Raw genomic sequence first — 113,482 nt, forward strand, 5'->3', positions numbered from 1 at the left:
GGTGGCGCCCCGCCCCAACCCCCCCGCCCGCCCCCCCGGGGGGCGGCGGGGGGCCCCCCCCCCGGCCGGCGTGTTCAGTTGTGCGTCAGTGGCACTTCTGGCCCGGTGCGCACGGCGAGCAGTTCAGCGCATCGCGTTCCCACAGCGGCCAGTCGATGGCGAACCCGTGCTGCTCGATCACAGCCGCCGTGCGCAGCACGGTGCCGTCGAACCTGCGGTCGATCTCCGGGATGTGGTCGAGGAACCGGCCCTCGCCCATGTACCTCTCGCAGAACGCGCGATAGTTCCCGGTGTCGAGAATGAGCGCGTGCACACCCTCGTCGACCAGTTCGCCGCACCCGATCTCCATGCCGGGCTCGATGTCCCAGACCTCGAACGCGGTGATCAGGTAGCCCACGGCCTGGCCGAGCACACGCTCGGCCATGACGCGGTCCCACATCCGCTTGTCACGGAGCATCAGGGTGATGGTGCGCACCCACAGGTCGTACCCGAGGAGTTCTCTCGGGTCGCGCACCTGCACGTCGGTCACGATCATGACGTATCGCCTCCCATATGTGGGCGGGTACGAACTGCCGAACCAAGCGCCCGCGACGCGGTGCGCCGTCATGCGGTGGTTCTGTCCAGCCGCGGCCATTGAGGGCGGCTCGTGTGGCTGGACGATCTGGCGACGAGGTGGGGCGTGTGCTCGCGGGGTTTGGGCCGTCCACGACGACCCGGACGGCGACGGGGTTTCGGGGTCGCCACTCGGACCGACGCAAGCCGAGACCACGACCGTGGTGTCGCCTTCCGTCTTGGCCACCTGGCCAGGATGTTCCCGTATCCGCGATCGGCTCGACCCCGCGCCGGTAATCTCACAGTGAGATGGATTCTTTGACGCCGGGGGCGGCCATGGCCATCGAACTTCCCGAATGGGCTTGGCAGAAGCCGCAGGCCCGCTTGGCACTCCGGGCCCGCGACATCGGCGCCGTGTTCCGCCTCGCCCAGCAATACGGCGGATGCAGCCAGGGCCGGATCGCCGCCGCGGTCGACATGACGCAAAGCCGCGTGAACGAGATCATCAACGGCCGCCGGTCGGTCAGGGAACTCGAGGTGTTCGAGCGCGTCGCGGACGGTTTGACGATGCCGGACGACGCCCGCCACCTGCTCGGCCTCGCGTCGAACTCCCGTGTCCGGTCCGGAGGCCAGGCCTTGGACCTCGCGGCGTTACCGGAAGTCGTACGCGTCTATTCGGCGCAGGCGGCCGCAGCTGCCGATATCCAACGGCAGACCCGACAGGCCGCCGAGGTGGACGTACTCGCGGTCCGCGGACTCGGCTTGATCGGCCTCAACGACTCATTGCTGCGCGGGTGCCTGGTGCGCGACGACGGGCCGCCGCCACGGGTGCGGGTAGTGCTACTCGACCCGGACTGCAATGCGGTCGCCGTCCGGGCCCAGGAGATCGGCGAGTCGCCGACCAGCCTGTCTGCCGGCATCCGCCTCGCGGAGGCCCGCCTTCGAGAACTGTCGGACGTGTGCGACATCGAGGTGTACTGGTACCGGACGATCCCTACGTGGCGGCTCGTGCGCGTCGACGAGACGGTATACGTGTCAGCGTTCGATGCCGGGTGGGAGGGCCACGAGTCGGCAACGTACAAGGTGATGGAGACTCCATACGGGCCGCTGTACCGGGGGTTCCGGCGTATGTTCGACGCGCTTGTCGGCGACGCCGTCGCACGGTCCGACGCGGGAGGAACCCAGTGATCGAAGCCGAACTCAAGGCGCGGGTGCGAGACCCGGAGGACGTCATGTCCCGGCTTGAGGGTCACGGCCCCGGGCGTGCCGAGGTCTACCAGGACACGTACTTCGACGACGCGTCGGGCACCCTCATGCGGGAGGACCGCGAGCTGCGCGTGCGCACTGTCCACGGGGCCGACGGCACCCGCAGCGTCCTCACCTACAAGGGCGCTCGACTGGATGCCTCGGGCTCGAAGCCCGAGCACGAGACCGCCGTCGACGACCCGGACTCCATGCGGGCCGTCCTCCTCGGTCTCGGCTACGTCGTCGCGATCTCCTTCGAGAAGCGCTGCCGGAACTACGTCTTCGACGCCTCCGGCCGGCGGATGCTGGCGACGCTTGTACGGGTGAAGGAGCTGGACGAGACTTTCGTCGAGGTCGAGACGCTCGTCGGCCACGAAGCGGAGCTGAGCGGCGCGCTCGACGATGTCCGCACCGTCTTGGCTGACCTCGGGATCGCTGAGCACGACTTGACGAGTGAGCTCTACACCGACGCTGTCCAGGCTCGCCGCGTCGGCAGGGCGACGCGGTAAGCGATCAGCCACTGGATCCTGAACCGGTCAGCCCGAGGCGTCCGGTTCGTCTGCGTCGGATCCCGGACGCGGCTCGTCGGCATCGTCGTGGACGTTTGCGCCGCACCACTCGCACGTCGCGGTCGCGGGTCGCTCGCGGAACTTGCCGCACTCGGGGCACACCCGGTCGAGCCAGCAGACCGGGTCGCCGCCGTGGTCGTCGTCCATGGCACCCATACGACCATGGTGCGGCACGGCCTCCGGCCTGGGGCTTCCGTCCGAGGCTGCCTGCCCGCATGATGCGCGGATGTCGCACTTTGCCGTTGTCGACGCGGGCCGGGTGAGTGTCCCCGAGCCGGATCCGCTGATCGCCCCGCTCCTGTACGACGGGATCCTCCCGGTCGCCGCGGTACGCGACGTGGACCCCGGTACGGCGCCGCCCGAGATCCGCACGGTTTCGGGGCTCATGGTGTTCGTCTCCGCGGTTCAGCGCGCCGAATTGGAACGCTGGTGTGCCGACGAGGGCATTGCCGTACGCCGACGACCCGACGTCTGGGGCGACCTCCTTGAGCCTTACCTCGACACCGAGTTCACCGACCGCATGCGCGAAATCACCGACGAGCGCCTGAGCGCGCGCGGACTCGGTCCGGAGGAAGTCGCCGACATCCGCGAGCGCGTGGCACCGCTCATGATCATCTTCAATGACTTCCTCTGGGACGAGTACCACCTCGGCCTCTGCGACCTGCTGGATGCGCTCGGCGGCGACGTCATCCCCGAAGCCTGGGCAGACGGGCGCTCCCTCGACGTAGCGGCGGCGCGGGTCAGGCTCATGGCGGGCTTCCCCGACCACGCCGCCTTTGTGGCCTGGGCGATGCGCATCGCCGACCTTGGCTATGCCGCCAACGCGACGGGCGCTGCATTGCCGCCGCCCCGCTGAAGCCCTACTGGTCAGAAGGGTGGATCGTCCGTGTAACCGCTCTTCCCCGGCCGCCACGGGTCGTCGAGGGTGCACCCATTCCCGGCGCGCTTCCGGGCGCGATGCAGCGCGACGGCTTCCCGCGGGCGTCCGGTCAGGATGAGCAACCGGGCCAAATAGACGTCGTCATAGTCGGTTTCGGCAGCCTCTTCGAGCAAGGCGACGGCCTCATCGACCCGGCCGGCAGCCTCAAGCACGCGGGCGATGCCGCCGGTTCGGCCGTACTCCTCTTCGGACCGCGCCTGCGCGGCCGCGAGGGCTTCCTCGTGGCGGCCGGCTTCGGAAAGCAACCACGGGCGGGTGCCGCCCGTGGCCGTGGCCAGAGCGGGATTGGCATCGGCGGCGTCGAGTACGTCGAGGGCCAGGTCGACGCGCTCGGCGTCGACCAACAGCTCCAGCAGGCCCAAGAGCATGCAGGGACAGGACGCCTTCTCCACCACGGGTTTGGCTTCCTCGACGGCTTCGGCCAAGCGGCCGAGTTCGGCCAGTTGCATCACGAGCCGGGTCCCGGTCCAGGTGGCGTTCCGTGCAGCGGACGCGCGGAGGAAGGCGACTGCTTCGTCGGCACGATCCAGGACCACGAGCCTGTCCACCAGAGCCGGGGTCGCGGCGTCCGCGTAGCGGTCGGCCAGTGCGTACAACTCCTCGAAGCGGTCGTGGCGGGCCAGCAGCCATGCCAACTCCCGTACGTTGTCCGCGCTGTCGGTCGCGGCGACGTGCGCGCGGAGCAACGCGGTCGCCTCGTCGGTACGCCCCGCACGGTCGAGTACCCGGGCCAGCATGATCGCTGCGTTTCGCGGCTCGCCGGTGCGCAGTCTCTGATCGGCCAAAGGTTCAAGGAGCGCGATCACTTCGGCATCACGACGTCCCGCATCAGTCGCCTCGACCAAGGCCTCCAGCAGGAGCGAGTCGTGCACATGCGGGCGCAACTCCGCTATTGCCTCGTCCACGCGCCCCACAGAGGCGAGTAGGCGTGCCGTCTCGCCTCGGGCAAAGCGCTGGTGCCCACCGACATAGCCGCGCAGCAGTTCCAGCGCGTCGTCGGTTCGCCGCCACTCCTGGAGCAGGGTCGCGGCTTCCCTGACCGCGTCCCACCAACCCGTCTCGACGTACGGAGCGAGGAGTTCCCATGCCTGCTCCCGCTGTCCCCGGTCGGCCAGTTCACGGACCGACCGCTGCGCGCAGAACCAGTCACCGGCCCGCGCGGCCTCGACAAGCGTGTCCAGATGACCGTGCTCGACCAGCAGGTCCACGGTGATCGGCGGGACACCGGTGTACAGCTGCGACTGTCTCTCGAGATCTTCAGCATTCACCGCCCGGACGGTAGGCACCCGCACCGACATTGGAGGAAGGCCGGCGCGATCGAGGCCCGGCAGGCAGACCCGCCAGGACCGGCCTAAGGACAGCCAGGTCCGCTGCCCGCACCTGCGGTGATCAGGTCGGCGAGAGCTCCGACGGCCTGCTCCGGGGTCGTCCTGCCGCGGTTCAGTTCCGTGGCGATCGCCTCCGCGGCGCCCAGGATGCCGAGGCAGCGCAGGCGGAGTGCCTCGGGGGCGAGACCGGAGTACGGGGCCAGGGCGGTGCCCATCACCTCGGCATAGGCGTCCAACATCTCCTGTTGCAGCGACGCGACTTCGGGGTCGCCCTTCAGCGCCGCCGACACCGCGGTGAACTCCGGTACGTCGGTGGCGCACGCGAAGTACGCGGTGCTCAGCACGCGGGCGATGGCCTCGGCGTTCGCGGGGGCGGCCTTCAGCGCCTCGTCCAAGGCCTGCCGGTGGCGTTCGTCGAGGCGCCGGTAGAGCGCGAGCAGCAGCCCCGGGCGAGTGCCGAAGTGGTCGTACGCGATCGGCCTGCTCACCCCGGCCGCCTCGGCGAGCGTGACCAGTGTCAGCGCGTCCGCACCCTGGGCGCGGACGATTCCCAGGGCGGCGTCGAGCAGTTGCTCGCGCCGGGCGGCCTTGGTCAGCCGGGTCGGCGATGTGGTCATGCCCCTCCTTGCGTTCCCCCGAGTCTACCTACACGATGTAACCTACGAAATGTAGGTTACAAAATGTAGGTACGCCGCGAGCAGAGGAGCCACGATGGGGAACATCAAGCCGGTACTGATCCTCGGCGGTTCGGGACAAGCAGGTTCGGCGACGGCAGCCCTCCTGCGCCGGTGGCACCCGGATCTGCCATTGGCCATCGCAGGCCGCGACCTCGGCCGTGCCCAGCGGGCGGCCCGCGAACTCGGTGCATCGACCGCCCTCACCGTCGACATACAGCGCAGCGACCTCGGACTCCCCGCGGACAGCGGCGGCTACTCCGCCGTGGTCGCCGCGCTCTGGGACGGTCGGCTCAGCGGCCTGCGCTACGCGCAGGACCACGGGCTGCCCTATCTCAGCGTTTCCAGCGGTCTCGTCGACATCGCCACGGAGGTCGTCGCCGGTGCGCAACGCCCGGGCGCCGCACCGGTCCTGCTGGCCAGTCACTTCTGTGCGGGCACCGTGGTGCTCGCGGCGCTGCACTGCGCCCGGGACTTCGGCCGCGTCGACCGCATACGCATCGGTGCCATCCTGGACGAAACCGACACCGGCGGCCCTGCGGGCGTGGCGGATCTGGAGCGTTGGTCCACGGCCACCACGGCCGGTCTCGTACGCCGTGACGGAGTCTTCACCTGGGTCGCCGGTGCCGATGCGGAGACGGAGATCGCCTCCCTCGACGGCACCGTCCTGCCCGCGGCGCAGATCGCGGTCCTCGACGTCCCCAGCGTGGCGCTCGCGACGGGTGCGCCGGACGTCCGCTGCGACTTCGCGGTCGGCGAGTCCGCAGGCCGGCGCCGCGGCGGTGCGGCGTCGGTCGAGATCAGGATCGAGATCGACGGTGCCGACCACTCGGGAGAACCGCTGTCGGTACGCCGCTGCCTCGTCCACGACGCGGGCCAGCGGCCCCTGACCGCGCTCGGCATGGCGCTCGGCGTCGAGCGCTTGCTGGGTCTGCGCGGGGACGCCGCCGCACCGGGCGTCCACACCCCCGAGTCGCTGATCGATCCGGCTTATGCGGCCGAGCGGTTGGCGGAGATCGGCGCGGTCTTCGCCGACGCCTCGGCTGTGCACTGATCCTCGGCTGTGCACTGATCCACGAGTGCACTGATCCACGCCTGGCCATCGGGACCACCGGGCCTCGCCTCCGGCTGCGCCTCTTGCGCGGCCGGAGGCAAGTGCGCCTGTCTCGGCCGTCGAACCCCGTCGGCCGCGCTGCCCTACGCGGGACGGATCGGCGTGCTGCTCTGCCCCTGCGCGCGGCCGGACAACTCCGCGTCCAGGGTCTCCTGGGCGACGCGCATGGATTCGGCGTAGGCCGGCTCCTGCAGCCGCTGCCACATCTGGTCCTCGGGGACGTCCTCGACGTGGCAGGTCACCCACCAGATGTTGCCGAAGGGGTCCTTCACGCGGCCGCCGCGCTGGCCGAAGGCGCTGTCCGAGAGCGCCGTGACGACCTGGGCGCCCGCGGCGACCGCCCGAGCGAACGTGTCGTCCGCGTCGGCCACGAACACCCGCAGCAGGCTCGGCAGCGCGGGCCAGTCCGCGCGGCGGTCGAACGCCAGGACGACGGTGTCGCCGACGCGGATCTCGCCGTGCCCGATCCCGCCGTCCTCGGTCTGCACTCGCGCGATCTCCTCGCCGTCGAACACCGCGGCGACGAAGTCGAGGAAAGCCCCGGTGTCGTCGGTGACCACCCACGGCGCCACGCTGGTGTAGCCCGCCGGTACGGCACTGCTCTGGTCGGCCATGGCATTCCTTCCGTCGGTCCTTGCTGCCGACGACGACGTTAGGCGGGATATAGGCAAGGTCTGTTCCTACTCATGAACGACTCGCCGTCAATGTCATGCCGCGGCGGCGTTGCCGAGGAGGACCTTCAGGAGTTCGTCCGGGGCATCCCGCATGACGTTGTGGCCGGAGTCGACCGCGCGAGCACGCCACGCGGGGTCCGCGGCGAGGCGTTCGTACGTCACCTTGAAGGGGGACTCCGTCGGCCAACCCGTCGCGTACACGTAGTCCTTCTGCCCGAACCGGTCGAGTGTGCCGGTCAGCCGGATCGCCTGCATGAGGGACGGCAGCGGGTGCGGGGTCGCCCGCGGGTCGAAGAAGTCGAGCGGGGCGCTGGTGTAGCCGTCCTCGCCGACGCCGTTCAGGTACCACTCGCGCTCGTTGTCGGTGACCAACGACCAGACGGAGTCGCCGTTTTCGGGCACAGTGGCGTCCACGTAGACGAGGCCGGCGACGCGGTCGGGCAGGCGGTCCGCAGCTCCGGTGATGACCATGCCGCCGTAGCTGTGCCCGACCAGGATCGCGTCGCTGATGTCCTCGTCTTCCAGCAGGTTCACGACGTCCGCGATGTGGGTGTCGAGGTTGATGCCCGCGTGCAAGAGGTGCTTGCGGGCGCCGATGCCGGTCAAGGTCACCGGGTACGCCTCGTGCCCTTCCGCGCGCAGACTGCGGGCGAGCGGCTCGAAGGTCCACGCGCCGTGCCAGGCGCCGGGGATCAGGACGAAGGTGGCCATGGGACTCACTCCTTGCGTGAACTACCGGTGATCGCGGACGACTTGCGGGCCGCGGCCTATTCCGGGCGGGACTCCGGGCGGTCCAGAATGCGCAGCCAGGAGCCGTCCGGCTGCTGCCGGGCGACCTGGACCCGGGTGCCCGTGTCGTCGGCGGACTTCGTCGAGGTCAGCGCCAGGTCGCCGTACCGGACCGTGGGAAGCGGCTCCTCGACGGTGAAGGTCACGTCGCTGTGGTCGAGCATCCGGGCCATGACGGCGCGGATCGCCGCGCGCCCGACCGTCGAACTGCCGGGCGGGAACGCGAGGACGGCGTCCGGGGCGTAGAGCGCGGCGATGCCGTCCAGGTCACGGGCGTTGGCACGGGCCACGAACAGCCGGGCGATGTCCTCGGGGGTCCGGGCGGTCTCGTGCGGCACGGGCAGGGTCTCGTGGATCTCGGTCATGGCGTGCTCCTCTCTCTTCTCTCGCTGTCCAGCCTGCGCCCGCCGTGATCAGAAGTCCAAGAGATGGTCGATCTGAGAACTAGAATCAGCAGTTATGGAACTCCGGCAGCTCATGTACTTCGTGGCGGTGGCCGAGGAGCGGAACTTCACCCGGGCCGCCGACCGCGTGCACGTCTCCCAGCCGGGCGTCAGCGCCCAGATCCGGCAGCTCGAACGGGAGCTGGGGGAGGAGCTGTTCGACCGGTCCGGGCGTACGGTCCGGCTGACCGAGGCCGGCGAGGCGGTCCTCCCGTACGCCCGCGCCGCCCTCGCCGCGGTCGATGGCGCGCGCCGGGCGGTGGACGAGCTGACCGGGCTGCTCCGCGGGCACGTGGCCGTCGGCATGGTGACCTCGCACAATGTCGATCTCCCGGCGCTGCTGGCCGAGTTCCATGCCGCGCACCCTGCCGTGGAGATCACCCTGGGCGAGGCGGACAGCGACGCCCTGCTGGACGGGCTGCGGAGCGGCCGCTACGACGCGGCGATCGTGAGCGTCGGCGCCGGGAGCCCGGCAGGGCTCGGCATGCAGGTCGTGGAGGACCAAGCCCTGGTGGCCGCGGTCGCGTCCGGCCACGAACTCGCCGTCCACGACGCGATTTCGCTCGACTCCCTGCGCGACCGGCCGCTGATCAGCCTGCCGCGCGGCACCGGGATGCGGGCCCGGTTGGACGAAGCGTGCACGGCGAACGGCTTCAGCCCGAAGATCGCCTTCGAGGCCGGAACTCCCGAAGTCCTGGCCGAACTTGCCGCGCGCGGACTCGGGGTCGCGATCCTCCCGGAAGGCTTCGCCGCGGCCCGCGCCGACCGGCTGAAGTCCGTGCGAATCGGCCGGCCTGCGCTGCGCGGCCGACTGGTGTTCGCGTGGCGTGCCGAGGGACCGCAGGGGCCGGCCGGGCGGGCGTTCGTCGGCCATGTGCGTGCCGCCCTGCGGGCCGGCAAGCGGCCGCGGTCGTAGCGCCGCGGAATCCTGCGGCCGACGTCACCGCCGCATCGTGGGCGTCAGCCGAACGCGGACTGCACGTACACCGTGCGCGGCGCCTGGTACTCGACGATGGTGATCAGCTGCCCCACCTCGAAGCTCTCGCCGGGCGTGACCGGGTACGCGAGGAACGCCTCCGAGCCGCCGCGCACCATGACCATGACCTCGCCGACCAGTCCGGGCCCGACCCGCCCGGTGACCTTGCCCCGCAACCCGACCATGCGCCCATTGTGCGGCCCGCTCCGCATCCGGGGCAGCGGGATCCCCCTCTGGTCGCGGGGGCCGACCGTATGCCAGGGTGTATGTCGACAGATACACGCGGGAGCTCGGGGCACCGGGCTGAGAGGGCGCTGAGGCCGCGCCGACCGCAGAACCTGACCGGGTAATGCCGGCGTAGGGAGCTCTCGATGTCGACGCAGCACGCGTCCCAGCCTGCCCAGGGCAAGGTCACCACCGGTGCCATCTCTGCGGCCCACCACAAGCAGTACCTGCCCGGATCGCGCGATGACCTGCGCGTTCCGGTCCGTACCGTGCATCTCTCCGACGACTCGACGGTGCGCTTGTACGACACGTCCGGTCCGTACACCGACCCCGCCTACGAGGTCGACGTGCGGCGCGGACTCCCCTCGATCCGGGACGCCTGGATCGACGAGCGCGGCGACACCGAGCGTTACGACGGGCGCATCGCGGCGCTCGGCGCGCTGCCCGGCACCGGCATCGTCCGCCCGCGCCGCGCCAAGCCGGGGAAGGCCGTCACGCAGCTCGCCTACGCCCGCCGCGGCGAGGTCACCGCGGAGATGGAGTACGTGGCGATCCGCGAAGGCCTGCCGGTCGAGGCGGTCCGCGAGGCCATCGCGTCCGGCAAGGCGGTCCTGCCCGCCAACGTGAACCACCCGGAGATCGAGCCGATGATCATCGGCAAGGACTTCCTGGTAAAGGTCAACGCCAACATCGGCAACTCCGCGGTCACGTCCTCGATCGAGGAGGAGACCGACAAGCTGGTGTGGGCGATCCGCTGGGGCGCCGACACGGTCATGGACCTGTCCACCGGCGACGACATCCACACCACGCGCGAGTGGATCGTGCGCAACTCGCCGGTCCCGATCGGGACCGTGCCGCTGTACCAGGCCCTGGAGAAGGTCAACGGCAAGGCCGAGGACCTGACCTGGGAGCTGTACCGCGACACCGTCATCGAGCAGGCCGAGCAGGGCGTCGACTACATGACCGTGCACGCGGGCGTGCTGCTGCGCTACGTGCCGCTCACCGCACGCCGCAAGACCGGCATCGTCTCGCGCGGCGGTTCGATCATGGCGGCCTGGTGCCTGGCCCATCACGAGGAGAACTTCCTCTACACGCACTTCCGCGAACTCACCGAGATCCTGCGGGAGTACGACATCACCTACTCGCTCGGCGACGGCCTGCGCCCGGGCAGCACGTACGACGCCAACGACGAGGCGCAGTTCGCCGAGCTCACCACGCTCGGCGAACTCGGCCGGATCGCCCGCGAGATGGACGTCCAGGTCATGATCGAGGGCCCCGGCCACGTGCCGATGCACAAGATCAAGGAGAACATCGACCTCCAGCAGGAGATCTGCGACGAGGCGCCGTTCTACACGCTCGGCCCGCTGACCACCGACATCGCGCCCGGCTACGACCACATCACCTCGGCCATCGGCGCCGCGATGATCGGCATGTGGGGCACCGCGATGCTCTGCTACGTCACGCCCAAGGAGCACCTGGGGCTGCCGAACCGGGACGACGTCAAGGCCGGCGTCATCGCGTACAAGATCGCCGCACACGCCGCGGACCTGGCCAAGGGCCACCCGACCGCGCACGAGTGGGACGACGCGCTCTCCGATGCGCGCTTCGAGTTCCGCTGGGAGGACCAGTTCGACCTGGCCCTCGACCCGGACACCGCACGGGCGTTCCACGACGAGACGCTGCCCGCGGCGCCCGCCAAGACCGCGCACTTCTGCTCGATGTGCGGTCCGAAATTCTGCTCGATGAAGATCAGCCGGAACATCGCCGAGCGCTTCGGCGGCGACGAACCGGAGGCGTCCGAGGCGGAGATCGCCGAAGGCATGATGAAGAAGTCGGCCGAGTTCGCCGCCGCGGGCGGGCGCGTCTACCTGCCCCTCGCGGACTGACGCGCGCCGCCTGGCCGCACCTGACCCGCAGCACGTGAGCCGCCGCCCCGGACGCACCCGGGGCGGCACTCCGCTGCCCGGCCTCCGGCGGCCGCGCCGCTCTTTCCCCGCACCCGGCACGCCCTCCACGGGGGTGAGGACATGCCGGACGCCGGCGCACAGCCCGACCGGAATCACGAAGCGGCGGCCCGGCCCCATTCGGGACCGGACCGCCGCTTCGTGCCTGTTCGCCGGACGAATTGCCGCCCTACTGGATCGCTGCTCCGGAGTTATCCGGTGACGACGATCTGGGTCTTGCCGGTGGCTGCCGTCCAGGTGATGTAGCCGTGCTCGAAGTCGGCACGCCGGCCGCCCGGGATGCCGTACTCCCCGCGCGTCGGGTAGCCGAGCGGACCGGAGTTCCAACCTTGCGAGGCCCAGGCCTGGCCGATGCCGCCGTAGATCTCGACGGCGCCGGTGGTGGCGGTCCAGAAGATGGAGCCGCGCTCGAAGACGACGTAGCGCCCCCGCTTATCGCCAGTGACCATCTCGTCGGTCAGCGGGAACCCGAGACCTGCGGGCCCGCCGAGCTCAAGCCAACGCGCCTTGATACCGCCGTGCAGCTCGTGCGGACCGGACGCGGCCGACCAGTAGATCGAGCCGCGCTCGAAGTGACTGACCCGCCCGTTGCCGATCGCCTGCTCCCCGGTGGTCGGGTAGCCGAGGAACCCGCGTTCCCCGCCGAGCTCCCACCACTTGTTGAGAATGCCGCCGTGGATCTCCTGGGCGCCCGTCTTCGGCGTCCAGTAAAAGCGGACCTTCTCGAACACCTGGTAGCGGCCGATGCCGTCAGGTGCCGCGAGTTCGTCGGTCGTGGCAGCGCCGTACCACCGCGCTCCGGCACTCCAGGCCGAGGCAATGGCATCGCGAACGGCGTGCGGCCGCCAGTTGCTCGGGCCCCACGTGAGGATGCCCTTCTCGAACGTCTGCTTGCGGCCCCTGCCATCGCCGATGTCGGATTCATCGTCCTTGGGGTAGCCGAGGCCGGCGATTCCGCCCGAATCCCGCCACGACTGTCCGATGGCACCGAACAACAGGTGTGCCCCGCTTGTCGGGCTCCAGGCAAGGACTCCGCCACTGAAGTCCTGTACGTAGCCGTGTTGTGCCGAGCCGACCGGATTTTCCCGGGGGTAGCCGAGCCATCCTGATACGCCACCCAACTGCGCCACGCGCACCCAAATCGGCGCAGGGACGAAGGAGGCACCGCTTGCCGACGACCATACGAGTGCCGAACCGTCAGTCAGTGGTACGGACTTGCCAACGCCGTCAGGCAGGTTCGCGGTGACGCCCGCGGGACTCGGGAAGTTGCTGTTTGCCCGCTTCAGCTGCTCGAAGAGATCCAGGAGCGGACCGCACAGCTGATGTCCGTTGATGGTGCTGCAGGCCGCCCACGGGTCGATGGGGCTCGCTGGGACGGTGAAGGTGTACGAACCCTTGGTCTTGTTGCCGGCACGGTCCTGGGCCTGGACATTCAAGACATGCGTACCGGCTTGGTGGGGGTGCCACTGTATGTCGAGACGCCCCGAGGCATCTGCGAACAGACGGCAGTCGGAGCCCGGCGTAGGAGGAGAGTCGAATTGGTACTCGTAGCAGTAGATGTCCTCGCTGCCCGGATCGGGGGTCACATGGAAGATGCCCGTCTGGGAGACGCCCTTGCGCGGGATGCCGCCGTCCGAAGGCCAGTCCTCGGACGAGACGGTGAAGGTCGGCGTCGTGCTGTCCACGCTGAAAGGGCAACCGGTGGCGACAGCCGAGGGCTCACCTCCGACGCGGGTCTGGACGGTCCAGCTGTACGTATGGCCGTCCTGCAGCGTCAGTACCTGGAAGCTGACGGCCGACGTGCTGAAGTACGTGGAGTCAGTGGTGTACTCGGTCCAGGGTGACCCCGGAGCAGTGAGGTCCTGAAGACGCAGGGTGGACTCGAAGCTGCGATTCAGATCGCGGGGCGCGATCTTCGCGGTGAGTCGTACGGCGGTCTTGTTGATCCAGCCGCAATTCGGCCCTGTCCCATTGCGAGGCGTCGGGCTGATCGTCAAATCGTAGGGCGCATCCAACTGCTGCGGCTCTGTATCGGCGGCCGCGGGTGTAGCGGACAACAGCCCGCCGACCAGTGCCAATCCGGCAAGGCCGGTCGCCACGATGGACTTGCCGAATCTTTGGTGCGTGCGTCGGATACGCACCCCCACGCTTGCCTCCAGAAGTGTTTGAGTTTCCGCGTCTTCGCGCGGCGGTGCACACTATCGGGTGGTGCGGACAGGCGGTTGGGCACCCGGCCTTACCCCACTCGAATCATCCGAAGTTGGTCGGAGTTGTGCAGACTGAACGGGCATTTGAGGCGGCGGCCCGGCCCCTCTCAGGATCGGACCGCCGCTTCACCTTTCGTGCCGTTTTACGAGCTTGTTCTTACCTGGTCAGCCGGTGACGACGATCTGGGTCTTGCCGGTGGCTGCCGTCCAGGTGATGTAGCCGCGCTCGAAGTCGGCACGCCGTCCGCCCGGGATGCCGTACTCCCCGCGCGTCGGGTAGCCGAGCGGACCGGAGTTCCAACCTTGCGAGGCCCAGGCCTGGCCGATGCCGCCGTAGATCTCGACGGCGCCGGTGGTGGCAGTCCAGAAGATCGAGCCGCGCTCGAAGACGACGTAGCGCCCCCGCTTATCGCCAGTGACCATCTCGTCGGTCAGCGGGAACCCGAGACCTGCGGGCCCGCCGAGCTCAAGCCAACGCGCCTTGATACCGCCGTGCAGCTCGTGCGGACCGGACGCGGCGGACCAGTAGATCGAGCCGCGCTCGAAGTGGCTGACCCGCCCGTTGCCGATCGCCTGCTCCCCGGTGGTCGGGTAGCCGAGGAACCCGCGCTCGCCGCCCAGCTCCCACCACTTGTTGAGAATGCCGCCGTGGATCTCCTGGGCGCCGGTCTTCGGCGTCCAGTAGAAGCGGACCTTCTCGAACACCTGGTAGCGGCCGATGCCGTCAGGTGCCGCGAGTTCGGGAGTCGTGGCGGCTCCGTACCACTGCGGACCGGCAGACCAGGCGGTGCTGATGGGGCCGGTGATGATCTGCACGCCTGCCGACGGGCTCCAGGTGATGATGCCCTTCTCGAACGTCTGCTTCCGGCCCTTGCCGTCGCCGAGGTCGGATTCCTCGTCGACCGGGAATCCGAGTGCCGTCACGCCGCCGGCCTTCTCGTAGGCGATGCCGATTCCGCCGAAGACGACGCGCGCTCCGGTTTGCGGGCTCCAGTAGATGGACCCGGCCGGGATTCTGTCCGCGGAGAAGGTGGCGTACTGACCGCGGCCGTCGGCGGTCGGACGCTGATCGGACTTCGAGTCTCCGAAGCCCGAGTTCAGCCATCGCGTGTGAAGCGGTCCCCAGATGGCGAACTGGGGCCAGTACTCGTAGATTTGCCCGTTCTGGAACTCCTGTCGGGGAGGGATATTCCCGGCGTGTCCCCATGTATGGCTGGTCGGAAGGCCGACCACCGCCTCGCCGCCGAGCGCCTGCCACTTTTTCAAGATCCCAAAGCTGACCCAGAGTGGCTGTCCGTATTGCACGACGGATGTGACCAGGACATTCTCGAACATCTGGATCTGCCCGTAGCCGGGCCGCAGTTCCGCATTGCCGAGCGGACGGCCCAGGGTGCCCTGGTATGTCATGTACTGCTCGAGGAAGGGCGCCATCACCGCGGCGTACTTGCCGGCCACCGGGGTCTCGGTGACGAGGCCGTTCTGGAACGCGATGCTGGCGTAGGGCTGGCCGGGCCGGGTCGTGGGGTATCCCAGCGGCCCCCCGAGACCGCCCAGTTCCTGCCAAACCGCCAGGACCCCGGGGGAGAGCGCGACGGCGCCGCCCTCCGGCGTCGAGTAGATCGTGAACTTCGGGAAGGTGATGTACTGCGCCTTCCCGTCCGGCGTCGTGGTCAGCTCGGACGTCGGCGCGTCGGCCAGCGTCGGAGCAGGCACCTGCGCCCGGAAGGTCTCGGCGATCTTGCCGGTCAGGCTCCGGGTCTTGAAGCTCGGGTCGTTCGGGTTCCAGAAGACGATGCCCTTCTGGAACTGGATGGCCCCGGGCCAGTAGTAGGAGTACCCGTTCGGGTAGCCGAGCGGCCCGGCGATCCCGCCATTCGCCTCCCAGTACCTCCGAAGGTCGGCCTTCACGTCGCGCGCACCCGTGGTGGGCGACCAGTAAATGGCCGAACCGTCAGCGAGTTCGATATAGCGGCCGATCCCGTCCGGCGCGGTCAGCATGCCGCTGGTGACCTTCGGGAAGCTCGAGTACATGCCGCGGAAGAAGCGGTAGCGCTGGTAGAGCGATCCGCACAGCTCGACTTCGTACTCCGAACCGCAGACACTCCACGACCAGTCGTGAGTCGGCTTGCCGGCCGGCGGCTGGGGCGCGTCGAATTGGTACGTGGTCTCCCGCGACGCATGGCCGACCCCGTCGATGGCCCAGACCTTGAGCGTGTTGCGCCCGGCCTTGACACGGATGTGGGCCATGCCTTTGGCATCGACGCTCAGGTCCTGGTAGGACTCGTCGTTCAGCGCGTACCTATAGCGCAGGTCGGCGGGATCGGGTTCGTCCGGGTTCGAGAAGAAGAACGCGCCGAAATCGCCGCCGTAGGAAGCAGGCGGTGTCGAGCTGCCGACCGGCGGGAAGTCCGGCGAACGGACGACGGGGGCCGTCGGCGCCACGCTGTCGACCCGGAACCGGCACCCGACGGCGACTTCCGAGAAGTTGACGCCGTCGGAAACCTGCGCCAGCGCCTCGAAAAGGTGGTTGTGCGGCAGCACGCCGGCGGAGGCGCTGCTGCGCGACCCGTTGGCGACGTCCTTCCAGCCGAGGTCGATGACGGGCGAGCTCGGGTCGGTCAGATCCCGCAGGCGGAAATTGGCATGCAGGGTGGCGTCCTCGGGATCCGGATCCCGGAACGTCGCGGTCAGCTCGATCCCGCCGTTATTGCCGTACGGGTTGTACACCTTGCCGCAGACGCCCGCTTCGGCCACGGTGCTTGTCGGCGTCGGCCACACCGTGAAGTCCTTGGGTACGGACGGGGCGTTTGCGCTTGCCGAGGCCGGAATTTCGTCCGCAGCGGCAGGGGTCGCACTCAGGACACCGGCAGCCAGAGCCAGACCGGTGATACCGGTGACCGCCAGGGATGTGCGGGATCTCGGGTGTGTGCGTCGGCTGCGCACCCCCACGCTTGCCTCCAGAAGTGTTTGTGATCGCGCGTATTCGCGTGGCGGTGCACAGTATCGAGTGGCGCGAAAGAGCGGTTGGACACCCCGCCTTCTTCAGGAGAAGTCGTCTGCGGTTTGGCGGGGTTGTGGAGACTGGCCCTGCATGCGAAGCGGGGGGGGGGGGCGGGGGGGGGGGCGCCCCCGACCACTTTGTTGGGGGGTTTGTGGCGCGGCCCCGGGGGGGCGGGGGGGGGCCCCCCCCGGGGGGCCGCCCCCCCGCTTCACTTTTCGTGCCGGTTTACGAGCTTGTTCTTACCTGGTCAGCCGGTGACGACGATCCGGGTCTGGCCGGTGGCTGCCATCCACGTGATGTAGCCGTGCTCGAAGTCGGCGCGCCGGCCGCCGGGGATGGTGTACTCCCCGCGCGTCGGGTAGCCGAGCTTGCCGGAGTTCCAGCCCTGGGAGGCCCAGGCCTGGCCGATGCCTCCGTAGATCTCGACGGCGCCGGTGGTGGCGGTCCAGAAGATGGAGCCGCGTTCGAAGACGACGTAGCGGCCGCGGCCATCCGAGGTCGCCATTTCGTCGGTGAGCGGGAACCCGAGGCCGTTGGGGCCGCCGAGTTCGAGCCAGCGCTGCTTGATGCCGCCGTGCAGCTCGTGCGGGCCGGTCGCGGCGGACCAGTAGATCGAGCCGCGCTCGAAGTGGCTGACCCGCCCGTTGCCGATCGCCTGCTCATCGGTCGTGGGGTAGCCGAGGAATCCGCGTTCCCCGCCGAGCTCCCACCACTTGTTGAGGATGCCGCCGTGGATCTCGTGGGCGCCGGTCTTCGGCGTCCAGTAGAAGCGGACCTTGTCGAACACCTGGTAGCGGCCGACACCATCAGGCGCGGTGAGTTCCGCGGTCTTGGCGGCGCCGTACCACTGCGGCCCGACGCTCCAGGCCTTGGCGATGTCGTTGCGAATTGCGAGGGCCAGGTAGTCCGCCGGACTCCACGTGATGAAACCCTTTTCGAACGTCTGCTTGCGGCCCTTGCCGTCGCCGATGTCGGACTCTTCGTCGAGCGGGAACCCGAGCGCTTCGACACCGAGCTGCTGGTATGTGTAGCTGATCCCGCCGAACACGACGCGTGCCCCGGTCGCCGGGCTCCAATAGATGTACCCGTACGGCAGTGTCCCGCTGTAGAAGTAGGCGTACTGACCGACCCCGTCGGACGTCGAGGTTTGGTCGTAACCCAGGTCTCCGAGGCCCGAGGTCAACCATCGCTGATAGATGGGCCCCCATGTGGCGGACATCTTGGTGTTGGACCATTCGTAGATGCGCCCGTTTTGGAAGTGCTGCCGCGCGCCGGCCCCCCACACATCTCCGGCCGGAAGGCCGATGACGGCTTCACCGCCGACCGAGAGCCACTTCTCCCAGAACCGTCCCTGCACCGCGAAAGCGCTCTTCGCGGCGTCCGAGTAGGCCAACATGCCCTTCTCGAAGAGCTGGACCTGTCCGTAGCCGTCGCGCGGTTCAGCGGCGCCGACCGGGCGGCCCAGGGTCGAGCTCCAACGCGTGTAGGACTCGAGGAACGGCGTCATGATGGCGACGTACTGGCCTGCGGTTGCGCTCTCGGTGAGGACACCGTTCTTGAACGCGGTGCTCCCGGCCGGCTTGCCGGCCCGGTTGACCGGGTAGCCCAGCGGACCGTCGATGCCGCCCGACGCCTGCCAGGCGTGCAGGACCTCGGGGGACAGCGCGACCGCGCCGCCCTCAGGGGTCGAGATGATCGTGAACTTCGGGAAGGTGATCATCTGCCCCTTGCCGTCCGGCGTCGGGAGCAGGTCGCTCGTCGGCGCGTCGGCAAGTGTCGGAGCAGGGACGACCGACCGGAAGGTGTCGGCGATCGCACCGGTGAGGCTACGGGTCTTGTACGACGCATCGTTCGGGTTCCAGAAGACGATGCCCTTCTGGAACTGGATGACGCCGGGCCAGTAGTACGAGTAGCCGTTCGGGTAACCGAGCGGCCCGGTGATCCCGCCGTTCGCCTCCCAGTACTGCCGGAGGCTTGCCTTCACATCGCGCGCGCCGGTTTTGGGCGACCAGAAAATGGCCGAACCGTCCGCGAGTTCGATGTAGCGGCCGATACCGTCCGACGCGGTCAGGACACCGCTGGTGACCTTCGGGAAGGTCGCGTGCATCCCGCGGAAGAATTCGTAGCGCTGGAGCAGCGGGCCGCACAGCTCGAACTCGTACTTGGAGCTGCAGAAACCCCAGGACCACTCGCCGGTCGGCCGGCCGACCGGCGGTGTGGGCGCGTTGAACACGTACGTGGTGGTCGGCGACACGTTGCGCGCGCCGTCGATGGCCCAGACCTTGAGCGTGTTGCGCCCGGCCTTCGTCAGGATCTGGGCGATGCCTTTGGCATCGACCTGCAGTTCCTGGGAATTGCCCTCATTGAGCGAGTAGTAGTAGCGCAGGTCGCCCGGTTCGGGGTCATTCGGCGTCGAGACGGAGAACGACCCGTAATCGCCGCCGTAGGAGGCGGCCGGTGTCGGGCTGCCCAGCGGCGGGAATTCCGTCGAGCTGACGACCGGCGCCGCGGACGCCACAGCGTCGACGCGGAAGCGGCAGCCCACCGTGATCTCGGACAGGTTCGTGCCGTCCGAGACCTGCGCCGTCGCCTCGAACAGGTGACCGTTGGGCAGCTGGCCGGAGTCGACGGAGAGCGGCGACCCATTGGCGACGGTCTTCCAGCCGAAATCGACGGACTGGGCCGGGTCGGTCAGGTTCTTCAGGCGGAAATTCGCCAGCAGGGTCTTGTCCTCGGGATCGGCATCCCGGAAGACCGCCCAGACGCCGACCATGCCGCGCACCTTGCCGCAGACGCCCTCTTCGGGCAGGTTGCTCGTCGGCGCCGGCGACAGGTTGAAGTCGTGCAGTGTCGGCGCTTTGGTGCTGGTGGACGGCGGAATCTCATCCGCCGCCGCCGGGGTCGCGCTCAAAAGACCAGCAGCGATGGCCAGGCCCGTGAGGCCGGTGACTGCTATCGATGTGCGGGAACCAGGGTGTGTGCGTCGGCTGCGCACCCCCACGCTTGCCTCCAGAAGTGTTTGCGAACACGCGAATTCGCGTGATCGTGAACACTAGCGGTCGGCACAGACGGATTGTTGGTCACCCCTGGGGTTTTTTCGTGAAGAACGTGAAAGAACTCCGGCGGAGTTGTGCAGCGACGGTCGTTCCCGGTCGGGACCCGGCCGTCGCTGCATCTCCGCGCCGAACTGGAGTGTCGCTTTCATGCCCGTTTTGCCGTGTGCATTGTTGCCGTGCGTGTCGTCGTCGTGCGTTTTCCGGGATGGAAATGCCTTACCCGGGAATGCCGGTGCCCTCCGGGGCCGGACCGGTGTCGTCGGCTACGCGCACCGGTCGGGCGGCCCGCCGTGGATCAGCGGGCGGCTCCGGTGGGTTGGTCGCCTTCCGGTTCGTGGTCGCGCTCGGGAGCGCGCCGGTCGCGGGAGCGGCGGCCGTTGCCGTTGCGCGGCGGCTGCAGCGGGACGACCCGCGGGTCGCCGCCGGCCGCGGCGGCGGCCAACTGGGTGGACATGAAAGGCAGTACGCCTTGCGTGAGCAGCGCCTCGCGCCATTCCTCGCGGGCCTGCCGGACGTCGGTGTCCGGGGCCGGGTCGCGCTGGTTGCGGCCCGCGTGGAAGAGCATCGCGAGGCCGGCCAGCATGGCCGCCCCCAGTGCGATGGCCAGCGAGGCGAAGCCGGCCATCCGCATCGGAGCGACGCTCTTGTCGTGGTCGGTGGCCGCCTTGATCACGTAGTAGGCGGCCAGGAATACCGCCGCGGAGATGGCCGCGACGATGATGGTGATCGAGGTCGTCAGGGCGAACACCCCGACGCCTTCGGCCGTTTCGGCGAACGGTGAGGCGGATTGCTCACTGCGGCCGGCGGCCGCATGATCCTCGCTGTCCACCAGGCGCCGGTACTCGTCCGAGGCCTTCGCGGCAATGCCGTCCGCTTGGGCCAAGGTCGCCGTGCGCAGTTGCTCGGCGTTCATTCCGGAGGACGCCGTCAGCGCGTTCGCGGTGTCGTCGAGGTGCAGTGCCTCGTCGACCACCTGCTCGAATTGCCGCCGGTGTTCCTCGCGTAGGAACGGGTGAGGGTGCTGGTCGTTGTGCATCGGAAACCCCCGATTTCGACCGCGCGATTGGGCCCGCGTCTGCCCCCGTTCCGCCGAACCCCCGGGTTCCAGGTGGCGACGCGTCGGAGACCGGTACGACCGGCTCGGGTCGATCGTGCGCCCGCCTCGCTGCCCGGCAGCGGCGGTGCGGATAACCCGATGGTAGAGGGCAGTTGGGGGGATTTGCGCCGGGGAATTCCCTCTTGTCGGGCGGATTTCGGCGGTCAGCCGTAAGCGGGGTCGTCGTCGATGTCGTAGACCATGGCGAGCGTCTCGTCGTCCGCCCCGCTGACCACCGTGCGCCGCTCCTGCAACGGCAGTCGCGCGACCAGGCACGGGCCGCCGAGGTAGATGCCGCCGTCCAGGTTGATGACCTGGCCCTCGGCGTAGACGCGCGGTCCGGAGATCGTCGCCGGGTCCTCGCCGGTCTGGTACGGGATCGGGGTGTGGCCGTGCACGATGTGCCGGCCGCCCAGCTCGCCGAGCAGGTCGGCGGCGGCGTCCGCGCCGGAGTCGCCCATGAACGCGCCGCGCCGGGTCAGGTTGCGGAACAGGTCCCAGCAGGGCAGCGGTTCGGGGTCGCGCAGGAGGTCGGCGACCTCGGCGTCGATGTCCTCGATGGTGCTGCCGTACTCCAGGTACGCGTTGCTGTCCGAGTGGATCAGCAGGTAGCCGTCGACCACCGCGGCGACCGGCTGGGAGGCCAGCCACTGCGCCTGCGCGTGGGTGAACCGGTCGAGGTCCCACTGCAGGCCGCCGTTGCGCAGCCAGATCTCCCGGAAGGTGGTGGCGCCGCCCGCCACCGGGACCGGATGGTCGCCGAAGAAGTACACCCCGAGCAGCAGGATCTCGTGGTTGCCGAGCAGCATGCGGGCACTGCCGCCGACCTCGGCGGCCTCCTCGGCCAGCCGCATCGCCAGCTCCACGACGCCGATGCCGTCCGGGCCGCGGTCGGTGAAGTCGCCCAGGAACCACAGCCGCGCGGCGCCGCCGGTCCAGGCGCCCTCGTCGTCGATGAGGCCCTGGTCGCGCAGGGCCGCCTCGAGGCGGTCGAGGTGGCCGTGCACGTCGCCCACCACGTACAGCGGCGCGTCCTCGACGTCGACCGCGCCGACGGTGCCCGGCGCTCCCGAGGCGATGCTCACGAGACGATTCCTTTCTTCTGCCGCCCCCGTACCGGCCGACGGCCGCCAGTGGGGGGTGACGCCTGTCATGAAGCATGACGCACTGCGGGGCCGAACGGCTGCGGTGGTCGGGGTACGAATCCGGTCCGGTGCGGACGCCGTGCGGCGACCGTATCTTGCGCGGGCGAATCGGGGAACGGTACGGCACAGTGACGTGATCCGTGCCGCGCATCCGGAACAGTGCGCGCGGACCGCGGCGGGACCGGGTAGCACCGCGCGAAAGTGCGTGGGGAACCCGTCCGGCGCGGGCCCGCGGCAGGGTTGCGGCCGGGCGCGCGGCATCCGGCGGACCGCCCGCGCGGTGCCGGGCGGATCGTCGGACAAACCGTCAGGAGCCGCTGCCGCCACGGCGTGTCGAGGCCCGCACGGACAGCCGGATGGGCACCGTGCGCTGCGCCGGGATCCGCGGGCCGGGGCGGGCCGCGTCGTCCTCGATCACCCCGACCAGCAGCTCGACCGCGCTGCTGCCCGCGACGCGCGGCTGCAGGCTCAGCGTGGTCAGGGCCGGCTCGGCGGCCGCCGTGTGCGGGGAGTCTTCGCCGCAGCAGGCGATCAGCAGGTCCTCGGGCACCCGCAGCCCGCGCGACCGGGCTGCGGCCAGCAGTTCGGCGCCGCCGCCCTCGTGCAGCCCGTAGACCGCGTCGGGGCGATCGCCGGGTGCGCGGTCGAGCAGGCGCGCGGCCGCGGCACCGGCCGCACCCGGGGCGCCGACCGGGTACGACTCGACCAGCGGAGCCCGCTCCTGCGCCGCACACCACTCCTGGTACGCCTCGACGCAGCGCCGCGAGTAGGTCCCCTCCTCGGCGGCCAGCAGCGCGATGCGCCGCGCGCCGCCCTCGGCGAGGTGGTCGAGCACGGTCTCCATGGCGAGCGCGTGGTCGATGTCCACCCACCCGTGCACGGTGCTGTCGCCGGGGTGGCCGCCGGTGACCACCGGCACGCCGCGCCGCAGCAGTTCGCGGACCATCGGGTCGTCCTCGGCCGGGTCCACGACGATGGTGCCGTCCAGCGCGACGTTGCTCCACACGTCGTGCCGCGAGGAAGTGGGCAGCACCACCAGGGCGTAGCCGCGGTCCAGCGCGGCGCCGGTGGCGGCCCGGACCAGCTCGGTGAACCAGCCGTACTCGCTGAGCGCGAACGGCTCGGCGGCGTGGTTGGTGGTGGTCAGCCCGATGAGCCCGGAGCGCCCGGTGCGCAGCGTGCGGGCCGCGGCGGACGGGCGGTAGCCCAGCCGGTCGGCGACCTCGCGCACGTGCACGCGGGTGGTGTCCGGGAGGCGCCCCTTGCCGTTGAGCGCATCGGAAACGGTCGTGATGGACACCCCGGCCGCCGCGGCCACGTCGCGAATGCCGACGCGTGCGGGCCGACGCCCGGGGACCCCCTGGTCAACAGTCATCGCCTTCGACAGTAGGGCTGCGGGGGTCGCGGAGTGCCGGGCATGGTCTTCCTTTTGCGAAGAAACCATTCTCCGCATACCTGGTCCTGAAGACGCCCTGAAGATGGGTGAACGATGCCCTATACACCGACTCCGGAGGCACCGGCTCCGGCGGCCGCCCGGGCCCGGGCGGCCCGGCGTCGCCCGGCGGACCGCCCCCTTGCGCGGAAACGTAAGGTGAGCGCGGGGGACGAACCGCAACTTCTGGAGGACGACGGTGACCACGCACGACAACGCCGGCCGCACCGGGCCCCGGCTGCGCGGTGTGCTCGACACCCTGCCCGCCTACAAGCCCGGCAAGCCCGCCGCGGCCGGGTCGGGGGCGCCGTCGTACAAGCTCTCCTCGAACGAGAACCCGTACCCGCCGCTGCCCGGCGTGCTGGAGCAGGTCACCGCCGCCGCGGGCAGCTTCAACCGCTACCCGGACATGGCCTGTTCGGCGCTCACCGCGGAGCTCGCGGAGCGCTTCGGCGTGCCCCAGGAGCACATCGCCACCGGCACCGGCTCGGTCGGCGTCGCGCAGTCGCTGCTGCAGGCCACCGCGGGCCCCGGCGACGAGGTCGTGTACGCGTGGCGGTCCTTCGAGGCGTACCCGATCATCACGCAGATCTCCGGGGCCACCTCGGTGCAGGTGCCGCTGCTGCCGGACGAGAGCCACGACCTGGACGCGATGGCCGCCGCGGTCACCGACCGGACCCGGCTGATCTTCGTGTGCAACCCGAACAACCCCACCGGCACCGCGGTGCGCCGCGACGCGCTGGTCCGGTTCCTGGACCGGGTGCCGTCCGACGTACTGGTGGTCCTGGACGAGGCGTACAAGGAGTTCGTGCGGGACGAGGAGATCCCGGACGGCGTCGAGCTGTACCGGGACCGGCCGAACGTCGCCGTGCTGCGCACCTTCTCCAAGGCGTACGGCCTGGCCGGCCTGCGGGTCGGCTTCGCCATCGCGCACGAGCCGGTGGCCGAGGCGCTGCGCAAGACCGCGGTGCCGTTCGGGGTCAGCCAGCTCGCGCAGGACGCCGCGGTCGCCTCGCTGCGCGCCGAGGACGCCCTGCTCGAGCGTGTCGAGGCGCTGGTCGGCGAGCGCACCCGGGTGGCCGGCGCGCTGACCGCGCAGGGCTGGACGGTGCCCGACACGCAGGCCAACTTCGTGTGGCTGCGGCTGGGTGCGCGGACTCTGGAGTTCGCCGAGGCGTGCGCCGCGGCGGGCGTGACGGTCCGGCCGTTCGCCGGCGAGGGCGTGCGCGTCACGATCGGCGAGAAGGAAGCGAACGACCTGTTCCTGGAGGTCGCCGCGGGCCTGGTCTGAGCCGCGCGGAGGCACCGCCGAAGCACCGCAGCACGACCTCCCGGGGGTCGGTACGCAAGGCCCAAAGGCCGCGTACCGACCCCCGGTGCATTGCCCCGGGAAGCCCTCGCTAGGGTTTGTGAACGGATGCACAAGCGCAACTTTGTGAATGCATGCACAAAGTCGTGCTGCCCTGCCGTGGGTCCGTCCGTACCCGTTCATCCGGGTATCGCACCCGCGGCGTGGCGTGCCTGAGCCCCGGCAAAACGGCGTGCATCGTGATCAAACAGCAGTAAGCACAACAGACCACCATGCATACCGCCCAGAACGACTCTTTCGGAGGAGGTCGTCCGTGGACCTCGCCCTCGATCCGCTCGACATCGCCCGCTGGCAGTTCGGCATCACGACCGTCTACCACTTCCTGTTCGTCCCGCTGACGATCGGCCTGTCCACGCTCGTCGCGTGCCTCCAGACCGCGTGGTACCGGACCGGGAAGGAGCACTACCTCAGGGCCACCAAGTTCTGGGGGAAGCTCTTCCTCATCAACTTCGCGATGGGCCTCGTCACCGGCATCGTGCAGGAGTTCCAGTTCGGCATGAACTGGTCCGACTACTCGCGCTTCGTCGGCGACGTCTTCGGCGCCCCGCTGGCCATCGAGGCGCTGGTCGCGTTCTTCCTGGAGTCGACCTTCCTGGGCCTGTGGATCTTCGGCTGGGAGAAGCTGCCGAAGAAGCTCCACCTCGGGGCCATCTGGGCCGCGGCGATCGGCACCATGCTCTCCGCGTACTTCATCCTCGCCGCCAACTCGTGGATGCAGCACCCGACCGGCTACAAGCTGAACCCCGAGACCGGCCGCGCCGAGCTCACCGACTTCATGGCGGTGCTCACCCAGAACACCGCGGTCAGCGCGTTCGCCCACGTCATCACCGCGGCCTTCCTGACCGCCGGGGCGTTCCTGATCGGCATCAGCTGCTGGCACCTGCGCAAGCGCAACGAGGTCGAGGTCTTCCGGCCCTCGCTGCGGCTCGGCCTGTGGGTCGCGGTCGTCGCCGGGCTGGGCGTCGCCATCACCGGCGACTTCCAGGGCAAGATCATGTACGAGCAGCAGCCCATGAAGATGGCCTCCGCCGAGGCCCTGTGGGAGACCTCGAAGCCGGCGCCGTTCTCGCTCTTCGCGATCGGCGACGTCAACGAGGGCCACAACAAGGTCGCCATCGAGATCCCGGGCGCACTGTCCTTCCTGGCCAAGAGCGACCCCAATGCCGAGCTGCCGGGCATCAACGACATACAGCGCGAGATGCAGGAGAAGTACGGCCCGGGCGACTACCGGCCCAACATCCCGGTGACGTACTGGACGTTCCGCTTCATGATCGGCTTCGGCATGACGTCGTTCGCGGTCGGCGCCATCGGCCTGTGGCTGACCCGCAAGAAGCGCGAGCTGCCCACCAACAAGTGGATCTGGCGGATCGGCCTGTGGACCATCGCCTTCCCGCTGCTGGGCAACTCCTTCGGCTGGATCTTCACCGAGATGGGCCGCCAGCCGTGGGTGGTGTTCGGCGTCCTCAAGACCGAGGCCGCGGTCTCGCCCAGCGTCTCGGCGGGCGAGGTGCTCACCTCGCTCATCGTCTTCACCCTCTTGTACGGCGTGCTCGCGGTCGTCGAGTTCGGGCTGCTGCGCCGCTACGTGATCGCCGGTCCGCCGGAGATCGAGAAGGAGAAGCCGCGCGGTCCCGAGGGCCCCGACGGCCCGGACGGCACCTCCGGCAGCGACGACGACGCCGACCGCCCGCTGGCGTTCGCGTACTGACCGGCCGACACGGAACCGAAGGAACCGAAGGACTTCCGCGATGGAACTCACCACCGTCTGGTTCATCCTGATCGCCGTCTTGTGGATCGGATACTTCTTCCTCGAGGGCTTCGACTTCGGGGTCGGCATCCTCACCAAGGTGCTGGCCCGGAACGAGACCGAACGCCGCGTGCTCATCAACACCATCGGCCCCGTCTGGGACGGCAACGAGGTGTGGCTGCTGACCGCGGGCGGCGCGACTTTCGCGGCGTTCCCGGAGTGGTACGCGACCCTCTTCAGCGGCTTCTACCTGCCGCTGCTGCTCATCCTGGTGGCGCTCATCCTGCGCGGCGTGGCGTTCGAATACCGCGCCAAGCGGAACGACGACGCCTGGAAGCGCAATTGGGAGCAGGCCATCTTCTGGGGCTCGCTGGTCCCGGCCTTCCTGTGGGGCGTGGCGTTCGCGAACATCGTGCGCGGCGTCAAGATCGACTCCCAGAAGGAGTACGTCGGCAACCTGTTCGACCTGCTCAACCCGTACGCGCTGCTCGGCGGCCTGGTCACGCTCGTGCTGTTCACCTTCCACGGCGCGGTGTTCGTCGGCCTCAAGACGGTCGGCGACATCCGGGTGCGGGCCAATGCGCTGGCCTTCAAGCTCGGGCTGGCCACCGCCGTGCTGGCGCTCGTCTTCCTGGTCTGGACGCAGGCCGACACCGGCAACGGCAAGAGCCTCGCCGCGATGATCGTCGCGGTGGCGGCGCTGGTCGCCGCGCTCGGGGCGAACCGGGTGGGCCGCGAGGGATGGGCGTTCGTGCTGTCCGGCGTGACGATCGTCGCGGCGGTCGCGATGCTCTTCCTGACGCTGTTCCCGAATGTCATGCCGTCGAGCATCGACTCCGCGTACAACCTGACCACCACCAACGCGGCGTCGTCGCCGTACACCCTCAAGATCATGACCTGCGTGGCGGTGATCATGACCCCGGTCGTGCTCTGCTACCAGGGCTGGACCTACTGGGTGTTCCGCAAGCGCATCGGCACCAAGAACATCCCGACCACGGTGCCGCACGGCGCCGGCTGACCGACCGGGCGGCCGCCGGGGCTCACGCCGAGCCCTGGCGGCCGCCGGCACTGCACCAGGTACCGGGGGGGGGGCCCGCGGGCGGGCCCCCCCGGGGGGGCCGCCGGCCCCCCCCCCCCCCCCCCCCGGCCCCCCCCGGCACTGCACCAGGTACCGCACCGGGGGATCGCACGGCGGGGGATCGCACTGTGGGGGATCGAGAAGAGCCATGAAGCCTGTAGACCCGCGCCTGCTCCGCCACGCCCGAGCCACCCGGGGATTCCTCGCCCTCACGGTCGTCCTGGGGGTGGCCGGCGCCGGGCTGGTCATCTTGCAGGCCGGGCTGCTCGCCACCTTGATCGTCGGGGCGTTCGAGGACGGCAAGTCGCTCGCCGACCTGCGGACGCCACTCGTCGGGCTGGCCCTCGTCGCGGCCGGCCGGGCGCTGATCGCCTGGCTCACCGAGGTCGCCGCGCACCGCACGTCCGCGGCGGTCAAGTCCCAGCTGCGGCGCAAGCTGCTCGCGCACGTCATGCGGCTCGGCCCGGCCTGGCTCACCGGGGCCCGCAGCGGCGAGCTGACCACCCTGGCCACCCGCGGAATCGATGCGCTGGACGGCTACTTCGCGCGCTACCTGCCGCAGTTGGTGCTGGCCGTGGTGGTGCCGGTCGCCGTGCTTGCCCGCATCGTCACCGGCGACTGGATCTCGGCGGCCACGATCGTGGTCACGCTGCCGCTGATCCCGCTGTTCATGGCGCTGATCGGCATGGCCACGCAGAAGTACATGGACCGGCAGTGGGACGTGCTCGCCCGCCTCGCCGGGCACTTTCTCGACGTGGTGGCCGGGCTGCCGACCCTCAAGGTCTTCGGCCGCGCCAAGGCGCAGGCCAAGTCGATCCGCACCATCACGGACGACTACCGCAAGGCGACGCTCAAGACCCTGCGGGTCGCGTTCCTGTCGTCCTTCGCCCTTGAACTGCTGGCCACCATCTCGGTGGCGCTGGTCGCGGTCGGCGTCGGACTGCGCCTCGTGGACGGCGACTTGGACCTGTACACCGCCCTGGTGGTGCTGATCCTCGCGCCGGAGGCCTACCTCCCGCTGCGCCAGGTGGGCGCGGAGTACCACGCGAGCGTCGAGGGACTCACGGCCGCGGAACGCGTGTTCGCGGTCGTGGAACAGGAGCCGGGCGTGCCGGGCGGGACGCTTCCGCCGCCGGCCGCGGGGCGGGCGGTCGTGCGGGTCGAGGACCTGGTGGTCCGGCATGCCGACCGCAGCACGCCGTCGGTGTCCGGTGCGTCGCTGGTGCTGCGGCCGGGAGAGACGACGGCTTTGGTCGGGCCCAGCGGGGCGGGCAAGTCGACGGTGCTGGCGGCGCTGCTCGGGTTCGTGCGTCCGGATGCGGGACGCATTACCGTGGACGGCGCCGAGCTCGGCGAGTTCGACGCGGAGGCGTGGCGCGCGCAGATCGCCTGGGTGCCGCAGCGGCCGTACCTGTTCGCGGGGACGGTCGCGGACAACCTGCGGCTGGCCGACCCGGCGGCGGACGACGCGCGCCTGCGCGAGGCGCTGCGGTCCGCGCACGCCGAGGAGTTCGTGGCGGCCGCGGGCGGCCTGGACACGGTCCTGGGGGAGGACGGCGCGGGTCTGTCGGCGGGGCAGCGGCAGCGGCTGGCGCTGGCGCGCGCGTTCCTGGCCGACCGGCCCGTCCTGCTGCTCGACGAGCCGACCGCGAACCTGGACGGCGAGAGCGAGGCGGCGGTCGTGGACGCGGTCCGCACGCTCGCGCAGGGCAGGACGGTGCTGCTGGTCGCGCACCGGCCGGCGCTGGTGGCGGTGGCGGACCAGGTCGTGCACTTGGCCGGACCGGTGGTCGTTGCCGAGCCTGCGCGCGCCGGTCATCCGCAAAGCCGGTCCGACAATCGGACCGCCGGTGCCGAAGTTGCTCCGGTCGACGGCCCCACGACCCAAGACTCCGCCCCCGATCCCCGCGACGCATCCGGCGGCACCCTCCGCCGCCTCCTCCGCCTCGCCCGTCCCGTCCGCTCGCGTCTCGCGCTCGCCGTGCTCCTCGGCGCGATCGCCCTCGGCAGCTCGGTCGGCCTCATGGCCACTTCCGCCTGGCTGATCTCGCGCGCCTCGCAGCACCCGCCTGTGCTCACGCTCATGGTCGCGGTCACCTCGGTCCGCGCGTTCGGCATCTCCCGTGCCGTCTTCCGCTACGCCGAGCGCCTCGTCTCGCACGACGCCGCGTTCCGGATCCTCGCCGACCTGCGGGTCCGCGTGTACGAGCGGCTCGAACGCCTCGCGCCCGCCGGCCTGCCCGCCTTCCGCCGCGGCGACCTGCTCTCCCGCCTGGTCGCCGACGTGGACGCCGTCCAGGACTTCTTCCTGCGCGCCCTCCTGCCCGCCGCCGTCGCCGCCGCGGTCGGCCTCGCCGCGGTCGGCGTCACCGGCGCGTTCCTCCCCGAGGCCGGCGCGGTGCTCGCCGCCGGACTGCTCGCGGCCGGGGTCCTCGTCCCGTGGATCGCGGCCCGGTTCGCCCGGCGCGCGGAACGCCGCGTCGCCGCGGTCCGCGGCGACCTCTCCACCGGCATCGCCGAACTCCTGCGCGGCGCCCCCGAACTCATCGCCGCCGGTGCCGCCCCCGCCCGCCTGGCCGCGGTCGACGCCGTCGACGACCGGCTGCGCCGCACCGAGGCCCGGCAGGCCCAGGGCGCCGGGCTCGGATCCGGCCTGGCCGCGCTCGCCGCCGGTGCAACAGTGTGGGGCTGCACGGCAGTCGGTGTCGCCGCGGTCGCCGCGGGGCGCCTGGACGGCGTCCTGCTCGCGCTCGTCGTCCTCACGCCGCTCGCCGCGTTCGAGGCCACCGCGGTCCTGCCATCCGCGGGCCGCCATCTGGAATCGTCGCGCCGCGCCGCGGCCCGGGTCTTCGAGGTCGTCGACGCCCCGGCCCCGGTCCGCGAACCGGCCGCCCCGCAGCCCGTACCGCCCGGCCCGCACACCCTCGGCGTCCGTGCCCTGAAAGCCCGTTGGACGCCCGCAGCGCCCCTCGCCCTCGACGGCGTCGACCTCGACCTGGCCCCCGGACGCCGCATCGCGGTCGTCGGCCCCAGCGGCTCGGGCAAGACCACACTCGCCCAGGTCCTGCTGCGCTTCCTCGACCCCGCGGACGGCAGCATCCGCCTCGCCACCGCCCCGGGCACTCCCGGTACGCCCGGCACGTCGGCCGAACTCGCCGACCTCGACGGCGACGACGTACGCCGCGTCATCGGCCTCTGCGCCCAGGACGCGCACGTCTTCGACAGTTCGGTGCGCGAGAACCTGCGCCTCGCCCGCCCCGGCTGCGACGACGCCGCCCTGCGCGACGCCCTCGCCCGGGCCCGCCTCCTCGACTGGGTCGACAGCCTCCCGCGGGGCCTGGACACGATGGTCGGGGAGCACGGCGCCCGCATGTCCGGCGGGCAGCGCCAACGCCTGGCCCTCGCCCGCGCGCTGCTCGCCGACTTCGACATCCTCGTGCTCGACGAGCCCGCCGAGCACCTCGACCTGCCGACGGCCGACGCCCTGACCGCGGACCTGCTGGCCGCGACCGAGCACCGCACCACGGTCCTGATCACCCACCGGCTGGCCGGCCTGGACGCGGTCGACGAGATCGTCGTGCTCGACCGGGGCCGCATCGTGCAGCGCGGCACCTGGCCGGAACTCATGGCATCCGAAGGCCCGTTCCGCGACCTGCGCGAACGCGAGGCGGCCGCGGACCGGGTGCTCGAAGGATCCTGAAGCGCGGCGCACCGCAGACCGCCTCCCGGACAATCGTCCGCAGGCCGACCGGATTCCGAAAGGACACCTCATGCCGAGCAGCGAGCCGCCGGCACCGTGGGGCGAGATCGCCGCGTACCGCGGTGAACTGACCGGCTACTGCTACCGCATGCTGGGCTCCCCGTTCGAGGCCGAGGACGCGGTGCAGGAGACGCTCCTGCGCGCATGGCGGGCCGCCGACCGCTTCGAGGGCAGGTCCGGCGTACGTACGTGGCTCTACCGGATCGCCACCAACGTCTGCTTCGACGCACTGGAGGCCGGCCGGCGCCGGGCACGACCGGTGGACCTGGCGTCGCCGGTCAGCGGCGCCACCGGCCCGGGCGAGCCGTGGGACGACGCGCTGCTCGTCGGCCCGTTCCCCGGCAACGGCTCCGGCACCGGTTCCGCGGCCGCGGACGGGCACCTGGGCGCGGCGGGCGATCCCGCCGCTGTCGTCGCCGCGCGGGAGTCCGTGCACCTGGCCTTCATCGCCGCACTGCAATACCTGCCGTCGACGCAGCGGTCGGTCCTGCTGCTGCGCGAGGTGCTCGGCTTCTCCGCCCGCGAGGTCGCCGACCTGCAGGGCACCAGCGTTGCAGCGGTGAACAGCGTCCTCCAGCGGGCCCGTACGACGCTTGCCGCGCACCACGGTCCGCCGCACGAGGCCTCCACCGCAGCCGGGGACGACGTGCAGCAGGCCCTCGCCACCCGGTACGCCGACGCGTTCGCCCGCTACGACATGGAGGCGCTGGCCATGCTGCTGCACGTCGACGCCACGATGTCGCTGCCGCCGTACGCCACCTGGATGCGCGGCCCTGCGGACATCCGGGCCTGGCTGACCGGGCCCGCCGTGGGCTGCCGCGACTCGCGGCTGATCCCGACGGCGGCCAACGGCGTGCCCGCGTTCGCCCAGTACCGGCCGGCGCCGGACGGCGGCCACGCCGCCTGGGGCCTCCATGTGGTCGAGACGGCCGGCGGCCGGATCACCGGCATCACCGTCTTCCGGGACACCGAGCGGCTGTTCCCGCTCTTCGGCATGCCCGGCCGACTGGCCCCCGGCACCCCGGACGGGGCCGTGTGCAGCTGACGGCGCGGCTACGCCGACACGCAGAACTCGTTGCCCTCGGGGTCGAGCAGCGTCACCCACGACGACGGGCCGACCCGCCCGCGGTGCGAGAAGGTCGCGCCGCGTTCGATCAGCTGCTCGGCGACCTTCTCGATGTCGTCCGCCCCGACGCGCACGTCGAGGTGCATGCGGTTCTTGACGGTCTTGGCCTCGGGCACCGTCTGGAACAGCACGCGCGGTGCGCGGGCCAGTCCCTCGGGGTGCCGGATCGCCTGGCCGAGCTTCCACACCAGGACGCCGTTGTGCGTCTTGGTGTCGTCCTCGCTCGCATGCCCGGCCGCGACCAGGCCGCGGATCATCGCCTCGTCACTGGGCTCCACCTCCCACCCCAGCGTCTCGGCCCACCAGTCGGCGAGGGTGTGCGGATCGGCGGCATCGACGGCGACCTGGAACTCGTAAGCCATGCCGCGACGCTACCCGCGGACCCCCTGCCGAAGCCCGGATTGCGGACCGCGCCACGCCGTCGATTTCGAACAGAATTTCGAATCGAGCCGTCCGGCCCACCCACTGACGATCAGCGGTCCCTTCGTGTTGTCCGGAGAAAAGCGATCAAATGGCCGTAATGTCATGACCATGCTGGACGCATCCGATCCCGGCCGTGCGCAAGCGGGCACCCCCGGCGACGCCAGCCGGCTGCCCGAGCTCGCCGCGCTCGGCCTCGACGACCTGGTCGCCGAGGTCGTCGAGCGCCTGCAGAGCGCGGCGGCGACCGGCGACAAGCTGCAGGGCCTGCTGGAAGCCGTGGTCTCGGTCGGCGCCGACCTCGACCTGCACGCCACGCTGCACCGGATCGTCGAGGAGGCCGTCGACCTGGTCGACGCCCGCTACGGCGCGATCGGCGTGCTCGGCCCGGAGGGCGCTGACCGGCACCTCGTCGACTTCATCACGGTCGGCCTCGACGAGGAGCAGGCCGCCCGGATCGGCGATCTGCCGCACGGCCGCGGCATCCTCGGGCTGCTGATCGACGACCCCGAGCCGCTGAAGCTGGACGACCTCACGCTGCATCCGGCGTCGTACGGCTTCCCGGCCGACCACCCGCCGATGCACTCGTTCCTGGGCGTCCCGATCCGGCTGCGCGACGAGGTGTTCGGCAACCTCTACCTCACCGAGAAGCGCGGCCGTCCCGGCTTCACCACCGAGGACAAGCAGGTCGTGCGCGCGCTCGCGGCGGCGGCCGGCGTAGCGATCGAGAACGCCCGGCTCTACGCCCAGGCCCGCGAGCGCGAAGAGTGGATCCAGGGCTCGATGGACATCACCACGACCCTGCTGAGCACCGAGGATCCGGACGAGGCGCTGCAGGTCGTCGCCAAGCGGGCGCGGGCGCTCGCCGAGGCGGACTTCGCGGCCATATACCTGCCGCAGCCGGGCGGTTCGTACCTCGTCGAGATCACCGACGGCGAGGACAAGTCGTCGCTGGGCGGCACGGTGATCCCGCAGGGGTCGCCGCTGGCCTTGGCGATCGATGCGGGGCACAGCATGTTCATCGCGGACATGAGCACCGACCCGCGCGTGATGCTCGAGCAGTCCCGGGCGTTCGGCCCCGGGCTGTTCGTCCCCCTGGCCGCGGGCGACCGTGTGCTCGGCGCCCTGGAACTGGACCGCAGCATCGGGGCGGTGCCCTTCACCGACACCGAGCAGGCGATGTTCCAGGCTTTCGCGGGGCAGGCCGCGATCGCGCTGATGCTGGCCGGCGCGCAGCGCGACCGGTCGCGGCTCGCGGTCTACGAGGACCGCGACCGGATCGCGCGCGACCTGCACGACCTGGTCGTGCAGCGGCTTTTCGCGACCGGGATGATGCTGCAGGGCGCGGCCCGGCTGGCCCAGGTGCCCGAGGTGATCCGGCGCGTGAATCAGGCCGTGGACGAGCTGGACGCGACCATCCGCGAGGTGCGCAGCACCATCTTCGCGCTGCAGCAGGGGCCGGAGGACGCCGGTCCCGGGGTGCGCGCCAGGCTGCTGCGGGAGGCCTCGTCGGCGTCCACCACGCTGGGGTACGAGCCGTCGGTGACGTTCGTCGGGCCGGTCGACTCGCGAATCCCGGAAGAGGTGGCCGACAACATGCTGGCCGCGCTGCGCGAGTCGCTCTCCAACACCGCCCGGCACGCCGAGGCCACGCGCGTCGAGGTGGCGCTCGTGGTCGAGGACGACGCCGCGCTCACCGTGACCGACAACGGCAAGGGCATCCCGGAGGGCGGCCGGCGCAGCGGCCTGGACAACATGCGCCGCCGTGCGGAAGGCCTCGGCGGCAGCATGGAGTACGGCCCGGGCCCGAGCGGCAAGGGCGCCCGCATCGTGTGGCGCGCCCCGGTCTGAGATCCCGAGCTGGAAGCTCCGGCCCCGAGGCCCGGGACCAGGGAGCACCGGTCGGCAGAAGTGCCGGGCACCGCGGTGCGGCGCCCGGCACGTGCGTACTCCCGGCCGTGACTTACTGGCGGCCGTGACTTACTGGCCGGGTCTTACTGGCCAGGACTTACTGGTGGTGGTGCTGCTCGGCCTTGGTGCGGGCCACGTATGCCGCCGCCTGCGTGCGGCGCTCCATGCCCAGCTTGGCCAGCAGGCTCGACACGTAGTTCTTCACGGTCTTCTCGGCCAGGTGCAGCTCGCCGCCGATCTGGCGGTTGGTCATGCCCTCGCCGATCAGGTCGAGGATCTTGCGCTCCTGCTCGCTGAGCGCGGCGAGCCGGTCGTCCTCCTTGGCGCCGCCGCGCAGCCGCTCCAGGACCCGGGCGGTGGCCACCGGGTCGAGCAGCGACTTGCCGGATGCCACGTCGCGCACCGCGCCGACCAGGTCCGAGCCGCGGATGTCCTTGAGGACGTAGCCGGAGGCGCCCGCCATGATCGCGTCGAACAGCGCCTCGTCGTCGGAGAACGAGGTGAGCATCAGGCAGCGCACGTCGGGCAGCGCGGAGCGGATCTCGCGGCACACCTCGACCCCGCTGCCATCCGGCAGCCGGACGTCCAGGACGGCGACCTGGGGGCGGGTGGCGGGGATCCGCACCAGCGCCTCGGCGGCCGTGCCGGCCTCGCCGACGACCTCGATGTCGTCCTCGAGGGACAAGAGCTCGAACACGCCCCGACGGACCACCTCGTGGTCGTCGAGGAGAAACACCCGGATGGTTCCATTGTCAGTCACTTATACAGATTCGCATGGGAACGTCCGACTTGCCCGCACCGGGTCCCCGACAGGCCCGTGAACAGGGGGGTTCGGGGGTCTGCACGGGTGGCGCGGGACGGTTGTTGTGGGCGTCCGACAAACGGCGCAGGACTTCTCGGGGCGGTTGACGCTATCTGCCGAGCTGACTGCCGGGTAACGTTCCCGTGTGCAGCCTTCGGGTGATCCCGAACTGCATGCCTGTGCGCAGGTGCCATCCCGGATTTACCCGGGAATTCCTAGGAAATCCTAGGAGTACAGCCACCACGTCGTGGCCCGGTATGTCGCGCACACCCCGCGCGGCGACCGGACCCGGCAAGCCGGATTCGGAACGCGGCGATCCCGCGGGCCGGACAGACCGAGGAGAGAACGTGGCAGTGGACCATGTGGGAGGGCCCGCAACGGGCGCCGGCCTCCCCGATCCGGTACGGCCGGATCTGGACACGAGTCAGACTCCGGGGCTGGTCCAACTCCTCACCCCCGAGGGTGAGCGAGTGGAGCACCCGGACTGGTCGATCGACCTCACCGACGACGAGTACCGCGGGCTCTACCGCGACCTCGTCCTGGTCCGCCGCTTCGACGCCGAGGCCACCGCGCTGCAGCGGCAGGGCGAGCTGGGCCTGTGGGCCTCGCTGCTCGGCCAGGAAGCCGCGCAGGTCGGCTCGGGCCGTGCCCTGGGGGCCGCGGACTACGCGTTCCCCACGTACCGCGAGCACGGCGTCGCCTGGTGCCGCGGTGTCGACCCGCTGAACCTGCTGGGCATGTTCCGCGGCGTCAACCACGGCGGGTGGGACCCGAACAGCAACAACTTCCACCTCTACACGATCGTCATCGGCTCGCAGGCTTTGCACGCGGTCGGTTATGCGATGGGGCAGCAGCGTTCCGGTACGGACGGTGCGGTGGTGGCCTATTTCGGTGACGGCGCCTCCAGCCAGGGCGATGTCAACGAGGCGTTCACGTTTGCCGCGGTCTTCAATGCGCCGGTCGTGTTCTTCTGCCAGAACAACCAATGGGCCATTTCCGAGCCCACCGAACGCCAGATGCGCGTTCCGCTGTACCAGCGCGCGGCCGGATTCGGATTCCCCGGCGTGCGCGTCGACGGCAACGACGTGCTGGCCTGCCTCGCGGTCACGCGCGGCGCGCTGGAGCGCGCCCGCCGCGGCGAAGGCCCGATGCTGATCGAGGCGTTCACCTACCGCATGGGTGCGCACACCACCTCGGACGACCCCACCCGCTACCGGCTCGCCGCCGAGCTGGAGGCGTGGAAGCTCAAGGACCCGATCGAGCGCCTCAAGGCCTACCTGCACAAGAACGGCCTGGCCGACGCGGAGTTCTTCGCCGACCTGGAGGCGGAGAGCGACGAGCTCGCCAAGCGCGTCCGGCACGGGGTCCGCAACATGCCCGACCCCGACCCGACCCTCATGTTCGAGCACGCCTACGCCGAGCCGCACCGGCTCGTCGACGAAGAGCGCGCCGAATTCACCGCGTACCACGCGTCCTTCAAGGACCAGGGCCAGGAGGGCGGGCACTGATGGCCGGTATTTCGGGCGGGAAGCCCACCCAGATGACGATGGCGCAGGCCATCAACGCGGGCCTGCGGCGCGCTCTCGAGGACGACGCCAAGACCCTGATCATGGGCGAGGACGTCGGCAAGCTCGGCGGCGTCTTCCGGGTCACCGACGGCCTGCAGAAGGACTTCGGCGAGGACCGCGTCGTCGACACGCCGCTCGCCGAGTCCGGCATCGTCGGCACCGCGATCGGCCTCGCGCTGGCCGGCTACCGGCCGGTCGTGGAGATCCAGTTCGACGGCTTCGTGTACCCGGCGTACGACCAGATCGTCTCGCAGCTCGCCAAGATGCACGCGCGGGCGCTCGGGCACGTGAAGATGCCCGTCGTCGTCCGCATCCCGTACGGCGGCGGCATCGGCGCGGTCGAGCACCACAGCGAGTCGCCCGAGGCGTACTTCGCGCACACCGCAGGTCTGCGCGTGGTCTCGCCGTCGAACCCGGTGGACGCCTACTGGATGATCCAGCAGGCCATCAAGTCCGACGACCCGGTCGTCTACTTCGAGCCGAAGCGCCGCTACTGGACCAAGGCCGAGATCGACCCGGCCGCGGCCCCCGACCCGCTGCACAGCGCCCGCGTGGTGCGCGAGGGCACCGACTGCACGCTGGTCGCGTACGGCCCGATGGTGCAGACCTGCCTGGACGCGGCCGGCGCGGCCGCCGCCGACGACGGCCGCAATCTGGAGGTCATCGACCTGCGGTCCCTCTCGCCGGTCGACTTCGACACCATCGAGGCGTCGGTCAAGCGCACCGGACGCCTGGTCGTGGTGCACGAGGCGCCCACCTTCCTGGGCATGGGCTCGGAGATCGCGGCGCGCATCACCGAGCGCTGCTTCTACCACCTGGAGGCCCCCGTCCTGCGGGTCGGCGGCTACCACTCGCCCTATCCGCCGTCCCGGATCGAGGAGGAGTACCTGCCGGACCTGGACCGGGTGCTCGACGCCGTCGACCGCTCGCTGGCCTGGTGAGGGAGACCGACATGGCGCAGATCAGGCAATTCGTGATGCCCGACGTCGGTGAAGGCCTCCTGGAGGCGGACATCGTGGCGTGGCAGGTCGCGGTGGGCGACAAAGTGACCGACGGGCAGGTGATCGTCGAGGTCGAGACCGCCAAGGCGGTCGTCGAACTGCCCTGCCCCTTCGACGGGGTGGTGGCCGAACTGCTGGCCGCCGAGGGCGACACCGTGCCGGTCGGCTCGCCGATCATCCGGGTCGCGGTCGAGGGCGAGGCGCCCGCCGCCGAGGCACCGGCCGCGCCGGCCGAACCCGCGGCGGCCGCCGCGGGTTCGAAGGCCGGCGACGACAACCCGGGTGCGGGCCGCGAGGCGGTCCTGGTCGGGTACGGCGTCCGCGCCACCAGCGCGCACCGCCGCCCGCGCAACAAGCCCGCGGGCCCGTCCTCGTCCCCGGCCCCCGGCCGGCCGGCGAGCCCCGCCGCGGCACCCGCGGCACTGCCGGTGCGCACCCCGGTGCCGCCCGTACCGCCGCCGTCCGGCAGCGTGCTGGTGCTGGCCAAGCCGCCGGTGCGCAAGCTCGCCAAGGACCTCGGGGTGGACCTGGCGAGCCTCGTCCCGACCGGTCCCAACGGGGTGGTGACGCGCGATGACGTGCACGCCGCCGCGGCCGGGCTGACCCTGGCGACGGCTCCGTCGGCCGGCGGCGCGGCCATGGTGGGCGACGTCTCGTTCGCGGGCGGCGAGCGGCGCGTGCCGGTCAAGGGGGTCCGCAAGGCGACCGCGCAGGCGATGGTGGCCAGCGCGTTCACCGCGCCGCACGTCACCGAGTGGGTGCAGGTCGACGTCACCCGGACCGTGAAGCTGGTCGCCAAGCTGCGGGCGCTGCCGGAGTTCGCCGAGGTCAAGGTCTCGCCGCTGCTGCTGGTCGCGAAGGCGCTGCTGGGCGCGGTGCGCCGCAACCCGGACGTCAACGCGTCCTGGGACGAGGCGAACCAGGAGATCGTCTACAAGGAGCAGGTGAACCTGGGCATCGCGGCGGCCACGCCGCGTGGCCTGATCGTGCCGAACATCAAGGACGCGGGCGGCCTCGGCCTGGTCGGTCTGGCCCGTGCGCTGGGCGATCTCACCGCGACCGCCCGGGCCGGCAAGACGCAGCCCGCGGAGCTGTCCGGCGGCACGATCACCATCACCAACGTCGGGGTCTTCGGAATCGACGGCGGTACGCCGATCCTCAACCCGGGCGAGGCGGCGATCCTCGCGGTGGGGGCCATCCGCGACATGCCGTGGGTGCACAAGGGCAAGGTGAAGCCGCGCAAGGTCACCACGCTGGCCCTGTCGTTCGACCACCGCCTGGTGGACGGCGAACTGGGCTCGAAGGTGCTCGCGGACACCGCGTCCGCACTGGAGTTCCCGGAGCGGCTGATCGCCTGGGGCTGACGCACCGCGCGGCTCCCGGCCGCATCTGCAGCACACGCCGAAGGGCGGGCCGTCGCAGCGGCCCGCCCTTTCGCGTCGTCCGGTGGCCCGGTGCGGCTACTCCTGGATCGAGTGGACCAGCACCACGCAGCTGTCGTCGATGTCCACGAGGGTCTGGCAGCCTCCCGCCGAGCCCGTGTTGGTCTGGTCGACCTCCACCACGCGGATGGTGGTGCGCAGTTGCGCGGCGTCGTCGTCGGTCAGCTTGATCTGGTAGGGGAAGCTGGCCACTTCGCCGGGGTTCAGGTCGGCGACGTAGAAGTACTCGCGGTTCCGCTCGTCGCACTCGCTGTTGTTGACCACATCGGTCGAGTAGCAGGCCCGGCTGACCGCGCGCAGCACCAGGCCGGTGGCCTTGGCTTTGCCTTCGTTCTTGACGTCGACGTCGTAGATGACGTTGCTGGAGTCGCCGATGAGCGGGCCGTGCGCATCCACGATGATCTTGACCGTCCCGCCGATCTGCGGCTGGGCCTGCGCGGTGCCGGGGCCCGCGAGGCCGAGCGCGAGCAGCGGCGGAATGGCGGCCAGGAGTGCGGTCTTGCGGCGCATGGGTGTCCCTTCGGTCGCGACCGGCCGCCCCGGCGGACTGCCCGGCGGCCGGCGCCCCCGCGCGTGCGTGGGCGGGTGCCGCACCAGCGTGGGTGTCCGATCCGGTACGGAAAACCGCTGAAAGGGTGATGTTCAAGTGATTTCATGCAATCAGTGTTAAAGGAGATAAAATTGATGCGCTGATCGAGCGAAAACTCTCCACGCGGCGACTAGGACGAAAAGTCCGCGGGGTAGTCGGCCACCGCTGAGGCCTCCCGGGCGCCTGCCCGCGGCCGATGCGTGCCCGGCCCGATGCCCCGATGGAGAGTGATACGCCCATGCGCCGCTCGCGTAAGAACCGGATGCGGGTGCTGGCCGCCGCACTGGCCGCCTCGCTGCTGCCGCTGTCCTCGGCCTTCGCCGCCCCGGACGAGCCGAACGGCCCGAAGGGCGAAGAGGGCGCCTGGTACGAGGTCTTCTCCCAGGACGGCCGCATCACGCTGGAGCGCGCCAAGGGCGGCGACACGAAGCCGGAGACCCGGGCGGTCGGCGATGCCAAGCTCACCACGTTCGCGGCGAACGGCCCCTCGGTGAACCGCATGGACTTCGTCTTCGAGGGCGACGGCTACACCAAGGACCAGCTGCCCGCGTTCGCGCAGCAGACCCAGGCCGCCTGGAACGCCCTCTTCTCGCACGAACCCCTCAAGACGTACGCCAAGTTCGTCAACGGGCACCGCATCGACATCGAGTCCTCGGTCTCCGGCATCTCCGCGGACGGCAACCGCAGCAACGTCAAGCAGACGCCGCTGGGCATGCGCTTCTGGTGCCACGGCATCGAGCGCCTGCTGTGCGTGGACACCGACAAGGCCGAGAAGTACGCGAAGATGGCGCCCGCGGCCAACAAGATCATCACGATCGCCAACACCTCGACCTACGGCGGCGCGGGCGGTGGTGTGACCACGGCGACCGGCAGCAACCAGTTCTCCAACCAGGTCTTGGTGCACGAGATGGGCCACTCGCTCGGCGCGCTCGGCGACGAGTACGACACCCCGTTCGGCTCGGGCGGCGGCGAGGAGCCCGCGTTCCCGAACGTCACCGCGTTCACCGAGCAGCAGATGCGCGAGCGCAACACCAAGTGGACCAAGTGGCTCGGCGCGGACTCGGTCGACAACGCCAAGATCGGCGTGCACCAGGGCGCGAACTACTACACCAGCGGCTTCTACCGGCCCACCCCGGACTCCGTGATGCGCACGCTGGGCAAGGAGTTCAACAACGTCAGCATCGAGGCGCTGATCAAGGGCATCTACAACATCGTCCGCCCGATCGACGGCTCGACGTACGAACCGCGCGGCTACCTGCTGCCCGACCAGCAGGTCTCCACTTCGGTGCAGTCGCTGCCCAACGGCCAGATGCAGGTCTACTGGGCGCTCAACGGCCAGGCGATCCCCGGCACGGTCGGCAAGCTGCAGATCAACTTGAAGGACTACGCGAACCTGATCAAGAAGGGGCAGTACAACAGCCTCTCGGTGACGGCCCGCGACACCACGCCCTGGGTCAAGGACGAGGAATTCCGCAACGCCAAGATGACCCAGACCGACTCCTGGTGGGTCTGGGGCGGCTGATCACCGGCTGCTGCAGCGCGCTCGTGACCGCTACAGCGTGACGGCGATGTTGGCGAGGATCCGGTCGGCGGCCTGGCGGTCGCCTTCCACCTTCAAGTCGGCCGCGGCCGGCCGGATCCGCCCGCACATCAGGCGCGCGAACGTCTCCCAGTCGGTGGCCAGCACGGCCAGCGGCGCAAGCGGGACCTGCCCGCCGATCGAGGCCCGGCCGCCCGGTCCTACGGTGACCGTGCGCATGAACTCCAGCGGCCCGTGCACGTCGAACACCACGGCGTGTCCCGCGCCTATCCGGGCGTCCTCGGCCACGACCCTGGGCAACTGCCCGAGCAGGAAGTCGCGCGAAATCTGCGCCGCGGCGGAGTCGAGGCCGCCGGGCCGCCCCATCGCCCGGCGCACGTCCTGCTCGTGCGTCCACACGTCGAACGCGCGCGACCGCAGCAGGTGCTTGTACGGGGTGCTTCGGCCCATCATGCCGCGCACCTCGGTCTCGGGGCGGCAGTCGCTGTCCCGCAGCATGCGCAGCCGGCGCCCCACCACGTAGGAGAGTTCGCCGGTCATCTCGGCTGCGGTGTGGCAGCGCCGCACATCCACGGGTATCTCGCAATAGCGGCTGAACTCGTCGCCCGGCCGCACGTGCGCGAGGTCGCTCGGCAGGTTGTGGATCGGCCGGGGATCGCCGAGCAACTCCAGTTCGACGCCGATCACATGCGACACGACGTCGCGGATCGACCAGCCGGGGCACTCGGTCGCGCGGTTCCACTGGCCTTCGGTCAGGCCGTGGCAGACGTCGGAGAGCGCACGTACGGACTGCTCCCACGCGTCGACGAGATACTGGAGATCATTGCTCACGGCGAAACCTCATGGGTGTCGGGACGCCCCCTCCCGGCCCGTCCTGAGGCCCTGACGTCCATGCAGGCACGTTACGCTGCGAAGTAGGCCCAGGGAGCGGGTTCGCGGGAAGCGGCCCGCGCTTCGCGGGCGTTCGGACGGTAACGGTCAGCGGGATGTGGTGGTCTGCATGCGGGTGTCCCTGATTCAGCTCGAAGTGGACCTTTCCGTGCCCGCGGCCGACCGGCTGGCCGAGGCCGCGGAACTGGTCCGCGGCCGCGCGGGCGACCATCTGGTGGTGCTCCCCGAGCTGTGGCTGGCCGGCGGCTGGGACTACGCGCGCTGGGACGAGGACGCCGAGGCGCTCGACGGCCCGACCGCCCGCACGATGGCGGACGCCGCGCGCGATGCGGGCGTGTGGCTGCACGCGGGCAGCATCGTCGAGCTGGGCCCGGACGGCGCGCACTACAACACGTCGCTGCTGATCGGCCCGGACGGCCTGCGGCGCGCTGCGTACCGCAAGATCCACCGGTTCGGCTTCGACAGCGGCGAGGCGGCGCTGATGGGCCCGGGCGACGAGATCGTCACCTGCCCGACGCCGTTCGGCACGATCGGCCTGGCGACCTGCTACGACCTGCGGTTCCCGGAGATGTTCCGGCTGCTGCTCGACCAGGGCACCGAGGTGCTCGTGGTGCCCGCCGCGTGGCCGGCCCGCCGGGTCGAGCACTGGCGCTTGTTCGCGCGTGCCCGCGCGGTCGAGAACCAGGTCTTCGTGCTGGCCTGCAACACCGCGGGCGAGCAGGCCGGCCTCGCGCAGGGCGGGCACAGCATGGTGGTGGACCCCTGGGGCGAGATCCTCGCCGAGGCCGGCACGGGCTTCCAGGTGCTGACCGCCGAGATCGACACCGCACTGGTCGCCAAGACCCGCGCCGACTTCCCGGTCCTGAAGGACCGCCGCCTCGGCCGCTGAGCGCAGGTACGACGAAGCCCCGCCCTCCGACCGGAGGACGGGGCTTCGCGGATTCCCGGCGTCAGCGCGCCTTGAGAGCGTCCGTCATCACGGCCCACGAGGACGGGGCGACGGTGAGCATCCCGCGCGCGGGGTCCTTGCTGTCCCGGACCGGGACGACGGGGAATCCGTCGGCGACCTCGACGCAAGCTCCGCCGTCAGCGTTGGAGTACGACGACTTGCGCCACTTGGTTGCGAAGCCGTCGGCGACCTCGACACAGGCGCCGCCGTCGTCGTTGGAGTAGGACGACTTGCGCCACGCGGAGGCGCAGACGTCGGGCGTGATTCGCTTCATGTCTCGTACTCCTTGATGACCGCCGTGATTAAGTCCGCCGTCTGCCCTGGTGTGAGGGCTTCTGCACGTACTCGATCGTATGTCCGTTGGTGGCTCCGAACAGTCGAAGGTTCGTCAATGATTTGGTCGTTCGTGACGCCTTCGAGGTACGCCATCCGGCCGTAGGGGTCCGGCAGCGTCAGCAGGATCAGAGGTCCTCCGAGCATGCACCGGCCTCCGCGCGCGAGCGGGGCGATCTGGAGAACCGAGTGGCGCGTGTCCACGAACGGGAGCAGGGCGGTGAGTTGATCGCGCATGATCTCCGGTCCGCCGATGACTCGGCGGATGACCGACTCGTCGAGGATGGCGGAGAGGAACGGAGGGTCGTCGCTGCGCAGGCGTTCCTGGCGTGCCATACGCCGCGCGACCTTGGAACCGATCTCTTCCGGAGTCGCGTCCGGCGCTGCGGCAATGTGCGCCGCCTGTGCGTAATCGCGTGTCTGCAGCAGGCCTGGAATCCAGTACGGCGTGTACTCGAAGATCTCTTCCGCGCGGGCCTCTTCGCTCATGTAGTCCTGGTAGCGGTCCGGGAAAGCCTCGTCCTTGACCGTCTCCCAGAGGATGACGAACATTCCGTGTGTACCCAGCTCTTCGTCCAGCTGGGCGGGCAGTTTCGGCGGGATCGGGCTGCCGTTCTCGTAGCGCGACCACGCTGACGTCGAGTAGCCGAAAAGGTCCGCGGTGTCCGCGAGGCTCATCCCGCGCCGTTCGCGCTGCTGCCGGATGGCCTGTCCGAAGCGGTGCAGCCGCTTGGCGTGCTCGCCAGGGTCGTTGGGCCGGAATCGTGCCATGCGCTCCCCTCCGTATCCCACCCCTGGGCGGGACGGAATCCCGTCGCAAGCGGGGACGGGCCGTCACTGCACAGCGTAGAACCGGACAGTCAGGATGGGCACACGGAACGTGAAGATGCCTGGCAGGGAAGGCGCGCAGAATGACCGACGATGACCGGCCGCCCGGCCGGCGCCGCACGAGCCGGATGACGATCCGGGTCTACCAAGCCGGCACGGAAGGCGGCGAGCCCGCCCAGGTGGTCCGTCAGCGCGACCCGACGATGGTGCCGATCTCGCCGTTCGCGTGGGAGGCCTGCGTGTGCCCGAGGTGCACCCGCCACAGCTCGTGAGCAGCCCGTCCGATGACGCACCCAAGCCGCAGAAGGAGGGCACGCGATGCCCGACACGAAGCACAAGAAGCCGTGAAGCGCGTCCACCAGCGGGACTTCATCCCGGACGTCATCTGGCCGTTCGACACGGAAACCGACACCTGCGGAACGGCCGTGGACCGCAAGGTGACTCCCGGCAAGTGGAGCGAACTCGTCTCCGCCGACATCCCGTTGGTCACCCAATGGGACGACGGTGCGCACACCGGCCCCGAACCGGGGTCACTTGCCTCGTCGTCCGCGTCGATGCCCGGGGTTGTCGCCACCATGCTCGCGGCGCTCGCCCCGCGCGAGGGCCAGGCGATCCTCGACATCGGGACCGGCACCGGCTACACCGCGGCGCTCATCGCCGAAGCGGTCGGCCCCGCAGGGTTCGTCACCACGCTCGAAGTCGACCCCGCCGTCGCCGCAGCCGCCCGCAGCAACCTGGAACGGGCCGGGATCGCCAACGCCGAAGTGGTCACCGGTGACGGCTTCGAGGGCTGGGCGGCTCGCGGACCGTACGACGCCGTGCACGTGACCTGCGGCATCCGGCGTATCTCGCCTGCTTGGGTCGGCCAGTGCCGGCCCGGCGCGCGCATCGTCCTCCCTTGGGGCACCGACTACACCCAGCACGACCGGCTGCTGACCCTCACCGTCCACGGCGACGGATCGGCATCCGGGGGCGAGCACGGCCGTCGAAGCGACAGCGACCTGACGAGATCCGAGGCCCAGGAGGTGATCGGCCACGACGGCGGCTTCGCCGTCGGACTCCGCGTCCCGGACTGCTTCGTCGACCCGGCGTCCACCGGCGAGGACGCGGTCGCGCTCTGGCTCTACTCGACCCGCGACCGGTCCGTGGCGTACGCCGGGTTCCGAGACGGCCACGCCCCCGACATCGCCGAGGCCGGACCGCGCTCGTTGTGGACCGAGGCCGCCCACGCCCGCGCATGGTGGGTGCGGCACGGCCGCCCCGGTCCCGAGCGCTTCGGCCTCACCGTCACCGCGACCGGGACGCGCGCGTGGCTGGACCGCCCGGACGGCGAATCCTGGGCGCTGTGAGCCACCCGGACCGCCCCGCCCGCACCGTCTCCCCACACGGTGCGGGCGGGGCACCCGCACGCCGCGAAGCCGCCTCTTGTCGGTGCTCCGAATCCGGGTCCCGAGGTGTTTGACTGGGGATCATGAGCGAGTCGAAGCGTCGCGTTCGGGTCCGCGCCCCTGAGCTTGTCGGCCGCGGCGGGTGGATCAACACGGGTGGCAAGGACCTCACCCTGGCGGACCTGCGGGGCAAGTGCGTCGTCGTCGATTTCTGGACGTTCTGCTGCATCAACTGCCTGCACGTGCTGGACGAACTCCGGGCGCTGGAGGAGAAGTACCGCGACGTCCTGGTCGTCATCGGGGTCCACTCGCCCAAGTTCGCGCACGAGACCGACCACGAGGCGGTGCGCGCCGCCGTCGAGCGGTACGAGGTGCGCCACGCGGTCCTCGACGACCCCGACATGGCCACCTGGAAGCAGTACGCGGTGCGCGCCTGGCCGACCCTGGTCGTCATCGACCCGGAGGGGTATGTCGTCGCGCAACTGGCCGGCGAGGGCCACGGGCACGCGGTGGACGCGCTGGTCGCCGAGCTGGTCGGCGAGCACGAGGACAAGCGCACGCTGCACCGCGGCGACGGCCCGTACGTCCCGGCCGAGGTGGCGCGCACCGACCTGCGGTTCCCCGGCAAGGTGCTGCGGCTGCCGTCCGGCACCCTGCTGGTCGCCGACTCCGGCCACCACTCGCTGGTCGAACTCGCGGACGACGGCGTGACCGTGCTGCGCCGCATCGGCTGCGGCCGCCGCGGGCTCGTGGACGGCGGTCCCCGGCATGCCGAGCTCGCCGAGCCGCAGGGCCTTGCCCTGCTGCCCGCCGAGGTCGCCGCGCACGTCGGCTACGACGTCGTGGTCGCGGACACCGCCAACCACGCGCTGCGCGGGGTCTCGCTGGCCACCGGAACCGTGCGCACGGTGGCGGGCACCGGACGCCAGTGGTGGCAGGGTGCGCCGACGTCGGGCGCGGCCCGCAGCGTCGACCTCTCCAGCCCGTGGGACGTGGCGTGGTTCGGCGGCCGCGTGGTGGCCGCGATGGCCGGTGTGCACCAGCTGTGGGAGTTCGACCCGGTGGGCGAGGCGCTCGACGTCCTGGCCGGCACCACGAACGAAGGCCTGGAGGACGGGCCGGTGGAAACCGCGTGGTTCGCCCAGCCGTCCGGCCTGGCCGTCTCGCCGGACGGGCACACGCTGTGGGTCGCGGACTCCGAGACCTCGGCGCTGCGCGAGCTGACCGACGGCCAGGTGACCACCGCGGTCGGCGAAGGTCTCTTCGACTTCGGGCTGCGCGACGGCGACGCGAACCAGGCGCTGCTGCAGCATCCGCTCGGCGTGACGGTCCTGCCGGACGGCTCGGTCGCGGTCTCCGACACGTACAACAGCGCGCTGCGCCGCTACGACCCGGTCACCCGGACCGTGAGCACCCTGGCCACCGGGCTGCACGAGCCGTCGGACGCGGTCGTGGTCGCGGACGACGACGGCGTGTACGTGATGGTCGTGGAGTCCGCGGCGCACAAGCTCACCCGCATCCGCATCCCGGACGAGGCCCTGACGGTGCCCGAGGCGGCGCACCGCACCCGCCGCCCGGCCGTCGACATCGCCCCCGGCAACGTCCTGCTGACCGTGGTGTTCGACGCGCCGCCCGGCCAGAAGCTCGACGACCGGGCCGGACCTGCCACCCGCCTGCTGGTGGAGGCCAGCCCGCCCGCGCTGCTGCTGTCCGGCGAGGGGCCGGGCACCGAGCTGACGCGCACGCTCGTGCTGGACGACTCGGTCACCGAGGGAGTCCTGCACGTCTCGGCGCACGCGGCATCCTGCGATGCGCTGGGGCCGGACGGAAAGCCGGTGGAGTACCCGGCCTGCCACATCCACCAGCAGGACTGGGGCGTCCCGATCCGCATCACCGCGAGCGGCGCGGCGGAACTGCGCCTGGTCCTGTCGGGCATCGAGCCGCCGGAGTAGTACTCCGGCGGCCCGGTCCCGGCGTCCGGCCGGGTCCTCCCGCTCAGCTCTCCAGGAACGCGTTCATCGCCGACGCCAGCAGGTACGGGTCGGATGCCCCGCACAGTTCGCGCGCCGAGTGCATCGACAGCTGCGCGATGCCGACGTCCACGGTCTCCACGCCGAGCCGCGTCGCGGTGATCGGGCCGATCGTCGACCCGCACGGGATGGAGTTGCGGCTCACGAAGGTCTGCCACGGCACGCCGGCCCGCTCGCAGGCCGCCGCCCACATCGCCCGGCCGTTCGCGTCGGTGGCGTAGCGCTGGTTCGCGTTGACCTTGAGGATCGGGCCGCCGTTGGGCACCGGGTGGTGGTCCGGGTCGTGCCGCTCGGGGTAGTTCGGGTGCACCGCGTGGCCCACGTCGCTGGACAGGCACATCGTGTCGGCGAACGCCCGGGCCTGGTCGTCCCAGTGCCCCGAGCCGACGATGCGCCGCAGCGTGTTCTCCAGCAGCGGCCCGGCCGCGCCGGTGGTCGACGCGCTGCCGATCTCCTCGTGGTCGAACGCCGCGAGCACCGGGATGTGCGTCAGGTCCGGAGACCCGGCGGCGGCGAGCAGTGCGGCCAGACCGGCGTGCACCGACACCAGGTTGTCCAGGCGCGGCGCGGCCAGCAGCTCGCGGTCGCGCCCGAGGTAGGCGGGCGGCTGCACGTCGTGGACCATCAGGTCCCAGCCGGCCACGTCGGCGGCCGAGACTCCGGCCTCCTTGGCGACGTACTCGACGAGTTCGCCCTCGACGACCGGGCCGAGGCCCCACACCGGGGTCATGTGGGTCTGCTTGTCGAGCGTCATGCCCTCGTTGACCGCGCGGTCCAGGTGGATCGCCAGCTGCGGGACGCGCAGCAGCGGCCGGTCGACGATGACCAGGCGCTCGGAGCCGTCGCGCAGCGCGAGGCGGCCGGAGAGGCCCAGGTCGCGGTCCAGCCAGGTGTTGAGCAGCGTGCCGCCGTACAGCTCGACGGCGACCTGCCGCCAGCCCGCGCGCCCGGTGTCCGGACGCGGCTTCACCCGCAGGTTGGGCGAGTCGGTGTGCGCGCCGACGATCCGGAAGCCGGTCGCCTCGGAGGCCCCCTCGGGCACGTACCAGGCGATCAGCGCACCGCCGCGCAGGACGAAGCGGCCGCCCGGGCCGCCCTCCCACCGGTCGTTCTCGGCCAGGCGGCGGAAGCCGAGCGCGGTCAGGCGCTCGGCCGCGTTCGCGGCCGCGTGGTACGGCGACGGGCTGGCCGCGATGTAGCGGATCAGGTCGTCGGTGTGCGCACGGTCGAACCGGTGTCCCAGGGGTGACGTCATGGTGCTCCTGTCCGCGGCCGGACACCGCGGCCCGCGGCTTGCCCGGGCGGCCGGCCGTCGATCTTGATGCGGGCTCGCTGCCGAGGGTACGCCCGGATCAGTGGAAGAGCAGGATCCCGCCCGCCGAGCCGGCCAGCATGCCGACGAAGGCGACCGCGCAGAACCCGCAGCCGTCGAGCGGGACCTTGGCCTTGGTCGACTCGGGTGCGGAGTCCACCGCCTCGGTCGCGGCACGTTCCGCCCAGTACGCGTCGGGGGCGGTGATGATCTTGGCGCCCCACGCCTCGGTCGGCCGGAAGCGCACCACGATGATGCCGCCGACCCGGTAGTCCGGGATGTCGACGAGGTTGATCGGCTGGGTCAGCGAGACGCGGAAGGCCGGGCCCTCGTCGGGGGCCACGGTCAGGTCGAACTCGACGGGGATGTCGCCGGTCTCGGAGGAGAGCGCCTTGCGGCTCTCGATCCGGGCCAGGGCCAGGACCGGCTCGGGGCGCGGTCCCTGGATCCGCCGCCGCCGCTTGGTGCCGACCATGAACCACACGAGGTTCACGGCGAGGAGCGCGGCACCGGTGGCCGCCGCGGTCCCGCCGCCGCTGCCCACACCGGCCATGATCAGGCAGGTGATGCCGCCGCCGAGGGTGATCCCGGTGGCGAGGCCGCGGGCCATGGCCCCGGGGCCCTTGAAGGCCGCGGGGTCCACGCGGCCGGGGTGCTGCGGTGCGCCCGCTGCATCGGAGGGTCTGCTCGTCATGGCGGCGATTCTGGCGGCCCCGACCGGCCCGGGTGGCGTCCGGTGTGAAACCGGTACCGGACCCGGACACAAACGTTCCCCCGCACCCGGGACGGAAAGGGTGCGGGGGAACGTTCGCGGCAAACCGCCGGCCTGCCGGAGCCGGCCTCAGGCGCGGATCAGAACGCCTCGACCGGCAGCTCCATGAGCGAGTTGTCGGTCTGCTCGGCCATCACGCGCTGCGGCGTGAGCAGCGGCAGCACGCTCTGCGCGAAGTGCTTCGCCGCGGCGATCTTGCCCTGGTAGAAGGCCTTGTCGCGGTCCTTCGCGCCGTCCAGCTTGGCGAGCGCGACGGAGGCCTGGCGGAGCAGCAGCCACGCGACGACCAGGTCGCCGGAGGCGAGCAGCAGGCGGGTGGTGTTCTGGCCCACCTTGTAGATCGAGGTGATCTCCTGCTCGGACGCCATCAGCTGGGTGATGAGCGTGCCGACGATGCCCTGCACGTCCTCCGCGGCGCGGGCCAGCAGCGCCTTCTCCGCGGCCAGCGTCTCGCCGCCCGCGTCCGAGGCGATGAACTCCTGGATCTCGCCGGCCACCTGGGTCAGCGCGGCGCCCTGGTCCCGGACGATCTTGCGGAAGAAGTAGTCCTGGCCCTGGATCGCGGTGGTGCCCTCGTACAGGGTGTCGATCTTGGAGTCCCGGATGTACTGCTCGATCGGGTACTCCTGCAGGAAGCCGGAGCCGCCGAAGATCTGCAGCGACTGGGCCAGCTGCTCGTACGACTTCTCCGAGCCGTAGCCCTTGACGATCGGCAGCAGCAGGTCGTTGACCCGCTCGGCCAGCTCGTCGCGGGTGCCCTCGGCCTCGGCCTGCGCGATGCGGTCCTGCCAGGTGGCGGTGTAGAGCACCAGCGCGCGCATGCCCTCGGCGTACGCCTTCTGGGTGAGCAGCGAGCGGCGCACGTCCGGGTGGTTCGTGATCGGGACGCGCGGCGCGGCCTTGTCGGTCATCTGCGCGAGGTCGGCGCCCTGCACGCGCTCCTTGGCGTACTCCAGCGCGTTGAGGTAGCCGGTGGAGAGGGTGGCGATGGCCTTCGTGCCGACCATCATGCGCGCGTACTCGATGATCTTGAACATCTGCGCGATGCCGTTGTGCACCTCGCCGACCAGCCAGCCGACGGCCGGCACGCCTTCCTTGCCGCCGAAGGTGACCTCGCAGGTCGTGGAGACCTTGAGGCCCATCTTGTGCTCGACGTTGGTGACGAAGGCGCCGTTGCGCTCGCCCAGCTCGCCGCTGTCCCAGTCGAAGTGGAACTTCGGCACGATGAACAGCGAGAGGCCCTTGGTGCCCGGCCCGGCGCCCTCGGGGCGGGCCAGCACCAGGTGCACGATGTTCTCGGTCATGTCCTGGTCGCCCGAGGTGATGAAGCGCTTCACGCCCTCGATGTGCCAGGTGCCGTCCTCCTGGCGGACCGCCTTGGTGCGGCCGGCGCCGACGTCCGAGCCGGCGTCCGGCTCGGTGAGGACCATGGTGGAGCCCCACTGGCCGTCGACCATGCGGGCCGCGACCTTCTTCTGCTCGTCGGTGCCGAGCGCGTGCACGACGTGCGCGAAGTCGGGGCCGGCGGCGTACATCCACAGCGCCGGGTTGGCGCCCAGCACCAGCTCGGCGACGGACCAGCGCAGCGACAGCGGGCACGCGGTGCCGCCCATGTCCTCGGGCAGCGCCAGGCGCCACCACTCGGAGTCCATGTACGCCTTGTAGCTCTTCTTGAACGACTCGGGCAGCGTGGCGCTGTGCGTCGTGGGGTCGAAGACCGGGGGGTTGCGGTCGGCGTCCGCGAAGGAGTCGGCGAGCTCGTTGACGGCCAGCCGCTCGACCTCGGCGAGGATCGAGCGGGCGGTGTCCACGTCCATTTCTGCGAACGGGCCACTGCCGTAGACCTGCTCGCGGCCGAACACCTCGAAGAGGTTGAACTCGAGGTCGCGGAGATTCGACTTGTAGTGACCCATGGTGTGGCTCCGCCTGTTCGTTTCCGGCATCGTACTGACTGGTAACCCAATGATCCTACCCGCCGGTAACTTTGGCAATCCCCGACACGGGCCAAACGTCCCCCGGAAGGCGCTAATCTCGGTGCTCGTGTACGGCTACGCGACCGAGGAACCCCAGGTACGGGCAGACGGCCCGAACCTGACCGACGCCGTGCGCGCTTTCGCGACCGGGATGATGAACGGCGAGGACTTCCAGTCCGTCTTCATAGCCTCGAAGGTCTTCTGCCCGCGCGGCGAGCGCCCGGGCTTCCTGGCCCTGCACAACACCCCCGAGCCGGTCATCCCGATGTTCTCCTCGCTGGAGGAGCTCAAGCGGTACGCCGGCGAGGAGTCCCGGCACTTCACGGTCACCGGGGCCGAGGTCCTGGACCTGCTGCCCAACGGCTACGGCTTCGTCCTGGACCTGGACGGCGAGCACCGTGTGATGTTCGACGCCAAGGCCATCGAGCAGATGATCAACTTCGCGATGCGCCGGATGTACGGCTGACCCCGGCGGCGATCCGTCCGGGCCACCGGTGCGGTTTTGGCCCTTGCCGGGCGTGTTCGCCCCCTTGTTAGCCTGACGCCCTTCGACAGGCGCATTTGCCGTGGGCACGGGGGCGGACCATGACGACCGGCACGACGGAGTCCACCGGCCCGGGCGGCCTGCCTGAGGCCTCCCGGCCTGCTGCTCCGTCCGCGCCGGAAGCGCCCCCGCCCCGCGGATTCTGGCGCGACTTCTCGCTGCCCGCGGTGCTGGCCGGCCTGATCGCCGTCGTCGTCTCGTACTCCGGCCCCTTCGTGATCATCCTCACCGCCGCCGCCGCGGGCGGGCTGACCGAGGCGCAGACCGGTTCGTGGGTGTGGGCGATATCCATCGGCAGCGGCGCGACCTGCCTCGGGCTGAGCCTGCTGACCCGGATGCCGGTGATCACCGCCTGGTCCACGCCCGGGGCCGCGCTGCTGGTCACCAGCCTCGCGGACTACCCGTACCGGGAGGCGGTCGGCGCCTTCCTGGTCACCGGCGTGCTGATCACCGTGATCGGCGTCTCGGGGGTCTTCGGGTGGCTGACCCGCCAGGTCCCCGCGGCGGTGGTGTCGGCGATGCTGGCCGGGATCCTCTTCGGGTTCGGCACCACCGTCTTCACCTCCCTCAAGGGCGCGCCGCTGATCGCCGGCACCGTCCTGGGCGCGTACCTGGTCGCCAAGCGCTGGACGCCGCGCTACGCGGTGCCGGTCGCGCTGCTCCTGGGCCTGGCCGCGGCGGCCGCCGACTCGCGGCTGCACGTGACCGTGGAGCGCTTCGAGCTGGCCCGCCCCGAGCTGACCTCCCCGGCGTTCTCGCTCACCGCGACCATCGGCATCGCGGTACCGCTGCTGCTGGCCACCCTGGCCTCGCAGAACGCCCCGGGCATGGCGGTGCTCGCCGCCTCCGGCTACCGCGCCGACGACCGCCTCCTCATCGGCTCCACCGGACTGGTCTCCACGGTCCTCGCGCCGTTCGGCTCGCACGCGGTCAACCTGGCCGCCATCACCGCGGCGATCTGCACCGGCCCGGAGGCGCACCCGGATCCGCGGCGCCGCTACATCGCGGGCGTCTCGGCGGGCTTCTTCTACCTGCTGATCGGCACACTCGGCTCGACCGTCGTGGTGCTGTTCGCCGGCCTGCCCAAGGAACTCGTGGCCGCGGTCGCGGGAGTGGCCCTCTTCGGCGCCCTGCTCGGCGGCCTGGCCGGCGCGATGGCGGACGAGAAGGACCGCGAGCCGGCCCTGGTCACCTTCCTCGCCACCGCGTCGGGCATGACCCTCTTCGGCATCGGATCCGCCTTCTGGGGCCTGGTCTTCGGCATGGCCGCCCACCTGATCCTGTCCACCTCCCCGCTCGCCGCGCTGCGGGCCCGGCGCGCGGCGAAACCGGCCGGGGCTCCGGCGGACGAGGGCGACGCGTAGTCACGACGGGCCAGTCGGCGCCCTCCGAGTGGGCCATCGGGGATGGTGCACTCGGAGGGTGGGGTGTCTCGATACGGAAACAGAGTCGAGATCAGCCGTCCGGGCTACCCGTTGCGTGGTGTGCGGGCCGGGCGAGCGGGCTAGGCTTCATGGCGAACTGCCATACGGCACATTGCCGTACGTTTGATCGATTCGGTCTGATCGACTGCATGTGCCGACCACCAAGGAAGCTGGGGAGCATCATGCCGGAGAGTCCTGATCCACTGGTCGCCTGGCGACGTCTGCGGATCGAACTTCGGCGGCTACGCGAGCACAAGGGCGATACGCAGCAGCAGGTCGCGGATGCGATGGACTGGTCGCTGTCCAAGCTGATCCGCATCGAGACCGGCCGTATCCGCATCTCCACCAACGATCTTCGCGTGCTGACGAGTTACTACGGCGTCGAGGGCGACGCGCGCGAGGAGCTCATCGAGCTGTCGCGCGACTCGCGCCGCCAGCCGTGGTGGGAGCCCTTCCGCGAGTACATCTCGCCGGAGTACGCGACGTTCGTGGCCTGCGAGACGGACGCCTCGGAGATCCGCAACTTCGAGCCGAACGTCGTCCCCGGCCTGCTGCAGACCCCGGCGTACGTGGCCGCTGTGATGGGCAACGCCCCCCAGGACCGGTTCGTTGCCCAGAAGAAGGCCGAACTGCGTTTGCGCAGGCAGCAGTTGCTTGAGCGGCACGATATGCCCAAAGTGCGGTTCATCATCGACGAGTCGGTGGTCCGCCGGGTGGCCGGCGGCCGGGACGTCATGCGCGAGCAGCTGCGGCATCTGCGGGCCATGGCCGGGCACCCCGATGTGACGTTGCTGGTGGCCCCGTTCGCCATCGGGCTCTACCGGCTGCACCGCCGCGGGTACGTCGTCTTCCGGTTCGCCGACGAGTCGCCGATGATCCTCTACCTGGCCGGCGGCGAGGGCGAGATGCTGACCTCCGACGTACGCGACGAGCGCCCGGTCATCTACCTGGAGGCCTTCGACGAGTTGGCCGGCAAGCTGTCCGAGGAAGAGTCGCTGAAGATCATCGACGACGCCCTCCAGCAGCTCGGCTGACCCGGCCGGCCGACTGGCGATCTTCCTTGGCGGCCAAGGGATTTCCCTGCATTTCCTGCGCATGCCTGTGCAGCTCTTGTCACCGGTTGGTCCATACGGTTCCATGATGGGCAGGCAATGTGCCACATGGCAGACAGGTCATATGGCATACCGACCTGAGGCGTTCAGCCACGTGGTCGGCGCGGGATCCCGAGGGAGGTGGGGGACGTGCATTCGACCGGAGAACTGCGGTCGGCAGCGGGGGTGTGCACGTCCCCCGGCCCCTCAGTGCAGCGCGGAACGGGCCATGGCGGCTCCGAGTTCGCGCCACGCAGCGGTGGCGAACCTCAGTTCGCCGTGATCCGCGCGCCGCGAGTCGCGGACCCGGACCGGTGCGGCGAGGAGCACCTCGACGCACTGGTCGTCGTCGTCGCTGTACGAGCTCGTACGCCACGTTCCCTCGGTCTTGCTCGGCTCGGCCACGCCTCGTCTCCCTCACCCATGGACATGAGAAGTCGCCGCAGCGGGGTTCGTGGCATCGTCGGCACGGGTTCCGCAACGGATGACGGCAAAAGCCGTCGTAGGGAGGAGGATTCCCACAATCCGCTGCGGATTCCACACTGCCGGACCGACCAACGCCTCCCCCCAAGGCGCCTGCACACACGACAAGGGGCGAAGCGCCGACTAGGCCTCGGTGCCCCGCCCCTACCGCCGAACCACCTGGAGCGGCCGACGCCACACCCGGAGATCCGAGACAGGTTTCCAGGCTATCGAAGGCTGCGACCGCTGATAAGGGTCCGCTCGGAGTCGGCCGAAAGCGCTTGCGCGCCAAGGCGGTTCCGGACGGCCCCGACCCTCCCGCCCGCGTCGGCGCGGCCGTCGGGGCGGGGCAGCACCGAGCCCTGGGAGTCCCTGTGTTCACGGAAAGATCGATCCGGGTTCCGCACGGATCAACTGTCACTGTCCATACGCCCCACGAGCCGGGCTGGATGTGGCCCGGCGTGCTGGCCGCCGTTCTCGTTCTCGCCGCGGTGGGCGCGGTACGGGGCGACGGCGGCGACAAGCAGCCCGCCACCCCGCGCATCGCGCCGATAGCGCAGCAGGGCGGCAGCGTCCTGTTGGCCGAACCGGCGCAGGGCGCGGCCAAACTGGCCGATCTGCCGTACGGAATGAAGGTCGAGGTGCTGTGCCACACCAGGGGACCCGAGACCTCTGGATGGGGCGGCACCAGCAAGGTCTGGGACAAGGTCAAGGCCGGCGGAGCGACCGGCTTCGTCCCGGACGTGGCGGTCAACACCGTCGTGAACGTCGGCGAGATCGCCCCGCGCTGCTGACCGCGGCGCGGGTGCGGCGGCCGGCGGCAGGACCCCGGGCGACGGCCCGGAACCTGTCCCGCACCGCGCGGTCCGCGGTGCGGGGCCCGTCCCCGCGCAGGGGCCCTACGTAGCCGAAGGGCCCCTGCGCAGAGGGCTGTTCCGCGGCCGGCCGGTCAGGCGGGCCGCTTGCCGTGGTTGGCGCGGTTCTTGCGGCGGGTCTTCCGTTTCCTCGTCTTCTTGGACACGGTTTCTCCCCTCGACGGTCCGGGAGCGTTACCCCCGGTCAATCTGCTTTACCCGCAAGGGACTTCCCGTGTCCATCCGGATCATGGCGAACGGCCGCCGGGCGTCCGGCGTCAGCCCGCGGTGCCGTGCCGGAGCAGCTTGCCGGAGTGCACGCCGAGTTCCTTGTCGTCCTCGACCGTGACCTGGCCGTTGACCAGGATGTAGCGGTAGCCGCTGGCGTCGATGACGGTCCGCAGCTGCTCGGCGGGCAGGTCGTGCTTGAACTCCGGGTCGCCGTAGCCGAGCCGGTCGTAGTCGTACACGATGATGTCCGCCGCGGCGCCCTCGCGCAGGATGCCGCGGTCGGCGAACCCGGCGGCGTGCGCGGGCAGCGCGGACAGGCGCCAGTGCGCCCGCTCGAGCGAGGTCCAGCCGTGCCTGCGCACGTACTCGACGATGTACTCGGTGCCGTACATGCCCGCGCTGAGGGTCTTGAGGTGCGCGCCGCCGTCCGACAGGCCGGGGATCAGGTACTCGTAGTCGACGAGTTCCTTGAGGCCTTCGAGCGAGGCATTGAACTGGCCGGTGTGCACCTCGGTGAGCAGGCCGTCCGCGATCGTCACGTCGCACAGCACGTCGATCGGGTGCCGCCCGAGCTTCTCGCCGATCTCCTTGAAGCGCAGCCCTTCGAACTGCTTGTACTCCTCGGTGAACGTCTTGTGCAGCCGCATGTCCGGGTACGCGTGGTACACGAACGGGTCGAACTCCTTGAGCTCGGCCCGGATCTGCGGGTCGTTCAGGAGCGCGATCTTCTCCTCGACCGTCCCGGCCTCGAAGACGGTCGCGACCGGCGGCCGGACGCTGAGGCCGCCGTACAGCCAGCTGAACGGCACCGGCACGTCGGTGGTCATGGCCTGGCCGTAGATCGGCAGGCCCTTCTCCTGGCAGCGCTTGAGCCACTCGATCTTGCGCTGGTAGAGGCCGCCGCTGCGGGTGTTGGCGATGACCGCGTTCCAGATCAGCGGGCGGCCGCTGACCTCGACGAGGTTCTCGTACTCCTCCTCGCCGATCGAGGTGCCGGACAGCTGCATGAAGCCGCGGCCGAGCGCGGCGAGCGCCTCGGCCAGCGCGAGGCGGGTCTCCGGCCACATGACGTCGGTGGGCATCGGGGTGCCGTCGAAGTCGCCCTGCATCAGCCGGTCCTCGGGGTGCCCGGGACGGCCCAGGCACTGCGCGGACCAGCCGCCGGCGCCCGCCTCCAGCGCCTCGGTGAGGATGCGCGCGATCTCCGCGTTCTCCTCCTCGGTCGGCTTGTCCCCGGCCTTGGCGCGCTCCAGCCCCAGCACCCACACGAGCAGCGGGTTGAGCGGCACGTACGGCAGGACGTTGACCGCCTTGGGAGTGCGGTCGAGGCTGTCCAGGTACTCCGGGAAGGACACCCAGTCCCACGGCAGGCCCTGCCGCAGCGTCTCGGTGGGGATGTCCTCGACCGCGGTCATCGAGAGCATCGCGCGCTCGCGCTCGTCGGGGCGCACCGGGGCGAAGCCGAAGCCGCAGTTGCCGGTGACCACCGAGGTGACGCCGTGCCAGCCCGAGGTCGTGACGTACGGGTCCCAGAAGACCTGGGCGTCGTAGTGCGTGTGCAGGTCGATGAAGCCGGGCGCGACGATCAGCCCGCGCGCGTCGATGACCCGCTCGCCTTCGTCGGCGGCGATGCGGCCGATCTTGGCGATGCGGTCGCCGGCGACCCCGATGTCGCCGCGGAAGCGCGGGTTGCCGGATCCGTCGACGACGATGCCGTCCTTGATGACGATGTCGTAAGTGGCCATGCCGGGGAACCTCCTCGTATTAAAGAAGGTTTTTAATACGGCGGACCGCCAAGGTCAAGGCATGCGCCGGGCCTCGCTATCCTCCGGACATGCCCCGCGACTCCGGACCGACGCGCCGGCTGCTCATCGACGCAGCCGAGCAGCTCTTCGTCGAGAAGGGGCTCGACGTCCCGCTCGGCGAGATCACCAAGGCCGCGGGCCAGCGCAACACCGGTGCCGTGCACTACCACTTCGGCGGCCGCGACGGCCTGCTGCGGGCGATCCTGGACCGGCACGTCCCCGTCATGGCGGCCCGCCGCGGGGCACTGCTCACCGAGGCCCTGGCCACCCCCGCCGACCCGGTCGGCTACGCCCGCGCCCTCGTCCTCCCGGTCACCGACCTGCTCTACGGCCCCCCGGCGGACCGCGCGTACCTGCAGATCTCGGTACGCCTGATCGGCGACCCCACGTCCAGCGTCGCCGCGTACCTGGGCGGCGACGACGTCCTTGCCGTGGTCGACGCCGCCATCACCGCGCTGCGGCCCCCGGACGCCGAGGCCTTCCGCGAGCGCGTCTTCCTGGCCGTCCAGATGGTCGGCCTGCTCAGCGCCCAGCGCGCCGCCCGCGGCGACGCGGCTCCGCGCCCCGACGCGATCGTCCGCACCGGCGAGTTGACCCGCCCCGAATACGAGGCCCACCTCGTCGCGATCCTCACCGGAGCGCTGTCCGTCGCCTGAGCGGGGCAACACCCTGACCGTGCAGATCGGCCCCCGATTCCTGCACGCGTTGCACATGATCTCTGCGCGCTGTGCGGACCCAAGTGGTGCCGATTCCCGGCAGAGTGGCCAGCACGCCAAGGACCGCGATGTCGGGGGCCTGGTCGAGGACGGCAATTCTCATGGCCGAGCTTGGCGTACCGCGCTGTTCCCGCCCACCGGGAGCGGCGTGCACGGGGGAGCAGGCTGCCCTGGCAGTGCGGCCACGGGGGAGCAGGCTGCCCGGGCAGGCTCGACGGCCGGCGCGGCGTCTGGATCACGCCGCGTCGGCTGCGGTGCGGGCCTGCCGAATATGGCCGAATGTCTACTTTCCGGCGGCCTCTTCCTCCAGCAGCATCGTCCGATGCCCGACGACGAGACCCCTGGTGGGAGACCGGTTCCCGCCGAGGTCAGCACCGACTGCGTGCCGCAGGCCGAACGGTGGAGCTGGTGGGGCGAGTTCTCCGGACGCGAGCTGATGGCGTCGACCATCAGCAGCCCGTACGCCGACCGCTTCCACGGCGCCATGCAGGCCATCGGCACGCCCGAAGCCCAGGCCGCGGCGGTCACCGTCTCGCCCCTCACCGCCCTGCGCACCGCGGCCCACATACGCCGCGACGACCCCGAGAACTACTACCTCGTACTCGTCCGCGACGGCCGCGTCCGCATCGAACAGGAGCGCGGCACCGCCTGCACCGAAGTCGGCGAGCTGGCCCTCTTCTCCACATCGCACCCACTGGCCTGCGAGTTCGTCGACCTGGGCCGGCACACCGAAATGACGCTGCTGCGCATGCCCCGCACCGACTTCCCCCTGCGCGGCGGCCGCGCCGACGGCCTCCTCGGCACCACCCTGGACACAAGCTCCGGAGCCGGCGCCCTCCTGGCCGGATACCTCGCAGACCTGCCCCACGCCGTCCGCACCTCAGGCCCCGCGGAAGCCGCCAAACTCGCCGCCATCGCCGCCGACTTGGCCGCCACCGCGATCGCCGTCCAGATCGACGCCGAGGACCGCCTGCCCCCGGAAAGCCGCAACGCCGCCCTCCTCGCCCGGATCCGCGCCTTCATCGACCTCCACCTGGCCGACCCGGACCTGGACCCCGCAGCGATCGCCGCGCACCACCACATCTCGGTACGCACCCTGCACAGCCTCTTCGCCGCCGAACCGGAGACCGTCGCCGCCTCGATCCGCAGCCGCCGCCTCCGCCGCTGCCACGCCGACCTCACGGACCCGGCATCCGGCCACCGCACCGTCGCCGCCATCGCCACCCGCTGGGGCTTCCGCCACCCCGGCGACTTCAGCCGCGCCTACCGCACCGCCTACGGCCACTCCCCCACCGAAACCCGCACCCGGGCCCGATCCGGCCGCCCCTGACGCAAACCCCGGGGCAAACCGTCCCGGAAAACGGAGAGGCCGGCTCTCCTCGCCGAAGAGCCGGCCGATCGCGGTGTCAGGCAGGTCGAACCCTCATACGACCTGCCAGGGGGAGTCGAACCCTCATACGACTCGTTCCGCGGTCCGTACCCCTGGCGCACCTCAGGGCAGAGCGCGCCAGGGGACGTTTTTGTGTCAGGCGGGGGTGCCCCCCGCCGTCTTGTCGCGCAGCCGGGACGCGGCCCGGGCGAGCGCTTCGATCTGCCCCCAGTCGCGCGCGGCGACGGAGGCGCCGGGGAGCATCCACGAGCCGCCCACGCACGCCACGTTGGGGAGTGCGAGGTAGGACGGGGCGCTCTCCGGGGTGATCCCGCCGGTGGGGCAGAAGCGCACGTCCGGCACCGGCGAGGCCAGCGACTTGAGGAACGGCGCTCCGCCCGCGGCTTCCGCCGGGAAGAACTTCATCTCGCGGATGCCCAGTTCGCGCAGCCGCAGGACCTCGGAGACGGTGGAGGTGCCGGGCAGGAAGTCCAGTCCGGTCTCCTGCAGGGCGCCGACCAGCGACTCGGTGGTGCCCGGGGTGACCAGGAAGGTCGCGCCTGCGGCGGCGGCCGCCTTGGCCTGCTCGGGGGTGAGGACGGTGCCGGCGCCGACCCGGGCGCCTTCGACCTCGGCGGCGATGCGCTCGATGGCGCCGAGGGCGGCCTCGGTGCGCAGCGTCACCTCGACGGCGGGCAGGCCGCCTGCGACGAGGGCGCGGGCCAGCGGGACGGCGGCCTCGACGTCGTCCAGGACGACGACGGGGACCACGGGTGCGAGGTCGAGCGGGGAGGTCATGCGGGCACCGCCTCACGGGTGTCGCTGTGCGATTCGAGCCACGCGCGCGCACCCAGCAGGGCCGGGTACGGCGCGGTCACCAGGACCGTGGAGATGCGGTGCAGGTAGGCGGCCATGGTCGGGTTGGTCTCGAAGCCCTCGCGGAATTCGCTCTTGACCAGGAGTTCGGCGATGCGCGGCAGGACGCCGCCGGCCAGGAACACGCCGCCGCGGGCGCCGAGCGTCAGCGCGACGCCGCCGGCGAAGGTGCCCAGGAGGCGGCAGAACGCCTCGATGGTCGAGGAGCACAGGTGGTCGGTGCCGGCCAGCGCGCGGGCCGAGATGTCGGCGGGCGAGAGGGCTTCGGCGTGTTCGCCCTGCGAGCGGGCGACATAGCGGTAGAGGCGCGTCAGGCCGGGGCCGGACAGGATGTGCTCGGCGGTGACCATGCCCAGGCCGCCGCGCTCGCCGCGCAGGACGTCGATCGCCTCGGCGTCCTCGCCGTGGCCCGGGCGCAGCAGCATGTGGCCGCCCTCGCCGGGCAGCGGCACGTAGCCGCCGCCGGGGATCGGGACCAGTCCGGCCACGCCGAGTCCGGTGCCCGGGCCGAGGACGGCCATCGGGAGGGACGTGTCGGGTCGGCGGTCGCCGATGACCAGCAGGTCGTCGTCGCGCAGGTGCGGCAGCGAGAGCGCGAGCGCCTCGAAGTCGTTGATCAGGTGCAGCGCTTCGACGCCGAGGCGGCTGCGCGTCTCGGAGATGGACAGGGCCCAGGTGCCGTTGGTGAAGCGGAAGCGGTCACCGGTGACGGGACCCGCGACCGCCGCGCACATGGCGCTCGGGCGGCCGTCCACGCCGACCGCGGACAGGTACTGCCCGACGGCCGACTCCAGGTCGGGGTGCTCGGCGGCGCGCAGCACGAGGATGCGCTCGGCACGGCCGCCGGGGCGGGTGATCAGGCCGAAGCGGGCGTTGGTGCCGCCGATGTCGGCGACCAGCCAGGGGCGTTCGGCGGAGGGCAGCGGGATCTCGCGGCTCACGGCGCGCCTCCCGCCACGTGGTCGAGCGGGCTGCCGAGCGTGCCGGCGCCCAGGTCGGCGGGGCCGACGCCGGCGCGCAGCGCGGTGAACAGCTCGCGTCCGGTGCCCACCCACTCGGTGTCGGACGGGGCCGCACCGGTGGCCGGGCGGGCCGCGAACTCGGCCTCCGGGACGTCGATGCGGAGCGTGCCGGCGACCGCGTCCAAGGTCACCACGTCGCCGTCCCGCACCCGGGCGAGCGGACCGCCGGCGGCCGCTTCGGGGGTGCAGTGGATGGCGGCGGGGATCTTGCCGGACGCACCGGACAGGCGGCCGTCGGTGACCAGCGCGACCGCGTGGCCGCGGTCCTGCAGGACGCCGAGCGCCGGGATGAGCTTGTGCAGTTCGGGCATGCCGTTGGCGCGCGGGCCCTGGTAGCGCAGCACCGCGACGACGTCGCGGTCCAGCTCGCCGGCCTCGAAGGCGGCGGTGAACTCGGCCTGGCCGTCGAAGACCCGGGCAGGCGCGCTGACGATGTGGTGCTCGGCGGCGACCGCGGAGACCTTCACCACGGAACGGCCCAGGTCGCCGTCCAGCATGCGCAGGCCGCCGTCGGGCGCGAACGGGTCGTCGTACGGGCGCAGCACGTCCGTGTCCAGGCTCTTCGCCGGGCCGTCGCGCCAGGCCAGCTTGCCGTCCTCGAGGTACGGCTCCTGGCGGTAGCGGTCCAGGCCGGGGCCCGCGACCGTCTTGACGTCCGCGTGCAGCAGCCCGCCGTCGAGCAGCGTGCCGATCAGGAACGCGGTGCCGCCCGCGGCGTGGAAGTGGTTGATGTCCGCCGGTCCGTTCGGGTACATCCGGGCCAGCAGCGGGACCACCGTGGACAGTTCGGCGAAGTCGTCCCAGGTGAGCTGGATGCCCGCGGCCGCGGCGATGGCCACCAAGTGCAGCGTCAGGTTGGTCGAGCCGCCCGTGGCGAGCAGCGCGACGACCGCATTGACCAGGGCCTTCTCGTCGACGACCTCGGCAATCGGGGTGTAGTCGCGCACCAGCGTCGCCGGGTCGCCGAGCGCGGTGGTCGCGGCGACGCGCGCACCTGCGGCGTCGGTCAGCGCGGCGCGCAGCGGCTGGTCGGGGTGCACGAAGCTGGCACCGGGGAGGTGCAGGCCGAGCACCTCCATGAGGAGCTGGTTGGTGTTCGCGGTGCCGTAGAAGGTGCAGGTGCCGATGCCGTGGTACGCCTTGGCCTCGGCATCCAGCAGCTCCTCGCGGGTGGCCTTGCCCTCGGCGAAGCGCTGGCGGACCCGCGCCTTCTCCTTGTTGGGGAGGCCGGAGGACATCGGACCGGCCGGCACGAACACGGTCGGCAGGTGCCCGAAGGACAGCGCGCCGATGACCAGGCCCGGCACGATCTTGTCGCACACGCCGAGCATCAGCGTGCCGTCGAACATGTCGTGCGCGAGGGCGACCGCCGCGGCCATGGCCACGACGTCGCGGGAGAAGAGGGAGAGCTCCATGCCCGCGCGGCCCTGCGTGATGCCGTCGCACATCGCGGGCACGCCGCCCGCAAACTGCGCGACGCCGCCGGCCGCGGCGACCGCGGCCTTGAGCTGCTCGGGGTAGTCGCGCAGCGGCTGGTGCGCGGAGAGCATGTCGTTGTAGGAGGAGACGATCGCCACGTTGGGGCGGACCGGGCCCTGGGCGCCGGTGCCGCGCAGCGTGAGCTTCTCCTCGGGGGAGCAGGCCGCGAAGCCGTGTGCGAAGTTGGCGCAGCCGAGCGCGGTCCGGGCCGGCCGCTGCGATGCGGCGGCGTTCACCCGCTCCAGGTACGCCGACCGTGCGGCGGCACTGCGGCGGGCTATGCGCTCCGTCACCGCGGCCACCGTCGGGTGGGTCGTCTGCTCGTTCACGTTCTCTGCCCCTCAGGAATCTTTCGAGGATCAAACTAGGCCTACTTTTGCTTCTTGGCAAGCAAAAGAATGACGCTCAGGCGTAGAAGACATGAACTTCGGTCTTTGACCGACCTAAAAGGGTCCTGCTTCACTGTCTGTATGGCCCGACGCGCAAACCCCCTGCCGCACAGCAGTGCCGGGGAAGTCCTGCAGCTTGTGCGGGACGGTGAGGCCGAGACGCGGGCCGATGTCGCCCGGCTGACCGGACTCTCCCGTTCCGCCGTTGCCGCGCGCGTCGACGACCTGGTGGACGCCGGGCTGCTCGTCGAACGCGCGGACCGCGCCTCCACCGGCGGCCGCCCCCCGATGCGCCTCGAACTCAACGCCGCGGGCGGCGTGGTGCTCGCCGCCTCGCTCGGCAGCAGCCGCGGCCAGCTCGCGGTCTGCGACCTCACCGGCCGGGTGCTGGCCACCCGCGAGACCGCGATGGCGGCGGGCAGCGGCCCCGAGGCGGTCCTGTCCCGGCTGCCCGACTGGTTCGACGCGCTGCTGGCGGAAGAGGGGTACGACCCCGGCACCGTGCGCGGCATCGGCGTCGCGGTGCCCGGCACCGTCGAGCTGGCCACCGGCCGCGCGGTCGGTCCGCCCACGCTGCCCGGCTGGGACGGCGTGGCCATCGCCCCGGCGCTGCAGCGGCGTTGGCCGGTCCCGGTCTACGTCGACAACGACGTGAACGTGATGGCGCTCGGCGAGTACCGCACCCGCGGCGACGCCGGCGACCTGGTCTTCGTGAAGGTCTCCACCGGCATCGGCGCGGGCATCGTGTCGGAGGGCAAGGTCTACCGCGGCGCGCTCGGCGCGGCCGGGGAGATCGGCCACATCCCGGTGGCCGGCGGCACCGGGACGCGCTGCTGGTGCGGCAACGTCGACTGCCTGGAGGTCCTGGCCAGCGGCCGGCACCTGGTCGAGACGCTCGCCGCGCACGGCGCCGCGGTCTCCGGCGTGCGGGACGTGGTGGCGCTGGCCGCCGCGGGGCACCCGGAGGCGGTCCGGCTGGTCCGCGAGTCCGGGCGGCTGCTCGGCGAGGTGCTGGCCAGCGTGGTGAACGTGCTGAACCCGGCGGTCGTGGTGCTCGGCGGCGACCTCGCGGACGCCGGCGACCCGCTGCTGGCCGGGGTGCGCGAGGTGGTCTACCGGCGCTCGACCGCGGTGGCCACCCGCGAGCTCAAGATCGTGGCGAGCCGGCTCGGCGAGGAGGCGGGCCTGGCCGGGTGCGCGGTCATGGCCCTGGACCGGATCCTGGCGCCCGAATCGGTGGACGCCACCCTGGCGCGGCACGCCGCGCAGCGTGCGGTGGACGACGCCGTACCCGCCTGATCTGCCGTACGCGTCCGCCCCGCCGCCCTGCTGCCCCGCTGCCGTTTCCGGCCGCGGGGCTCTTCTTTTCGGCCATTTCTTGCCGCGGGCCGGGTCGGCACGCCGAAAGTTGAGCGCTCAACGACTGGTGGAATGTTGAAGCATCAACTAATGTTGCAGCAGTCAGACCCGGACCCGCCGGGCCGTGCGCACCGAGGAGGAAGCCATGCCCGCCGTGACCGTCGAGAACCCGCTGACGCTGCCGCGCCTGCCCAAGCCCGAGGTGGGGAGCCTGCCGCGCAAGGTGGTCCAGGTGGCCACCGCGCCGAGCGGACTCGAAGGGGAGGGCTTCCCGGTGCGCCGCGCGTTCGCGGGCGTCGACCAGGCCCGTCTCGACCCGTTCATCATGATGGACCAGATGGGCGAGGTGGAGTACGCGCCGGGCGAGCCGAAGGGCACGCCGTGGCACCCGCACCGCGGTTTCGAGACGGTGACCTATCTGATCGACGGCACCTTCCGGCACCACGACTCGGCGGGCGGCGGCGGTCTCATCACCGATGGCGACACGCAGTGGATGACGGCGGGTTCCGGCCTGCTGCACATCGAGGCCCCGCCGGAGGAACTGGTGCTCAGCGGAGGCCTGTTCCACGGTATCCAGCTCTGGGTGAACCTGCCGTCCGCGAAGAAGATGAGCGACCCGCGCTACCAGGACATCCGGGCCGGCCAGGTCAAGCTGCTGGCGAGCGAGGACGGCGGTGCGCTGGTCCGGCTGATCGCCGGATCGGTGGCCGGATATGACGGTCCGGGCATCACGCACACGCCCATCACGCTGGTGCACGCGACGCTCACGCCCGGCGCGCGGCTCGAACTGCCGTGGCAGCCGGACTACAACGCCCTCGTCTACAGCCTCGCCGGCAGCGGCACCGCGGGGGCCGAGCAGCGCCCGCTGCGCCGCGGCCAGACGGCGGTGTTCGGGGACGGCGGCAGCATCGAGCTGCGCGCCGACGAGAAGCAGGACGGGAACACCCCGAACCTGGAGGTGATCATTCTCGGCGGCCTTCCGATCCGGGAGGAAATCGCCTGGTACGGGCCGTTCGTCATGAACACCCATGCCGAACTCGCCCAGGCGTTCGATGATTTCCGGTCCGGCCGGATGGGCAACATCCCTGCGGGTCACGCCTGACCCGGGGGAGCCGCCGTCACCGGCAGCCTGTCGCGAACGGGACTGCGGGCCTCGCGCCCGCAGTCCCGTTCGCGTATCTGACGATCCGTCAGGTGCTTTAGGCTGGCGGCTGCGGTGTGTTCCCGCACGCCGGTTCGGGTCATGGAATGCGCCGTCGTGTGCGCCCCTTGACGCTGCCGAGCGGGCTGGCCACACTGAGCAAGGTCAACTGGAACATACCGGTTTGTGGGCAAAATGCATCTCATTCCACGGGGGGATGAGAGCCGTACTACCGCGACGACCACCCGGGGGCGGAAGATGTCTCAGGAGAGGGCCGAGTCGCGATACGGGGCGGGAGGCGGTGGCTGAATGGCCGACACGCCGTGGCGGAAGAACATCCGCGAGAGCACCGTCAAGAACCGTGTGAACACGGTCAACTGGGCTGCCAAGAGGCTCGTCCACTCCGAGCTGCTGACCGCCGCGATCCTGGGCGCCGCGTGTATTGCCGCGGTGGTCCTTCATCTGCGCGGCCACGCCGCCAAGGGCGAATGGGTGGGCGTGGCGATCGCGCTGCCCTGGGTGCTGGCCGCGGTACGCCACCGCAAGATCTGCAAGCCCTGCCCGCACGGTGCGAAGGGCGGCGGGTGATGAGCGCCCCCGGCTCCGGCGGCAGGCCCAAACCGCGCCTCGGCGGCCTGGGCGGCCGCTTGGGCGGCAAACGCAAGCCCGCGGCCGCACCGGCCCCGCGTACCGGTTGGAAGCCCAAGGGGACGCCCCAGTCCGGCGGTTCGGCGGGCGGCGGCTCCGGAGGCCCGGCCGGGCCCCGGCGCGTCCCGCCGTCGCGCACCACGCCCGGACAAGGCGGCGGCCCCGCCCGGCGCCCGGGCGCCACCGGCGGCAAACCCGGCACCGGCGGCGGCAGCAGCGAACGCCGCAGGTCACCGCGCCAGTTCCTGCCCGGTGGAGCCCGCCGCGAGACCGATGCCGGCACGGATCCGCAGGACGGCGCGGACGGCGGCACCAACACCCGTCCCGGCACTCCCGCTTCCGGCGGAGGCGGCGGTGGCGGCTGGACCGGGCTCGGCTACACCGCGGTCGACTACTTCATGATGCTTCCCGGCTTCGCGGTCGCCTGGTACGGCGGTCAGTTGGTCCAGGAGTGCGCCGTCGAGGCGGGCGGCAAGGCCGCGTTCGCCCTGTGGTTCATGATCGGCTTCTGGGTCGTGCTGGCGACGGCCCGCTGGCCGTCGTTCCGCATGCTGCGCTGGGCCTGGGTCCTCGCGGGGGTCCTGGGCGCATTCGCGGTCCCCGGGTGATGAGCGGCGCGAGACCGTCGAATTCACCACCGAATTCACCGTCGTAGAAAGCACGCCACCCCGGCAGCCGGGGTAGGTCACCGCACACAGGGATCCACAGCGCTGGACCGGAGGGGAACCATGTACACGCCACTCGCCGCCCTCGTCGCCGCACCCGAGGACACCACGACGGTGGGTCAAGGGGTGACGATCGGGGTTCCGATCCTCATCATCTTCATCCTCTTCTACCTGGTGACCCACAAGGGTTACAAGATGGGCGGGCTGATCCTCGCCTTCGTGGCCGGGGTCATGCTGTCCGGCACCGCGGCGGCGGGTTCGCTGTCGCAACTGGTGGAATCCGTGGTCAACGCAGGGGTGAACGCCGTCACCGACGTCTTCCAGTGATCCGCTGATCCACGGTTCCGCCGGGTCGGCCAGGCCCGGCGGAACTCGGATGCGCGATCAGCCGGCGGACCGGCCGAGAGCGGCCGCCTTCCCGGGCCGCTCCATGTACATCTCGTCCGGTGCTGCGAAGCCGAACTGCGCGTACAGGCCGTGCGCGTCGGCGGTGTGCAGCATCCACTTGAAGGCGGCGCCGTCGCCTTGCTCGACCATGAGCCGCACCAGCTCCTTGCCGAGCCCGTGCCCGCGCGCCGAGGGCAGCACGAACACGTCGGCGAGGTAGGCCATCGACAGCCCGTCGGAGATCGCCCGGGCGAACCCGACCAGTGCTCCGTCGGCGGTCCGGTAGGCGCCCGCCACGCGCCACGAGATGTCCAACTGGCGTTCGAGATGCGCGCGTTCTCGCCAGGTGCTCCAGTAGGCGCCGGTGGAGAGGAACTCCCACACCGTGTCGCGGTCCACACGCGCCGGATCGTCGTCGACCTCGTACGCGCCCTGCTCGCCCACTGCGCTCCGCATCCTGCGAACCTACCCGGCCGCGCTCGCCGGGCGGCAACGGGTTTTCGATGTGAGGATCGGAGGAGCCGGGGGCGGGACCGAGGCCGCCGAGTGAGGAGCAGCGATGCCGTTCATCGGGCCGGCCGCGCCGGGCAGCGTGCACGTCATGACCTTCAACCTGCGCGGTCCCGAGGACGCCCCGCCGCACGGCTGGGCGGACCGCAGGCCGGTGGTGGAGGAGATCCTGCGTACCGAGCGGCCGACCGTGGTCGGCACCCAAGAAGGCAAGTGGCACCACATCCGCGATCTGGCGGAGGCGCTGCGGCCCGCGTACGACTGGATCGGACTGGGCCGTTCGGGTGGCAGCAAGTCCGAGTACACCGCGGTCTTCTACGACTACGAGCGCCTCGAAGTGCTCGCTTACGACCACCTGTGGCTGTCCAGCGTCCCCAAGCTGATCGGTTCGCGGACCTGGGGGAACATCCAGCACCCGCGCATGCTGACCTGGGCAGCCTTCCGGGACCGTGCCGACGGCCGCGAGTTCGCGGTGGTCAACACGCACTTCGACCACATGTCGCCGCTGGCCCGCTCGCGCAGTGCGCACCTGGTCCGGCGGCTGACCGCCCGCAAACTGCACCGGTCGCGCTGGCCGGTGCTGGTCACCGGGGACTTCAACGCGCCGGGGCCCGGGTCGCGCCCGTACGACGTGCTCACCGAAGACGGCCTGTTCCGCGATGCGTGGGGGACCGCGAAGGAGCGGGTGGGCGACGAGGTGCGGACCTTCCACGGGTACGCCGAGCCGGTGCCGGGCCGCCGGATCGACTGGATCCTGGCGGACCGGCACTGGACGGTCGAGCGCGCGGGGATCAACACCTTCACCGCGGGCGGCCGGTTCCCGTCGGACCACTGGCCGGTGCAGGCGCTGGTCGTACCGGGCTGAGCGGCCGCAGCCGCTTCGCAGGCCGAGCCGGTCCGGTCAGTCGGCGGGAGCGGCGTGGAACTCGTCGACGACCTCGATCCGCCCGACGATGTGCGCGTTGAACTCGCCGAGCTCCTCGGCGGGTACCCAGAGCTCCAGGATGGTCCGGCCGCCGGCCTGCCGGACCGGGTACCGGGCCAGGAAGTCCGTCTCGACCTCGAAGCGCGTGACGTAGCCCGCGCCACTGGCCGGGACGTTCCAGTCGCGCGCGATGCGGATCGCGTAGTCGCGGTTGAGGACCGGATAGAAGATCGGCTGGTCGGGCAGCCGGGGCGGCCACGCGCGCCAGCCGGACTCGGCGACCAGGGCCAGCTCGGCGGGGCCGGTCGGGCGCCAGAGCGTGGTGGTCGCCGGGGGCGGCGTGCGCGTGGACATCGGAACCTCCCTGTTCGGCGGTGCGGCACCGAGTGTGGCGGCCGTCCGGGCAGGGCGTCGACCGAATTCGGACGCCCGGGACGCCTGCCAGGGCCGCTGCCGGGACTCCTGTCAGGGCGACTGTCGGAGTGCCTGTCGGAACGGGCCTGTCACGGCTGTCAGGCCCGCTGTCAGGACGGCTGTCAGCGCGCTGTCAGGCCTCTGCCCGGCTGTCAGGACGTTGTCAGTGCGCGGTGAGTGGACCGTCAGCGCACTCCGCGAATGTCTCTCTCATGACGACGACCGCAGACACCACCGCCCCCGCCCCCGGCCCCCTCGCTTCCTTCCTCCGCTTCGTGCTCTGCGGCGGCGGCGTGACCGTCGCGGCCTCCTTCGTGCTCGCCCTGATGAGCGGCGCGATGCCCTTCTTCGCGGCGAACATCGTCGTCACGATCGTCTCGACCGTGGTGACCACCGAGCTGCACGCCCGGGTCTCGTTCCGCAGCGCGGAGCGCGGCTGGGGCGTGCACGTGAAGTCGGCCGGCACCGTTGCGGTCAGCTTCGCGTTCACCACCGCCGCGGTGATGGTGCTGCACCTGTTCGCGGCCGCCCCCGGCATGCTGACCGAGCAGGCCGTATACCTCGCCGCCTGCGGCCTGGCGGGGCTGGGCCGCTTCGTGGTCCTGCGGGTCATGGTGTTCGCGGCCAAGCCCGCCAAGTCCGCCGAGTCGGCGCAGTCCGCCACGCCGGCCGGGACCGCCGAGCTGCCGGTGGCCGCCGCCGCGGACATCACCCGCGGCACCGTCGCGATGGCGGCCTGACCGCCCCGTCCTGCGGCTGAGCGCCGCGGTCGTCGTCTGCCGCCCGGGTCCTCGGACCCGGGCGGCTTTGTCATGTCCGGGGGCCGGGCAGGATCCGGCACAGGGCGTCCAGCGCCGCCGGGTAGGCGTTCTCGCCCGGTGCCGCGTAGCCGACCACCAGGCCGTCGAAGGGCGGCACTTCCGCGTCCGGGTGCCGGTAGGAGGCGGTGCCGTCCAGGCCGATGCCGAGCGCCGCGGCCGCTTCGAGGGTGGCGGCCTCGGTCCCGTGCGGCAGTTCGAGCACCGCGTGCAGGCCCGCGGCGATGCCGGTCGGTGCGATGTGCGGGGCCTGTCCCGCGAGGGCCGCGACCAGGCGGTCGCGGCGGCTGCGGTAGCGCTGGCGCATCTTGCGGATGTGCCGGTCGTACGCGCCCGAGGCGATCAGGTCGGCCAGGGCGAGCTGACCGGTGACGCCGGCCCAGGCCTCGCGCAGGCCCTTGGCGGCCAGTACCGGGGCGATCAGGTGCTCCGGCAGCACCATCCAGCCGATCCGCAGCGCGGGGGACAGGCTCTTGCTGACCGAGCCGATGTACACGACGTGTTCGGGGTCGAGGCCCTGGAGCGCGCCGACGGGTTCCCGGTCGTAGCGGAACTCCCCGTCGTAGTCGTCCTCCAGGACCACCGTGCCGCGGCTCCGCGCCCAGTCGACCGCGCCCGCGCGGCGGGCCGGGTGCAGCGCGCCGCCCATCGGGAACTGGTGCGCGGGGGTCAGCAGGGCGGCGCGCAGCCCGCGGTGCCCGGCCAGTTCCCCGGTGCGGCAGCCGTCCGCGTCGATGCCGAGCGGCACGGTGCGCACGCCCGCGGCGGCCAGCAGGTCGCGGTGGAAGGGCAGCCCGTACGCCTCGACGCCGAGCGGCCCGGTCAGCACCCGGCCGCCGAAGAGCAGCCGCAGCGCGTGGGCGAAGCCCGAGCAGACCACGATGCGTCCGGGCGAGGTGCGGACGCCGCGCGACCGCGCCAGGTAGTCGGCGAGTGCCCGGCGCAGTTCGGGGCGGCCGCGCGGGTCGAGCGGGCCGAAGGCGTCGTGCGGTGCCGCGGCGACGGCCCGGCGTACCGAGGTGCTCCAGGCCGTGCGCGGGAACGCCGTTACGTCGGGCTGCCCTTGGCGCAGGTTGTGGCGCGGTGCGGCGGCGGCCGGGTCGTCGGGGACCGGCTCGGGAGTACGCGGCGGCTTGAGCGGCGCGGCCCGCTGCGCAACGCGGGTGCCGGAGCCCTGGCGGGCCGTCAGCCAGCCTTCCGCGACCAGCTCGGCGTACGCGTCGGCGACGGTGTTGCGGGCCACCCCGAGGTCGGCGGCCAGCGAGCGGTACGGCGGCAGCTTGGTGCCGGGCGCGAGGCGGCCGTCCTGCACGGCGGTACGCAGCGCGCGGGCCAGGGCGGCGCGGCGGCTGCCCGGTCCGGAGAGGTCCAGATGCAGGTCGAGGCCGATGCGCTCGGCCGAATCGACCCAGGATTCCGGCATCGAATTGCACCCCTCGCACGGTCGCTTGGCGATCGTAGGTTAGCCGCACGTCTGCTCGCCGAAGGTGCGTCGGGTCGCCCTTGCAGAGGGCGGGTACGGCGAATGCGCCAGGGGCCCGGTGACCGCGTACGCGCCGGGCTCCTGCCGCTGCCATGCGATCGTCAGCCGGACTGCGGGCCGTCCGGCAGGAGCTGCCGGATGAGCGTGTCCCCGGCGTTGGCCTCCCACTCGGCGACCTGCCAGCCGCGCTCGTGCACGAGCAGGTGGAAGGCCTCGGGGGCGAACGCGGCCAGCATGAGGTCGGCGGCGCGGTCCGTCCCGATGCCGGCCCGGAGGCCGGTCTTGGCGGCGAGCGCCTCGGCGAAGCGGGTCTGCACGGTGAGCCGCTGCGCGATGTTCGTCTGCCACAGCTCGGCGATCTCCGGGTCGTGCGCGGCCGTCGAGCGGACCGCCTCCAGGATCGGCGCGACGCGCGTGAGGATGCGGGCGGACGCGGCGGCCTGCAGCCGCAGTTGGCCGGCCGGGTCGGCGGCCAGGGCCTCGGCCACCCACGGGCGGTCCAGGGTGGCGACGGGCTCGGTGTCCCCGGCGATCTCCACGTCGAGCACCTCGGTGAGGATCGCGCGCTTGGTGGCGAAGGTGAAGTAGAGCGTCTGGACGGCCATGCCGGCCTGCTTGGCGATGGCCTGCATGGACGTCGACGCATAGCCCTGCGCCACGAACAGGTCGCGGGCGGCGGCCAGCATGCGGGCCCGGTTGGCGGCGGCCTTGGCGGCCCGCACACCTCCGGACTTGGCGGTCCGGGCCATCCCGCCGGCGTCCGCTCCCGTCGCGTCCATCGGGTCCTCCGTTCGACTGGAGCGCCACTCTAGTGGCGCTCCGCCGAGGGCTTCACCGAAGGCGGAGGATTCCTGGTCACGGCACCGGCCCGCCCCGGCAGACGGCGTGTCAGGATGGGCGGATGCTGCCATACGCGGTGTACCGGACGCCCTTCGTCGGCCGTACCGGGGAGATCGCCCGGATCGACGAGGCGCTGCAGCGCGCCCGCGCGGGAGACCCGCGCGCGCTGCTGGTCGCGGGCGAGGCCGGGGTCGGCAAGACGCGCCTGCTCGAAGAGGCCACCGAACACGCCGCGGACGTCGGCATGAACGTCCTCGTCGGGCACTGCGTCGACCTCGGCGACGGCGGCCTGCCGTACTTCCCGTTCACCGAGATCCTGCGCGCGGTCGAGGCGGACCCCGCACTGTCCGGCGTGCTCGACCACTACACGGCCGTCCAGCGGCTGCTGCGCGACGGTGCCGCGGCGGCCGGGGACGAGTCCCGCGGGGCCGGCATCGGCGTCCGGCTGCGGCTGCTCGAAGAGGTCGCGACGCTGCTCGCCGACCTGGCCGAGCGCGCCCCCGTCATGGTGGTGATCGAGGACCTGCACTGGGCCGACCAGTCCACCCGCGACCTGCTGCGCTTCCTGCTCAGCCGACTGCTGCCGCAGCGCAACGGCGGGCCGCCCCAGCAGCGCCTCGCGATCGTGGCCACGTACCGCTCCGACGACCTGCACCGGCGGCATCCGCTGCGGCCGCTGCTCGCCGAGCTGGTCCGGCTGCCCGCGGTGGCCCGGCTGGACCTCGGTCCGCTCGGCGATGCGGACGTGTCCGAACTGGTCCGGCTGACCGGCACCGAGGCGCTGCCCGACGAGACCGTGCGGCGCATCGTCGAACGTGCCGAGGGCAACGCCTTCTACGCCGAGGAACTGAGCGCGGCAGCCGCCGACGACGGGCTGGGCGGCCTGCCGCCGGGCCTCGCCGAGGTGCTGCTCACCCGGATCGAACAACTGTCCTCCACTGCGCAGCGCGTGTTGCGCACCGCGGCCGCGGCGGGCCGCCGGGTCGAGCACGGACTCCTCCGGGACGCCGTCGAACTCCCCGACGACGAGGTGGAGTCGGCGCTGCGCGAGGCGGTCGGGCGGCATCTGCTGGTCGCCGACACCGGCGGCGCCTACACGTTCCGGCACGCGCTGCTGCGCGATGCGGCGTACCGGGACCTGCTGCCGGGCGAGCGGGTCCGCATCCACGCGTCCTTCGCGCGGCTGCTCGCCGACGAGCAGCGCAAGGCCACCAGCGCCGCCGAGCGCGCCCACCACCACCGCGAAAGCCATGATCTGCCCGGTGCGTTCGCGGCCTCGCTGGAGGCGGCGGACCACGCCGCACGGGTCGGCGCGCCGGCCGAGGAACTGCGGCACGTCGAGGCCGCGCTCGAACTCTTCGATGCGGTGCCGGACGCGGCCGAGCGGGCCGGCGCCGACGATGTGACGCTGATCCTGCGCGCCTCCTCGGCCGCGGTCCGGATGGGCGAGGCGCACCGCGCGGTCGCCCTCGCGCGCGAGGCACTCGGCCGCGTCGGGTCGCACGCCGACAACGACATGGCCGCCAAGGTCCGCTACACGCTGGCCTCCAGCTTGTTCAGCGTGGACATGCTGGAGTCGGCCTACGACTTCAGCAGCCAGGCGCTCGACCTGATCCCGACCGAGCCGCCGACGACAACCTGGCTGTGGGCGGCCGCCACGCATGTCCAGGCGGCGTTCTACGTCAAGCAGAACGACGTGGTGCGCGAGCTCGGCGCGAAGGTGATCGAGGCCGCCGACAAGCTCGGTTCGGGCGACGCCAAGGCCGACGTGATGATCACCATGACGGCCGTGGAGCCGGACAACCGCAAGACCCGGAAGGGCCGGGAAAAGCTGCAGCAGGCCCGCGAGTTGGCACGCGCGGCGGGCAACAACCCGATCGAGATGCGGGCGCTGTTCAACCTGGGCATGGGGGCGCACGAGTCGGGCGACCTGGTCGAGTGCCTGGCCTGGCTGGACGAGGGCATGGAGAGCGCGCGCCGCGCCGCGCAGACCACCGCGCCGTACCCGCTCGACATCCGGTACCTGCGGGCGCTGACCCTCTACACGCTCGGGCGCTGGGACGACGCGCTGGAGACCGTCCCGGCCTCGGCGCCCACATCGTTCGGGTACGTCGCCGAGGCGGCGCTGTACGTCCCGCTCGGCCGCGGCGAGCCGGGGACCGCCGAGCGGGCCGAGGCGCTCTACCACCGGCGGCCGCCCAACTGGACCGGCACCCTGCTCGCGGGCATCGTGCTGGTGGACGAGGCGTCGCTGCGCGGTGATGCGGCGGCAGCCGTGGCCTGGGCCCACCGCGCGCTCGCCGACCTGCGGGTGGACGCTCCGCCGATGCCCGCGGTCGGGGTCCGGCTGGCCGCGCTGGCGCTGTCGGCGATCGCCGACACGACCGCCGACCTGCGGCTGACCGGCCGGGCCGACGAGGCCGGCTCCTGGACGGAAGCAGCCGACGAACTGGCCGAGTTGGCGCACGCCACCGACGAATACCACGTGGAGATGCGGCCCAGCGGGCCCGAAGGCGTGGCGTGGCTGCTCCGCGTGGACGCGGAACGCGCGCGGGTGGACGGCGTGTCCGATCCGGAGCAGTGGGCGGCCGTGGTCGCGGCCTTCGACTACGGCAACGTCTACGAGCAGGCCCGCGCCCGGGTGCGGCTGGCCGAGGCGCTGCTGACCGCCGACCGGCGTGCGGAAGCGTCCGCCGAGGTGGAGGAAGTACGCGCGGTGGCCGACCGGTTGGGGGCGCGGCCGCTGCGTGCCGCGGTCGACATCCTGGCCCGGCGCGGGCGGCTGGGTGCTGCCGGAGCCGCCGCCGGCCCGGCGCACGCGTCCGGTGCGACCGGCGCCGCGGGGGCGTTGCGCGGCGGTCCGGAGGCCGGCGATCTGCCGGTGCTGACCGGGCGCGAGCGCGAGGTGCTCGAACAACTGGCGCTGGGCCGGACGAACCGGCAGATCGGCGAGGCGCTGTTCATCAGCACCAAGACCGCGAGCGTGCACGTCTCGAACATCCTTGCCAAGGTCGGCGCCGCGTCGCGCACCGAGGCGGTCGCGCAGGCGTACCGGCTGGGGCTGATTCCCCCGCCGTAGCACCCGGATGCCCATCGCGGGCCGGGGTGGCGCAGTGTGGCGAACATCCGGTTGTCTTGACGGATTTTCGTACGTGCTGTGACCCATTCGGGCGGCGCTCGTTGCCCAGTTCGGGGGACCGGACTTGCTGCGCCCGGCCAGGCGGCGCGGCGGGAGGGCGACGGGCGTGGTGGACGACGGCGCAGGAGACGGCGCGGCGCAGCGGCGAGAGCAGGCTGCGGTGCGCGTGGGCCGGTGGTGGCGGACGCTGTCCGGCACTGCCGACGAGGCGGTCGGCGGCACCGAGGCGGTGATCGTCCGGCACTATCCCGAACTGGTCCGGCTGGCCTACTTGGTCCTTCCGCAGGCCGGCGAACGCCACGAACGCGTCCTGGCCGCACACGCGATCGTGCAGGACGCGCTGCCGCGGCGGACCGCCGACGGCCGTGCGCTGGACGTCGACGCGGTGCGGGCCCGGGTCGTGCGGCAGGCGCTGCGGCAGTGCGGGCGCGGCCGCCCGGCACGCCGGATGCGCATGCTGCCGCAGGTCTGGGGCCTGAAGTTCTTCACGGCCGCGGCGGATCCCGACTCGCTCGCGACGGAGCGCACGATCGCCGCGCTGGCACCGTCGGCCCGGGCGGCCTACGCCGCAGTGCGGATCGGCGGACTGCCCGCTGCGGAGGTACGCGAAGTCCTGGTCGCGGCCGGGCTCGCGGACCCGGACTCGGCGCTTGCGCAGGCCGCCGCGGCACCCGCGCCGCAGGGCTGCCCGGACGGCGCCGCGGCCGGCAACTGGGCCTTTTCGAGCGCTGGTTCGCCGTCCGCTGCAGAGATTCCGGCCGAGTCCGCAGAAGGGCTCGCGGGCGGACCGCTCGACCCGTGCACCGTGCGCGTGCGGCCGTCCGACCTCATCCGCCGCCGCCGGATCCGCTACGGCCTCGCGGTGACCGCGGCGATGGCCGTGGTCGCCGCGGGCAGCCTCGCCGTACTCGACGCCGGGCGGACCGGAACACCCGCGCCGCAGCGGGCCGAACGCGCCGCGGCCACCACCGCACCGGACACCGCGCTGCCCGGGCAGATCCCGGTCGGTGCCTGGAAGACCACCACGCGCCTCGACTTCGCGGTCTGGAGCACGCGCGGACCGCGGGCCGGGGACGCCGAGTTGGCCCGCCGTGCGGTCGCCGCCTGGACCGCGCCGGACCCGGGCGTGCGGACCCAGGCCGGCCCGCGCACCCAGGCGGGACCGCCCGCGGGGCTGCCGCAGCTGCTGTTCGCCGGCGACGTCGCCGGATCGGCGGTCGTGCTGCTCGCCGACGCCACCCGCCTCGCCCGGTACACCGAGGCGCCGGCGGGCGCCCGCACGCTCGACATCGCGGCCTCGGACGACTCGGACGCCCGCTCGTCGTCAGCGGTCGTGCTGGCCCGCGCGGCCGGCGGCGTGCACCTGCTGCTGGCCCCCTGGGTGACCGAGGCCAAGGTCCGCGACCTGCGCCGCCCCGGGGACGCCCCGAAGCCGCTGGCGGTCGGCGCCGACGGGGTCACCGGTCCGGCCGCGCTGGGCGGTCCGGCCGACTGCGGCAGCGTCGCGGTCCTCGAACTGCGCTCCGACCGGGCCGCGGACCGCAATCCGTACCTGCTCGCCGACTTGGGCGACCTTTCCGCCGCGCACCTGACGTACATGCCGCCGCCCGAATTCCCGCACACCGGGCGCCCGTCCGAGGCGGCGTCGAGCGAGCGCGCGCTCACCGCGTGGTCGCGTACCGCCTGCCTGCTGGACGGGCTCCGCAGCCAAGGCCTGCGGCTGGTGAACAACTGGGAGTTCGCGCACTTCGCGCTGCCCGAGGCGCCCGGCGAGGCGACCTGGTCCTGCCTGCACGCGTTCGACCGGTCCGGCGGCGGCAGCACGACCGTCGCGTTCACCCCGCCCGGTGCGGCACCGCCGCAGACCCGCACCCTCGCCAAGGCGGCGGACTCCCCGCTGTGCAGCAGGTCCGGCAACGACGTCGTCGCCTACACGTGGTGGCAGGCGCCGACCGGCGCCTGGTACTTCGCCGCGGCGGGCAGCCGCGATGTGCTTCGCATCACGGTCGGCGCCCCCGTCGCGACCACCACCGACACCCGGCAGCTGGTGCTCCCGGCGCCGGCGTCGGTCCCGGTCGGATCGCGGGTGGCGGTGACCGCATCCACCAAGCAGGGCACCACCGTCCCCGCGCCGCAGTAGGCCGCCGGACCGGGAAACGGCCGCCGCAGCGCACCGGAATTCGCGGTTCCGCTGCGGTCCGGGGGCGTGCCTCCGGCAATTCCGTACGGCCCGCCGGCGGCGGAATTCGCTCCGCGGCGCCGGACCGCCTCGTGCTACTGTCGACAGCGGTTGCGGTTGTGGTTCCCCCAGACCCCGAGCGCCTCACGTCGTCGCCAGGACGACCGGTGAGAGCGCTTTTGTCTTTCCGGATGCTTTCGGACCCCCTCGGGTCCTTCCGGATTCTGTATCTCCGGTTTCCCCGGACGGGCGATCATCACGGCGACACGGGTCCGCAGCGTGCGGAACCCGCGGACCGCCCTCAAGGGAGAACGGAATGACCATGCGCACCGCCATGTTGTCCGGCGCGGAAATGGGCCACGGCCTCGTCCTCGTCTGACCCCCACACGCATTCCCGGCCGGGCCCGCACCTTCGCGTGCCGGTCCCGCCCTGCTGCGTTTCGAGGCGCCCGAGCGCCCCGACCCGGGCCGCAGGCCCAGTCCCGCGCGTCCGCCGCCGGCCCCCGGAATTCCTCCGGGACGCCGCCGGGCGGTTTTCTCGCCCGGAATTCCGGCCGCCCGGCCGGAATGGCCCAGTAAATTGCCCCGGCTCGTCCCCGCAATTCTCCGTGCTGCGTCCTCCGCCGCGGGAATTCCTTGGTGCGCGCCGTTGCCCAAGGAAAGGTTCCGCATGAACCGCACACGCAACAACGACCGCGTCCCGCGCGGCAGGTCCGCAGGCTCCGGCGGCGGCACCGGGGGAGGCGGCCGCGGCGGCCGCCGCTTCGGGTCCGGCTCCGGCGGCCGCTCCGGCTCCGGGGGCGGGTCGTCGTACGGCGGCCGCTCCGGCGGCCGCAACAACTCCGGCGGCGCCCGCCGCCAGCCCTCGGTGGCGCGCGAGTTCGCCCTGCCGGTGACGGTCACCCCCGGTCTGCCGCCGGTCGCGGCGTTCGCCGACCTGGACATGCCCAAGGCGATGCTGACCGCGCTCGGCACGCAGGGCGTGGCCACCCCGTTCCCGATCCAGGCCGCGACGCTGCCGAACTCGCTGGCCGGCCGCGACGTCCTCGGCCGGGGCCGGACCGGCTCGGGCAAGACCCTGGCCTTCGGTCTTGCGATGCTGGCCCGGACGGCCGGCCGGCGCGCCGAGTCCAAGCAGCCGCTGGCGCTGGTGCTCGTCCCCACCCGCGAGCTCGCCCAGCAGGTCAACGACGCGCTGACGCCGTACGCCACCGCGGTCCGGCTGCGGCTGGCCACGGTCGTCGGCGGGCTGCCCATCGGCCGCCAGGCCAGTGCGCTGCGCAACGGCGCCGAGGTGGTCGTGGCCACCCCGGGCCGCCTCAAGGACCTCATCGACCGCGGCGACTGCCGCCTCGACCAGGTCGCCATCACGGTCCTGGACGAGGCCGACCAGATGGCCGACATGGGCTTCATGCCGCAGGTCACCGCGCTGCTCGACCAGGTGCAGCCGGGCGGGCAGCGGATGCTGTTCTCGGCGACGCTGGACCGCAACGTGGACCTGCTGGTGCGCCGCTACCTGAGCGACCCGGTCGTGCACTCCGTCGACCCGTCGGCGGGTGCGGTCACCACGATGGAGCACCACGTCCTGCACGTGCGGGACACCGACAAGCACCAGACCACCGTGGAGATCGCCGCGCGCGACGGCCGGGTGATCATGTTCCTGGACACCAAGCACGCGGTCGACAAGCTCACCAAGCACCTGCTGAACAGCGGGGTGCGCGCCGGGGCCCTGCACGGCGGAAAGTCGCAGCCGCAGCGGACCCGCACGCTGGCCCAGTTCAAGTCCGGCCTGGTGACCGTGCTGGTGGCCACCAACGTGGCGGCGCGCGGCATCCACATCGACGATCTCGACCTGGTCGTGAACGTGGATCCGCCCACCGACCACAAGGATTACCTGCACCGCGGCGGCCGTACCGCCCGGGCCGGCGAGTCCGGGAGTGTGGTCACCCTCGTGACACCGAGCCAGCGCCGCGACATGATGCAGTTGATGGCAACTGCGGGAATCACCCCGACGACCACCCAGGTGCGCTCCGGAGACGAGGAGCTGAGCCGGATCACCGGCGCCCAGGCGCCCTCCGGTGTGCCGGTCACCATCGCCGCGCCGCCCGCGGAACGTCCGCGCCGGGGCTCCACGTCCGCTTCCCCCTCGGCCCAGGGCCGCCGGGGCCGTACCGACCGACCCCGGCGTACCACCGACCGCACGACGGCGACCCGCGCACCGCGGCGCCGCACCGCACCCCGGGACGGCGCGCCCGGGGGTTCCGCCCAATCCCGCTGACCAGTCCGCCGACCCGCGACCCGTTGCGCGGCCATCGGCCCCTCGTCCCCTCCCCACCTGTGAGGCATCATGCGTTGCGTCATCGCCGGAGTCGCGTTCGACCTGACCAAGGACGGCGTCGTGGCGGCCATGAAGGGCGTCAAGGCCGAGCCGGCCACCGGCGTCTACGTCATCGTCGGCCGCGGCCACTATCCGGTGAAGCAGGTCGGTGAAGTCGTCACCGGGCAGGACCGCCGCGACTTCACCGCCACCGAGGTCGCCCGCGCGATGACGCGGCTCGGCTTCACCGTGCGCGACGCCGCGGCGGAGGCCGCCGCGCGCGAGCTCACCCCGCTGGAGGCCGCATCGGCCATGCTCGGCACGCCGATGTCCGCCTGACCGCAGCACCACCCCGTGCGGGCCCTGCCGACCAGGTCGGCAGGGCCCGCACGGGGTTCCGGGCGTTGTCGGAATTCTCCAAGACCCCGAAGATCCCCGGCTGGCACCGTGCGGACGTCGTCCGTCCCCACGACCCGTCAGGGAGGCGCTCATGCGCCGTACACACGTCTTCAGCGCACGCAGACTCACGCCTGGCGCCGCGGTCTCGTGGCCGCTGCCGCCTGCGCGGCGCTGTTCGCCACGACCACCGGCCTGCCCGCGCAGGCCGACCCGGCGCCCGGGGCCGACCACCAGCGCGTCCTCGACGCGATGCGCTTCATCACCGACGACGTGAGCACCGGGAACGGGTCCGACCAGATCCCCGGCATGATCGTGCGCACCGAGGTCGACGGGGTCCAGTGGACCGGCTCCGTGGACGACCACGCGGCGCCTGCCACCCGGCAGGTCGAGGCGAAGTTCCGGGCCGCGAGCAACACCAAGATGTTCACCGCGGTGGTCGTCATGCAGCTCGTGGACGAAGGTCTGCTGTCGCTGGACGACGACGTGTACGGCATTCTCGGAAACGTCCTGAACGACAACGACCGGCAGGGCTGCCGGCTGCTCGGTCCGTGCTTCGCACCGTCGACCGATCCGGCGAAGAAGATCACGGTGAAGAACCTGCTCAATATGAGCAGCGGCGTGAAGGACTACCTGAGCGATCTCTCGTTCATGGCCAATGTGGTGGCGACGTTCCCGAATACGTCCTACCCGGATCCGGCCGACCTGGTGGCCGAGGGCGCGGTCAACGGGCCGCAGTTCGCGCCCGGGAAGGGCATGGAGTACTCCAACACCAATTACGCGCTGCTCGGCATGATCATCGCCGAGAAAGCCCAGATGTCCTGGGAGGACGCGGTCACCGAGCGCATCATCGACCGCATCGGCCTGACGCAGACCACCCTGCCGCGCAACGGCGATCCGGTCCTTCCCGCACCGCATGACGCGCACTGGACCAACTACACGAAGGCGCGTGTCGGCAGCGTCTGGCTCGGCAAGCCGGCCGGCGACCAGAACGCCTCGTACGCGTACGGCACCGGATCGGTCATCTCCACCACCGGCGACCTGCTGAAGTTCATGAAGGCGCTGCTGACCACCGAGACGCTGCTGCCGGCCCCGCTCCGCGACCAGATGATCGCCGAGGCGAGCCTCAACACGAACCCGGTCGGCGTCAAGGTCCCCGAATTGGACTGCGGAATCCGGACCGACCGCTGGCAGGAGTGCATCCCGAACCCGGCACTGAGCAATGTGCAATCGCCGAAGGACACCACCGCGCCGACCAACTGGTATGCGAACGGCAGCTGGAAGATCGGCAAGGCCGAGTACGGACTGGGCATCACCAAGCGCACCCTGACCTGCGGTGACGGTAGTCAGCAGGTCCTGTACGGCCACAACGGCGGAATTCCCGGGTCGAAGACGTACACGTACTCGAACCGCACCGGTTCCCACATGATCTCGTGGAACCAGAACGGCGACTGGGAGGCGTGGGAGCTCTACAACCAATACGGAATGCTGGCGGCGGAGTTCTGCCCGGCGGCATAGCGAGGACGGCGGTTGCGCGGCCGACCCGGCTGCGCAACCGCCGTTCGCCGGGCGGCGCCGCGGTGACCGCTGCTACGCCGGGTCCTTTGCCCGAGCGTCCGCGATCACCTGGTGGGCGAGCTCCAGCAGGGCCGGGATGCCGGGGTGGCCGGGCTCCTGGCGCCAGGCCAGGGCGAGCGGTACGGGCGGGGCGTCCACGAGCGGCCGGTAGACCAGAGCCGGGTTGTTGTGGTTGACGGGGGTGGCGGACGTCGAGACGCCGACCGCGCGGCCGGCCGCGATGGCGACCAGCCACTCGTCGGTGTTGGCCACTTCGAGCACCGCCGCGGGGCGGGCGTCCGGCGGCCACAGGTCGAGCGTGGTGGAGCCGAAGACGACGTTGAGGGCGATCGGATGCGCGGCGAGGTCGGCGAGGGTGACCCGGGGGAGAGCGGCCAGCGGGCTGTCCGCCGGCATCGCGGCCACCCGTTCCTCCCACATCAGCACCTCGGAGCGCAGCCCCGCGGCGGGGAAGTCGCCGCGCAGCAGGGCGGCGTCGACCCGGCCCTGGACCAGCCCAGCGGTCCGGTCGTCGATGCGCAGCACGTCGAGCGGCATGTCCGGGCGGTCCGCGTCCCAGCGGCGCAGGAGTGCGACGGTGTGCTCGCCGAGGGCCGCCCAGGTGTGGCCCAGGCGCAGCGGCCAGGCGCGCAGGCCGCCCGGGTCGAGCGCGGTCTCGACGGCGGCCGTCGCGGCGGCCGCCTTGTCCCAAAAGAGGCGCCCCTCGGAGGTCAGTTCGAGGTGGTGCGTGGAACGGTCGACGAGCCGGGCGCCCAGGTGGTCCTCGAGCTGGCGCAGGGTCCGGGAGAGCGCGGGCTGGCTCAGGTGGCGGCGTGCCGCGGCCCGGGTGATGTTGCCTTCCTCGGCGACGGCGAGGAAGGCGTACAGGTGCCGCAGCTCGATGGTCATGCGTCCGGAGCATAACCGGGCCGGAACCGGCATTTCACGCGGAGCGCCCGGATTCCTAGCGTGGACGGCATGACAATCACGGTGCACAACCCGGCCGCGCCGAAGCCCGCGCCGGTTCTTGTCCGGCGGGCTGCGTCCCGCGGTTCGCTCGGCGGCGTCGGCCTGGTGCTGGCCGGGGCGGTCTCCGTGCAGTTCGGTTCCGCCTTCGCGGCGCTGCTGTTCCCGCGTGCCGGGGCGCTGGGCACGGTCGCGCTGCGGGTGACGCTCGCGGCGCTGCTCATGCTGGCCGTGACCAGGCCGCGGCTGCGCGGGTATTCGCGTGCGGACTGGGCCGTCGCCACCGGGTTCGGCCTGGCGCTGGGCGGCATGAACATCCTCTTTTACCAGGCCCTCGACCGTATTCCGCTGGGTGCCGCGGTGACGATCGAGGTCCTCGGACCGCTCCTGCTGTCGGTCGCGGTGTCCCGGCGCGCGGTCAGCCTGCTGTGGGCCGGGCTGGCGCTGGCCGGCGTCTACCTGCTGGGCCGCGGGGACTTCGGGAGCCTCGACCCGGCAGGTGTGGCGTTCGCCTTGGGGGCCGGCGCCATGTGGGCCGCCTACATCGTGCTGAACGCCCGTGCCGGGGCCCGCTTTCCGCGGTTGGACGGCCTGGCGATCGCGATGGCCGTCGCGGCCCTGGTCAGCCTCCCGCTCGGGATCGGCTCGGCGGGGGCGGTGCTCGGGCAGCCCGCGGTGCTGGCTCTCGGGCTGGCCATCGCGGTGATGTGCTCGGGCGTCCCGTACACGCTCGAACTCCTGGCGCTGCGGCGGCTGTCCGCGGAGACCTTCGCGGTGCTTGCGGTGCTGTCCCCGGCTTTCGCGGCCACCGCCGGATTCCTGGTGCTCGGCCAGTCGCTGTCCGCGGTCCAGTGCGCGGCGATCGCCATTGTCATCGGGGCGAGTGCAGGGGCGGTGCGGAGCAGCAAGGCCTGACCGGGGGGCCGGACGCAAGTACGCGGCGGGCGGCGGATCTTGCGCGGACACATCTCTTCCGCTTAGGTAAGCCATACCTAAGTTCCTGGTGGTCGATGCGCGCAGGTCGAACGCCGGTCCGTCCATGCCCGGAAAGGGCAGATGATGTCCGATTTGATACCTGGCCGCGCCCGTCGGCGTTCCGGAAAGCCCCGCCTCGCCGCGGTCGTCGTGGCTCTGGCCAGTGCCCTGGTCATGACCGCGTGCGGCAGCAGCGGCGGCGACGACAAGCCGCAGCAGACCCCGGCGGCCGGCGGCGGCCAGAGCGCCCCGGCGTCGGCCGGGACGTTCCCGGTGACCGTCGAGCACAAGTACGGCAGCACCGAGGTCAAGTCCGAGCCCAAGAAGATCGTCACGCTCGGCCTCTCCGACCACGACACGGTGCTCGCGCTCGGCCTCAAGCCGGTCGGGGCCATCGACTGGTTCAAGGAGAAGCCGTACGGCAAGTGGCCGTGGGCGAAGGACCTTTGGGGCCCGACGCCGCCGGAGATCGTCGGCGAGCGCGACGAGTACAACACCGAGAAGATCCTCAAGCTGCAGCCCGACCTGATCATCGCCGTCTACTCGGGGATGAAGAAGGAGCAGTACGACACGCTCAGCAAGATCGCCCCGGTGGTCGCCCAGCCCAAGGGCTTCCAGGACTACGGCGCGCCGTGGCAGGACATGACCCGCCACATCGGCAAGTCCCTGGGCCGCGCGGCGCAGACCGACAAGCTGATCACGGACATCGACGCGCGCTTCAAGGCGGCCCGCGAGAAGCACCCCGAGTTCGCCGGCAAGACCGTCACGGTGGCCGACAACTTCGAGCCGGGCATCTTCTCGGCGTTCACGAAGACCGACCCCAAGGTCATCTTCTTCACCGAACTCGGTTTCGCGACCAACCCGAAGGTCGATGCGCTGACCAAGCCGGGCGACAACGTCGTCGACCTGAGCGCCGAGAAACTCGACGTGGTGGACAGCGACCGGCTGATCTGGGTGACCAGCGGCGCGGAGCACGATGCCCGCATCAAGGCGGAGCCGTTCTACACCAAGCTCAAGGTCGTCACGGAGAAGCGCGACCTGTTCGTGCCCTACGAGAACCCGGACATCGGCGCGGCCTTCTCCTTCAACACCGTGCTGTCGATCCCGTACGCGATCGACAACGTGCTCCCGCTCCTGGCCGCCAAGGCCGGCTGACGGTCCGTGGCCTCCCTCACCCGCGAGACCGGAGGCAAAGCCCCCGCCGCGCCACGGCACCACGTGGCGCGGCGGGGGCTCGGTCTGCTGCTCGCCGCCGTCGCCCTGGGGGTGCTGTGCCTGGCGAGCATCTGGGTGGGCACCCGCGGCATCGCCTTCACCGAGGTGTGGGGGCTGCTGTGGCACGACGACGGCTCCAAGGACGCCCTGGTCGTCCACGAATACCGCATCCCCCGCACGGTCTTGGGACTCGTGGTCGGGGCGGCGGTGGGGCTGGCCGGGGCGCTCATGCAGGCGGTGACCCGCAACCCGCTGGCCGACCCCGGGCTGCTCGGCGTCAGCCTGGGCGCCTCGACCGGGGTGATCACGGCCTCCGCGTTCGCCGGTGTGGTCAGCGTGCTTGGCCAGGTGTGGTTCGCGTTCGCGGGTGCGGCGATCGCGTCGGCGGCCGTCTTCCTGCTGGGCTCGGCCGGGCGGACCCGGGCGACTCCGGAGCGGCTGGTCATCGCGGGCGCCGCGGTGACCGCGGTGCTCTACGCCTTCAACTCGGCCGTCCTGCTGCTCCAGCCGCGGATCTTCAACGAGTTCCGCTTCTGGCAGGTCGGGTCGCTGGCGGGACGGCAGTTCGACGTGGTCGCGGTGGTGGCCCCTTTCGTGGGCGTCGGCGCGTTGATCGCGATCGCCCTGGCCCGGCCGCTGAACGGGCTGGCCTTGGGCGACGAGGCGGCGCGCGGGATCGGCGTACGCGTCGGCCCCACCCGGCTGGCCGCCGCACTCGCGGTCGTGCTGCTGTGCGGTGCGGCGACCGCCGGCGCGGGGCCGATCGCCTTCGTGGGACTGGCCGTTCCGCATATCGCCCGGTTCATCGCGGGGCCGGACCAGCGCTGGGTGCTGGCGTACTCGGCGGTGCTGGCCCCGATCCTGCTGCTCGGCGCCGATGTCCTGGGCCGGGTCCTCGGCAGTCCCGGGGAGATCCAGAGCGGCATCGTCACCGCGCTGCTCGGCGGTCCCGTGTTCCTCGCCCTGTGCCGCCGCCGAAAGCTGGTCATGCTGTGATCGTGATCCCCGGATTCGTGGTCCGGGACCGGCGGAACCGGATCTTCTCGGTGCGGATCCGCCTGCGGGCGCTGGCGGTCGGGGCCGGGCTGAGCGCGCTGCTCGCCGTGCTGGCCGGAGTCGCCCTGACCACGGGGGACTTCGACCTGCCGCTGGGGGACGCGCTCCAGGCGGTGTTCGGACAGGGCACGATGGCCGCCGAGTTCGTGGTCGACGAGCTGCGGATGCCGCGGATCCTGACCGCGGTGCTGGTCGGCGCCGCGCTCGCGGTGAGCGGCGCGATCATGCAGAGCCTCACCCGGAACGCGCTGGGCAGCCCCGACATCATCGGCTTCACGAACGGCTCCGCCACCGGCGCCCTGGTCGTCATCATCCTGCTGCAAGGGGGCATGACCGAGATCGCGATCGGCTCGATCGCGGGCGGACTGGCCACCGCACTGGCGGTGTTCCTGCTCGCGTACGGGCGCGGCGCGGGCGGATTCCGGCTGGTGGTCATGGGCATCGGGGTGGGCGCGATGCTGCTCGCCGCCAACTCGTACCTCATCACCCGGGCGAGCTGGCAGGAGGCCGTCGAGGCCCAGGAATGGCTGGTGGGCAGCCTCAACAACCGCACGTGGGACCAGGTGCAGGGGATGGCACTGGCCTGCGCCGTGCTGATGCCGATCGCCTTCGTGTACGGGCGGCGGCTCGCGCTGCTCGAGATGGGCGACGACGCGGCGCGGGCGCTGGGCGTCGACGCGGCACGGACGCGGCTGGTGCTGGTCCTGGTGAGCGTCACCCTGGCCGCGGTGGCCACGGCGGCGACCGGTCCGGTGCTGTTCGTGGCGCTGGCGGCACCGCAGTTGGCACGTCGACTGACCGGAACCGCGGGGCCTGGCCTGGCCGGTGCGGCCTTGATGGGCGCGGTGCTGCTGCTGGCGAGCGACCTGGCCGCCCAGCGGCTGTTCACGTCGGGGATCCTCCCGGTCGGGGTGGCGACGGGGACTCTGGGCGGCCTGTATCTGATGGGCGTCCTGGTGGCGGAGGCACGCAAACCGGGGGCATGAGGCTGCCCGCGGCTCGCGGGGGCGAGCTGCGGGCAGGGCCGCTCACAGGTGCGTCGGGTGGGCGGGGCGCCACCGGCCTGGTGCGTCAGGCGGCCGCGACCGGCCCGGTGACGGGGGCCGCGGGCTTGCGGGTCGCGCGGCCGCCCTTGGACAGCTGCACCGACATGTTCATCTTGCGGCTCAGCCGGAACGTCGTGACCGGGCTCCCGGTGACCGTGTTCTTGTACATGACCGCGGACTTGCCGGTCAGGCAGAAGCGCCCCGGGGTGTCGTCGGCGCGGGTGAACTGGATGACCGCGTCCTTGCGGCCCAGGCTGACCGGCTGGTGGAAGTACCCGAACCGGAACGGCTTGACCTGCTTGCCGCGCAGCTCGCGGGCGATCGCGTCGGCGGCGTACGCGGCGGTCGGCAGCCCGCTCTGGCAGGTGCCGTGGATCGGGCCCCAGGCCATGTCGACCGCGGCCGCATCGCCGATCGCCCGGATCTCCGGGTGCGAACGGGACTTCAGGGTGGCATCGACCAGGATCAGGCCCTTGCCGTCGACCGCGATGCCGGCATCGGCGGCCAGCCGCGGGACCTTCACGCCCGCGGTCCACAGGCACGCGTCGAACGGCAGCAGCTCGCCGCCGGACAGCTGCACCGCGTCCGGCAGGATCTTCGCGATCCCGGCGCCGGTCCGGACCTGCACGTCCAGGCGCTCCAGCGCGCGGTGCAGATGCGCCCGCGCCTTGCCGCCCATCATCGAGCCGACCTCGCCGCGGCTGATCAGCGTGACCTTCAAGTGCGGGTTCTGCTCGGCGATTTCCGTGGCCGCCTCGATGCCGGTGAGACCGCCGCCGCAGACCGCCACGCGGGCGCCCGGCGCCAGGCCGGCGATGCGGGCCGCGAAGGCTGCGGCCGAGGTCGCCGCCGGGCCGTCCAGCGTGTACGCGTGCTCGTCGGCGCCGGGTACCGCACTGGTGTCGGTGGTGCTGCCCAGTGCGTAGACGAGCCGGTCGTAGGGCAGCGTGCCGACGCCGTCGACGGCCACGGTCCGGCGTGCCGGGTCGATCGCGGTGGCCCGGCCCTGCACGAAGCGCACGCCGGTGCCGGTCAGGAGCCCGGCGATGTCGTGGCCCGGGATGTCCTGGCCGCTCGCCGTCTGGTGGGTGCGCATGCGCTCGGTGAACTGCGCCGACGCGTTGACCAGGGTGATCTCCGCGCCGCCCCGGCGGGTGCGGTGCGCCAGCCGGATCGCGGCCAGCATCCCGGTGTAGCCGGCTCCGAGGACGACGATCTTCTGCTGCGTGGCGTTCATGATGCTCACTCCCCTGTGCGTGCCCCGCGTCGCGGCGGTGCGGTCCGGTCCGCATCGGTTGCGGTTTCGGAGTGGGGACAAGCGACGCGGGGCAGGCGTGACAGAGCGGGGATGTGAAGCAGGTCACATGGCTTTCGGCGGTCGGAAGCCGGTCACTCCGGCCAGTCGGAGCCCTCGACGATGCCGACGAAGTTCGGGCGCACGTAGCCGGGCGAGAACCGGTCGAGGACGTCCGCCTTGATGTTGCCGAAGGTGGTGGCGGGCTTCCCGGCGATCCCGTCGGTGAACGCCTGCAGGATGCGGCGCTTGAAGTCGGGCCGGGGGTGCGCGGCGACCACCGCGGCACGCTCCTCGTCCGAGACCGCGTGGTAGCCGATGCCGAGGACGTCCATCTCCACGCCGGCCGTGGTCAGCGCGATGACCGGGTGCATGTGGTTCGGGATCTCGGGTGTGGTGTGCAGCGCGATCGCCTCCCAGACGAGGCGGCTGCGGTCGTCGGCGATGCCGTGCGAGGCGAGGAACGCGCGGGCTTCGTCGGCGCCGTCGATCTCGAAGCGGCGGCCCGAGGCGCGATGCGGTGCGGTGAGGCCGATGTCGTGGAACATCGCCGCGATATAGAGGAGTTCGGGATCGTGTTCGATATCGAGGCGGCGCCCGTGCAGGGCGCCCCATAGGTAGACCCGCCGCGAGTGGTCGTACAGAAGATCGTCGGTGGCGTCGCGTACGAGCTCGGTGGCCTCCTTGGCGAGCTTGCTGTCCGGGATGGCGATGTCGGCTATGCGGGTGCTCATGGGGGTCCTTGTCGTGGCGGCCGGTGGCGAGGTGGCGGGGGCGGGGGTGGCGGGTGGCTTCGGAGGTCGGCGGGGTTCGGTGGCCTGTGGGCTTGGTGGCCGGGGGCTTTGGCAGCCGACCTGGCATCACGCCCGGGCGAATGCGCTTTCCGCCAGCAGGCGGCGGTGCGCGGCCAGACGACTGTTGCGCCCGATCGTGGCGGCGCCCACGAGGCGGCCCGCGCGGTGGTAGGTGACCTCCAAGTGGCGTCCGGCCAGGTTGTATTCCGCGGTGCGCTCCTCGTCCGCGATGTCCGGCCGGCCGACCGCGCGCAGCGTGACGCCGTGCAGGTCGGACCAGAAGGACGGGACGGCGGCGAGCGGTTGCGCGGCGTCGCCGTGGACGAGCGTGCGGGCCGCGACGGCCGCTTGTTCGACGGCGTTGCTCCAGTGGCCCAGGGAGTCCGTGACGTCGCCCGCGGCGACGATGCCCGGCAGCGGCGTCCCGTCGGTCGACAGCACGCGCAGCCGTTCGTCGCAGCGCACGCCGCCGTCCAGCGCGATGCCGGACCCGGCGAGCCATCCGACGTTCGGTACCGCGCCGAGTGCGAGGACTGCGATGTCCGCCGCGAGTTCCGTGCCGTCGTCCAGGCCGACCGCGGTGAGCCGGGCGCCGCCGTCGAGAACCTCGGCACGGCGCCCGCCGACCACCCGGATTCCGGCCGAGTGGTGCAGACCGGCGATGAACTGCGAAGCGGAATAACCGACTTGCCGGAGCAGTGCGCGTTCCTCGGGCACCACCAGCGTGACGTCGAGACCGCATACCCCGGCCGACGCCGCGATCTCGCTGCCCAGGAACCCGCCGCCCACGACGACCGCCCTGCGGCCCGGGACGAGGGCGGCACGCAGGGCCGCGGCTTCGTCCCGGGTGCGCAGGGTGTGCACGCCGGCCGGCAGCGGGGTGAGCGCGGCGGGCACGCGGGCGGCAGCCCCGGTGGCGATGACCAGGCCGTCGTAAGGGAGTTCGCGTCCGTCGGCGAGCCTTACGGTCTTGCCGTACGCATCGAGGCCGACGGCGCGCGTGCCGAGCAGCCAGGTGGCGTCGAGGTCGCCGGGCACCGGGAGGTCGGTTGCGGTTGCCTGCGCCTTCGCCTGAGCGGCGTACGAAGTCCCCTCCATGAGCGCGCTCTTCAACAGCGGCGGCCGGTCGTACGGCATGTAGGGCTCGTCGCCTACCAGGACCAGCGCGCCACCGAACCCTTCGGCGCGCAGCGTCTGCGCGGCCCGCAGGCCGGCCAGCGAAGCACCGGCCACGACGATGCGCTTCACGGCGAGACGCCCTCGATGGCCACGGCCCGGACCGGGCACATCGCCGCCGCGGTGCGGACCTCGTCCAGCCGGTCCGGGGACGGCTCCGCTTCGTAGACGAGGTAATCGTCGTCGTCGAACGCGAAGACGTCCGGCGCGGCGAAGACGCACTGGCCGTGGCTCTCGCACAGATTCATGTCCACGGTGATGCGCAGCATCGGGCTTCCTTTCTGCGGTGGTTTGCGGTGCGGGTGCGGTGCGTGTGCGACGGGGGTCAGGCGACGGGCGGGTTGAAGCGCGAGTAGTCCGGGGAACTCCAGCGCAGCGGCAGGGCGTCGGGGATCTCCAGCACGTCGCGGACCGAGAACTCGACGAGGCGCTGGGCGCCCGGCACGCGGGCGATCTCGTCGGCGTCCCAGATGGTCCGGGCCGTGCCGGAGAGGTGGAGTGCGGTGCCGGTCTCCCAGCCGGGGACCAGCAGGCCCGCCTCGGGGCGGAGTTCCAGGTTGCCGAGGGTCAGGAACATGGCGTTGCCGACGTAGTCGGGCCAGCGCAGCAGCGTGGGGGACAGGACCCGGAGGAACCCGGGGTTGCCGCCGCGGTGCGACGCGTCGGTGTTGCCTTGTTCGTCGGCGGTGGCCACGAAGAACGTGTCCGCGGCGCGGATCGCGTCCTGCTGGCGGCCGTCCAGCGCCGTGCCGCGGACGGCCTTGCGGGGGCGGGGAGATGCCCCCGCAAGATCGGGGAAGCGGTGGCCGCGCTTCTGGATGTACTTCGGGCAGTTGGAGATGACCTGGTCCAGGTCGACGCGCAGGCCGGTCCCGGTCGGCGCGGCGCGGCCGTTGATCCGCATGCGGCGCCGGCTGGCGGGCTCGATGGCGATCATGCCCACCTGCGCGGGCCCGGCGAGCAGCGCGGCGAGCGGGTCCTCGGGCAGCGGCCGGGCGTCGATGAGAAGGGTCTCGGGGTCGGGGACCCGGAGGAATCCGGGCGGGCCGGTCAGCTGGGTGGCCCAGGTGCGTCCGTCCGCGTCCGTGCCGCCGACCACGATGAGCGGCTGCTCGGCGAGGAACGCCGCGGCCACCGGCGGGATCGTCCCGCCGATCCCGCCGAGCGAGAACGCGGCCTGGCGGGACAGTTCGGCGCGGTCCTGGACCGCGAGTTCCCCGCGGTGGTACTCGGTTGCCACGGCATTCCTTTCCGTACGAAGCGGTGTGTGCGGGCGGCGGCGAAGCGTCTTCGATCTGCTGCCGGGTCGTCTGCCGATGGCTTCGGGCCGGCCCCGGGGGCGGGTCCGGCCGGCTCCGGGAGTGGCCGGAGCCGGCCGGACCGCCTGGGGACGTCCGGGGCCGGCCGGGCCCGGGGCCCCCGACGGCCGCGGGTGAGAAGAACCCGCAGGTGGGGGCGCCCGCGGTGGGGGCGTCCGCGGGGTCGGCGCCGGTCGGCGCGTAGATCTCCAGGCGGATGCCGTCCGGGTCGAGGAAGAAGATCCCGCCCGAGGTGCCGTGCTCGCCGTGCGGCACGACGCCCTCGTGCACGAACGTCGCGCCGATCTCGCGCAGCACGCCCTCGGCGGCCTTGACCTCGTCGATCGTCTCGACCTGGAAGGACAGGTGGTGCAGGCCCGGGAGCGCGGTCGAGAAGTCCCCGGTGCTCTGCTCCCAGAGCGTGACCAGCAGCTTGCCGTCGCGGCCCAGGAACGCGAACTTCTTCCTGTCCTCCTTGCTCTCGCCGATCAGGTCGAACTCGAGCGCGGCCTGGTAGAAGGCCACCGAGCGGGCGAGATCGGTGACATTGAGGCCGACGTGGCCGGTCTGGAGTGCCTTCAGCTTGCTCATGCGTGGATTCCTCGGTTTCCGTGGGACGGGCGCCATGGGGTCGGGTGGCCGGGTGCGGGTGGCCGGGTGCGGGCGGCCGCCGCGGCCTGTGCATGGCCGAGTGCCCTGCCGGTACACGCGTTTCCGCGGCTCGGCCGGGCGGGGCTCCCGCACTTCGGCTCACATCGAACGTATGGGCGCCGCGTACCGCCTGCGAGGGACCGAACGCGCCACACAGGGGGCCTGACACACCAGCGGGAGCGGGGCCGAGGATCTAGCCTCGGAGACTGTGCTCAACGGAACCATCTCCGCCCGTATGGGGCGCTTCATGGTGGATGCCGCACGCCGGGCCGGAATGCCGCCCGAGCGGCTCGAACGCCTGCCCGGGCTCGAGAACGCAGTGCTCGCCGACGAGTTCGTCCGCGTCCCGACGTCGGCCGCCCTGGTGCTGTGGGAGGAGATCGTCGCCGGGCACGCGACCCCCGGCGCCGGGCTGCATGCCGCCGGGATGGCACCGCTGGGGTCGTTCGGCGTGTGGGACTACCTGTTCACCACGGGGAGCACGCTCGCGGAATCGCTGAGCAGTGCGGGCGGATACATCACCGTGATCGGCGACCCGCAGGCCGAGCGGATATCCGTGGCGGACGACGGCCGTCTGCTGACCGTCTCGCACACCACCGGTCCGGCGGGTGCGGACGTGGTCGCCGCCATCGAGCAGTTCGTCGCCGTGCTCGTCACCCGCCGCGCGACCGAGGCGCTGCGGCGTCCGGTGGCCCCGGTGCATGCCGCCTTCCGGCACCGCGCCCCGGTACGCGCGAGCGCGCTCGCCGAACTCGCCGAACTGCTGGGCACCCGCAGCCTCGAGTTCGGTGCCCCCGCGAACTCCGTGACCTTCCTCGCCGACGACGCACACGCTCCGCTGCCGCACGTCCAGCCCGGCCTGCACCAGGTCCTGCGCGACCACGCGGAACTGTCCATCGCCGCGGCCAAACCGGTCCTGACCTGGCACGCCGTCTTCCGGACCGCGCTGGAGGCGGCCCTGCGCGACACCGACCTGTCGCTGGCCGCCGTCGCCCACCGCATGGGGACCACCCCGCGCACCCTGCAGCGGCGACTGGGCGAGCACGGCACCACGTGGCGCGACGAAGTCCAGTCCGCCCGCGAGCAACTCGCCCTGGAACTCCTGCGCGACGGGAATCTCCCGCTGCGGACCGTTGCCGCGCGTACCGGGTTCAGCGACGCCCGCGCGCTGCGCCGCGCGATGCACAGGTGGCAGGGCGCCCCGCCCGCGGACATCCGAAGAACCTTGGCCACCCCGGCCTGACCCGAATCGCCACGCCGGGCCTCACCCCGTCGTCACACCACTGCGATGCTCCTGCGGGCTGATCCCGTACACGCGCTTGAAGGCCGAACTGAGCGCGAACCCGCTGCCGTAACCCACCTGCCGGGCAACGGCGTTCAGCGTGGCATCCGATTGCCGCAGCAGATCCGCGGCCAGCGCCATGCGCCACTCGGTCAGATAGGTCATCGGCGGCGTCCCCACCGCCGTACGGAAGCACTCGGCGAGCGTCGCACGCGACACTCCGATCGCGGCAGCCAGCCGAGCCAACGTCCAATCCTCCGCCGGGGCTTCGTGGAACAGCCGAAGCGCCTCGCCGGCCACCGGATGGCTGTGCGCCCGGTACCAGGCCGGGGCCTCGGTCTCGGGCCGGTCCATCCACGCCCGCAGCACCGAGATGAGCAGCAGGTCGAGCAACCGGTCCAGTACGACGCCTTCGGCCGGCCCCTGCCGGGTGACCTCCTTGGCCAGCACCGGGACAAGCGCCGAGTCCCACGTATCCGCCTGCACCACCAACAGCGGTGGCAGCACATCGAGAAGCCGCCGCCCGACCGCACCGACCTCCTCGTACACGCCCAGCACCATCTGCACCGACCCGTCGGGATCGCTGCCCCACGTCCGCACCCCGAGCGCCATCCGCTCCCGCAGATCGACACCGTCGGGCGTCATGCAGCGCTGGCCGGGATGCACGATGACCTGCGGCGACGTCCCGTCCCCATCACTCATGACATACGGATCCGGCCCCCGCACCACGGCAATATCCCCAGGCCGCAAGCGCACCGGCCGGCCCTCCGCCGGCCGGAACTCCGCCCCACCGCGCAGCATCACCGCGACGCACAGCGGCGACCCGTCCTGCACCCGGATCGACCACGGCGGGTCCAACACGATCCGCAGCACGAACGCCCCACTGGCCCGCGGCCCTTCCAGCAACCCCGAGAGTGCATCCACGCTCCGCACTCTAGACGATCGGACATGCACCCCGGCATCTCAGCCATGGATCGTCCGACCTGCACCCCCAAGACTCGTGTCATGACCACCAACGAGCGCACGACCCTGGTCCTTGGCGGCACAGGCCGGATCGGCCGCCGCGTAGCCCGCCGCCTCACCGACCGAGGCGTCGACGTACGCATCGGCTCCCGCACCGCCGAACCCCCCTTCGACTGGGAGGACCCGGCCACCTGGCCCGGAGTCTTCGCCGGCGTCAAAGCCGCGTCCCTCATGTACTACCCGGAGATCGAATGGCCCGGAGCCGCCGACGCCATCGGCACCGTCGCCCGCCTGGCCGTCGACGCCGGCGTCGAGCGCTTGGTCCTCCTCTCCGCCCGCAACCAGGCGGAAGCCCAGCGCGCCGAGGCCGCCGTGACCGCCCTCCCCGTCGCCTGGACGATCGTCGCCCCGGCCTCCTTCCACCAGAACTTCGACGAAGGCGTCTTCCGCGCCCCGCTCCTCACCGGCGAACTCGCCCTCCCCGCCGGAGACAACGCCGACCCCTTCATCGACGCCGACGACATCGCCGACGTCATCACGGCAGCCCTCACCGAACCCGGCCACGCGGGCAAGCGCTACGAACTCACCGGCCCCCGCCTCTGGACCTTCGCCGAAGCCGTCGCCGAAATAGCCCGCGCCACCGGCCGCGACCTCCGCTACACCCCCGTCACCCGCACCGAATTCGCCGACACCCTCACCGCCGAAGGCACCCCCCGCGCCGTCGCCGACCCCCTGGCCACCCTCATCACCGACTACTTCGACGGCCGCAACAGCACCCTCACCGACCACGTCGAGCACGTACTGGGCCGCAAACCCCGTGACTTCGCCGACTGGGTAGCCGAGACAGCCCCCACCGGCATCTGGTCCGCCCCCTGACGCGCCCCACCGGTGCCTGGTTCGGCCCCGAGCCGACCTCTGGACGAACCGTTCCTGTTCCGCAATCGGCATCTGCCCGGAACAGGGCACGGTTCCCGCACCGCAGCTGCATCGCCGATCTACGGAGTGAGCCACCCGCACCTCCGGCAACGGCGTTGTCCGCTGGTGTTGGTGCGGATCACCTGCGTGCGTTGCGGCGCAGGCGGCCTGCGTGTCCGGCGGCCGTCACGGTTCGAAACAGGTAGTGCTGCCTGCCGGGCAGCGGCGGGTGCCGCCGCCGATCAAATGCACTTCCACGTCGGCGTCGTCCATGCCGGCCTTGTCGAGTGCGGTGCGCAGGTCGGCGAGCGGGGGCACGGGCGGCAGGCCGACGGTTGTGACGGTGATGCGGCCGCCGAGGGCGTCGACGGCGTTGACGGCCCAGTGCCGCTCCGCGGCCCACTGCTCGGCGACGGGCTTGGCGTCGTCGGCGAGTTGCCGGTCGCGGGCGACCGCAGCGGTGCCGGTGGTGAGCGGTACGGCGACCAGGAGCAGCATCGCGGCGACGACCGCGAGCGTCTTGCCGCGCAGCTCGCCGACGCGCACGTCGGCCGTTCCGCGGGCGGCGATGCGCACGAGGTGGGCCCGGTCGGCGAGGACGACGGCGAGCGCGCTGCCGAGGATCGGGGTCATCAGCGGCGCGACGATCATGGCGCCGATCACCGTGGCGGTCGAGTCGCCGACCACGCCGGCGGAGGCGATGACGGCGGCGAGGAGCAGGAGGCCCCAGAAACGCGTCGAGCTCGGGCTGCGCCAGGACTTCTCGATGAACAGGGCGGCGGTCATGCGCTGGACTGCTGGGGTGTCGACAGCGGGCATGCTCGGCGCCTCCTTGACCGGATCCGGAAGCCGGCGAGGCGGCGGAGCGGCACCGCGACCGGTCCGCCCCGGGTACCCGCAACCGTCCCGCCGCTCACCTCGGCCACCGCGTCCGCAATTCGTGTGCCCCGCCGGAATTCATTGCCGGTCCGGGGAATGCCTCAACCCTCGCCAGGTCCGGCATCGGTGCCGACGGCGTCGAGCGGCAGCTCCGCCCAGACGGTTTTGCCGCGTGGCCCCGTTCGCACGCCCCAATCCTGAGCGAGCTGGGCGACGAGGAGCAGGCCGCGGCCGCCTTCGTCGTCGTCGAGCGAGCGACGCACACGCGGCGCGGCACTGCTGCTGTCGGCGACCTCGCAGGCCAGGGTTCTCTCCCGGAGGATCAGCCGCAGGCCGATTTCCCCGGCGGAGTACCGCACGCCGTTGGTGACGAGTTCGCTGACCAGCAGTTCGGCGGTGAACACCAGGTCGTGGAGTCCCCACTCGGCCAGTTTTCGGGCGGTGAGCCGACGCGCTTCCGCGGCGCTTTCGGGGAGGTTCCGCAGCGACCAGGCCGCGGTGCGGTCGCCGCCCAGCACCCGGGTCCGGACCAGCACGAGGAGCGCGTCGTCCTTGGGGCCGTCGGGGAAGGCCTCGGTGAGGACGGCGTCGCAGGCCGGCTGGAGTTCGCCGCCGGCGGCGCGGAGTGCGTCGGCCAGTACGGGCGCCGGGTCGCCGGACAGGCTCGAGGTGTGCAAGGCCAGGACGCTGCCCGCGTTCAGCGGGACGGAGGTGACCGGGAAGCGGCCCTCGCCCGGACCGCCCAGCGGCGGCCCGGCCGGCGCGTCGATCACCGCGGCGGTGCCGTCCGGGGCGACCGCGGAGGGCGCCGGATGCCCGGCCCGGGCAATCGCGCAGGTGCCCGCGATCGGGTCGTACACGGCCACGACGCATCCGGCGGTGAGGACGTCGGGGAGGGGGTGGTCGTCGGCCAGGGCGGGGCGTCCCATCGCGGTCTCCACGGCCAGGTCGTGGACGCGGCCGAGGATCTCGTCGGGGCCCAGGTCCAGGGCCGCGAGTGCGGCGATGGCGGTGCTGACCTGTCCCATGAGGCTGACCGCGGCCATGCCCTTGCCGTCGATCTCCCCGACGACGCAGGCGATGCGGGCGCCGGACAGCGGGAGCACGTCGAACCAGCTGCCGGACGCGGCCACCGGCAGGTACGTCCACGCCGTCTCGGCGGCGACGTGGGCGGGGAGCCGGCGCGGTACGAGGTTGCGCTGCACCAGGCGCGCCAGCGCCCGCTCGCGGGTGTGGCGGCGGGCGTTGTCCAGGCATGCGGACGCATAGGCCGCCAGCCCGGCGGCTTCGCCCAAGTCCGGCTCGGCGAACGCCGCGGAGGAGCCCAAGCGGTACAGCGAGACCATCCCCAGCACGACCCCGCGCACGGTCAGCGGCACCGCGATCATCGAGTGCGCGGCCTCGGCCCGGGCCAGCCGGGCGCGTTCGGGGTCCCGGCGCAGCCACACGTCGTCCGCGGCAAGCCTGCGCACCAGCCGGGGCCGCAGATCGCCCAGCACCTGCGCGTACGGCGACCCGAACTGCAGCCCCCAGGCATCGCCGACGGCATGGACCGCAGGTGGTGCGGCGCGACGGGCGGCCGCGGCTGCGGCGCGCCGTACGGTCACCTGTCCGGCGACCGGGCCGGGCGCCGGCGCGTCGCCGTGCAGCACCGCGTCGAGCAGGTCCACGACGGCGACGTCGGCCAGCCCCTGCACCGCCACCTCCGCAAGCTCCGCGGCGGTGCGGAACAGGTCCAGGGACGTGCCGATGTGTGCGGCGCCGGACTCCAGCAGGCGCAGTCTGGCGCTGTCGGTTCGCTCGGCGGCTGAGCCGTCTTGCGGCATGAGTGACCTCCCGGCATGCGGCCAACGGTGCGGCGGCGCGGTACGCCTGCCTTGCCGCGCCGGTACCTCGGAGGAGCCCCGGATAATCCGCGGATGCCGAGCTCCCCCGGCCGCCCCGGCCGTGCGTCGGCCCGCGAACCTTCGCATAATCGAATATATGGGAGACAAACGGCGAAATGCTGACAAGCCACCCATGGTGACCGTCCGCGGCAAGGACTACCGCCTGCGCACGCTCGCGCTCGCTCTCCTGGGCGTGCTGGCGGTCTGGTTCGTCGTCGCGAACACCGAGTCGGTCGAGATCCGGCTCTGGATTCCCACGGTCAGCCTGCCGCTGTGGCTGGTCCTGGCGGTCACCCTGCTGGTGGGCATCACGATCGGGCTGCTGATCGCCCGCCGCCGTACCAAGGCGTAGTCGGGAGTGGCCGCCCGCGACCGGCCGGAGAACGGAGGCTGTACGGATGTTCGGTGAACGGCGGAAGCGCCGGAGGGCCAACCGCGCCTTCGACCGGGGCGACGATGTCACCCGATACCGGATGCGCCAGAAGATGTTCTCGATCGGCGACGACTTCTGGATCGACGACGACGAGGGCGAGCACCTGTACAAGGTCGACGGCAAGGCACTGCGCCTGCGCAAGACCTTTGTCATCGAGAACCGCGACGGGCAGCGCGTGGCCGCGGTGCAGAGCCGCCCGGCGCGGATCAAGGAGTCGATGGAGATCGAGGACGCCCACGGCAACCGCATCGCCCTGGTCAAGAAGGCCATGGTGGGGCCGGTCCGCGACCGGTGGCGCATCAAGCAGGAGAACGGCCCGGAGCTGACCGTGCACGGCAACATCCTCGACCACGAATACACCGTCGAGGACGACGGGTTCACCGTCGCCGAGGTCTCCAAGAAGTGGGGCCGCCTGCGTGACACGTACGGCCTGGCCATCGGCCCTGATGCCGACCACGCCACCGTCCTCGCGGCAGCCATCGCCATCGACACGATGGCGCATCCGGGCGACTGACCCAGAACCGGCGCCCCGGCGCCCCCCGGCGGCCTCGGAGTCGCCTGCGGTGCAGCGCGATCCGATCCATGCCTGAGTACGGACCTACATCGACGCGATGGTCACCGAAGAGTGGCCGCTGCTTGCCGCCGGCGAGACCTCCGCACGGCTGGACGCCATGACCGGGAACTAGACAACGAACAGGGCCCAGGTCTATGACCTGGGCCCTAAGTCTGGAGCGGGCGACGAGAATCGAACTCGCGCTCTGAGCTTGGGAATCACAGCGGCGATCAACCCAATCAGCCACCTGACCTGTATGAACGCATCTTGACCGCTCGTGACCGTGGGCCTCCTGGCGCCGCTCCTGACCGCGGTTTACCGGCCCTTAGGGCACGTCTAGGGCACGTGACCAGCGGCCGACCGGAGCACGGCTCAGAACGTTCGCCACTCGGTGTCGGGAACGTGCTCCCAAACACCCATGGCCCACTCATGGATCATGAACAGCGGTCGACTGAGCACCACATCGCCGGCACGCTGCACACGCATGATGAGCCCAAGATCCCGAACTGACGCGTTCCCTTCATGCGTCCAGGACAACTCAAGCCCCTGCGCCTCGGTGTGATCACAGATCCAGTCAGTCAGCTCCGAGGGGACGCAGCCGACCAAGGACACACCGTCCAGCGTGACTTGCGGACCATCGCTCGCGTCGACAGCGACACACGCCAGACGTCCGTCACCGCTGTAGTAGGCCGTCACGCCAATGTGGTGGAACTGCTCCGCGATGGCCTCTTGCGAACGCAGCTGTGAGCGACTCGAGGTTGCGGACGGGCAGTCCAATGCCTCGCCAACCTCGCCGGCGGTCATCCCAAATCGTAAGGGCCCGACCCCGACGAGCGGCTTGAACGCCCAGCGCTCATGTTGACCATCCAGCCTGGCATCCCGAAGCCCCATGGGGGGACCCAATCATGCGGGCGGGTCAGAGTCGGAGTTCACCCCGCAGACACACGGCTCCGTAGGCACCCGGAGGCCGCACCTGCCTTGCTGGTGGCTTCCCGGCTGACCCCACGCGGCCAGGTCCGAACCGTCCCGGCACGCCTCGGACATGGTGTGAGTTTCCGCTGTGTTGCGCAATCGGGACGAACGTCTAATCCTCAGACGCAATGTGCCCAAGATTTCCTAGTAGTGCGTGCGGAGGAGCACCCAGCAACTCGCTCAGCATGTGCACCAGAACTGCTGAAGTATTTACCAGATCGCTAACAAGTGGCCCCACTTCTCCATCCCTTTGAAGTATGAGGTTGATGACTCTCCCGGTCTCCTCGAGATCGCCCATCAAGAATGTGGAAAGCAGTGCGGAGGCCCGCGTCCCGTCAGTGGGTAGCGACGGAGGTGGGCTTGGTTCTTCAATGCACAATTCGGCGAAAGGATCCTCCGTTTCTGAAGCCGCCAGAATGGCCACCAGTGAATCCTGGTCGGGGAACGTGCGAACAGAGAAGTTGATATTCCCGTGTGCATCAGCGCTCCTGGGTAGTCGGAAGAGCGCCGCATTTCCGCTCATGCCGTTCAGCGACTCTATAGACTTGATCAGGATCGGACTAAAATTGATGCATCGGCGCAGGATGATACGCAGCATCTGCTCTTCGACAGTTGCGTAGCCTTCCATCGCGTCTTCCATGAGTGGAACGAGAGGAATCTTTTCAGGCCAGGTGTTCAGTAGCGCCTTGGCATGCTTGCTCCACTTGAATCGTGCCGTGAGCAGTCGGGATCTGTCGAGGCTGAGTACGATTCTCCGGTTGGGTGCAGATCCTGAGATGTCTAGGTAGCCGGATGGAATTCCGCAATGCTGTGTATAGTCTCGCAGATTATAGAGAAAGCGGTAGCCGTCATGGCTGTCGAATGCGCCACTCGTCGCTGCTTTGTATGCGATCATCTCGGCGCTTTTTTCGCCGAAGGCATTCAGGATGAAATCTCGCTCATTCTCTAGGTAGAGGCGTGTCGCAGCTAGCCAATTGGTGACCTCTGCCATGACGGATTTATTGACTGGGCCCCTCTGTGCGCGGCGAAAATCACCGCCGAATCGCTCAACATTCGCCAATGATTCAATCATCGTTCTGATGTTGAAAAAGCTTCGCTGGATGAGTTCGAATGCGCTGCGTTCAACCAAGGCCTCATAGGTATCAATTGCCTCGATGTGGCGGTCGAACTCGGCATCAGAAATTTCCCGCGCTATCCTTACGGACATGCCCCGTTGCCCAGGTTTCTGTTCCCAGGTTCCTAGGGCGTAACCCCCCAAACTGTCAGCTGGAGGTGGGGTTGTGGCCATGATCGGATTTTCGTTGTCAGGCATGCGCACCCACTTAAGTCCACGGATCTCCAAGGGTAGAGCTGTCCCGCCTATGCGGCGACAGAGTTTGGTGGACCCAGTGCAACGGTGGCTGTGATGCACAGCTTCACTGCCTTGTGGACGGCCTCGACCTGATCGGCTGCCACTCGGCACGCAGTGCGTTCGCGCCGGCCAGCCGACCGAGCGGCTCCACCAGGCACTGCACGAGTGAGGGTCAGCGCGAGGGCGCCGATGGGCTAAACGCTCAGGTGCGACGGAGCCTGATGGGGGACTAAGAGTACGCATCAGGCACGAGCGGGCAGCTGAGCGGGTATTCACCCAGCCCCTGCTCTGACTGTGGGAACCCGAGTGCTCTGCGCAAGCAAGAGGCCCTTCCTTGACTGGGAAGGGCCTCTTGGCTGGGGCGCTCGGGAGGATTCCAACCTGCAACGTTTGATCCGTAGCTCGCGCAAGACGGACACCCGAGGCCGTAGAAGGTTGCTACTCCTGTAATGACTTTGGCTATCCGAAGTAGCTTAGAACGGTATCCGTCACGACGTTGGTCGCAACCCCCGTTCCAACAGCTGTGGCAGATGTCCTACCCAGGGACATAATCCGTCCTAGCCAACCTTGGACACGTGGACCCGCCGACGCGGCATCTGGCGCCTCGGCTCGGTCGCCTGCCAGCGCCTCGCTTAGTTCAGTTAGTAGATCTTCGTTGACGCCGAGATCTCGAAGGTGCTGAACAAGCTCCTCGTCGCTCTTCGGCGTATTCACGAATGAATTTTGAGTGAAATTCGACGACCCTTGCGCCACATTGGCTGGGCCATTGATGATGGTGTTGAAGATGTCATTGCCTTTTTCGGCCGTCACTAGTGAATCTCCTGCCTTTTCTCCTGCTTCTGGGTCCTCTTGCTCCAATTTCAACGCAAAGTCGAGGACACGTGTACGGACGGCATCGACCACTGCCTTCATCTCGGACGGCGGCACCGAATTCCAGATGGCAATGGCTCCCATGTCCGGGTACAGGGTGAACTCTCCAGCTTCCTGGCCTGCATTGAAGCTCGCTACTGCGGCACCGGGCCACGGGGAACTAAGCATTCCGTCGCCAGATCGAGCCGCCAGATCCTCGATCGCTGAAACGCTCTGGCGCAAGAAGATCTTATCGAGATCACGAAATCTGGCGGGGAGCAATTCTGTTGCAACTTGGACATTAGAAAGACTTGAATTGAACGGCCCTAGGAACTTGCCTCTAACCTCACAAGGGATCGGGCCCCGATATTCAGGGACCTCTCCTGTATAGCCATTCAGTTCATGGCCAATCCAGGTCAGGGCTTCGGTGATTCCTAGCCTCGTCGCGAGAACTCGTGCCTTTCTGAGCAGACTCGCCGTTGAGGTTGATTCTCCGGCCGCCTCGATGATGATGTCCTGCAACAGAGCCATGAGTTTCCCAGGGGCGCAGCGTCGCCCGCGGAGCTCCCGCGGGCCTCTAGTCTGCCCTCAACCCGGCATCTGTGTCTGGCAATGCAGGCAGGCCGCCCCGGGGGGGGGGGGGGGCCCGGCGGGCCCGCCCCCCCCCCCCCCCCCCCCCCCCCCCGCGGCAGGTGATGGCGCGCCCGTCAGGGCGCGGCCTTGATCCAGTAGAGAACAATTCGGCAGTTGATCTGCTTGGGACTTCGTCACGCGCGGACGAGTGGCAGCCAGGCCGCGACCGGAGGCATTCAAGTCCGGGAGGCAGGCGGAGTGGCACGCATCGTCACGAACCGCGTAGGGGGATCGGGGGAAGGACGGAACTTCCCCCGGATCGGCCGGCAGGCCGATCGGCGCGGTACGCGTCCACGGACCGGCAACAGCTCAGCCTTCCTGGTCCTCCTTGGTGGGCCACCAAAGGCTCGCCAGCTTGACGTTGTCGCCGGCCTGAGCGGCCTTGACGCTCTGGGCGGCGCGGGTCAGGGAATTGGCGAGAAGGAGGGCGTCTTCGGGCGTCAGATAGATCTCGGACGACAGGTCCAGGCTGAGGCGGACCTCATTGGCTCCGGGATCGATGGCGACATCGAGTTCGGTCGTCTGCCCTCGGCTGTCCCGTAGGTCCAGCTGCCAATCACTCATGAAGCGGCTCATGCCCGAATCATCTCGGGGCGAGCAAACGCTTTGAGCGTCAGATCGGGCGGGATTGGCACCATGCGGCGGTGGCGTCGTCCTGGGCTTTGCCTCGGGGCCAGCGGGAGCCGTCGGGGTCGGCCTGTTCGGCTGCGCGGACTTGGGCGATGAGGGCCTCGGGGCCCTGCTGCCGCAGGATGTCGAGGGCGCCTTGCCAGTCGGTGAGTTCGAAGCGGTCGACGGCTCGGGATGCTCCGTCGGATAGTGCGGTGATGCCCTGGACCTTGTTGAGGGGGATGGTGCCGGTGAGGGCTTCGGCGGCTGCGGCGGGGTTGGTGGCGGCGACCCAGAAGCCTCCGGGCTGGTTGCGGTGGGCGCGCATAGCCTCGACGTAAGCGCGGTGTGCGGCGACGTGTTCGGCAGTGCCAGCAGCAGCAGCGTCCATCGGGCCGCGGTACTTGTTCCCCACCTGGCCCTCGCGGTCGTCGGTGATGACCTGGATGCCGTCGGGCGTCTCGATGGCCAGGGTCGAGTCGGCGAGGACTAGGTACTCAAGCTGTTCGGCAACCTGGCGGGCGACGATGACCGTGGCCGAGGGGGTGCCGGGGTGGTCGAGGTCGCAGGTGTCGGCGTGCTGGGCCGCGGTGGCGGTGATGGCGTCCGCCAGGCAGTCGGTGAGCGTGCGTTCGTGGTCGGTACTGGCGCGGGTGAACAGCTCCAGGCCTAGGCGACCGACGTACCAGGCGACGGAGTGGATGCAACCGGACGGTGATCCGACCGGGGTGCCGCACCCGTCCAAGAGGACGAGTGTGGTGGGGCCTGCCGCGATGAAGTCCTCGTTGGGCTTGGCGGGGTCGCCGGGCTCGGTTGCGAACTCCATTCGCAGCACGCCTACTCCTCGTCGTGGTTGTAGAACGGCGTCCGGGCGCGGACGCTGATGGGCTCGTTCGATTCGGGGTCGTACGTCACGTCGACCAGGACGGAGAATCGGCCGGTGCCGACGCGCTGGTAGAGGTCTTCGAGGTCGTGGGTGATCAGGTGGATCACGCCGAGCGAACCTTGGGGGTGGATGCCGGTGAGGACCAGAAGCAGCCCGTTGCCGTCCGGGCGCGGCAAGCGCGCCAGGTAGGCGACGTCGGTGTCCGTGGCCGGGGTGGAGTCCATGCCGGCGCGGTGGACCTCGTCGGTGGTGAGGTCGCGCAGCGTCCAGGGGCCGTCGGCGGCCTTCTCGAACCTGAACCGCGGGTCCGTGGCGAGCACCCCGGCAACGTCCTGGGACAGGCGCGGGCCGCAGACCACGACCAGGCCGTCACGGTTGAGGTCGATCGCGCCGCTGAGCGGAATGTGCTCGAACGTCGGCTCCAGGCGGTAGGAGCGCGCGAGTTCGGCAAGTCGGTTCGCGCCGGCGAAGTCCTCGGCGGCCAGCACCGGGCGGGCGTTGCTGGCCTCCTGCTTCAGCGGGGTCGCGATGATCACGCGGCTGGTGCCCAGGAACGCGGACTCGGGCGCTGGGGCGGCCTGCTTGAGCTGGTGGATGCGCCCACGGGTAAGGCCTGCGGCGGCGGCGATCTCGGCGTACGAGAGGCCCTGGCCGTGCAGTTCGGTGATGACGCGCTGCCGAAGACGGGACAGCTCGGTGACCTCGCGTTGCGCTTCGGCAAGGCGCTCGGTGGCGGCCTTGAGCAACGCAAACGGGTCGGCGATCCTGGCGATCCGGTCGGCCTCGGTAGGCACCTCTCCTCCTGTCTCCCCCGTCAGCGCCGAGTCTAGGGGGATAGACAGCACAAGGAAACGCCAGCTTCGGGCGACGCTTTCGCGGGTCGTGGACACGGCGAGCTGTCCCCTCCGGCTTCGAGTCGAGTGTATAGGGGGCTATACAGCGCTAGTGGAATCAGTGTCGTGGGACGTGTTCCACGGCATGTCTGCCCAGGTGGCGTGCCTGCCGGGAGTGTCGCCGGCAGATCCCCAGGCAGTCGCGAAGTGCTCGACGATCTGGAGGCCTCGGCCGAAGTCTTCGACGTCGCCGCGGTCGAAAGTCGTGCCCGTGGGCGGCCCGTCGTCGTACACGAACACGGCGATCCCCTGATTGAGCGGGAGTAGCCACAGGCGGAAGGTGCCGCCCTGGCCGGACCTGGAGTGCAGGACCGCGTTCGTGGTCAGCTCGGACACCACGAGCGCGATGGCGTCGACGTTGGGGCAGGAGTGCAGGATCTTGCGCGTGAACTCGCGGGCAACTGCGATGGATTCGGGTGCGCCGGGAAGCTGGAGGAACCAGCCTTCCTCGGGGGCTTCCTTGAGTTGCTGGGGATGATGCATGTCGGGATCCTCCCGATGATCTCCGCATGGCAATGATCACTTTCCGTGACCTCGTATCCGAGGTTGCAAGCTCGGATGCAGGCTTGTCAACCTGTGCGCAGGATTCGCAAGGGGGCAGCGTGGCAGAGGCGGCAGGACAGCCGGCGTACGCACGGGTCGCAGACGTGCTGCGGAGCGAAATCACCTCCGGGGTATGGCCGGTGGGTGCCAAGCTGCCGAGCGTCGCGCAGCTTGAAGTGCGCTTTGGTATGAGCGAACAGCCGGTCCGGGCAGCGCTGCGTCTGCTGGTCGGAGAGGGCTTGGTGGAGGGGCGGGCCGGTAGCGGGACGTTCGTTCGCGACCGGGGCAAGGTGCTGCGATTCGCGCGGACCCGGCGTCCTGGGCAGGGCGGGCCGCTGTCGTCGGCCGACGTCGCGGAAGGGGCGCGTATTGCCTGGTCGCACAGCTCTCAGCGGGCGTTCGCCACGGCCGGGCTGGCCGTGCGGCTCGGTATCGAACTGGGCGACGCGGTTCAGCAGACGCGCTACCGCTGCACGGTCGACGGGGCTCCGGTGCAGCTGGTGACCAGCTGGGAGCCGCTGGCGATTGTCGGTGGAACGGGAGTGCTGCTGCCGGAGGATGGGCCGTTGTGCGGTGCCGGTGTGGCGGCTCGGATGGCTGCGATCGGCTATTCGGTGACGCGGGTCGTGGAGGAAGTGGGCGCACGGGCTGCGACGAAGGCTGAGGCGGAGGGCCTGGCTCGGCGGGTCGGCCTGGCGGTGCTCGTGGTGGAGCGCACGAACTGGGCCGGCAAGCGGGCGGTCGAGACTGCGGACATCGTCATTCCGGGTGACGGGCATCGGCTCGTCTACGAACTCCCCGGCTAGAAGCGGAATTTCCGCCTCCGGAGCCTCTCGAAAGAATCTTGTACACCCCCCTAGACACTTGCGGGATGCCGCTCCTACCTTCGATGTACATCCCCCTAGACAACGTCGCTCGGGGTGGACAGCTCCGGCTGTCTAGGGGGGTCTACAGAAGGAGTTCAACAAGATGGCGATCAAGCTGGCGATTCCGGTGGCCTTCACGGACGTGTTCCCGGTGGGGGCGTACGCGACCAAGGTCGAGCCGGTCTCCGACTTCGAGGCGTCCAAGAGCGGTCAGCAGGTCCAGGCGCGCGACAAGGCGACGGGGCTCCCGATGTGGGTCGTCACTGTGTCCGACCCGGACCCCGACGCTCGCGACGCGTCCGTGAAGGTCAAGATCCCCGCGTCCGTGGCGCCGGTGCTGCCGGAGGAACTGCCCGGACTCCCGTTCCGGCCGGTCGAGTTCGACGGGATGACCGTCACGCCCTGGGTGAACGGGTCGGGGCGGCTGGCGTACTCGTTCCGCGCCGCGGGCCTGCACGCGCCGACGGGCGCCGGGAGCAAGCAGGCGGGCAAGGCGGCCTGACCGCAGAGGAGTTCGTACGCGGTCCCGGTGCCCCGTGACTTTGGCGGGTCTGGGCACTGGGACCGCTCCCGATCAAGAGACCTGACGATCTATCGAAGGGGTGTCCCCAATCATGGCAACGTTCCAGCGCTTGGGGCGGCGCGGGGTCGCGATCGTCGCGGCGGTGCTGTTCCTGATCTACACGGTCGCCGAGGCGGCGGCCGGTTCGAAGGCGACCACGGTCGTCTTCCTCGGCATCGGGCTGGGCCTGGTGCGGTGGTGGTTCTTCTCGTTCGCCGGCCGGGTGCGGCGCGGCTGGCCGAAGCTGGCCAAGGCCCTCGGACTGTGGCAGCAGGACCCGATCAAGCGGCTCAACGAAGAGTTCTCGTACGCCTGGCCGAAGATCACCAAGGTGAAGCAGGTGCCCGGCGGCTACCTGGTGCGGGTGAAGCTGCTGCCTGGCCAGACGCCCTCGGCGCTTGGTGACCACACGGACGGGCTTGCACATGCCTGGCGGGTGTTCCGGGTCGATGCGTCCTCACCTGCCCGGGGCGTCGTGGTGCTGCGGGCATGGGTGGCGGACCCGTTGGACAAGCCGTTCGGTCCGGCCGAGATGGGCATGCCGGGCCTGCTCGACCGGCATGAGACGCCTGCTGCACCGCCAGTGAAGGAACTGCCCGCACCGGCTCGGGATCCTTGGGCGCCGAACTTCTCCTCGGTGGAGTTGGGGCGGTGTGACGACGGGTCGCCGTGGGTGCTGCGGCTGCACGGGACGCACGTCCTGGTCGCCGGGGTTACGGGGGCGGGCAAGGGCTCGATCCTGTGGGGCGTCACCCGCGGCCTGATGCCTGCGGCCCGTGCCGGGCTGGTGGAGCTGTGGGCTCTCGACCCGAAGCGGATGGAGCTGTCCTACGGCCGGGCACTGTTTCAGCGGTACTCGTCGGATGCCGCCGAGATGGTCGAGATGCTCGAAGACGCGGTGGCGGAGATGTCCGCGCGGGCGCACAGGTTCGCGGGCAAGGTCCGCACTCATGAGCCCTCGGTGGACTGCCCGTTCGTGGTCGTGATCGTGGACGAGTTGGCGTTCCTCACTGCGTACCAGCCGGACCGTGATCTGCGGAAGCGGGCGGATGCGGCGATAGCGACGCTGACGAGTCAGGGCCGCTCGGTCGGGTTCTGCGTCCTCGGTGCACTCCAGGATCCGCGTAAGGAGGTCATGAACCTCCGGAACCTGTTCCCGGACCGCATCGCGCTGCGCCTGGACGAACCGGCGCAGGTCGACATGGTGTTGGGTCAGGGTGCGCGGGACCGCGGCGCGGAAGCCGACCTCATCTCCCCGATCCCGTCGGTCGGCGCGGGGGTCGGATACGTGAAGCGCGAGACGCACCCCGAACCGGTGCGGGTGCGTGCGGCGTACGTCTCCGATGCCGACATCGACCGGATGGTCGGCGACGTCACGCCGGGCGGTGCGGCATGAGCTGGGGTGTGGACATGGCCGGCGGGGCGGACGTGTTGGGGATCGTCGCGGACTTCCTCGTGGCGCACCCTGCTCTGCCGGAGCTGGTGGGCGTCCAGGTGACCTGGCACCACGCCGACAAGGCCTGGCAGGTCAACGTGCAGTTGGCGGGCGGAAACGTGACCGGCTTGGCCGGTTGGGCGGCGGTGCTGCGGGGCCCGGTGACGACGGTGGTCGACGGCGACGGCGCGTACATCGGGCCGTACACCCGTCACGAGGTGACCGGCCTGCTGCGCGGCCACCCGGTGACGGTGTGGGCGTGCGAACGCCGTGGCCTGGAGTCGGCATGACCGCCGGTACGACGCGGATCGAGCGGGCCCGCATGCCCTTCGCGAAGGAGGTCGTGTGGGCCGTCGCCCTCGAACACGGCGTCTGCATCCGCCCCATCGCCCTGCGCCGTACCGACATCACGACCGGTGAAACCGAGATCGTGGATGTCCCGTGCGGGGCTACGCTGGCGAGCGTCTGCCCGACCTGCGCGGAACGCAAGCGTCAGCTGCGGATGGCGCAATGCCGCGAGGGCTGGCACCTGACCGAGGAACCGGACCTCGACGCGGACGACCCGGACGAGACACAGCGCTGGCTGGTCGAACTGCGGGCGGACGCGACCAAGGCCCACGACGCTGCGGCCGGCACCGAACGCAAACAACTCGGCGAAGACCTGGCCGCCCTCGATGACGAGATCCAGCGGGCAGGCGTGCGGGGCAACGTCGACCCGGACAAGGCCTCCCGGCGGGTCCGGTCGACCCGGCGGCGCAAGGACGTGACCGACCTGCCTCGGCGCCCGGTCGACGCGCGCACGGTCGGGAAGGCGTATGTGGCGCCGGACGGGAAGACGTTCCGTCCCTCGCTGTTCGTCACGCTCACCCTGCCCTCCTACGGGCGGGTCCGCTCCGACGGGACGCCGGTGGACGCGGCGTCGTACGAATACCGGCGGGCTGCGCGGGACGCGCTGCACTTCTCCAAGCTGGTGGACCGGTTCGTACAGAACCTGCGCCGGTTCGTCGGCTTCGACGTCCAGTACTTCGCCGCGGTCGAACCGCAGCGGCGCCTGGCCCCGCACGTGCACCTGGCGATCCGCGGAACGGTCTCGCGGGCGGAGCTGCGGCAGGTCGCGGCGGCGACCTATCACCAGGTGTGGTGGCCGGCCTGCGACGAACCGGCGTACGACGGCGACGCCGTACCGGTCTGGGACTCGGACCTCGGCGCCTACGTCGACCCGGACAGCGGGGAGCCGCTGGCGTCCTGGGACGAAGCACTCGATGCCCTCGACGCGGACGACGCGGCGGAACCGGTTCACGTCGCCCGGTTCGGCGTCCAGGTCGACGCGAAGGGCGTCCTGGTCGGCTCGCGGGACGCGCGCCGCTGTATCGGCTACCTGTCGAAGTACCTGAACAAGTCGGCGCACGAGTGCCACGAACCGGCGAGCGATGCCGAACGGGCGCACGTCGACCGGCTGACGGAAGTGCTGCGGTACGAGCCGTGCTCGCCGGCCTGCGCGAACTGGCTCCGGTACGGCGTCCAACCGAAGAACGCGCGCGACGGGATGCGGCCGGGCCACTGCAAGGCCAAGGCACACCGCCGAACCCACCTCGGCTACGGCGGACGCCGCGTCCTCGTCTCCCGAAAGTGGTCCGGCAAGTCCCTGGCCGACCACAAGCAGGAGCGGCGGGCGTGGGTCCTGGACCTGGTCGGCGAAATGGCCGACCGCGGCGAAGCTCCCGACCGCTACCTGTGGGAACACGCACGACCGTCCGACCCGGACGTCCCCTCGATCTCGCATCGCCTGCTGCGGGCGGTCGCTGAACGGGTCCGCTGGCGGTCCGCCCTGGACGACGCGAAAGCACGCGCAGATGGACAGCTCGGAAGTTCGGCAACCACGGGGAGGGCGGCATGAGTGCGAAGACTGATCGTCTTCTGGACGTCCGTGAGGCGGCGGAACGCATGGGCCTGAAGGGCGAGCGGTTCCCACGCCGGCTGGTCGCGGAACGGCGGATCGAGTACGTCAAGGTCGGCTCGCATGTCCGCATCCGGGAGAGCGCGATTGACGCGTACCTGGCGGCGAACACGGTGGAGCCGATCCGGCGGCGGCCTCGGTCGCGTGCTCTGCGGAGGGCGGCCTGATGCCCCGGAAGCGGAAGCAGAACCGGCGTCGGTTCGGGACCATCCGGCGCCTCCCGTCCGGCAAGTACCAGGCTCGGTACACCGGTCCGGACGGCATCCGTTACGACGCGCCCGACCTGTTCGAGACCTTTGATGACGCGGACGACTGGCTTGCGGCCAAGCAGACGGAGATCAGCCAGAAGGACTGGCGCGACCCGGACGCCGGCGCGGTGGAGTTCGAGACGTACGCGCTGTTGTGGGTCGAGGAACGCGAACTCGCGCCGACCACTATCGAGCTGTATCAGCGGCTGCTGCGGCTGCACATCCTGCCGACGTTCGGGGCCCTCGACCTGGACGAGATCACCCCGCCTCGCGTCCGGGCCTGGCACGCCGAACGCAGGAAGGCGACCGGGGCGACGACGGTGGCGAAGTCGTACCGGCTGCTGAAGGCCATCCTGCAAACAGCTTTCGAGGATGACGAGTTGATCCGGCGCAATCCCTGCCGGATCAAGAAGGCCGGGCGAGAGAAGGCGCCGGAACGTCCCATCGCGACCGTGGCCCAGGTCGACGCGCTGGCGGAAGCGATAGGGCCGCGCTGGCGGCTGATGGTCTATTTCGCCGCGTACGCCACACTCCGGCCGGAGGAGCAAGCGGAGCTGCGGCGTGAAGACGTCGATCCGGAGACTCGGGAGCTGTCGATCACCCAAGCGTCGCCGGAACTCACGACCGGGCGGCGGGTGACAGGTGATCCGAAGTCGGAGGCTGGCACGCGCGTCGTGGTCTACCCGGCGTTCCTGGACCTCGAAGTGAAGCGGCACCTCGACTGGTTCGCAGAGAAGGAGAATGACGGGCTGCTTTTCGTCGGCGAGAAAGGCAAGCCGTTCCGGAGGTCGACGTTCGGGCGGAAGTGGCGAAAGGCGCGTACGGCCGTCGGGTTGCCCGAGCACTTCCACTTCTACGACTTGCGGCACACGGGGAACACGCTTGCGGCGCAGTCGGGTGCGACGGTGAAGGAGTTGATGGTGCGCGCCGGGCAGTCGACAGAGCGGGCCGCGATGATCTACCAGCACTCGACGGACGAGCGGCAGCGGGAGATCGC

Annotated in this window: 102 protein-coding genes and 1 pseudogene (1 of these 103 cut by a window edge); 53 read left to right on the forward strand and 50 right to left on the reverse strand. The window is 71.1% G+C overall.

What is annotated here, in order from left to right; genetic code table 11:
* Positions 1–85: 85 nt before the first annotated feature.
* The gene (locus LZ495_RS04655) at positions 86–535 is read right to left on the reverse strand and encodes a glycine-rich domain-containing protein (protein WP_235050620.1); all 450 of its coding nucleotides are present in this window, start codon (positions 533–535) and stop codon (positions 86–88) included.
* Between the two features lie 431 nt (positions 536–966).
* Between LZ495_RS04655 and LZ495_RS04660 the strand changes: the two genes are divergently transcribed.
* Positions 967–1,740, forward strand: a complete 774-nt coding sequence (locus tag LZ495_RS04660) for a helix-turn-helix domain-containing protein (RefSeq protein ID WP_235050621.1) — start codon at positions 967–969, stop codon at positions 1,738–1,740.
* Positions 1,737–2,306, forward strand: coding sequence for a class IV adenylate cyclase (locus LZ495_RS04665; RefSeq protein ID WP_235050622.1), 570 nt, complete (start codon positions 1,737–1,739; stop codon positions 2,304–2,306). Before LZ495_RS04660 ends, LZ495_RS04665 begins: the two co-directional genes overlap by 4 nt.
* Positions 2,307–2,333: 27 nt before the next feature.
* Here LZ495_RS04665 and LZ495_RS04670 read toward each other — a convergent pair whose 3' ends face one another.
* Positions 2,334–2,522: a hypothetical protein gene (locus LZ495_RS04670; protein ID WP_235050623.1), complete on the reverse strand. Its 189-nt coding sequence runs from the start codon at positions 2,520–2,522 to the stop codon at positions 2,334–2,336.
* A gap of 70 nt (positions 2,523–2,592) precedes the next feature.
* Between LZ495_RS04670 and LZ495_RS04675 the strand changes: the two genes are divergently transcribed.
* Positions 2,593–3,222 (forward strand): hypothetical protein, encoded by a 630-nt coding sequence (locus tag LZ495_RS04675; protein WP_235050624.1) that lies wholly within the window; start codon positions 2,593–2,595, stop codon positions 3,220–3,222.
* An 11-nt stretch (positions 3,223–3,233) separates the two neighbouring features.
* On the opposite strand, the gene LZ495_RS04680 is transcribed toward LZ495_RS04675, so the two are convergent.
* Together LZ495_RS04680 and LZ495_RS04685 are read right to left on the reverse strand one after the other, a co-directional pair.
* Positions 3,234–4,604 carry a tetratricopeptide repeat protein gene (locus LZ495_RS04680; RefSeq protein WP_235050625.1) on the reverse strand — a complete coding sequence of 457 codons (1,371 nt, stop codon included), beginning with the start codon at positions 4,602–4,604 and terminating at the stop codon, positions 3,234–3,236.
* A 53-nt stretch (positions 4,605–4,657) separates the two neighbouring features.
* Positions 4,658–5,251 carry a TetR/AcrR family transcriptional regulator gene (locus tag LZ495_RS04685; RefSeq protein WP_235050626.1) on the reverse strand — a complete coding sequence of 198 codons (594 nt, stop codon included), beginning with the start codon at positions 5,249–5,251 and terminating at the stop codon, positions 4,658–4,660.
* Positions 5,252–5,345: 94 nt separating this feature from the next.
* Here LZ495_RS04685 and LZ495_RS04690 point away from each other — a divergent pair, with 94 nt between their 5' ends.
* Positions 5,346–6,362, forward strand: a complete 1,017-nt coding sequence (locus LZ495_RS04690) for a saccharopine dehydrogenase (protein ID WP_235050627.1) — start codon at positions 5,346–5,348, stop codon at positions 6,360–6,362.
* 143 nt (positions 6,363–6,505) lie between these two features.
* Here LZ495_RS04690 and LZ495_RS04695 read toward each other — a convergent pair whose 3' ends face one another.
* The 3 genes from LZ495_RS04695 to LZ495_RS04705 all read right to left on the reverse strand — a co-directional run bounded on the left by LZ495_RS04695 (position 6,506) and on the right by LZ495_RS04705 (position 8,250).
* A complete protein-coding gene (locus LZ495_RS04695) occupies positions 6,506–7,036 on the reverse strand; it encodes a VOC family protein (protein WP_235050628.1) in 531 nt (176 codons plus the stop codon).
* A 93-nt stretch (positions 7,037–7,129) separates the two neighbouring features.
* Positions 7,130–7,807 (reverse strand): alpha/beta fold hydrolase, encoded by a 678-nt coding sequence (locus LZ495_RS04700; RefSeq protein WP_235050629.1) that lies wholly within the window; start codon positions 7,805–7,807, stop codon positions 7,130–7,132.
* A 56-nt stretch (positions 7,808–7,863) separates the two neighbouring features.
* Positions 7,864–8,250, reverse strand: coding sequence for a YybH family protein (locus tag LZ495_RS04705; RefSeq protein WP_235050630.1), 387 nt, complete (start codon positions 8,248–8,250; stop codon positions 7,864–7,866).
* Positions 8,251–8,344: 94 nt separating this feature from the next.
* On the opposite strand from LZ495_RS04705, the gene LZ495_RS04710 reads away from it, so the two are divergent.
* Entirely contained in the window at positions 8,345–9,244 is a 900-nt protein-coding gene (locus LZ495_RS04710) for a LysR family transcriptional regulator (protein WP_235050631.1), read from the forward strand.
* A gap of 44 nt (positions 9,245–9,288) precedes the next feature.
* Here LZ495_RS04710 and LZ495_RS04715 read toward each other — a convergent pair whose 3' ends face one another.
* Positions 9,289–9,489, reverse strand: coding sequence for an NfeD C-terminal domain-containing protein (locus LZ495_RS04715; RefSeq protein WP_235050632.1), 201 nt, complete (start codon positions 9,487–9,489; stop codon positions 9,289–9,291).
* Between the two features lie 186 nt (positions 9,490–9,675).
* On the opposite strand from LZ495_RS04715, the gene thiC reads away from it, so the two are divergent.
* Positions 9,676–11,415, forward strand: coding sequence for a phosphomethylpyrimidine synthase ThiC (thiC, locus tag LZ495_RS04720; RefSeq protein ID WP_235050633.1), 1,740 nt, complete (start codon positions 9,676–9,678; stop codon positions 11,413–11,415).
* 269 nt (positions 11,416–11,684) lie between these two features.
* On the opposite strand, the gene LZ495_RS44660 is transcribed toward thiC, so the two are convergent.
* The 6 genes from LZ495_RS44660 to LZ495_RS04750 all read right to left on the reverse strand — a co-directional run bounded on the left by LZ495_RS44660 (position 11,685) and on the right by LZ495_RS04750 (position 23,373).
* Entirely contained in the window at positions 11,685–13,640 is a 1,956-nt protein-coding gene (locus tag LZ495_RS44660; protein WP_235050634.1) for an LGFP repeat-containing protein, read from the reverse strand.
* A 225-nt stretch (positions 13,641–13,865) separates the two neighbouring features.
* Positions 13,866–16,478 carry a hypothetical protein gene (locus tag LZ495_RS04730; protein WP_235050635.1) on the reverse strand — a complete coding sequence of 871 codons (2,613 nt, stop codon included), beginning with the start codon at positions 16,476–16,478 and terminating at the stop codon, positions 13,866–13,868.
* Between the two features lie 470 nt (positions 16,479–16,948).
* Entirely contained in the window at positions 16,949–19,612 is a 2,664-nt protein-coding gene (locus tag LZ495_RS04735; protein WP_235050636.1) for an LGFP repeat-containing protein, read from the reverse strand.
* Between the two features lie 440 nt (positions 19,613–20,052).
* Entirely contained in the window at positions 20,053–20,793 is a 741-nt protein-coding gene (locus LZ495_RS04740; RefSeq protein WP_235050637.1) for a hypothetical protein, read from the reverse strand.
* A 224-nt stretch (positions 20,794–21,017) separates the two neighbouring features.
* Positions 21,018–21,938, reverse strand: a complete 921-nt coding sequence (locus LZ495_RS04745) for a metallophosphoesterase family protein (protein ID WP_235050638.1) — start codon at positions 21,936–21,938, stop codon at positions 21,018–21,020.
* A gap of 367 nt (positions 21,939–22,305) precedes the next feature.
* A complete protein-coding gene (locus LZ495_RS04750) occupies positions 22,306–23,373 on the reverse strand; it encodes a LacI family DNA-binding transcriptional regulator (RefSeq protein ID WP_235050639.1) in 1,068 nt (355 codons plus the stop codon).
* A gap of 256 nt (positions 23,374–23,629) precedes the next feature.
* Here LZ495_RS04750 and hisC point away from each other — a divergent pair, with 256 nt between their 5' ends.
* The 5 genes from hisC (at position 23,630) to LZ495_RS04775 (ending at position 32,429) form a co-directional block, all read left to right on the forward strand.
* A complete protein-coding gene (gene hisC, locus LZ495_RS04755) occupies positions 23,630–24,721 on the forward strand; it encodes a histidinol-phosphate transaminase (RefSeq protein ID WP_235050640.1) in 1,092 nt (363 codons plus the stop codon).
* Positions 24,722–25,052: 331 nt separating this feature from the next.
* Positions 25,053–26,507, forward strand: a complete 1,455-nt coding sequence (locus LZ495_RS04760) for a cytochrome ubiquinol oxidase subunit I (RefSeq protein WP_235050641.1) — start codon at positions 25,053–25,055, stop codon at positions 26,505–26,507.
* Positions 26,508–26,547: 40 nt separating this feature from the next.
* Positions 26,548–27,564 carry a cytochrome d ubiquinol oxidase subunit II gene (gene cydB, locus LZ495_RS04765; protein ID WP_235050642.1) on the forward strand — a complete coding sequence of 339 codons (1,017 nt, stop codon included), beginning with the start codon at positions 26,548–26,550 and terminating at the stop codon, positions 27,562–27,564.
* Between the two features lie 208 nt (positions 27,565–27,772).
* Positions 27,773–31,324, forward strand: a complete 3,552-nt coding sequence (gene cydD, locus LZ495_RS04770; protein ID WP_235050643.1) for a thiol reductant ABC exporter subunit CydD — start codon at positions 27,773–27,775, stop codon at positions 31,322–31,324.
* Positions 31,325–31,394: 70 nt separating this feature from the next.
* Positions 31,395–32,429 (forward strand): sigma-70 family RNA polymerase sigma factor, encoded by a 1,035-nt coding sequence (locus LZ495_RS04775; RefSeq protein ID WP_235050644.1) that lies wholly within the window; start codon positions 31,395–31,397, stop codon positions 32,427–32,429.
* 8 nt (positions 32,430–32,437) lie between these two features.
* Here the strand turns inward: LZ495_RS04775 and LZ495_RS04780 are convergent, their stop codons facing one another.
* On the reverse strand, positions 32,438–32,872 hold the full coding sequence (locus LZ495_RS04780; RefSeq protein WP_235050645.1) for a VOC family protein: 435 nt from the start codon (positions 32,870–32,872) through the stop codon (positions 32,438–32,440).
* A 169-nt stretch (positions 32,873–33,041) separates the two neighbouring features.
* Between LZ495_RS04780 and LZ495_RS04785 the strand changes: the two genes are divergently transcribed.
* Entirely contained in the window at positions 33,042–34,781 is a 1,740-nt protein-coding gene (locus tag LZ495_RS04785; protein ID WP_235050646.1) for a GAF domain-containing sensor histidine kinase, read from the forward strand.
* A 157-nt stretch (positions 34,782–34,938) separates the two neighbouring features.
* Here the strand turns inward: LZ495_RS04785 and LZ495_RS04790 are convergent, their stop codons facing one another.
* A complete protein-coding gene (locus tag LZ495_RS04790) occupies positions 34,939–35,601 on the reverse strand; it encodes a response regulator (protein WP_235050647.1) in 663 nt (220 codons plus the stop codon).
* Positions 35,602–35,900: 299 nt separating this feature from the next.
* On the opposite strand from LZ495_RS04790, the gene pdhA reads away from it, so the two are divergent.
* Genes pdhA through LZ495_RS04805 form a run of 3 tightly spaced genes read left to right on the forward strand, consistent with a single transcriptional unit; the run spans position 35,901 to position 39,576 of the window.
* On the forward strand, positions 35,901–37,151 hold the full coding sequence (pdhA, locus tag LZ495_RS04795; RefSeq protein WP_235050648.1) for a pyruvate dehydrogenase (acetyl-transferring) E1 component subunit alpha: 1,251 nt from the start codon (positions 35,901–35,903) through the stop codon (positions 37,149–37,151).
* 32 nt (positions 37,152–37,183) lie between these two features.
* Positions 37,184–38,152: an alpha-ketoacid dehydrogenase subunit beta gene (locus LZ495_RS04800; protein ID WP_372498533.1), complete on the forward strand. Its 969-nt coding sequence runs from the start codon at positions 37,184–37,186 to the stop codon at positions 38,150–38,152.
* 11 nt (positions 38,153–38,163) lie between these two features.
* The gene (locus LZ495_RS04805; RefSeq protein ID WP_235050650.1) at positions 38,164–39,576 is read left to right on the forward strand and encodes a dihydrolipoamide acetyltransferase family protein; all 1,413 of its coding nucleotides are present in this window, start codon (positions 38,164–38,166) and stop codon (positions 39,574–39,576) included.
* A 96-nt stretch (positions 39,577–39,672) separates the two neighbouring features.
* Here LZ495_RS04805 and LZ495_RS04810 read toward each other — a convergent pair whose 3' ends face one another.
* A complete protein-coding gene (locus LZ495_RS04810; protein ID WP_235050651.1) occupies positions 39,673–40,164 on the reverse strand; it encodes a hypothetical protein in 492 nt (163 codons plus the stop codon).
* Between the two features lie 317 nt (positions 40,165–40,481).
* Here LZ495_RS04810 and LZ495_RS04815 point away from each other — a divergent pair, with 317 nt between their 5' ends.
* Entirely contained in the window at positions 40,482–41,765 is a 1,284-nt protein-coding gene (locus LZ495_RS04815; protein WP_235050652.1) for a M64 family metallopeptidase, read from the forward strand.
* 30 nt (positions 41,766–41,795) lie between these two features.
* On the opposite strand, the gene LZ495_RS04820 is transcribed toward LZ495_RS04815, so the two are convergent.
* Positions 41,796–42,614, reverse strand: coding sequence for a maleylpyruvate isomerase family mycothiol-dependent enzyme (locus tag LZ495_RS04820; RefSeq protein WP_235050653.1), 819 nt, complete (start codon positions 42,612–42,614; stop codon positions 41,796–41,798).
* Between the two features lie 169 nt (positions 42,615–42,783).
* Here LZ495_RS04820 and LZ495_RS04825 point away from each other — a divergent pair, with 169 nt between their 5' ends.
* Positions 42,784–43,563: a carbon-nitrogen family hydrolase gene (locus LZ495_RS04825; protein ID WP_235050654.1), complete on the forward strand. Its 780-nt coding sequence runs from the start codon at positions 42,784–42,786 to the stop codon at positions 43,561–43,563.
* Between the two features lie 61 nt (positions 43,564–43,624).
* On the opposite strand, the gene LZ495_RS04830 is transcribed toward LZ495_RS04825, so the two are convergent.
* Both LZ495_RS04830 and LZ495_RS04835 read right to left on the reverse strand, forming a co-directional pair.
* Positions 43,625–43,897: a DUF397 domain-containing protein gene (locus LZ495_RS04830; protein WP_235050655.1), complete on the reverse strand. Its 273-nt coding sequence runs from the start codon at positions 43,895–43,897 to the stop codon at positions 43,625–43,627.
* Complete coding sequence (locus tag LZ495_RS04835) at positions 43,894–44,727, reverse strand: helix-turn-helix domain-containing protein (RefSeq protein ID WP_235050656.1); 834 nt, start codon at positions 44,725–44,727, stop codon at positions 43,894–43,896. The genes LZ495_RS04830 and LZ495_RS04835 overlap by 4 nt, the downstream gene beginning before the upstream one ends.
* A 140-nt stretch (positions 44,728–44,867) precedes the next feature.
* Between LZ495_RS04835 and LZ495_RS04840 the strand changes: the two genes are divergently transcribed.
* The 3 genes from LZ495_RS04840 to LZ495_RS04850 all read left to right on the forward strand — a co-directional run bounded on the left by LZ495_RS04840 (position 44,868) and on the right by LZ495_RS04850 (position 48,124).
* The gene (locus LZ495_RS04840; RefSeq protein WP_235050657.1) at positions 44,868–45,056 is read left to right on the forward strand and encodes a hypothetical protein; all 189 of its coding nucleotides are present in this window, start codon (positions 44,868–44,870) and stop codon (positions 45,054–45,056) included.
* 72 nt (positions 45,057–45,128) lie between these two features.
* Complete coding sequence (locus LZ495_RS04845; RefSeq protein ID WP_235050658.1) at positions 45,129–46,133, forward strand: methyltransferase domain-containing protein; 1,005 nt, start codon at positions 45,129–45,131, stop codon at positions 46,131–46,133.
* A 122-nt stretch (positions 46,134–46,255) separates the two neighbouring features.
* The gene (locus tag LZ495_RS04850) at positions 46,256–48,124 is read left to right on the forward strand and encodes an NHL domain-containing thioredoxin family protein (protein WP_235050659.1); all 1,869 of its coding nucleotides are present in this window, start codon (positions 46,256–46,258) and stop codon (positions 48,122–48,124) included.
* 43 nt (positions 48,125–48,167) lie between these two features.
* Here the strand turns inward: LZ495_RS04850 and LZ495_RS04855 are convergent, their stop codons facing one another.
* From LZ495_RS04855 to LZ495_RS04865, 3 genes are all read right to left on the reverse strand, one after another.
* A complete protein-coding gene (locus tag LZ495_RS04855) occupies positions 48,168–49,457 on the reverse strand; it encodes a M18 family aminopeptidase (protein ID WP_235050660.1) in 1,290 nt (429 codons plus the stop codon).
* Positions 49,458–49,554: 97 nt separating this feature from the next.
* Positions 49,555–50,208 (reverse strand): hypothetical protein, encoded by a 654-nt coding sequence (locus LZ495_RS04860; protein ID WP_235050661.1) that lies wholly within the window; start codon positions 50,206–50,208, stop codon positions 49,555–49,557.
* A 158-nt stretch (positions 50,209–50,366) separates the two neighbouring features.
* Positions 50,367–52,199 carry an acyl-CoA dehydrogenase gene (locus LZ495_RS04865; RefSeq protein WP_235050662.1) on the reverse strand — a complete coding sequence of 611 codons (1,833 nt, stop codon included), beginning with the start codon at positions 52,197–52,199 and terminating at the stop codon, positions 50,367–50,369.
* Positions 52,200–52,326: 127 nt separating this feature from the next.
* On the opposite strand from LZ495_RS04865, the gene LZ495_RS04870 reads away from it, so the two are divergent.
* The 3 genes from LZ495_RS04870 (at position 52,327) to LZ495_RS04880 (ending at position 55,261) form a co-directional block, all read left to right on the forward strand.
* The gene (locus LZ495_RS04870) at positions 52,327–52,725 is read left to right on the forward strand and encodes an SseB family protein (RefSeq protein ID WP_235050663.1); all 399 of its coding nucleotides are present in this window, start codon (positions 52,327–52,329) and stop codon (positions 52,723–52,725) included.
* Positions 52,726–52,844: 119 nt separating this feature from the next.
* Complete coding sequence (locus LZ495_RS04875; protein ID WP_235050664.1) at positions 52,845–54,167, forward strand: benzoate/H(+) symporter BenE family transporter; 1,323 nt, start codon at positions 52,845–52,847, stop codon at positions 54,165–54,167.
* A 242-nt stretch (positions 54,168–54,409) separates the two neighbouring features.
* Entirely contained in the window at positions 54,410–55,261 is an 852-nt protein-coding gene (locus LZ495_RS04880) for a helix-turn-helix domain-containing protein (protein ID WP_235050665.1), read from the forward strand.
* Between the two features lie 264 nt (positions 55,262–55,525).
* On the opposite strand, the gene LZ495_RS04885 is transcribed toward LZ495_RS04880, so the two are convergent.
* Positions 55,526–55,723, reverse strand: a complete 198-nt coding sequence (locus LZ495_RS04885) for a DUF397 domain-containing protein (RefSeq protein WP_235050666.1) — start codon at positions 55,721–55,723, stop codon at positions 55,526–55,528.
* 518 nt (positions 55,724–56,241) lie between these two features.
* Here LZ495_RS04885 and LZ495_RS04890 point away from each other — a divergent pair.
* The gene (locus LZ495_RS04890; RefSeq protein ID WP_235050667.1) at positions 56,242–56,574 is read left to right on the forward strand and encodes a hypothetical protein; all 333 of its coding nucleotides are present in this window, start codon (positions 56,242–56,244) and stop codon (positions 56,572–56,574) included.
* Between the two features lie 155 nt (positions 56,575–56,729).
* Here LZ495_RS04890 and LZ495_RS45210 read toward each other — a convergent pair whose 3' ends face one another.
* Positions 56,730–56,801: a 50S ribosomal protein bL37 gene (locus tag LZ495_RS45210; protein WP_372498534.1), complete on the reverse strand. Its 72-nt coding sequence runs from the start codon at positions 56,799–56,801 to the stop codon at positions 56,730–56,732.
* A 111-nt stretch (positions 56,802–56,912) separates the two neighbouring features.
* The gene (locus tag LZ495_RS04895; RefSeq protein ID WP_235050668.1) at positions 56,913–58,610 is read right to left on the reverse strand and encodes an N-acyl-D-amino-acid deacylase family protein; all 1,698 of its coding nucleotides are present in this window, start codon (positions 58,608–58,610) and stop codon (positions 56,913–56,915) included.
* Between the two features lie 89 nt (positions 58,611–58,699).
* Between LZ495_RS04895 and LZ495_RS04900 the strand changes: the two genes are divergently transcribed.
* Together LZ495_RS04900 and LZ495_RS04905 are read left to right on the forward strand one after the other, a co-directional pair.
* On the forward strand, positions 58,700–59,326 hold the full coding sequence (locus LZ495_RS04900) for a TetR/AcrR family transcriptional regulator (RefSeq protein ID WP_235050669.1): 627 nt from the start codon (positions 58,700–58,702) through the stop codon (positions 59,324–59,326).
* 382 nt (positions 59,327–59,708) lie between these two features.
* Positions 59,709–60,716, forward strand: coding sequence for a helix-turn-helix domain-containing protein (locus LZ495_RS04905; protein ID WP_235050670.1), 1,008 nt, complete (start codon positions 59,709–59,711; stop codon positions 60,714–60,716).
* A gap of 195 nt (positions 60,717–60,911) precedes the next feature.
* Here LZ495_RS04905 and eda read toward each other — a convergent pair whose 3' ends face one another.
* Genes eda through edd form a run of 3 tightly spaced genes read right to left on the reverse strand, consistent with a single transcriptional unit; the run spans position 60,912 to position 64,461 of the window.
* Positions 60,912–61,553, reverse strand: coding sequence for a bifunctional 4-hydroxy-2-oxoglutarate aldolase/2-dehydro-3-deoxy-phosphogluconate aldolase (eda, locus tag LZ495_RS04910; protein ID WP_235050671.1), 642 nt, complete (start codon positions 61,551–61,553; stop codon positions 60,912–60,914).
* Positions 61,550–62,572, reverse strand: coding sequence for a glucokinase (gene glk / locus LZ495_RS04915; protein ID WP_235050672.1), 1,023 nt, complete (start codon positions 62,570–62,572; stop codon positions 61,550–61,552). The genes eda and glk overlap by 4 nt, the downstream gene beginning before the upstream one ends.
* A complete protein-coding gene (gene edd / locus LZ495_RS04920; RefSeq protein WP_235050673.1) occupies positions 62,569–64,461 on the reverse strand; it encodes a phosphogluconate dehydratase in 1,893 nt (630 codons plus the stop codon). Before edd ends, glk begins: the two co-directional genes overlap by 4 nt.
* A gap of 141 nt (positions 64,462–64,602) precedes the next feature.
* Between edd and LZ495_RS04925 the strand changes: the two genes are divergently transcribed.
* The 5 genes from LZ495_RS04925 to LZ495_RS04945 all read left to right on the forward strand — a co-directional run bounded on the left by LZ495_RS04925 (position 64,603) and on the right by LZ495_RS04945 (position 68,661).
* On the forward strand, positions 64,603–65,820 hold the full coding sequence (locus tag LZ495_RS04925) for an ROK family transcriptional regulator (protein WP_235050674.1): 1,218 nt from the start codon (positions 64,603–64,605) through the stop codon (positions 65,818–65,820).
* 205 nt (positions 65,821–66,025) lie between these two features.
* A complete protein-coding gene (locus tag LZ495_RS04930) occupies positions 66,026–66,982 on the forward strand; it encodes a pirin family protein (protein ID WP_235050675.1) in 957 nt (318 codons plus the stop codon).
* Positions 66,983–67,330: 348 nt separating this feature from the next.
* Complete coding sequence (locus tag LZ495_RS04935) at positions 67,331–67,609, forward strand: hypothetical protein (protein ID WP_235050676.1); 279 nt, start codon at positions 67,331–67,333, stop codon at positions 67,607–67,609.
* Positions 67,609–68,277 carry a hypothetical protein gene (locus LZ495_RS04940; RefSeq protein WP_235050677.1) on the forward strand — a complete coding sequence of 223 codons (669 nt, stop codon included), beginning with the start codon at positions 67,609–67,611 and terminating at the stop codon, positions 68,275–68,277. Before LZ495_RS04935 ends, LZ495_RS04940 begins: the two co-directional genes overlap by 1 nt.
* A gap of 120 nt (positions 68,278–68,397) precedes the next feature.
* Positions 68,398–68,661, forward strand: a complete 264-nt coding sequence (locus tag LZ495_RS04945) for a hypothetical protein (RefSeq protein ID WP_235050678.1) — start codon at positions 68,398–68,400, stop codon at positions 68,659–68,661.
* Between the two features lie 57 nt (positions 68,662–68,718).
* On the opposite strand, the gene LZ495_RS04950 is transcribed toward LZ495_RS04945, so the two are convergent.
* Positions 68,719–69,177 carry a GNAT family N-acetyltransferase gene (locus tag LZ495_RS04950; protein ID WP_235050679.1) on the reverse strand — a complete coding sequence of 153 codons (459 nt, stop codon included), beginning with the start codon at positions 69,175–69,177 and terminating at the stop codon, positions 68,719–68,721.
* A gap of 103 nt (positions 69,178–69,280) precedes the next feature.
* On the opposite strand from LZ495_RS04950, the gene LZ495_RS04955 reads away from it, so the two are divergent.
* Positions 69,281–70,096, forward strand: a complete 816-nt coding sequence (locus LZ495_RS04955) for an endonuclease/exonuclease/phosphatase family protein (RefSeq protein WP_235050680.1) — start codon at positions 69,281–69,283, stop codon at positions 70,094–70,096.
* Between the two features lie 36 nt (positions 70,097–70,132).
* Here the strand turns inward: LZ495_RS04955 and LZ495_RS04960 are convergent, their stop codons facing one another.
* Positions 70,133–70,510 carry an ADP-ribosylation/crystallin J1 gene (locus LZ495_RS04960; RefSeq protein ID WP_235050681.1) on the reverse strand — a complete coding sequence of 126 codons (378 nt, stop codon included), beginning with the start codon at positions 70,508–70,510 and terminating at the stop codon, positions 70,133–70,135.
* 272 nt (positions 70,511–70,782) lie between these two features.
* Here LZ495_RS04960 and LZ495_RS04965 point away from each other — a divergent pair, with 272 nt between their 5' ends.
* The gene (locus tag LZ495_RS04965; RefSeq protein WP_235050682.1) at positions 70,783–71,310 is read left to right on the forward strand and encodes a hypothetical protein; all 528 of its coding nucleotides are present in this window, start codon (positions 70,783–70,785) and stop codon (positions 71,308–71,310) included.
* Positions 71,311–71,380: 70 nt separating this feature from the next.
* Here the strand turns inward: LZ495_RS04965 and pdxR are convergent, their stop codons facing one another.
* Positions 71,381–72,811, reverse strand: a complete 1,431-nt coding sequence (pdxR, locus tag LZ495_RS04970) for a MocR-like pyridoxine biosynthesis transcription factor PdxR (RefSeq protein WP_235050683.1) — start codon at positions 72,809–72,811, stop codon at positions 71,381–71,383.
* A gap of 161 nt (positions 72,812–72,972) precedes the next feature.
* On the reverse strand, positions 72,973–73,650 hold the full coding sequence (locus tag LZ495_RS04975) for a TetR/AcrR family transcriptional regulator (protein WP_235050684.1): 678 nt from the start codon (positions 73,648–73,650) through the stop codon (positions 72,973–72,975).
* Positions 73,651–73,772: 122 nt separating this feature from the next.
* Between LZ495_RS04975 and LZ495_RS04980 the strand changes: the two genes are divergently transcribed.
* The 5 genes from LZ495_RS04980 to LZ495_RS05000 all read left to right on the forward strand — a co-directional run bounded on the left by LZ495_RS04980 (position 73,773) and on the right by LZ495_RS05000 (position 83,260).
* Positions 73,773–76,790 (forward strand): helix-turn-helix transcriptional regulator, encoded by a 3,018-nt coding sequence (locus tag LZ495_RS04980; RefSeq protein WP_235050685.1) that lies wholly within the window; start codon positions 73,773–73,775, stop codon positions 76,788–76,790.
* Positions 76,791–76,956: 166 nt separating this feature from the next.
* Entirely contained in the window at positions 76,957–78,990 is a 2,034-nt protein-coding gene (locus LZ495_RS04985) for a hypothetical protein (RefSeq protein WP_235050686.1), read from the forward strand.
* Between the two features lie 709 nt (positions 78,991–79,699).
* Complete coding sequence (locus LZ495_RS04990) at positions 79,700–81,307, forward strand: DEAD/DEAH box helicase (RefSeq protein WP_235050687.1); 1,608 nt, start codon at positions 79,700–79,702, stop codon at positions 81,305–81,307.
* A gap of 69 nt (positions 81,308–81,376) precedes the next feature.
* Complete coding sequence (locus LZ495_RS04995) at positions 81,377–81,685, forward strand: SCO5918 family protein (protein ID WP_235050688.1); 309 nt, start codon at positions 81,377–81,379, stop codon at positions 81,683–81,685.
* Positions 81,686–81,892: 207 nt separating this feature from the next.
* Complete coding sequence (locus LZ495_RS05000) at positions 81,893–83,260, forward strand: serine hydrolase domain-containing protein (RefSeq protein ID WP_235050689.1); 1,368 nt, start codon at positions 81,893–81,895, stop codon at positions 83,258–83,260.
* Positions 83,261–83,332: 72 nt separating this feature from the next.
* Here the strand turns inward: LZ495_RS05000 and LZ495_RS05005 are convergent, their stop codons facing one another.
* The gene (locus tag LZ495_RS05005) at positions 83,333–84,208 is read right to left on the reverse strand and encodes a LysR family transcriptional regulator (protein WP_235050690.1); all 876 of its coding nucleotides are present in this window, start codon (positions 84,206–84,208) and stop codon (positions 83,333–83,335) included.
* Positions 84,209–84,277: 69 nt separating this feature from the next.
* Between LZ495_RS05005 and LZ495_RS05010 the strand changes: the two genes are divergently transcribed.
* The 4 genes from LZ495_RS05010 (at position 84,278) to LZ495_RS05025 (ending at position 88,497) form a co-directional block, all read left to right on the forward strand.
* On the forward strand, positions 84,278–85,180 hold the full coding sequence (locus LZ495_RS05010; RefSeq protein ID WP_235050691.1) for an EamA family transporter: 903 nt from the start codon (positions 84,278–84,280) through the stop codon (positions 85,178–85,180).
* 141 nt (positions 85,181–85,321) lie between these two features.
* Positions 85,322–86,395: an iron-siderophore ABC transporter substrate-binding protein gene (locus LZ495_RS05015; protein ID WP_235050692.1), complete on the forward strand. Its 1,074-nt coding sequence runs from the start codon at positions 85,322–85,324 to the stop codon at positions 86,393–86,395.
* A gap of 6 nt (positions 86,396–86,401) precedes the next feature.
* A complete protein-coding gene (locus LZ495_RS05020; protein ID WP_235050693.1) occupies positions 86,402–87,451 on the forward strand; it encodes a FecCD family ABC transporter permease in 1,050 nt (349 codons plus the stop codon).
* Between the two features lie 2 nt (positions 87,452–87,453).
* Positions 87,454–88,497 (forward strand): FecCD family ABC transporter permease, encoded by a 1,044-nt coding sequence (locus tag LZ495_RS05025; protein WP_235050694.1) that lies wholly within the window; start codon positions 87,454–87,456, stop codon positions 88,495–88,497.
* 85 nt (positions 88,498–88,582) lie between these two features.
* Here the strand turns inward: LZ495_RS05025 and LZ495_RS05030 are convergent, their stop codons facing one another.
* From LZ495_RS05030 to LZ495_RS05055, 6 genes and pseudogenes are all read right to left on the reverse strand, one after another.
* Positions 88,583–89,794 (reverse strand): NAD(P)/FAD-dependent oxidoreductase, encoded by a 1,212-nt coding sequence (locus LZ495_RS05030; RefSeq protein WP_235050695.1) that lies wholly within the window; start codon positions 89,792–89,794, stop codon positions 88,583–88,585.
* Positions 89,795–89,946: 152 nt separating this feature from the next.
* Positions 89,947–90,585 carry an HD domain-containing protein gene (locus tag LZ495_RS05035; protein WP_235050696.1) on the reverse strand — a complete coding sequence of 213 codons (639 nt, stop codon included), beginning with the start codon at positions 90,583–90,585 and terminating at the stop codon, positions 89,947–89,949.
* Positions 90,586–90,711: 126 nt separating this feature from the next.
* Positions 90,712–91,893 (reverse strand): NAD(P)/FAD-dependent oxidoreductase, encoded by a 1,182-nt coding sequence (locus LZ495_RS05040; RefSeq protein WP_235050697.1) that lies wholly within the window; start codon positions 91,891–91,893, stop codon positions 90,712–90,714.
* The gene (locus LZ495_RS05045; protein ID WP_235051070.1) at positions 91,890–92,087 is read right to left on the reverse strand and encodes a ferredoxin; all 198 of its coding nucleotides are present in this window, start codon (positions 92,085–92,087) and stop codon (positions 91,890–91,892) included. The genes LZ495_RS05040 and LZ495_RS05045 overlap by 4 nt, the downstream gene beginning before the upstream one ends.
* Before the next feature lie 59 nt (positions 92,088–92,146).
* Positions 92,147–93,061: a pyridoxamine 5'-phosphate oxidase family protein gene (locus LZ495_RS05050; protein WP_235050698.1), complete on the reverse strand. Its 915-nt coding sequence runs from the start codon at positions 93,059–93,061 to the stop codon at positions 92,147–92,149.
* 196 nt (positions 93,062–93,257) lie between these two features.
* A pseudogene (locus LZ495_RS05055) lies at positions 93,258–93,710 on the reverse strand (VOC family protein); the annotation flags it as partial.
* 268 nt (positions 93,711–93,978) lie between these two features.
* On the opposite strand from LZ495_RS05055, the gene LZ495_RS05060 reads away from it, so the two are divergent.
* Positions 93,979–95,013 (forward strand): helix-turn-helix domain-containing protein, encoded by a 1,035-nt coding sequence (locus LZ495_RS05060; RefSeq protein WP_235050699.1) that lies wholly within the window; start codon positions 93,979–93,981, stop codon positions 95,011–95,013.
* A gap of 21 nt (positions 95,014–95,034) precedes the next feature.
* Here the strand turns inward: LZ495_RS05060 and LZ495_RS05065 are convergent, their stop codons facing one another.
* Entirely contained in the window at positions 95,035–95,976 is a 942-nt protein-coding gene (locus tag LZ495_RS05065) for an AraC family transcriptional regulator (protein WP_235050700.1), read from the reverse strand.
* Between the two features lie 81 nt (positions 95,977–96,057).
* On the opposite strand from LZ495_RS05065, the gene LZ495_RS05070 reads away from it, so the two are divergent.
* A complete protein-coding gene (locus LZ495_RS05070; protein WP_235050701.1) occupies positions 96,058–96,891 on the forward strand; it encodes a Rossmann-fold NAD(P)-binding domain-containing protein in 834 nt (277 codons plus the stop codon).
* A gap of 225 nt (positions 96,892–97,116) precedes the next feature.
* On the opposite strand, the gene LZ495_RS05075 is transcribed toward LZ495_RS05070, so the two are convergent.
* Together LZ495_RS05075 and LZ495_RS05080 are read right to left on the reverse strand one after the other, a co-directional pair.
* Positions 97,117–97,749 carry a DUF389 domain-containing protein gene (locus LZ495_RS05075; RefSeq protein ID WP_235050702.1) on the reverse strand — a complete coding sequence of 211 codons (633 nt, stop codon included), beginning with the start codon at positions 97,747–97,749 and terminating at the stop codon, positions 97,117–97,119.
* A 161-nt stretch (positions 97,750–97,910) separates the two neighbouring features.
* Positions 97,911–99,635 (reverse strand): ATP-binding SpoIIE family protein phosphatase, encoded by a 1,725-nt coding sequence (locus tag LZ495_RS05080; protein ID WP_235050703.1) that lies wholly within the window; start codon positions 99,633–99,635, stop codon positions 97,911–97,913.
* 193 nt (positions 99,636–99,828) lie between these two features.
* Between LZ495_RS05080 and LZ495_RS05085 the strand changes: the two genes are divergently transcribed.
* Positions 99,829–100,047, forward strand: coding sequence for a LapA family protein (locus LZ495_RS05085; protein WP_235050704.1), 219 nt, complete (start codon positions 99,829–99,831; stop codon positions 100,045–100,047).
* 121 nt (positions 100,048–100,168) lie between these two features.
* Positions 100,169–100,642: an LURP-one-related/scramblase family protein gene (locus tag LZ495_RS05090; RefSeq protein ID WP_235050705.1), complete on the forward strand. Its 474-nt coding sequence runs from the start codon at positions 100,169–100,171 to the stop codon at positions 100,640–100,642.
* Positions 100,643–101,053: 411 nt separating this feature from the next.
* On the opposite strand, the gene LZ495_RS05095 is transcribed toward LZ495_RS05090, so the two are convergent.
* The 7 genes from LZ495_RS05095 to LZ495_RS05125 all read right to left on the reverse strand — a co-directional run bounded on the left by LZ495_RS05095 (position 101,054) and on the right by LZ495_RS05125 (position 107,357).
* A complete protein-coding gene (locus tag LZ495_RS05095) occupies positions 101,054–101,485 on the reverse strand; it encodes a hypothetical protein (protein WP_235050706.1) in 432 nt (143 codons plus the stop codon).
* A 280-nt stretch (positions 101,486–101,765) separates the two neighbouring features.
* The gene (locus LZ495_RS05100) at positions 101,766–102,965 is read right to left on the reverse strand and encodes a hypothetical protein (protein ID WP_235050707.1); all 1,200 of its coding nucleotides are present in this window, start codon (positions 102,963–102,965) and stop codon (positions 101,766–101,768) included.
* 498 nt (positions 102,966–103,463) lie between these two features.
* Positions 103,464–104,384, reverse strand: coding sequence for an AbiTii domain-containing protein (locus LZ495_RS05105; protein ID WP_235050708.1), 921 nt, complete (start codon positions 104,382–104,384; stop codon positions 103,464–103,466).
* Between the two features lie 411 nt (positions 104,385–104,795).
* Entirely contained in the window at positions 104,796–105,062 is a 267-nt protein-coding gene (locus LZ495_RS05110; RefSeq protein ID WP_235050709.1) for a hypothetical protein, read from the reverse strand.
* A 37-nt stretch (positions 105,063–105,099) separates the two neighbouring features.
* Positions 105,100–105,921: a protein phosphatase 2C domain-containing protein gene (locus tag LZ495_RS05115; protein ID WP_235050710.1), complete on the reverse strand. Its 822-nt coding sequence runs from the start codon at positions 105,919–105,921 to the stop codon at positions 105,100–105,102.
* An 11-nt stretch (positions 105,922–105,932) separates the two neighbouring features.
* Complete coding sequence (locus LZ495_RS05120; RefSeq protein WP_235050711.1) at positions 105,933–106,775, reverse strand: sigma factor-like helix-turn-helix DNA-binding protein; 843 nt, start codon at positions 106,773–106,775, stop codon at positions 105,933–105,935.
* Between the two features lie 138 nt (positions 106,776–106,913).
* The gene (locus tag LZ495_RS05125) at positions 106,914–107,357 is read right to left on the reverse strand and encodes an ATP-binding protein (protein ID WP_235050712.1); all 444 of its coding nucleotides are present in this window, start codon (positions 107,355–107,357) and stop codon (positions 106,914–106,916) included.
* A gap of 26 nt (positions 107,358–107,383) precedes the next feature.
* On the opposite strand from LZ495_RS05125, the gene LZ495_RS05130 reads away from it, so the two are divergent.
* The 7 genes from LZ495_RS05130 to LZ495_RS05160 form a co-directional block, all read left to right on the forward strand.
* Positions 107,384–108,223 carry a GntR family transcriptional regulator gene (locus LZ495_RS05130; RefSeq protein WP_235050713.1) on the forward strand — a complete coding sequence of 280 codons (840 nt, stop codon included), beginning with the start codon at positions 107,384–107,386 and terminating at the stop codon, positions 108,221–108,223.
* Between the two features lie 163 nt (positions 108,224–108,386).
* Positions 108,387–108,785 (forward strand): plasmid replication, integration and excision activator, encoded by a 399-nt coding sequence (locus LZ495_RS05135; protein ID WP_235050714.1) that lies wholly within the window; start codon positions 108,387–108,389, stop codon positions 108,783–108,785.
* Between the two features lie 112 nt (positions 108,786–108,897).
* Positions 108,898–110,241, forward strand: coding sequence for an FtsK/SpoIIIE domain-containing protein (locus LZ495_RS05140; RefSeq protein ID WP_235050715.1), 1,344 nt, complete (start codon positions 108,898–108,900; stop codon positions 110,239–110,241).
* On the forward strand, positions 110,238–110,570 hold the full coding sequence (locus LZ495_RS05145; protein WP_235050716.1) for a hypothetical protein: 333 nt from the start codon (positions 110,238–110,240) through the stop codon (positions 110,568–110,570). The genes LZ495_RS05140 and LZ495_RS05145 overlap by 4 nt, the downstream gene beginning before the upstream one ends.
* Entirely contained in the window at positions 110,567–112,177 is a 1,611-nt protein-coding gene (locus LZ495_RS05150; RefSeq protein ID WP_235050717.1) for a replication initiator, read from the forward strand. The genes LZ495_RS05145 and LZ495_RS05150 overlap by 4 nt, the downstream gene beginning before the upstream one ends.
* Entirely contained in the window at positions 112,174–112,404 is a 231-nt protein-coding gene (locus LZ495_RS05155) for an excisionase family DNA-binding protein (RefSeq protein WP_235050718.1), read from the forward strand. Before LZ495_RS05150 ends, LZ495_RS05155 begins: the two co-directional genes overlap by 4 nt.
* Positions 112,404–113,482: the 5' portion of a tyrosine-type recombinase/integrase gene (locus LZ495_RS05160; RefSeq protein WP_235050719.1), read on the forward strand. Its footprint extends 97 nt past the window's final position; only the first 1,079 of its 1,176 coding nucleotides appear in the window; its start codon is at positions 112,404–112,406; the stop codon falls past the right edge of the window. The genes LZ495_RS05155 and LZ495_RS05160 overlap by 1 nt, the downstream gene beginning before the upstream one ends.

Origin of the sequence: Yinghuangia soli (assembly GCF_021502675.1) — a bacterium.
Lineage (GTDB): Bacteria > Actinomycetota > Actinomycetes > Streptomycetales > Streptomycetaceae > Yinghuangia > Yinghuangia soli.

Excerpts from the sequence above, each read along its gene's own strand:
- LZ495_RS04980 (WP_235050685.1), top strand. The coding sequence starts at position 73,773 with ATGCTGCCATACGCGGTGTACCGGACGCCCTTCGTCGGCCGTACCGGG.
- LZ495_RS04940 (WP_235050677.1), top strand. The coding sequence starts at position 67,609 with ATGAGCGCCCCCGGCTCCGGCGGCAGGCCCAAACCGCGCCTCGGCGGC.
- LZ495_RS04740 (WP_235050637.1), bottom strand. The coding sequence starts at position 20,793 with ATGCACAACGACCAGCACCCTCACCCGTTCCTACGCGAGGAACACCGG.
- LZ495_RS05015 (WP_235050692.1), top strand. The coding sequence starts at position 85,322 with ATGATGTCCGATTTGATACCTGGCCGCGCCCGTCGGCGTTCCGGAAAG.
- LZ495_RS04925 (WP_235050674.1), top strand. The coding sequence starts at position 64,603 with ATGGCCCGACGCGCAAACCCCCTGCCGCACAGCAGTGCCGGGGAAGTC.
- LZ495_RS05090 (WP_235050705.1), top strand. The coding sequence starts at position 100,169 with ATGCGCCAGAAGATGTTCTCGATCGGCGACGACTTCTGGATCGACGAC.
- LZ495_RS04710 (WP_235050631.1), top strand. The coding sequence starts at position 8,345 with ATGGAACTCCGGCAGCTCATGTACTTCGTGGCGGTGGCCGAGGAGCGG.
- LZ495_RS04975 (WP_235050684.1), bottom strand. The coding sequence starts at position 73,650 with ATGGACGCGACGGGAGCGGACGCCGGCGGGATGGCCCGGACCGCCAAG.
- LZ495_RS04655 (WP_235050620.1), bottom strand. The coding sequence starts at position 535 with ATGATCGTGACCGACGTGCAGGTGCGCGACCCGAGAGAACTCCTCGGG.
- LZ495_RS04840 (WP_235050657.1), top strand. The coding sequence starts at position 44,868 with ATGACCGACGATGACCGGCCGCCCGGCCGGCGCCGCACGAGCCGGATG.
- cydD (WP_235050643.1), top strand. The coding sequence starts at position 27,773 with ATGAAGCCTGTAGACCCGCGCCTGCTCCGCCACGCCCGAGCCACCCGG.
- thiC (WP_235050633.1), top strand. The coding sequence starts at position 9,676 with ATGTCGACGCAGCACGCGTCCCAGCCTGCCCAGGGCAAGGTCACCACC.
- LZ495_RS04895 (WP_235050668.1), bottom strand. The coding sequence starts at position 58,610 with ATGGCCACTTACGACATCGTCATCAAGGACGGCATCGTCGTCGACGGA.
- LZ495_RS04675 (WP_235050624.1), top strand. The coding sequence starts at position 2,593 with ATGTCGCACTTTGCCGTTGTCGACGCGGGCCGGGTGAGTGTCCCCGAG.
- LZ495_RS04875 (WP_235050664.1), top strand. The coding sequence starts at position 52,845 with ATGACGACCGGCACGACGGAGTCCACCGGCCCGGGCGGCCTGCCTGAG.
- cydB (WP_235050642.1), top strand. The coding sequence starts at position 26,548 with ATGGAACTCACCACCGTCTGGTTCATCCTGATCGCCGTCTTGTGGATC.
- LZ495_RS04800 (WP_372498533.1), top strand. The coding sequence starts at position 37,184 with ATGACGATGGCGCAGGCCATCAACGCGGGCCTGCGGCGCGCTCTCGAG.
- LZ495_RS04880 (WP_235050665.1), top strand. The coding sequence starts at position 54,410 with ATGCCGGAGAGTCCTGATCCACTGGTCGCCTGGCGACGTCTGCGGATC.
- LZ495_RS05035 (WP_235050696.1), bottom strand. The coding sequence starts at position 90,585 with ATGAGCACCCGCATAGCCGACATCGCCATCCCGGACAGCAAGCTCGCC.
- LZ495_RS04930 (WP_235050675.1), top strand. The coding sequence starts at position 66,026 with ATGCCCGCCGTGACCGTCGAGAACCCGCTGACGCTGCCGCGCCTGCCC.
- LZ495_RS05140 (WP_235050715.1), top strand. The coding sequence starts at position 108,898 with ATGGCAACGTTCCAGCGCTTGGGGCGGCGCGGGGTCGCGATCGTCGCG.
- LZ495_RS05100 (WP_235050707.1), bottom strand. The coding sequence starts at position 102,965 with ATGCCTGACAACGAAAATCCGATCATGGCCACAACCCCACCTCCAGCT.
- LZ495_RS05105 (WP_235050708.1), bottom strand. The coding sequence starts at position 104,384 with ATGGCTCTGTTGCAGGACATCATCATCGAGGCGGCCGGAGAATCAACC.
- LZ495_RS04950 (WP_235050679.1), bottom strand. The coding sequence starts at position 69,177 with ATGCGGAGCGCAGTGGGCGAGCAGGGCGCGTACGAGGTCGACGACGAT.
- LZ495_RS04715 (WP_235050632.1), bottom strand. The coding sequence starts at position 9,489 with ATGGTCGGGTTGCGGGGCAAGGTCACCGGGCGGGTCGGGCCCGGACTG.
- eda (WP_235050671.1), bottom strand. The coding sequence starts at position 61,553 with ATGACCTCCCCGCTCGACCTCGCACCCGTGGTCCCCGTCGTCGTCCTG.
- LZ495_RS04990 (WP_235050687.1), top strand. The coding sequence starts at position 79,700 with ATGAACCGCACACGCAACAACGACCGCGTCCCGCGCGGCAGGTCCGCA.
- LZ495_RS05070 (WP_235050701.1), top strand. The coding sequence starts at position 96,058 with ATGACCACCAACGAGCGCACGACCCTGGTCCTTGGCGGCACAGGCCGG.
- LZ495_RS05095 (WP_235050706.1), bottom strand. The coding sequence starts at position 101,485 with ATGACCGCCGGCGAGGTTGGCGAGGCATTGGACTGCCCGTCCGCAACC.
- LZ495_RS05030 (WP_235050695.1), bottom strand. The coding sequence starts at position 89,794 with ATGAACGCCACGCAGCAGAAGATCGTCGTCCTCGGAGCCGGCTACACC.
- LZ495_RS05085 (WP_235050704.1), top strand. The coding sequence starts at position 99,829 with ATGGTGACCGTCCGCGGCAAGGACTACCGCCTGCGCACGCTCGCGCTC.
- LZ495_RS04750 (WP_235050639.1), bottom strand. The coding sequence starts at position 23,373 with ATGACTGTTGACCAGGGGGTCCCCGGGCGTCGGCCCGCACGCGTCGGC.
- LZ495_RS04900 (WP_235050669.1), top strand. The coding sequence starts at position 58,700 with ATGCCCCGCGACTCCGGACCGACGCGCCGGCTGCTCATCGACGCAGCC.
- LZ495_RS04785 (WP_235050646.1), top strand. The coding sequence starts at position 33,042 with ATGCTGGACGCATCCGATCCCGGCCGTGCGCAAGCGGGCACCCCCGGC.
- LZ495_RS04965 (WP_235050682.1), top strand. The coding sequence starts at position 70,783 with ATGACGACGACCGCAGACACCACCGCCCCCGCCCCCGGCCCCCTCGCT.
- LZ495_RS04860 (WP_235050661.1), bottom strand. The coding sequence starts at position 50,208 with ATGACGAGCAGACCCTCCGATGCAGCGGGCGCACCGCAGCACCCCGGC.
- LZ495_RS04995 (WP_235050688.1), top strand. The coding sequence starts at position 81,377 with ATGCGTTGCGTCATCGCCGGAGTCGCGTTCGACCTGACCAAGGACGGC.
- LZ495_RS04685 (WP_235050626.1), bottom strand. The coding sequence starts at position 5,251 with ATGACCACATCGCCGACCCGGCTGACCAAGGCCGCCCGGCGCGAGCAA.
- LZ495_RS04810 (WP_235050651.1), bottom strand. The coding sequence starts at position 40,164 with ATGCGCCGCAAGACCGCACTCCTGGCCGCCATTCCGCCGCTGCTCGCG.
- LZ495_RS05075 (WP_235050702.1), bottom strand. The coding sequence starts at position 97,749 with ATGCCCGCTGTCGACACCCCAGCAGTCCAGCGCATGACCGCCGCCCTG.
- LZ495_RS04855 (WP_235050660.1), bottom strand. The coding sequence starts at position 49,457 with ATGACGTCACCCCTGGGACACCGGTTCGACCGTGCGCACACCGACGAC.
- LZ495_RS04835 (WP_235050656.1), bottom strand. The coding sequence starts at position 44,727 with ATGGCACGATTCCGGCCCAACGACCCTGGCGAGCACGCCAAGCGGCTG.
- LZ495_RS04825 (WP_235050654.1), top strand. The coding sequence starts at position 42,784 with ATGCGGGTGTCCCTGATTCAGCTCGAAGTGGACCTTTCCGTGCCCGCG.
- LZ495_RS05130 (WP_235050713.1), top strand. The coding sequence starts at position 107,384 with ATGGCAATGATCACTTTCCGTGACCTCGTATCCGAGGTTGCAAGCTCG.
- LZ495_RS04955 (WP_235050680.1), top strand. The coding sequence starts at position 69,281 with ATGCCGTTCATCGGGCCGGCCGCGCCGGGCAGCGTGCACGTCATGACC.
- LZ495_RS04960 (WP_235050681.1), bottom strand. The coding sequence starts at position 70,510 with ATGTCCACGCGCACGCCGCCCCCGGCGACCACCACGCTCTGGCGCCCG.
- LZ495_RS04690 (WP_235050627.1), top strand. The coding sequence starts at position 5,346 with ATGGGGAACATCAAGCCGGTACTGATCCTCGGCGGTTCGGGACAAGCA.
- LZ495_RS04805 (WP_235050650.1), top strand. The coding sequence starts at position 38,164 with ATGGCGCAGATCAGGCAATTCGTGATGCCCGACGTCGGTGAAGGCCTC.
- LZ495_RS04700 (WP_235050629.1), bottom strand. The coding sequence starts at position 7,807 with ATGGCCACCTTCGTCCTGATCCCCGGCGCCTGGCACGGCGCGTGGACC.
- LZ495_RS04905 (WP_235050670.1), top strand. The coding sequence starts at position 59,709 with ATGCCCGACGACGAGACCCCTGGTGGGAGACCGGTTCCCGCCGAGGTC.
- LZ495_RS05005 (WP_235050690.1), bottom strand. The coding sequence starts at position 84,208 with ATGACCATCGAGCTGCGGCACCTGTACGCCTTCCTCGCCGTCGCCGAG.
- LZ495_RS05110 (WP_235050709.1), bottom strand. The coding sequence starts at position 105,062 with ATGAGCCGCTTCATGAGTGATTGGCAGCTGGACCTACGGGACAGCCGA.
- LZ495_RS04695 (WP_235050628.1), bottom strand. The coding sequence starts at position 7,036 with ATGGCCGACCAGAGCAGTGCCGTACCGGCGGGCTACACCAGCGTGGCG.
- LZ495_RS05115 (WP_235050710.1), bottom strand. The coding sequence starts at position 105,921 with ATGGAGTTCGCAACCGAGCCCGGCGACCCCGCCAAGCCCAACGAGGAC.
- LZ495_RS05080 (WP_235050703.1), bottom strand. The coding sequence starts at position 99,635 with ATGCCGCAAGACGGCTCAGCCGCCGAGCGAACCGACAGCGCCAGACTG.
- LZ495_RS04935 (WP_235050676.1), top strand. The coding sequence starts at position 67,331 with ATGGCCGACACGCCGTGGCGGAAGAACATCCGCGAGAGCACCGTCAAG.
- LZ495_RS04670 (WP_235050623.1), bottom strand. The coding sequence starts at position 2,522 with ATGGGTGCCATGGACGACGACCACGGCGGCGACCCGGTCTGCTGGCTC.
- LZ495_RS05145 (WP_235050716.1), top strand. The coding sequence starts at position 110,238 with ATGAGCTGGGGTGTGGACATGGCCGGCGGGGCGGACGTGTTGGGGATC.
- LZ495_RS04850 (WP_235050659.1), top strand. The coding sequence starts at position 46,256 with ATGAGCGAGTCGAAGCGTCGCGTTCGGGTCCGCGCCCCTGAGCTTGTC.
- LZ495_RS04680 (WP_235050625.1), bottom strand. The coding sequence starts at position 4,604 with ATGTCGGTGCGGGTGCCTACCGTCCGGGCGGTGAATGCTGAAGATCTC.
- LZ495_RS04775 (WP_235050644.1), top strand. The coding sequence starts at position 31,395 with ATGCCGAGCAGCGAGCCGCCGGCACCGTGGGGCGAGATCGCCGCGTAC.
- LZ495_RS05150 (WP_235050717.1), top strand. The coding sequence starts at position 110,567 with ATGACCGCCGGTACGACGCGGATCGAGCGGGCCCGCATGCCCTTCGCG.
- pdxR (WP_235050683.1), bottom strand. The coding sequence starts at position 72,811 with ATGCCGGAATCCTGGGTCGATTCGGCCGAGCGCATCGGCCTCGACCTG.
- LZ495_RS04780 (WP_235050645.1), bottom strand. The coding sequence starts at position 32,872 with ATGGCTTACGAGTTCCAGGTCGCCGTCGATGCCGCCGATCCGCACACC.
- LZ495_RS04815 (WP_235050652.1), top strand. The coding sequence starts at position 40,482 with ATGCGCCGCTCGCGTAAGAACCGGATGCGGGTGCTGGCCGCCGCACTG.
- LZ495_RS04705 (WP_235050630.1), bottom strand. The coding sequence starts at position 8,250 with ATGACCGAGATCCACGAGACCCTGCCCGTGCCGCACGAGACCGCCCGG.
- LZ495_RS05155 (WP_235050718.1), top strand. The coding sequence starts at position 112,174 with ATGAGTGCGAAGACTGATCGTCTTCTGGACGTCCGTGAGGCGGCGGAA.
- LZ495_RS05125 (WP_235050712.1), bottom strand. The coding sequence starts at position 107,357 with ATGCATCATCCCCAGCAACTCAAGGAAGCCCCCGAGGAAGGCTGGTTC.
- LZ495_RS04945 (WP_235050678.1), top strand. The coding sequence starts at position 68,398 with ATGTACACGCCACTCGCCGCCCTCGTCGCCGCACCCGAGGACACCACG.
- LZ495_RS04865 (WP_235050662.1), bottom strand. The coding sequence starts at position 52,199 with ATGGGTCACTACAAGTCGAATCTCCGCGACCTCGAGTTCAACCTCTTC.
- LZ495_RS04830 (WP_235050655.1), bottom strand. The coding sequence starts at position 43,897 with ATGAAGCGAATCACGCCCGACGTCTGCGCCTCCGCGTGGCGCAAGTCG.
- pdhA (WP_235050648.1), top strand. The coding sequence starts at position 35,901 with ATGTCGCGCACACCCCGCGCGGCGACCGGACCCGGCAAGCCGGATTCG.
- LZ495_RS05135 (WP_235050714.1), top strand. The coding sequence starts at position 108,387 with ATGGCGATCAAGCTGGCGATTCCGGTGGCCTTCACGGACGTGTTCCCG.
- LZ495_RS05010 (WP_235050691.1), top strand. The coding sequence starts at position 84,278 with ATGACAATCACGGTGCACAACCCGGCCGCGCCGAAGCCCGCGCCGGTT.